Source organism: Streptosporangium sp. G11 (assembly GCF_051192615.1).
In the GTDB taxonomy this organism is placed as follows: Bacteria; Actinomycetota; Actinomycetes; order Streptosporangiales; family Streptosporangiaceae; genus Streptosporangium.
Genome location: NZ_JBPJUQ010000047.1, coordinates 1 through 86,609, shown reverse-complemented (window position 1 = coordinate 86,609; position 86,609 = coordinate 1). Strand labels below are relative to the sequence as shown.

The window sequence follows — 86,609 nt, the reverse complement described above, 5'->3', positions numbered from 1 at the left end:
ACGGGCGGGCCGCAAGCGGTCAACCCGGCGCAGCCAACCATCAGCCGCGCCGATACTTCGGAACTTCTCGTCTAGGCGTCCGGCCCGGAGGCGGGGGGCCGGGTCACTGGTTCCGGCCCTGGTAGGCCTCTCGGCTGGCCTCGATGTGCGAGATGTGCTCGATGGCCCAGCCGGCGAGGGCCAACGCGGGGGAGATGAGGCTCTTGCCGGCGGGGGTCAGCTCGTATTCGACCCGTGGCGGGACCTCGGCGTACACCGTCCGGGAGACCAGGCCGTCGCGTTCGAGGTTCCGGAGCGTCAGGGTCAGCATGCGCTGGGAGATCCCGGGGACCTGCTGGTGCAGGTCGGTGAAGCGCAGGCTTCCCTGATCGAGGGTCGCCACGATCAGCAACGTCCACTTGTTGCAGATGCGGTCGAGGATGGCGCGGATCGTCCGTCCCCCATCTCCGCGGATCATGCAGGTGTGCCCGTACTCCGACATGACAGTCCCCTGTGGGTAACGCACATGTGTGTGCCTTTTGTAGGGCTTTCAATAGTGACGCATCATGGGGCCACTTACGACTGGTAACCATCGTGGCCGGCGCCGCGTCACTAGCCTCCGAGGTGTTCTTCATGGAGATTTCCTACTGGATCGTCGCGGCACTCCTGGCCGTCTTCTACCTCTACGCCGGAGGCAAGAAGACCGCCCAGAGCCAGGAGCGGCTCCAGCCGATGATGGGCTGGGTCGACACCGTTCCCATGCCGCTCGTCCGTCTGATCGGAGTCCTGGAAGTCCTCGGCGCGGCCGGACTGATCCTGCCGCCGCTGACCGGGATCGCGCCCTGGCTCGCCGTCGCCGCGGCGATCGGCCTCGTCCTGATCCAGATCGGCGGCATCGCGGTCCACCTGAGCCGCGGCGAGGTCCGGCAGATCGGACTCAACATCGCCCTCCTGGCAGCCGCCGCGGCGACCGCCTGGCTCGGCACCACCTGGCTCTGAACCGTCCGCCCGGCCTCTCACCCGGCCGCCGACGCCGTCCGTTCTCGCCTCGTCCCGGGGCGCTCCACCTGCGGCCGGTGCGAAAAGGGGCCGGGCGGCGCCCACGCCGGTGCCGTGTTCCTTGGCGACGGTGTGGCTCACGAGGATCCTCCGGCCTGCCGCAGGGCCGCGGCCCACTGCCGGCGGCGGGTTTCGGGGTCGATGAGGACGCAGTCGCCGCACTTGCCACCCCCTGGCAGGCGGTAGAACAGGCAGCAGCTGCGCCGGACGAAGAACGGCTGCCCGGGGGCGGGTTCGACCAGGTCGCCGCTGCCCCGCAGCACTCCCAGCGCGAGCAGTTCGCGCCCGAGCACGGTGGCCCGCGCGGTGAGTTCGGGGCGCCGGTGGGCGATGGTCCGGACCGTTCCGGCCAGGGCGGAGGCGGCGTTGCCCCACAGCAACCCGGGGGCGATCTTCACGATCCCCTGTACGGCCTGTGCCAGCGGCTCCAGCAACCCGGTCAGCACGTTGCGGTACAGCGGTTCGGCGATCCCGGCGGGGTCGAGGATCCGCCGGCCGGTCAGGTGCTCGGCCCGCAGCGGCAGCGGCCCGCCGGACGCCGCCCGCCAGTGGACTCGGAGGGGGGACAGGTCCAGGAGCAGGTCGCGCGCCACCGCCACGCCGATGACGGGTGACCACAGGCGGGCCGCCAGCCCCTGGAACAGGATGGAGGCCGCCACCCGGATCTCGTCGGTCCCCAGGCGTCCGGCGACGTCGGTGATCCGCTGCCGCAGGGGCTCGGAATCGGCCAGCAGGTCGGTGAGCGGCCGCCAGCCCGCTTCGATCGGGCCGATCTCGACGTCGAAGTAGCCGTTGATCGTGGAGACGTCGGCGATCGCCGCGAAGACCGCCGGGGGTGAGGCGGCAGGCAGTCCGGGCCGGGCACGCCCGGGGCCGGTGGGCCGAGGTCCAGGCATGACGAGCACCGTTCCTCTCTTGGGGAGATCCGCCCCAATTGCCGCGAGGAGGCGACCGCGTGAGTCTCCTGGCTCTCGGGTCAACGCTCGTCCCGGCCTTCCCACCCGCACGCGGGCAGTGGCCTATTCGGGACTCGCTCGCCGATCACAGTGGCGGGACCGCGCCGGATTCACACCGGCTTCCTCGATCCGCGCTCGCCAACACCGACCATGCTCGCACACCACCCGTCAAGGACGAAGCGCGCCCGGCGAGAAGCCCTGGCGAACGACCTGACGCGGCGAACCCCCTCGAAGCGACGACACGGAAAGGAGCGCTTACCGCGATCATGCGGATCCCCGCCCGCTCACCACCCGCGAACTCGCCGTCAGGCGCTATGACGTCCCCAGGTAGGTGTCGAGCGCGCCCGCGCCCGCCAGCATCGCCAGGCCCCGCACCGTCAGGCGGCCACGCCACTCCCGCAACGTCGCCTCCAGCGGCTCCGGCCCGCCCGCCGCCCGCACCCGCTCCAACACCCGCGCGATCTGCTCCAGCCCGTGCCCGCCCCGCCGCAGCTGGTGAGCCAGCAGCACGTCCCGTACGTCGGCGGGGGTGTAGACGCGGTAGCCGGTGCGTGAGTCACGCCGCGGCACGACCAGCCCGGCCCGCTCCCATTTGCGCAACGTCGCCGGCCGGACGCCGAGCCTGCGCGCCAGCGGCCCGATGAACGTCACCCCCGGCGCCAGGTCACGCGGCGGCGTCAGGTCACGCAACGCCCGCTCCACGGCCTCCAGCGTCTGCCGGTCGCCGGACAGCTGCGCGTGGCTCTCGTCGATCAGCCGCAGCGCCTCCTCGGTCACCCCGCCGTTCACGGCCCGCATGATCGCCCCCGCGGTCGCGTGGCCGTGCGCGGGGATCAACGCCAGGAACGTCCGCAACGCCGCCGCGTGGCGCGGAGCGTAGCCGCGGTAGCCGTGCGGCGAGCGCTCGGCCGGTGGCAGGATCCCCGCCTCCTCGTAGTTGCGCACCGCCTGCGTGGACAGGCCGTGCTCGCGCGCCAGGTCGATGGGCCGCAACCGCATTTTGAAGGTATCTCCTCGCCGGCAGCCGGAAATGCCAGCAAAGCTTACACAGAAGGTTCAACGATACGGTTAAAGACATGACGGCCTCAATCCGGGACGCAGCCCGTCCCTTCACCGGCGGCGCCCTCACCGCGCTCCTGTCCCCCGCCACCCGCCTGCTCGGCCTCGGCGAGCCCACCCACGGCGTCGAGGCGTTCCTCGAACTGCGCAACGAGCTCTTCCGCCACCTCGTCGAGCACGAGGGCTACCGCTCGATCACCCTCGAGAGCGACTGCCTGTCGGCCCTGATCGCCGACGCGTACGTCACCGACGGCATCGGAAGCCTCGACGACGCGATGAGCCGCGGCCTCAGCCACGGTTTAAGCGCCTCACTCGCCGACCGCGAGCTCCTGCGCTGGATGCGGGCCTACAACGAACAGCGCTCCCCGCACGAGCGGCTCCGCTTCTACGGCTTCGACGGCCCCCTGGAGATAACCGGCGCCGCCGCCCCCCGCCCGGCCCTGACCGCGCTGTACGACTACCTCGCCGCCCACCTCGACCTGGCCTGGAGTCGCGAGACCCTGCACGAGTTGCTCGGCCCCGACGAGCGCTGGACCAACCCGGCCGCCCTCTGGACGGATCCCGCCCAGTCCGTCGGCCGCACCCCCGAAGCCGGGGAACTGCGCCTGATCGCCGACGACCTGCGCACGCTGCTCGCCGCGCACGCCCCCCACCTGACGGCCGCCACCTCCCCCGACGACTGGTGGCGCGCCGACCTGCACGCCCGCACCGCCGCCGGGCTCCTGCGCTACCACGCCGGCATTGCCGACACCGCGCCCACCCGCGTCGGCACGCTCATGTGCCTGCGCGACGCGATGATGGCCGACAACCTCGACGCCATCGTCGGCCGCGAGGCCCGTCGCGGTCCCACCCTCGCCTTCGCCCACAATCGCCACCTGCAGAAGGACCAGAGTCGCTGGCTGCTGCCGGAGGGCTGGGGCCCCCTGGCGGGCCGGACACTGGAGTGGTGGAGCGCGGGCGCCATCATCGGCACCCGCCTCGGCGACCGGTACGCCTTCGCCGCCACCACCTTCGGCACCCGCGGCCCCGACGCCCCCCATCCCGACACCCTTGAGGGACTCCTGTCGACCCTCCCCCACACCCGCGCCGTCATCGATCCCGGCCACCTCGCCGCGGCCCTCGACCGGAAGCCGGCACCCCGCGTCCCGGCCGACCACACGTACTTCCCTCTCGACCCGGCCACCATCGACCAGATCGACGCCATCGTCTTCGTCAGGGAGATCTGAGCCACCCGTCACGGCGACGCGGGCGGCGAAAGGCTACGCGGCGACGGTGACCCGGGCCGGGGTTTCGTGGCCGCTCCTCGGCGGCCCCGGCCGTGACCCCGCGGGTCACGATGTTCGGGCCGGATCCAGGCCTCGGCACAGGTGCTCCGCCACGTCTTCCTTCCGGCGCCGGCTTCCGCACTCATCCTCCTCGGAGGCCGGCCCGCGGGCGGGCTCGTACGTGGGTCAGGAGATGAGCGGGCTGCGGCGCTCGATCAGCACGACGTCACGCCAGAGGCCGTGGTGGCGGCCGATCCGCTCGCGGGTGCCGATCACCCGGAATCCGGCGCGTGCGTGCAGGGCGAGGCTGGCGGTGTTCTCGGGGAAGACACCGGCCTGGATCGTCCAGATTCCGGCGGCCTCGGTGGAGGCAATCAGAGCCGCGAGCAGCGCGGAGCCGACGCCGCGGCCTCGGGCAGCGGGGTGGACGTAGACCGAGTGCTCCACCACCCCGGCGTAGGCGCACCGGTCGGAGACCGCGACCGCCGCGACCCAGCCCAGCACCCGGCCGCCGTCGGTGTCGCCGTCCTGGTCGCCGTCGGTGTCGACGGCGACGTGGCGGTGGGCGGGCAGCTTGGCCGCCGCGAAGTGCTCCCAGGTCGGGACGGTGGTTTCGAAGGTGGCCTGGCCCTCGTCGATGCCGAGCCGGTAGATGTCCAGCACCTGGGCGGCATGCTCGACGGTCATGGCCGTGATGCGTGGCGCCGCGGTGGTGGTCATGTCCGGCCCGTGGCGGGGGCCGGTTCGGCGAGCAGCGACAGCTGCCGTACCGGATCGGCGACGGCCTTGGACAGCGGCGCGAGCTCTTCGGCCTTCACCGCGCCGAGCGGCTCGCACACCAGCGGCGCGCAGCACGTCCGCCCACCGCTTCCGGTTCCGGTGCCGGCGAGTCCGGCGAGTTCGGCGATCGGCAACGCTTGCTTCGACATATCCCTAAGTTGACAGATCTCTAATCAGCATTGCAAGCTGACGACGCACACTGAATAGATGTTTATCGAAACAGTGGTGCGGATGATGACCACCACCCGCCCAGAACCCCGTGGAGGATCGCCATGTCCCGCGTCCAGCTCGCCCTTCGCGTCTCCGACCTGGAGGGCTCGATCGCCTTCTACTCCAAGCTCTTCGGCGTCGAACCCGCCAAGCGCCGCCCCGGCTACGCCAACTTCGCCATCACCGAGCCTCCGCTGAAGCTGATCCTGCTGGAAGGCGAGGAAGGCCACGACACCCGCATGGACCACCTCGGCGTCGAAGTCGAAGACGGCGACCAGGTGGCCGCCGCCACCCGGCGCCTCAAGGACGCCGGCCTGGCCACCTTCGAGGAGAACGACACCTCCTGCTGCTACGCCCTGCAGGACAAGGTGTGGGTGCGCGGGCCCGGCGGCGAACCCTGGGAGGTGTACGTGGTCAAGGCCGACGCCGACGTCCTGGGCAAGTCCGCCACCGCCCAGGACGACCTGGCCGCGCCATGCGCCTGCGGCCCGGCCGCCGAGGCCACCGGGCAAGGCGCCGGACAGCCGGTCGCCGCCGGGGCGAGTGGTTGTTGCCGCTGAAATCCGGCCACTGCCTTTACAACGTAGATTTATTGGGCGGGTTCGCGCTCACAACGACGACGATCAGACGGCGGAGCGCGGTTCTCCGGGGGTGCGGTCGGTGGCGTCGAGGACAGGAGCGGCGCTCCCGGCACGATGACCGCGGACCGGGCGGCCGGCCGCATCCGCCGTGGCCGTCCCGGCCCGCGGCCCGATCGGCGTCGCCCTCGGGCACCGATCGGGCCACGGGCCGGGCGGTGGGAGATCCGCGCGGCGTTCGCCCAGGCCTCCGCCCGGAGAACTCCTCTCATGACCAGGAGGTTCTGAGAAATGGTTCTGGGACGACCCCGACCTGGGCGAACGTTCTCCTTTTCGCGGCTCGTCGCGCGGACCCGGACAGAGGCCCGAGGGGTCCGCCGGTTAGCAGGTGCCCCGGTTGTAGACCCGGAACGTGGTGCTCCAGGACCCGAGGTAGGCCGTCGAGCCGGGGGTCACGCAGTAGTACCGGTTGCCGCCGAAGAGGTAGGTCACGAAGATCCTCTCGTTGGCCGTGGTGCAGTTCTTGTACATCGCGGCGCTCCCGTCTCGGTACATGCCACAGGGGTTGGCCGCCATGGAGATTCGCACGCCCTCGGGCGAGGTCTCCGCGGCGTAGGCCGACGGGCTGATCAGCAGCGCCGCGCCGGCGGCCATGGCCGTGGCGGCGAGGGTTGCGGCGAGTCGGCGGTGTGCGTTCATGATGGTCTCCGTTGTTCAGGTCGGCGAATATGCCGACTTTTCGGGAATTTTGGTGGGAGAAGTCCGCCAGGCTCCGGACCGGATTCCCGCCCCCTCACCTGATGAGGTGGGGCAGGGCTTCCGGCCTGGACGGGCCCGTGTGGGGGACCGCCCGGCGGCTGCTCCTCGCCGTGGCTCACCGGTCTCGTCTGACCCGGTCACCACCTGAACGTCAGCCAAGCCGCGCCGCCAAGGTGTCCAACAGGGCCTCGGACGGACTCGTCCGGAATCGATCCACCCTGTAGCCAAGTCCGGACACGCCGGGTAACGGTTCGTACTGGGAAGAGCACGCTGGACGTACACGGCGAGCCCGGGATGGGCGAATGACCATCCCGTCGTGGAGGGAAGCCGGGTGCGCTACGAGGCCGAGCGCGGCACGGTCAACCGTGCCAGGACCCGTACCGGCGTCGCCGTCGTGTCACAGGACGCCGTCGTGGCGGGGCTGGACCACCAGGACGGCTGGGTCGACATCCAGGTGTTCGCACCGACCGCTGGAAACCACACCGCGCACGTGGGATACGCCGCCGGGTACGGCGACGCGCAGCATGTCGTGACGGTGAATGGTTCGACCCGGCTCACGCTGAGTCATCCCAGCCATGGCCGGGATGACTGGAAGCGGACATCGGCCGCGCTCGATCTGGCCCGAGGATGGAACACTCCGCGTTTTCAGCACCACAGCCGGTGGGCCGAACCGGACTACGTCGAGATCGGCTGACCTCGACCGCGGCTGTGCGGATCTCGGCCGCGTGACCCGGTCCGCCCGGCCGGTCGAGGAGTGGCAGGAGCGGGAGTGCGCGTCGGCAGGCGGGTGGCTCGGAGTTCGTCCCGGGCAGCCAGGTCGTCAGAACGGCCGGGCCCTCAGAACGGCCGGGTCGTCAGCGAGGTCGCCCGGCGGGCGCCGACAGGCTGACGAGCACCAGACCGGTCATCACGACGGCGATCAGGGGCAGCGGCAGCGGGGTCAGCGGGGTGGCCAGGACGAGGAGCCCCGCGATCGTGAAGCCCGCGTCCATCCGCCGGCCGCGGCGGTGCGGCCGCACGTGCACGAACCACACGCTGAGCAGGAAGACCGCCACGGGGACCGCCACGGACGCCCTGGCGGCGAGAGCGCCGATGTGGGCCTGGTGGGTGTCGTAGTCGACCGACACCGCCAGCCCGGCCCCCACGGCTGCGGCCGAGGAGAAGATCAGATAGTGGCCGTACCCCCAGGAGAACGCCGCACGGCTGGAGGTCAGGACCCGGTGGGCGGGCTGGGCGAAGTACAGCCACCACATCGCGAAGACGATCACCATGCCGCTGAAGGCGACCGACAGCAGTGCCGTCGGAGCGATCCCCCGGTCCAGCCCGGCCTGGATCGCCACCGTGGCCGCCAGCACCGACTCTCCCAGCACGATCAGGGTGAACAGCCCGTAGCGCTCGGCGATGTGGCGGGCGTTCCAGCCGGTGTGCCAGTAGCGCTCGGCCCACAGCGGGAGCGCCAGCTCGGCGAGGACGAGCACGAGGAAGCCGGCCACTCCGAGGCTCTCGGGAAGCGCGAGCCTCGCGATCCAGCCCACCTCGATGGCCGTGATCCCGATCGCGTAGCGCAACGCGCACGCCCTGCCCTCGGGGTGCTCGCGGGCGGCCCGCAGCCACAGGGCGACCATCGCCAGCCGCATGACCACGTAACCCAGCGTGATCAGCTCGAAGTCCTTCTCTCCGAACGCCCGGGGCACACCGGCCGCCAGGATCAGCACGCCGGCGATCTGCACCAGGACGAGCAGGCGGTACAGCACGTCGTCGGTGTCGTACGCGGAGGCGAACCAGGTGAAGTTCATCCACGCCCACCAGATGGCGAAGAACACCATCGCGTAGCCGAGGAGCCCGGACCCGAAGTGGGCCTCCGAGAGGGCGTGGTGGAGGCTCGCCGCGGCCTGGGCCACGGCGACGACGAAGCACAGGTCGAACAGGAGTTCCAGCGGGGTCGCGGCGCGGTGCCCCTCGCCTGACTCGCGCCCGCCCATCGCCCTGCGCCACACCGGCTGCTCCATGTCCGCGAGGGAGGGGGATTGACTCATCAGTGCTCCTGGAGACGCCGCTGGTCCGCCGCGAGAGAGGGGTCCCGCGGCCTGGAAAGTTAATCACAGGAGCGTACGTGGCCTGTCGGTCGCCGTCGGCAGGTCACGGGCAGGTCATCGGCCGATCATGGACCGTCGCCCGCCGGTCATGGGCCGCTCACGGGCCGGTCGCCGGCCGGGAGGGCGCGGGCACGGGGAACCCTCCGGCAGCGATCCGGCGGCACCCGCGCTCCGGTATCGCCCAGGGTCAGAGCACCGGAGGCGACATAAAGATCACTCCACTGCGGGTTTTGGGCTCACTTGGACAAGGCCCTCCCCTGCGACATCCCTTCGCGGGGAATTCATGACCGGAAAGAATTTCGCCCAGGCTGTCACAGATCGCGAGGCTGTCCTGTCTTAGCTGGCGACCGGATGGCAACGGATGTCCCGGGGCAGAGGAAGGTTCACCATGAAGATCGTGGTAGTGGGCGGCACCGGCCTGATCGGGTCGAAGCTCGTGACGAAGTTGGGGGAGCACGGTCATGAGGCGGTGGCGGCGGCGCCGAACACCGGCGTCAACACGCTTACCGGCGAAGGGCTGGCCGAGGTGCTGAAGGGCGCGCAGGTGGTGATCGACGTGTCGAACTCTCCCTCCTTCGAGGAGGCCGCGGTAATGGAGTTCTTCACGACCTCCACCCGCAACCTGCTCGCCGCGGAGGCGGAGGCCGGCGTCGGCCACCACGTCGCGCTGTCGGTGGTGGGGACCGAACGGCTGCCCGAGAGCGGCTACTTCCGGGCGAAGATCGCCCAGGAGGACCTGATCGAGAACTCGTCGATCCCGTACTCGCTCGTGCACGCGACGCAGTTCTTCGAGTTCACCCGCAGCATCGCCGACGCGGCCACCGACGGCGACACGGTCCGGATGGCGCCGGTTTTCTTCCAGCCCATCGCGGGCGACGACGTCGCCCAGGCGGTCGGCAGGATCTCCGTGGGGTCGCCGGTGAACGGGAGGGTCGAGGTCGCCGGGCCCGAGCGGTTCCGGATGGACGAGTTCTTCCTGGACGTCCTGGCCGGCTGGGGCGATCCGCGCCGGGTGGTCACGGACCCGCACGCGCGCTACTTCGGAGCCGAGCTGAGCGAGGGGAGCCTGGTTCCGTCAGGCGACGACGCGATCCTCGGCGGGATCCGGTACAGCGACTGGCCGGGCCGGATCGTCGCCGGGAAGTAGCTCGTCCCCGGGCGGGTACCGGCCCGGCTCCACCGCCAATTCGTCAAGGAGGTATTTCCCATGCCAGACAACGATCCGGCCACCGGCGGGCAGAAGCCAAGATCGACCGCGTGGCAGACGGCGCTCACCACGCTGCAGGAGGCCGAACCGCCGTTCATCCCGCGGGGTGCGCACGCGATGACCGTGGTCATCGAGTATCCGCCCGGTGACCCCGGCACGCCGCCGCACCGGCACTCCGGCCCGGCGTTCGGCTACGTGCTGGAAGGCGAGATGCTGCTGGAGGTGGAAGGCGAGCCGGAGCGGGTCGTGCGCGCGGGAGAGGCGTTCTGGGAACCGGGCGGCGACGTCATCCACTACCAGGACGGCAACAACCGCGACGACGTCCGGCTCCGTTTCACCGTCACGATGCTGTGCGAACCCGGCCGGCCGATGCTCACCCTGGTCGACGACGAAGAACTCGCCCAGCGTAAGGACCGCCGCGCCCCTCGTCCATCCTGACCATTGAGGGCCCCCGCCGCGGGCGACCGGCGAGGCCCGGCCGGCCCGAGTCCGCGGGCTGTCCGCCGGCACCGGGGCCGCTGGACGGCGGCAACCGTCTCTCCGCCCGGCGCGCACACCGGCATCGGACCGACCACGCCCGCGCGCCGGCGGTTCACCGGGGCGAGCGCCTCACCCACCTGTTCGGCCCCGGACAGATCTCGACGCGGCCGATCCACGCGGACATCCGCCCAAGCCACGCACGGAGGAAAAAATGAGCACCCCGACCGGCGAAAACCACCATCTGCACGAGCTCAGAGTGGAGGTCGAGACGGAACTCATCCTGGTCGAGTCGAGCCACTCGGAGGAGGTCGCCGACCTACCGGTCACCGAGTGGCTGTTCGATCCGGCGGACGTTCAGCGCGACGAAATCGGCCTGCGCAGTCTTCTCGGCGCGGTCGAGGCGCTGGAAGGCGACTTCCGCCCCTGACCTCGTCGCCACACGGGGACGTGCCTGAGGCACCCGTACCGCCCCTCGCCGTCCCTCGCCGTCCTTCACTGTCCCTCGCCGTCCTTCACGACGCGGTCCGGGACTCGGAGCGGCCGCTACTCCCCCGGCGGGAAGTCGGCCGAGCGGCTCACCTGTGCCCACCGCTCGGCCTCGGCGGCGCGGGCCTCGGAGGACGCCTGCGCCATCTCGACCGCGCCGGCGCCGAGCAGCAGCCGCAGGGGCGGCTCGTCCAGGTCGGCGATGTCGGTGACGATCCTGGCGGCGCGGACCGGGTCCCCGCTCCAGGTGGCGACGGTCGACTCGCGGTAACGGTTCATCTCACCGACCGTCTGCTCGTAGTCCTCGCCCACCGGCAGGGCGGTCATCGACGAGCCGCCCCAGTCGGTACGGAACCCGCCGGGCTCGACGATGGTGACCTTGATGCCCAGGGGCTTCACCTCGGCGTTGAGCACCTCGGAGAAGCCTTCGACGGCGAACTTCGCGGTCTGGTAGGCCGCCAGGCCCGGCGATCCGCCGACGCGCCCGCCGATGGAGGAGAACTGGATGAAGTGGCCCGAGCGCTGCCGGCGCAGGACGGGCAGGGCGGCCCGGGTGACGTTGACCACGCCGTACAGGTTCGTCTCCATCTGGGCGCGGAACTCCTTGTCCGGCATCTCCTCGATGGGCGCGCTGGTGGCGTAACCGGCGTTGTTGACCACGACGTCGAGACGGCCGAACGCGTCGAGCGCCACCTGGACGGCGGCATGGGCGGCCTTGGCGTCGGTGACGTCGAGGGCCGTGGCACGTACGCGATCGCCGTACCGCCGCACGAGGTCTTCGAGCTGTTCGGGGCGGCGGGCGGTCACGAGGGCCCGCTGACCGCTGTCGAGCACGGCATGGGCGAGCGCCAGGCCGAGGCCACGGGAACCGCCGGTGATGAGCCAGGTCTTGTTCATGGGGACGCGCCTCCATCAGGTAACTAAACGTTCATTTATATGCTGCGTCCGCATGAGGCACTTGTCAAATAAACGGTTAGTTAGCTTATTCTGGGGGGATGCCGCCACAAGCCGACCCAGCCAGGACCCGTGACGCCGAGGCGACGAGGGCTCGCCTGCTACAGGCCGCCACGGAGGAGTTCGCCGCCCGCGGCATCGCCGGGGCCCGCGTGGACCGTATCGGTACCAGGGCGAAGGCCAACAAGGCCCTCATCTACACGCACTTCGGCAACAAGGAGCAGCTCTTCGACGCGGTCATGGACGCGCACGTCACCCGCGTCCTCGACGAGGTCCCCTTCGCCCCCGAGGACCTGCCGGGCTACGCGGGCCGCCTGTTCGACTTCCTCCTCGCCAACCCCCACCAACTCCGCCTCGCCACCTGGCACCGCCTCGAACGTTCGAGCACGGGGCACGAGCCCGACGGGCTGCGCGCCTCGATGCGGCAGAAGACGCACGCGATCACCGAGGCCCAGAACGGCGGGCAGGTCCCGGCCGCCTTCACCCCCGAGGACCTGCTGGTCTTCACCCTGGCGCTGGCGAGCGCCTGGATGCCGACCAGCCCCATGGCCACCACCGGCCAGGACGTAGGGCGACACCGCGCCGCGGTCGTCGAGGCCGTCCGCCGCCTCGTCTCCGAGGAGACGAGCGCCCGCACCGGAGCCGTTCCGGATCCCGCAAAGAAGAACGGCGAGCCTCGAACGGAGATCTGACCGTTCACGTACTCGCCCGCCCACGCCGCCGGACGCATCGTGGTGGAGATGCGCCTTCGGCGAAGGCGGTGAGGACTCACACCAGCACGTGAAAGAGCGACCGGATTCGCCCGGCGAGCTCCTCCGGATCTCCCTCGGCGAGCGCCGTCGTGCCCAGGACGCTGCGCATGAGCCACACCCCCGCCTGGACGGCGAGCATCAACTCCGCCCGGACCGCGGCTCCGTCTCCGGACAGCTCCTCGTTGAGGTGGCGCCCGGCATGCCGTCCGATCGCCTCGCGCATGATCTGCGCGGCCCTGGGGTTGGCCGCCGACCTCAGCATGAGCAGGAACGGCCCGAGCTCCTCCGCCTCCGCCTCCGGCGCCGTCCGCGCCACCAACGCGCGCGCGGTCTCGCCGGCCAGTTCCGCGCCCGTACCCGCGATCACCGTGCGCGGCGCGAAGGCCACGTCGACCGCCTCCGCGAACAGCTGTTCCTTCGATCCGAAATAGCGGTTGATGAGCATCGCGGTCACGCCCGCGCTTCGGGCGATGTCGCGAACCCCCACCCCGTCGTAGCCGCACCGGGTGAAGGCGGCGACCGCCGCGTCCAGGATGGCCTGCCGGGTGGCGGCGGCGTCGCGCGGGCGCCTGCCCGAGGCATGGCCTCCTGGCTGCGATCGGCTCAAGGGGGTGCTGGGCTCGGCGGCGTCACTCATGTCTACGAGTGTATACTCGAACCAAGTCTACGACTGTATACATTGTGGGCCCGATGTGTGTCGGCCCCCGAACCGCGATGCGAGGATGAAATGGATCTCCAACTGGCAGGCAGGCGTGCGCTGGTCACCGGCTCCAGCTCCGGCCTCGGCGAGGCCATCGCCAAGGCCCTGGCCGCCGAGGGCGCCGACGTCGTCGTCCACGGCCGCGACCGCACCCGCACCGAAGCCGTCGCCACCGCCATCCGGGCAGCCGGCGGCAGCGCCCGCGCCGCCATCGGCGACCTCGCCACCGACGCCGGCGCCGACGCCACGACCGAGGCCGCGCTGGCCGAGGGCCCGATCGACATCCTCGTCAACAACGCCGGCGCCTACCCCCACCGCGGGTGGAAGGAGGCCACCGCCGAGGACTGGCGCCAGACCTACGAGCTCAACGTCATCTCCGGCGTCCGCATGATCCTGCGCCTGCTCCCCGGCATGCGCGAACGCGGCTGGGGCCGCGTCATCCAGATCGGCGGGGGACTCGGCCCGCAACCGAGCGCCGACCTACCCCACTACAACGCCACCCTCGCCGCCCGCCACAACCTCACGGTCTCGCTGGCCCGCGAGCTGAAGGGCACCGGGATCACCTCCAACACCGTCGCCCCCGGCGCCATCCTGGTCGACAGCGTCCAGCGGTTCCTCACCGACCTCGCCCCGGCCCGCGGCTGGGGCGAGACGTGGCAGGACATCGAACGCAACGCGATCGAAGAGCTGGTGCCCAACGACATCGGCCGGCTGGGCCGTCCCGAGGAGATCGCCGCCGCGGTCCTCTACCTCAGCGGCCCGCTCGCCGACTACGTCACCGGCACCACGCTGCGGGTGGACGGCGGCACCGTCCGCGGCGTCCACTGACCGCCCTCGCAACCGCCTTCGAGACATGAGACGCACCGCTCCGGCATGGTCGGGTACGACTCCGGATTCCGTCCCGGGACTCGCAGCCGCCTCCGAGACATGGGACGCACCGCTCCGGCATGGCGGAAAGCGGGCTACGACCTGAAAGATCCGACCCTGATTTCCCCGAGGCCACAGCCACCCCAGGTGGTCGCCGGGAAACGACCGGCGGCAGGCCGTCCCATGCCCGCCCGCGAAACAAGGCACTAGATTTGATCAGGACATCGTTATCACGCCCGTCGCGGCGGGCGGCGCGGACCGTGGACGAGCGCGCACCCTCGGGCAGGAGGACTTCGGTGGGTAGACAGGACAGGCCGCGAAGGCCCACGGTCTCCGACGTGGCGGCCACGGCCGGCGTCAGCGTGAAAACGGTCTCCCGGGTCATCAACAACGTGCCGACGGTGCGGCCCGAGCTGGTCGAGCAGGTGCTCGCCGCGATCGGCGAGCTCGGGTTCCGGCGCAACGACATGGCCAGCTCGCTGCGCTCCGGCCGGCGGACCGCGACGATCGGACTGATCATCGAGGATCTGGCCAATCCCTTCTACTCGGTGATCGCGGCGGCGGTGGCCAAGGTCGCGCGCTCCCACGACACCCATCTGATCACGGTCAGCTCGGAGGAGGATCCCGAGCTGGAGCAGCGGCAGTTCCTCGAGCTGTGCCAGCGCCGGGTGGACGGGCTGATCATCGTGCCCGCCGGGTCGGACCACTCCTACACCCGGCCCGAGATGGAGATGGGCATGCGGCTGGTCTTCCTGGACCGGCCGCCGTCGGGCATCCTGGCCGACAGCGTGGTGATCGACAACGCGCGGGGGGCCCGGGCCGGCATCGAGGACCTGCTGGCGGCCGGACACGGCCGGATCGGTGTCATCACCGACTCCTCGGCCATCTACACCGCGCGCGAACGCCTGGCCGGAGTGCGTACGGCGCTCGCCGGAGCGGGTGTTCCCTACGACGAGTCCCTGGTCCGGGTCGGGGTGACGCATCCCGATGAAGCCGTCCACGCGGTCGCGGAGATGCTCGACGGCGCCGACCCGCCCACCGCTTTCTTCGCCGGCAACAACCGGATCACGATCGGCGCCATCCGCGAGCTCTGCCGCCGAGGCCACGACGCCGCACTGGTGGGCTTCGACGACTTCGAGCTGTCCACGCTCATGCCACGCCCGCTGACCCTGATCGCCTACGACGTCCAGGAGCTCGGCCGCACCGCCGCCGTCCGGCTCTTCGATCGGATCGGCGGGGACGACTCCTGGCCGTCGGAGACCGTGATCGCCACCAGGCTCATCCGCCGCGGCCTGGAGCTGCTGATGCCGAGCGACGCGAGAGCGTCGGTGGATGCGTCATGAGAGTGTCAGTGCGCGGGCGTTCGGCTCGTTGTGCCCGGCGCCTCGGCCTCCGGGGAGGATGACGCCCAGCATGTTCCAGGCCGGGCCGCGGTGGCGATCAAGTGCGCGGCGAAGGCACGCCGTCCGCTGCGCTCGGCGTGCACCCGCGGCGCCGCCTGCTGGACGAACAGGTTGCGACAGCTGTTCGTTCGCCACGGGCTACGCCGGTTGCCAGCGGCCGATCTTCTTGGAGGCGAGGGTGGCACCGATGCGCGCGTAGAAGCGTTGCGCGGCCACGTTGGCCTCGGCCACCTCCCAGCGGATCACCTTGCCTTCGGCGGCCTCGGCGATGGCGCGCATCAGCTGTTCTCCCGCGCCGTTGCCGCGTTCGGCGCCGGTCACGTACAGGTCGTCCAGGTGGAGGTAGTCCTGGCCGGACCAGAAGCTGACGCGCTGCAGCCAGGAAACGTAGCCGATGGAGTGGCCGTCCCGCTCGGCGATCAGACAGCCGACCTCCGGGCGGGCGAGCTGCCGCTTCAGGTCCTCGACGCTCACCGTGACGCCCCAGCCCTGGTCTTGATGTTCGGCCAGGCCACAGATGAGGTCGTACACGGTGGCGGCGTCATCGGGGGTGGCGCGACGGATGATGATCACGGCGGTCCTTCCATGTGGGGGTTCAGGAGGGGGATGGCCCGGTACCTGGACAAGGCCCAGGTACCGGAACGGTACGGGGGTCGGGTATCCGGCGAACAGAAGAAACCGTACCCCGGCCGGGTATGAAGGGGATATGCGGATCCGGCGGGAAACGAAGCGTTCGGGGGGTGGGTTCAGCCGTGTTCGGCGTGCCGGCCGTGGTCGGTGACCTGGGCGTCGAACCACGCGTGCAACGCTGTGACCAGGGGCGCGTCGGAGGTGGTGTAGGTGATCCGGGCACCTGCGGGCAGTTCGGCGTAGCGGATGTCGATGCGGCCGTGGCCTTGTTCCAGCTCGCGCAGGCCCGGCATGTCGGCGCCGTGGATGGAGGCGGGGTCGCCGTAGTCGCCCTTGCCGAACCCCGCCGCCTCCTCGGTCAGGTGCTCGCGGATCAGCCTGACCTGCTCGGTGTCGGCCGGATCCTCGGAGGTGACCGTCTGTACGCCGCCGGTGGCCGACTTGGCGAAGCGGTGCGTGGTGCGCTCCAGGTCGAACGGCATCACCGTCCGGCCCCTGGCCGCGATCTCGGCCTGCCGGGCGGCCGTCGCCTGTTGTTCGTCGCGGCCGATGAGCACGTACGCCGTCGCGGCCACGACGACGAGCGCGAGCGCCGCGATGAGCGCCTGGGTGCGCCGATTCCTAAGTTTCATCCATGGCCTTCGTGAGAATGGTCAGGGCGCGCAGCACGTCGGCGCGTTCGCCCTTGGGGACACGGTTCAGAACGGCGGAGAACCGCGCGGCTCTGGCCTCGGCCAGCCGGGCCGCGGCCCGCACTCCCTGCGGGGTGAGCTGGACCAGGACGCCGCGCCCGTCGTCGGGCGCGGGGGTGCGCTCGGCCCAGCCGCGGTTGATGAGCTGTGTGACCAGCCGGCTGGTGGTGCTCTTCTCCAGCCGGAGCCGGTGCGCCAGGTCGCTTTGGCGCACCGCGCCGTCTCTGGCCAGCTCGCCCAGCGCGTGGGCCTCCGAGGTCGGGATGGGCTGCCCGCAGGGGGTCTGGTCCGGCCGGTGGAGCCCGAAGGCCCGCACGAAGCGGGCCACCGCCTCCTGGAGCTCGCGATCATCCGCCATGGTTCGACCATACAACCAGATAGTTGTATTGAGCAACCAGATGGCAGGGAGATCGTCAGCACGCTCACACCGACGCCCTCGCGTCGTCGCCTAACGCGGACCCACGCGACTTGCCGATATTTTCGTGTCGCGACCACCGCCGCCCCCCGTGACGCGGTCACCGACATCCGATGTCGCGGCCCGCCGGCACTCTCGTGTCGCCTGCAGATATCGTTGTCGAAACCTTTCGGCGACCGCGACACGCCCGCAGCCTCGAACAGGCCGTTTTCGGACTTTCTGCACCGCCCGAAATAAGGCTGTGAACTGCGAAAGAGAAGGAAAACTGACTCAATCGGTTGACATCGATCGACTATCCGGTCAACTTCCTATTCAAGACAACGATGTCCCCCCTCGGTGAATGATCCATTCCCGGCACCGTTGTCACTTTCCGCAGGAGGCACACAGTGCGTGCCCTACTCGTGCTCGCCCTCATCCTGGCCACCCTCGGCGTACCGGCCCCCGCCACCGCCACCACCACCGCGGCACGGCTCGCGATCAGCGACCCGGCCCAGTACGTCAACGCGTTCGTCGGCACCAAACCCGGCGGCCCGGACTTCGGGCACGGCGGCGGCGCCGGCAACACCTTCCCCGGCGCCGACGCCCCGTTCGGCATGCTGCAATGGAGCCCGGACACGGTGACCTACCAGCATGGCGGATACCACTACGACGACAACCGGATCAGGGGATTCAGCCTGACCCACCTGTCCGGCCCGGGGTGCGGTGACTTCGGCAACATCCCGTTCATGCCGGTGCTCGGCTCCTCCCCGGTCGGCCACTCGACCTTCGGCCACGCCAACGAATCCGCGTCGCCCGGCTACTACTCGGTCGGGTTCGACAACGGCCTGCGGACCGAGCTGACCGCGACCGCCCGTTCCGGAATGGGCAGGTTCACCTATCCGGCGGGGCAGCGGGCCTCGCTCTCGGTGGACGTCGCGAAGGCGTTCAACGCGGCCAGCGGATCGCTCACCATCGGCACCGACACGCTGTCCGGATACACCGACAGCGGCGGCTTCTGCGGTACCGGAAACCGGTACCGGCTGTACTTCCACGCCGCGTTCGACCGCCCCTTCACCACCGCGGGAGTGGCCGCAGCGGACGGCAAGGTCGACGAGACCAGGCGGACGATCGACGGCAAGAGCGCCGGCGTGGCTCCCCCGGCACAGAAAACCGCGAAAGAGCAAGGAAAAGCACGCGCCGCCACCACCAGGAGCGAGGATGCTCGCGCGCTCGCCGCGTCGGCGTTCGTCTCCTTCGACACCACCACCCAGCGAACGGTCACCGTCCGGGTCGGCATCTCGTTCGTCAGCCTGGAGGGCGCCAGGGCCAACCTCGCCGCCGAGCAGGGGTCGCGGGGATTCGACGAGATCAGGGCCGGCACCAGGACGGCGTGGAACGACCTGCTCGGCCGCATCTCGGTGACCGGCGGGACCGACACCCAGCGGCGCACCCTGTACACCTCGCTCTACCACTCGCTGCTGCACCCCAACGTGTTCAGCGACGTCGACGGCCGCTACATCGGCTTCGACGGGCAGATCCGCACCGTGCCGGCGGGCCGCGCGCAGTACGCCAACTACTCCGGCTGGGACGTCTACCGCTCCCAGATCGCGCTGATCGCGCTGATCGCGCCGAAGGAGGCGGCCGACATCGCGCAGTCCGCGATCAACCAGGGAGCCCACGCCGGCTACTTCGACCGCTGGACCGTCGCCAACGGCGGCACCGGTGTGATGAACGGCGACCCGCTGGCGATCATCATCTCGACCGCGCACGCCTTCGGGGCGACCGGCTTCGACAGCGCCGACGGGCTGCGCCGCCTCGTCGCCGGCACCAAGGAGGTACGCCAGCGGCCGGGCTGGTTGCAGTACGACACCTACGGCTACGTGCCGACCGGGCTCGGTGACGTCTGGGGCTCGGCGTCGACCACGCTGGAGTACACCAGCGCGGACTTCGCCATCTCGCGGCTCGCCGCCAGGATCGGCGACACCGCGACCGCCGAGACGTTCCTGCGGCGGGCACAGAACTGGCGCAGCCTGTTCAACTCCGGCAGCAAGTACCTGCAGCCCCGCAACGCCGACACCACGTTCCCCGCGTTCAACCCGGTCCAGCACAACGAGTACGTCGAGGGCAACGCCGCGCAGTACACCTGGATGGTGCCCTACAACCACCGCGGCCTGTTCGACGCGATGGGCGGCAACGCCGCCGTCCTGTCCAGGCTGGACACCTTCTTCACCGAGCTGAACGCCGGGCCGGACAAGCCCTACGCCTACCTGGGCAACGAGCCGACCCTGAACACCCCGTGGGCGTACGCCTACGCCGGCGCCCCGCACAAGACCCAGGACATCGTGCGCCGCGCGTTGACGACGATCTTCAAGCCGACGCCGGACGGCCTGGTCGGCAACGACGACCTCGGCCAGATGTCGTCGTGGGCGGTCTGGGCGGCCCTGGGCATGTACCCGCAGGCACCCGGCAAGGCCGACCTGGTCCTCGCCAGCCCGCAGTTCCCCGAGACCACCATCACCAGGGGCAACGGCAAGATCATCACCATCACCGCGCCGAACGCCTCGGACAGCGCCAAGTACGTGCAGAGCCTGCGGGTGAACGGTCAGACCTCGACCCGGCCGTGGCTGCCGGAGTCGTTCGTCGCCGCCGGCGGCACGCTCGACTTCACCCTCGGCACGGCGGCGAACACCGGATGGGGCAGTGCCGCGGGTGACGCGCCGCCGTCGTATGACGTCGGCCCGACACCGCCGCGGTCCGGGGCGATCTCGGGGCTGTCGTCGAAGTGTCTCGACGCCGACCCGGCCACCGGGGCCAACGGCGCACAGGTGCGGCTGTGGGACTGCAACGGATCGGCCGCGCAGCAGTGGACCGTCGCCTCCGACGGGTCGGTCCGCGCCCTGAACCGCTGCCTCGACGTCTCGCAGAGCGCGCGGGCGAACGGGTCGAAGGTCCAGCTGTGGGACTGCAACGGCACCGGCGCCCAGCAGTGGTGGCCCAAGCCCGGCGGGACACTGGTGAACCCGCCGTCCGGACGCTGCCTCGACGTGCCGGGCTCCAACCCCGCCAACGGAATCCAGCTGCAGATCTACGACTGCAACTCCTCGTCCGCCCAGGTGTGGCGCCTGCCGTGACCATGGGGGTGGCCCGGCCCTCCGTGGTCACGGCGGGCCGGGCCACCCGGGCACCCGGGCACCCGGCCGGCCGCTCGGACGGTGACGAACGACGCGGCCATCGGGAACGCGGGGATCGCCCCTGATCCCCTTCTCCATCGGGAACGCAGAGAAGAACACCGGGCTTGATCGAAACCGGGCGACCGCGGCTCTCCCCCGCGGTCGCCCGGTTTCGCCGTGCGGCCCGCCGCCGGCACGGGCAACGATTTTCAAGATCGAGCCGATCATACCCGATCAAATATTGACACATGAATGTTTTAAAGTATTCACTTTTGATCACCCCCCATCGTTGGACGCACTCCACACCAGCTCGTGGCAGGCGCCCGCGAAACCGCGCAGTAGGGAGACCGTCGTGGGCATGGAACGTCGAGATTTCCTGCGAAACACCATCGGAGCGGCGGGGGGAGCGGCCGTCTTCGGCTCCATCACGGCCCCCGTCCCGGCCGGGGCCGGTGTCCTCGCCGACTCGGTGCGAGTGGTCAAGACCGTCACGACGTCCCAGGCCGGCGGCCTCTACACCCCCAACCGTTCCCCCCTGCGGGCCACGCCGTTCCTCAGGTTGCCCCCGGGGAGCATCACGCCCAAAGGATGGATACGGCACCAGCTCGACCTGCAGGTGAACGGGCTGAACGGCCGGATGCCCGAGGTGTCGGACTACCTTCGCTACGAGACCTGCGGCTGGGTCGACCCGGCGAAGAACGCCTGGGAGGAGCTGCCGTACTGGCTGCGCGGCTTCGGTGACCTCGGTTACGTCACCGGCGACCAGCGCGTGCTGAACCTGACCCGCAGGTGGGTCGACGGGATCATCGCGACCCAGCAGCCGGACGGCTGGTTCGGCCCCCGGGCGCTGCGCACCTCGCTGGAGGGCGGGCCGGACTTCTGGCCGCACATGCCACTGCTCAACGTGCTGCGCTCGTTCCAGGAGTACACCGGCGACAGCCGCGTGATCCCCTTCATGACCGGATACTTCCGGTTCCAGAACGGGCAGCCGCCCGTCGTCTTCAGCCGTAGCTGGGCCGCGCTGCGCTGGGGCGACAACATCGACAGCGTCTTCTGGCTGTACAACCGGACCGGCGAGGCATGGCTGCTCGACCTGGTCAGGAAGATCCACGCGGGCTCGGCCGACTACACGGGGGGCATCCCCAACTGGCACAACGTCAACCTGGCGCAGGGGTTCCGTGAGCCGGCGGAGTTCGGGTTGCTGGCCGGGGAGGCGAGGTTCCGCGACGCGACCTACCGCAACTACGACACGATCATGAGGTCCTACGGGCAGTTCTCCGGTGGAGGCTTCGCCGGTGACGAGAACGTGCGCACCGGTCACGACGACCCCCGCCAGGGCTTCGAGACATGCGGGATCGTCGAGTTCATGCACAGCCACCAGATGCTGACGCACATCACCGGCGACCCGGTGTGGGCCGACCGGTGCGAGGAGCTGGCGTTCAACTCCCTGCCCGCCGCCCTGGACCCCGCGCAGAAGGGCGTCCTCTACATCGTCACCGCCAACGGGGTCCAGCTCGACCGGCGCGCCAAGACCCGGGGCCAGTTCCAGAACGACTGGGGCATGCAGGCCTACATGCCGGGCGTGCACAACTACCGGTGCTGTCCCCACAACTACGGCATGGGCTGGCCGTACTACGCCGAGGAGCTGTGGCTGGCCACCTTCGACAACGGGCTGTGCGCCTCGATGTACGGCCCGTCCTCGGTGCGGGCCAGGGTCGGGAACGGCACGAACGTGACGATCGAGCAGAGTACCGGCTACCCCTTCGACGAGACGATCTCCCTGCGGGTCACCACGCCGAGCCCCGTCGCCTTCCCCCTGTACCTGCGCGTCCCCGGCTGGTCGGGTGCGGTGAGCCTGCAGGTCAACGGTGCCGCGGTGCCGGTCCAGGCGGCCCCGCCCTGTTACATCGTCCTGGAGCGCACCTGGAACACCGGCGACACCGTCACCCTCCGGCTCCCGATGCGCGCGGCGGTGCGGGTCTGGACCGCCAACCACGGCTCCCTGTCCCTGAACCACGGCCCGCTGGCCTTCTCCCTGGACATCGGGGAGGACTGGCGGCGCTTCGCCGGCACCGGCGACTGGCCGGAGTACGAGGTCTTCCCCCTGTCCGCCTGGAACTACGGGCTGGTCCTTCCCGCCACCGACCCCGCCTCGGCCGTCACCGTGCAGAGGACCCCCGGGGCCCCGGCGGGCAATCCCTTCACCCACGAGACCGCGCCGATCCGGCTGAGGGTGCAGGCGCGGAGGATACCGAACTGGAAGACCGACGACGAGGGAGTGGTGACGCCCCTGCAGGACAGCCCCGTACGTTCCGCCGAGCCGGTGGAGACCGTCACCCTGATCCCGATGGGGGCGGCCCGGCTGCGCATCACCTCCTTCCCCAGGATCGGCGACGGGCACGACTGGCAACCCGAAGGGGTGTGGTTCCGGATCCAGAACCGCAACAGCGGGAAGGTGCTGGGCGTGGACCAGATGTCCACCGCCGACAGCGCCCGCGTGGTCCAGTACGCCGACAGCGGCACCGCCGACCACCTGTGGATGCTCGTCCCCGACGCCGACGGATACTTCCGCGTCCGCAACCGCAACAGCGGGAAGGTGCTGGGCGTGGACCAGATGTCCACCGCCGACGGCGCCCGCGTGGTCCAGTACGCCGACAACGGCACCGCCGACCACCTGTGGCAGCCGGTGGACACCGGGGACGGCCACCTCAAGCTCCGCAACCGCAACAGCGGGAAGATCCTGGGCGTGGACGGCATGTCCACCGCCGACAGCGCCCAGGTGATCCAGCACGCCGACAACGGCACCCCCGACCTCCTGTGGCGGCTCGTCCCGGACGGCCAGGTGAAGATACTGAACCGCAACAGCGGCAAGGTGCTGGGCGTGGACGGCATGTCCACCGCCGACAGCGCCCAGGTCGTCCAGTACCGCGACAGCGGCACCGCCGACCACCTGTGGACGTTCGTCCCCGACACCGGCGGATACTTCCGGATCCGCAACCACAACAGCGGGAAAGTGCTGGGCGTCGACCAGATGTCCACCGCCGACAGCGCCCGCGTGGTCCAGTACGCCGACAACGGCACCGCCGACCACCTGTGGCGCCTGCGATACGACGCCGGCGAGTACTTCCGCGTCCAGAACAAGAACAGCGGGAAGGTGCTGGGCGTCGACCAGATGTCCACTGCCGACAGCGCCCGCGTCGTCCAGTACGCCGACAACGGCACCGCCGACCACCTGTGGCGATTCGCCTGAACCGCCTGCGTCACCAGGTCCCGCATCTCCGAACCACCACCCCCCTGAGGAGATCCCATGCAACGAGTACGCCACTGGCGACGGCTGCTGCACGCCGCCGTCGCCTGCGTCGTCGGACTCGCCATGCTCGTCGTCGACGCGCCGCAGGCCGCCGCCGCCCCGGCCCAGCCGTCACCGCTGACGACGCCGTGGACGGGCCAGGCGTTGAACGGCACGCCACTGCCGGAGTATCCCCGCCCGCAGATGACCCGGCCGGACTGGCTGAACCTCAACGGCGAGTGGCAGCTGCGGCAGTCGACCACGAACGACGCCCCCGCGTTCGGGCAGACGCTGCCGGAGCGCGTCAACGTGCCGTTCCCGGTGGAGTCCGCCCTGTCGGGCATCAAGCGGCCGGCGAACGACAACCGCTACTACCTGTTCTACCGCCGGACGTTCACCGTGCCGGCCGGCTGGAACGGCCGGCGGGTGCAGCTGCACTTCGGCGCCGTGGACTGGCAGACGACCGTGTGGGTGAACGGCGTGCAGGTCGGCGGGCACACCGGCGGCTACGACCGGTTCGAGTTCGACATCACCCCGCACCTCAACAGCGGGGCGAACGAGCTGATCGTGCGGGTCTTCGACCCGTCGGACTCCGGGGCGAGCGGGACCAACCCCGCCAGGGGCAAGCAGGTCCGCAATCCGGGCGGCATCATGTACACGCCGTCGTCGGGCATCTGGCAGACGGTGTGGCTGGAGCCGACCCCGGCCTCGTCGATCTACAGCGTCGACTTCTACGCCAACCTCGCCAACAACACCCTGCGGGTGCGCGTGTTCACCCGCGGCGACGTGTCGGGGCACTCGGTGTACGCCGAGGCGCTGAACGGCTCGACCGTCGTGGGCACCGCGACCGGCGGGTTCACCGACTTCAGCGTCCCCGTCCCCAACGCGCGGCGCTGGTCACCGGACGACCCGTTCCTGTACAACCTGCGGATCTCCCTGCGAAACAGCGCGAACGCGACCGTCGACCAGACGACGCACTACTTCGGGATGCGCGAGGTCGGCAAGGCCGTGGTCAACGGGCGGCTCGCGCTGACGCTCAACGGCCAGTTCGTCATGCAGAACGGCGTGCTGGACCAGGGCTTCTGGCCGGACGGCGTGTACACGGCGCCGACCGACGCCGCACTGGCGAGCGACCTGCAGAAGACCAAGGACCTCGGCTTCAACATGGTCCGCAAGCACATCAAGGTGGAGCCGCAGCGGTGGTTCTACCACGCCGACCGCCTCGGCCTGCTGGTCTGGCAGGACATGCCCAGCATGGGCGGGGGGAACGCCACCCACCACGCGCAGTGGGAGAGCGAGCTGAGGGAGGTCGTCGACGAGCACCGCTCCTCCCCCGCGGTCGTCGCCTACGTCCCGTTCAACGAGGGCTGGGGTGAGTGGAACCTGGCCGACACCACCAGGATCATCCAGAACGTCAAGAACCAGGACCCGACCAGGCTCGTCAACGGGCACAGCGGCTACAACTGCTGCGCGTCCAAGGGCGACCCGGGCAACGGCGACATCATGGACTGGCACATCTACGTCGGCCCCGACGCGCCGACACCGACGAGCACCCGGACCTCCGTGCTCGGCGAGTACGGCGGGCTGGGCGTGCGCGTCCCCGGTCACGAGTACAGCCCGAACGGCCAGTTCGGCGCGTACGAGATGCACCCGAACGCGCAGTCGATCACCGATCGGTACGTGAGTCTCGTCAGCCAGTCGGCGAACCTCATGCACACCCGCGGGCTCAGCGCGCTCGTCTACACGCAGCCGTTCGACGTCGAGGGCGAGGTCAACGGTTTCTGGACCTACGACCGGCAGGTGGTGAAGTTCGACGCCGCCCGGGTGAGGGCGGCCAACCTCGGTATCATCGCGGCGTCGAAGCGGCTGAACACCGCCCCGCCCCCGCACGGCCGGCCGATCAGCACTCCCGGGAACAAGTGCGTGGACGTGGCCGCCGACGACACCGGCGGCAACGGCTCCGCGGTGCAGGTGTGGGACTGCCAGATCAACGCCGCCGACCAGCACTGGACCCGGGACGGCAACGCCCTGCGCACGCTGAACCGGTGCCTGGACGTGACCGGCAACGCCACGGCGAACGGGTCGCAGGTCCAGCTGTGGGACTGCAACGGCGGCGGCGCCCAGCAGTGGGTACCGCAGAGCAACGGCGCGCTGCTCAACCCGCAGTCCGGCCGCTGCCTCGACTCACCCAACGGCTCCACGGCCAACGGCGCGAGACTGCAACTGTGGGACTGCAACGGCGCCGCGGCGCAGACGTTCCGGCTGGGCGGAGGCTCCAGCGGGGCCACGTTCGTCAACGGCCCGGGGGGCAAGTGCGTGGACGTGGCGGCCGACGACACCGGCGGCAACGGCGCCGCGGTGCAGATGTGGGACTGCCAGCCCCATGCCGTCGACCAGCACTGGGCGTGGGACGGCACGGCGCTGCGCACGCTGAACCGGTGCCTGGACGTGACCGGCAACGCCACGGCGAACGGGTCGCAGGTCCAGCTGTGGGACTGCAACGGCGGCGGCGCCCAGCAGTGGGTACCGCAGAGCAACGGCGCGCTGCTCAACCCGCAGTCCGGCCGCTGCCTCGACTCACCCAACGGCTCCACGGCCAACGGCGCGAGACTGCAACTGTGGGACTGCAACGGCAGCGCGGCGCAGACGTTCCGTAAGCAGTGACCCGGCGGCGGGGTGCGGGAGCCGCGGCTCCCGCACCCCGCACCCGCTTCGCGCGCACCGGAGTGGCGTACCCCCGGTTCCGTGGAAACCGGGGGCAGCGCCGCCGGCGGCCGGATCCTCCTTCGCCCGCTACTCGAAGAGGGACGGGTCTCCGGTGCCCCGGCGAAGGATCTCGGGCTCGTCCTGCGAGAAGTCGACGACCGTCGTCGGGACGGCCCCGCACTCGCCGGCGTCGATGACCGCGTCCACCACGTGGTCGAGCCTCTCCTTGATCTCCCAGCCCTGTGTCAGGGGCTCGGTCTCGTCGGGCAGCAGCAGGGTGCTCGACACCAGCGGTTCGCCGAGCTCGGCCAGCAGCGCCTGCGTGACGACGTGATCGGGGATCCGGACGCCGACCGTCTTCTTCCGGGGGTGCAGCAACCGCCGCGGCACCTCCTTGGTCGCGGGCAGGATGAACGTGTACCCGCCGGGGGTCGCCGCCTTGACCGAGCGGAACAACGCATTGCTCACATGCACGAACTGGCCGAACTGAGCGAAGTCCCTGCAGACCAGGGTGAAGTGATGGTCGGTGCCGAGGTCGCGGATCTCTCTGATCCGGTCGATACCCGCCTTGTTGCCCAGCCGGCACCCCAGCGCGTAGCCCGAGTCCGTCGGGTACGCGATCAGCCCGTCCGTGCGTAAAAGCTCGACCACCTGGCTGATCAGCCGGGGTTGGGGACTGTCCGGATGCACATCGAAGTATTTCGCCACACCCTGAGCTTAGGAGCGGACACCGCCCCGCACGACACGCCACCCACAAGGGGGCCGGCGGTGGCGGGCTCGGCGGCCGGGACGGCTCGTACGAGAGTTCCTAATCCGGCAGGTGGACGACGGTGTTCGTGGTCCTGGCCCGCTCGGCGGCCCAGACGACGCGATGGGTGGCGAGGCTCGCCGCGGCGTCGGAGGAGAGCAGGGTGGGGTCTCCGGTGGCGACCGCGGCGAGGAAGGCGTCGGTGAGCGCCTCGTCGCCACCGCCGTGACCGTCCGCGGCGGACGGCCCCGAGCCGGTGCTGGTGTCGACGACCTCCTCCTTTCCGGTCCGGAAGTCCACGAGGCGCAGGGTCCGGCCGTCTCCGTCGACATGGCCGTGGGTGCCGAGCAGCCGGGTGCGGCGGTGCTCCATGGGGGTGAACGCGCTCATGGTGAACGAGCAGGTCGCCCCGTCGGGGAACTCCATGTTGACCACCTGGTGGTCCACCACGTCGTTGTCGCAGGCGTAGACGCAGCGGCCGTAGGGCCCGGTGCGCAGCGCCTCCAGCACGCTGGCCTCGGTGCGGTTCTCGGTGACCGCGCCCAGTGGCCAGAATTCGCGGTCGGGATCGCCGAGGCAGTCGAGGTACAGCCGCGGGGCCGAGTACGGGCAGCCGGGTTCGAGCGGGCAGTCGAGGCAACGGTCCGCCGCCTCGGCGGGGCGTGACTCCGCCCGGAAGTGGGTCAGGTTGCCGAAGGAGCTGACCTTGGACGGCGTCTCGCCGAAGAGGTGGACGAGCCAGTCGATGTCGTGGCACGACTTGGTCAGGAGCATCGGTGCCGAGGTGTCCTGGCGGCGCCAGTTGCCCCGGACAAAGGAGTGGGCGTGGTGCCACCAGCCGACGGGTTCCAGGTGCTGGACGCTGACGAGGCGGCCGATGCGCCCTTCGCCGAGGAGTCGTTTGAGGGACCGGGTGTAGGGGGTGTATCGCAGCACGTGGCACACGGCGAGGATGATCTCGTTGCGCCGGGCCGCCTCGGCGATCTCGATCGCCTCGTCCTCGTCGGTGGCCATCGGCTTCTCCAGCAGGATGTGGTAGCCCAGGTCGGCCATCCGGACGGCGGGGCCGGTGTGCAACCGGTCCTGGGTCGCGATGATCGCCGCGTCGGCCAGCCGCCCGGCCGCCGCCAGGTGGGTCCAGTCGGCGTACGTCCGCTCGGGAGGGACACCGAATTCCGCGGCGGCGCTCTCCCTGCGGTACGGATCGGGCTCGGCGACGGCGACCACGCGGCCCGTACCCGCCGCCAGCGCGTGACGCGCGTAGGACTGCCCGCGCAGCCCCGCGCCGACCAGGGCTAGAGTCACCGCAGACATGGGATCCTTTCCGTTTAATTACACTGGACTCCCTCATTATTGGGTGTGACGGGATCCAACTCAAGGGGGCATGGTGACCGAGGACCAGGGCGCGGGCGATCTCTCCCGGCTCCGCCGGCTCAACGCGCTCGCGGTGATCAGGACATTGCGCGGGGAATCGGGGCTCACGCTGACCGAGATCTCCCGGCGGACGGGGCTGTCCCGGGCGTCCACGGAGGACGTGGTCCGCGAGGTGACCGAGCGCGGCTGGGTGGCCGAAGCCGAGCCCACCGCGGGGACGGTCGGCCGGCCCGCGCGCCGCTTCCGCTTTCGCGAGGACGCCGGCCGGGTCCTCGGCGTCGACATCGGCGGCCACAAGATCCTGGCTCTCGTCGCCGACCTCGACGGCACCATCCTGCACGGCGACAGGGTCTCGGTGGACCCGGCGATGGGACGCGTGGAGCGGCTGGCGGCGGTGGACCGGGCGATCCGGTCCGCCCTCGCCGGTGCGAGCCTGCCCGCCGCCGAGGTGTGGGCCTCCGGCGTGGCCACGACGGGGCTGGTCGACGACACCGGGCGCGTCACGCTGTCGGAGGCGCTGCCCGAGTGGACGGGCGTCGAGGTGGCGGCCCACGTCAGGCGGCTGGTGGCGGGACCGGTCTTCGTGGAGAACGACAGCAGGCTGGCGGCGCTGGCCGAGTCCTGGCGGGGTGTGGCCCGCCATGCCAGGGACGTGGTGTTCCTGCTGGCGGGCCTGCGCACCGGCACCGGCCTGATCATCGACAGGAAACTGCACCGGGGCTTCGGCAACGCTGCGGGAGAGATCGGCGCACTGCCCGCGGCCGGCTGGATCCGGGCCCAGGAACACCTGAGATCCTGGCCCGGCAGCCTGCCCCCGCCCACGGTGGAGGACATCTTCCTCGCCGCTCGCGGCGGTGACCGCAAAGCGGCCGCCGCCGTCCGGCGCTACGTCCGCGACATCGCGACCGGCGCCTCGGCCCTGGTCCTCGCGCTGGACCCCGAGCTGGTGGTGGTGGGAGGCGGGTTCTCCCGGTCCGCGGACCTGATCGTCGATCCGCTGCGGCGCGAGCTGGATCGATGGTGCATCCGCACCCCCGAGGTCCGGGCGTCCGCCTTCGGCGACGAGGGGGTCGCCCTCGGCGCGGTCCGGCTGGCGCTCGACCATGTCGACCAGGTACTCCACGGGCGGGGCGAGCTCGCCTCCCCCGGCCACTTCCTGGGCGGCGGGACGGCTCGCGATTGAGCCCTGGTTCACCTGGGCTCCACGGTTGGTCCCGGGTTCGAGGCCGCGCCGGGGCGGGACGGGACGCGTTGTTCAGCGTTGATTGTCAGGCGAACGCCCTCTGAACGCGAACAATCCCGGCCTGTTAGACAGAAGCGCAGAACCCCGTTGTGAGCGGAATGTTCAGGCCCTACGCGGCTCATGACCCTCAGACGGTTCACCACCCTCTTCCCAAGGAGAAGAACGCCATGCGTCCACGTCGCATCATCGCCGTGCCGGCCCTGGCAGCGGTTGGTCTGCTGCTCGGCACCTCCCCCGCCTCCGCCGCCGCCGCCCCGTCCCCGGTGGCACCCCCCGCCCCGACGCGGGTGTCCGTTCCTTCGGCCAACGCCCCCTCCGCCGACTCCTCGACGGCTCTGGCCAGCCCGTGCTGGAACAGGGAGAACAGGTGGTGGTGCAGCAACAGGACGTCGGCACCCATCTACGAGGCCGGAACCAGCAACATCGTCGATTACCTCCGGACCAACCCCAGCATCTTCGTCTGCCGCGCCGAAGGCGCCCGCAACAACAACGGCCCTCACCCCAACCGGTGGGAGTGGACCAACGGCGATGTCACCGGCCGGTGGGGATACGTGATGGACAGCTGGATCTCCAGCGAGACCGACCCCCTTCCCGTCTGCTGACGAATACCTGAACGAATAGGTGAACGAATAGCTGGACGAATGCCCGAACGACGCCCGCCCGCCTCGTGCCGGGGGCGGGCGCTTTCACGGGCCCGCCCGGCCACGGCCGGCAGGGCCCGCGCGGCGTGGGACGACTCCGGCTAGGGGCACGGCGGCCGGTAGGGCAGGCCGGGGAAGTGCCGATCCCATTCCCGCGGCGTGATCCGCGGGTGGGCCAGCCGGCACACCCGGGCGGCCACGCGTTCGGCGTCGGTCTCCCACAGCAGCGCCGTGCGGTCGTAGCCGCCGGTCGCCACGGTGTGCCGGTCCGGGCTGAAGGCCACCGAGGACACGCGGTCGGTGTGGGCTTCGAGGGAGGTCTGCCGCTGGGGACGGCGCGGGTCGGTGAGGTCCCACACCTGGGCGACGCCGTCGTTGCCCGCGGTGGCGAGCAGGTGCCCGTCCGGGCTGAAGGCCACCATGTTGACGCTGTCGGTGTGGCCGATCGGGGCGGCCAGCGGCACGGGGCGCCGTGGGTCGGCGATGTTCCACAGCCGCGCGGTGTCGTCGAAGCTGGCGGTGGCCAGCGTACGGCCGTCGGGGCTGAACGCGAGCGCGTTGATCCCGTCGGTGTGCCCGGACAGGACCGACACCGGGACCGGGTTCCGCCGGTCGGTCACATCCCACAACCGGGCCGTGCGGTTCCATCCCGCGGTGGCGAGGAGGCGCCCGTCCGGGCTGAAGGCGACCGCGTTCACGCCCTCCGCGTCGCCCGTGAAGCCGGCGACCCGCACCGGCCGGCGGCGGTCGGTGACGTCCGTGAGGCGCACGGTGCGGTCGAGGCTGGCGGTGGCCAGGAACCGTCCGTCCGGGCTGAAGGCGACGGCGTTGACGTTGTCGGTGTGCCCGCGGATCGTGGCCCGCGGGCGGGCGCGGCCGGGGTCGGAGACGTCCCACAGCCGGGCGGTGCGGTCGTTGCTCGCGGTGGCCAGGGTGCGGCCGTCCGGGCTGAACGCCACGCCCCAGATCGCGTCGGTGTGACCGGTGAGCGTGGCCCGCGGGCGGGAACGCCGGGGGTCCCCGGTGTCCCACAGCCGTACGGTCCTGTCCTCGCCGACGGTGGCCAGGGTGCGGCCGTCCGGGCTGAACGCCAGCCAGCAGACGCTGGAGGCGTGCCCGGTGAGCGCCGGCCCCGGCAGGTCCCACAGCCGGGCGGTGTAGTCGTCGCTTCCGGTGGCCAGCGTCTGCCCGTCGGGGCCGAACGCGACCGAGACGACGTTGCCGGTGTGGCCGGTGAACGTGGCGAGCGGCAGGGGATGGCGGGGGTCGGTGACGTCGGCCACGCGAACGCTGTCGTCCAGGCTGGCGGTGGCGAGGAGGCGCCCGTCCGGGCTGAAGGCCACCGATCGGACGATGTCCCGGTGGCCGCGGATCGTGGCCCGCGGGCGGGCGCGATCGGGGTCGGAGACGTCCCACAGCCGGGTGGTGTGATCGTTGCTCGCGGTGGCCAGGACGCGGCCGTCCGGGCTGAACGCCAGCCAGGCCACCGGGGCGGTGTGCCCGGCCAGCGTGCGCGGCGCGCCGGGACGGCCGGGGTCGGAGACGTCCCACAGCGCCGCGGTGTTGTCGAAGCTGGCGGTGGCCAGCGTACGGCCGTCCGGACTGAACGCGACCGAGACCAGGCCCTCGCCGTGACCGGCCAGAGTCGCGCGGAGCCGGTGGTCCCGCACGTTCCACAACCGGGCCGTTTTGTCGGAGCCGGCGGTGGCCACGGTCTGTCCGTCGGGGCTGAACACCACCGCGTTCACCCCCATCGAGTGGGGAAGCACCGCCAGCGGGCGGGGTCGGCCGGGGGCGGTGATGTCCCACAGCCGGGCCGTGTTGTCCCAGGCGGCGGTGGCGATGACGCGTCCGTCCGGGCTGAAGGCGGCCCCGTTGACGTTGTCGCGGTGACCGGTGAGGGTGAGCAGGCGGCGCGGGCGGTGCGGGTCACCGACGTCCCAGACCTGGGCGGTGTGGTCACGGCTCGCGGTGACCAGCATGCGCCCGTCGGTGCTCACGGCGACGGCGTTGACCCGGCTGCCGTGCCCGGTGAGCCGGGTGGCGTAGGGGACGGCGAAGGTCCCGAGCAGGCTGTTGCGGGCATCGACGGTGGGCGACAGGCGATAGGCCGCCAGGCTGAGCTGCGCCGACAGGGCGGGATTGGCGTCACGCAGGTCGGTGGCCTCGGCGGCGACCTTCTGTGACAGGGCGATGTCGCGTTGCTGCGTGGCGGTCCGCTGGGCCCGGAAGGCGTAGACGGTCGTCGTGGTCGCCAGGACGAGCAGGACGGCGAGCAGCGCCGCGAACTGCCGCAACCTGCGGGTACGGCGGCGGGCGGCCTCCTGCTCCCGGGCCTCGGCCGCGATGCCGGCCTCGAGGAACCCCCGCTCCCCCGGTGACAGGAGGGAGTGGTTCTCGGCGGCCCAGTCCCTGGCGAGGGCGAGGCGGACGCCCCGGTAGAGGGCGCCCTCGTCGCGGTTCTCCGACTCCCAGGCCTGTGCCGCCTCGGTGATCCGGCGGTGGATCCGCAGCCCTTCGCGGTCTTCGGTGAGCCAGTCACGAAGCCGCGGCCAGGAACGGATCACCTCTTCGTGGGCGATCTCCACCGTGTCGTCGTCAAGGGTGACGAGCCGGGCCCCGGCCAGCTTTTCCAGGACGGCGGCGGTGTCGGGGTGGTCGATCTCGCCGCGGGTGATGCGGCGTTTGGTGTCCTCCGTGCCTTCGCCGAGCGCGGTGAGCCGCAGGAAGATCTGCCGGGTGAGGGCCTGCCGCTCGGGGCCGAGCGCGCTGTAGACCTCCTCGGAGGTTCGGGCGACGGCGTGCTCGATCCCGCCGGTGGCCTCGTACCCGGCGAGTGTGACGGTGTTCCCGCGCCGGCGCCCCCAGGCCTCCAGCAGCGCGTGGGACACCAGCGGCAGCACGCCCGGCTGGCCGGTGGCGTCGGCGATGAGACGGGACACCAGGGCGGCCTCGACCCGGTAGCCCATGTCGACGGCCGGCTGGGTGATGATCCGGCGCAGTTCCTCGGTGGTCATGGGCCCGACGAGCACCTGGGAGTCCTGCAGGACCTCGGCGAGGCCGGGGTGTCGCGCGCAGTGGGTGTAGAAGTCGGTCCGCACGCCGAGGATCACCCGGGTCCGGCTGTCGGGGTCGCGGGCCGCGGCGACCAGGGCGGCGACGAAGGCGGCGCGTTCCGCGGGGTCGGGACAGAGGGTGAAGGTCTCCTCGAACTGGTCCACGATGAGAACGACGTCGTCGGCCACGGCCTGCCTGGCGAGGAGCTGGCGGGTGGCCAGGCCCAGGTTGCGCGGATCGCCGGAGAGCTCGGCGAGGAGGCCGCCGGGGGTGACGCCGAGCCGCGCCGCCAGGTGTACCGCGCACTCGCGCAGCGGATGGGCTCCCGGGGTGATCAGCAGCACCGGGTGGGGGCCGAGAGCGGGAACCAGGCCGGCTCGCAGGAGTGAGGACTTTCCCGATCCCGACGCGCCGAGCACGGCGACGAACCGGTGCAGGCGCAGTTGGGCGCCGACCTTCTCCACCAGCCGCTCGCGGCCGAAGAACCGGTTCGCGTCCTTCGGCCCGAAGCTCCTCAGCCCGACGTACGGGGGCGTCTCACTCGCCGTCTCGGAGGTGTCCGGCCGGTCGAGCTCCTCGGCCAGCGAACGCCATCGTGCCTCCCATTCCGCCGGATCGGCTCCGCACGCCTTCGCGTAGGCCGTGGTGACGGCCATGGTGGGAAGTTTGCGTCCCCCGGCGGCCTCGGAAAGGGTGCCGGCGGAGTAGTGTGCCCGCTTGGCGAGCTCGCGGTAGGACGGGTTGCCCGCTTTCGCGCGTAGTCGGCGAAGGTCCGCCGCGAACCGCAGTAAACGATCGTCACCGTCGTCGAGTGGTCGTTCCCGGCGAGGCATGTCCGCCCCCTCGTCGCCCCGTGTCCACGGCCTTCATTGTTCAGCCGTTGTCATCCGGCGTCCAGCGCGTGACAGCGGACGACCCGGCTCCCCCGCGCGGCCGGGAAGGCGAGCTCCGGTTCCGGGCGACGGGCCGATCGGGCCTGACTGAAACCGGACAACGGCTACCGGCGACGCCACTCGTTCCGAGGCGACCCGTCAATCCGAACGTCGCGACCGGACCGGCGACCCGGGAAAGATCACGTGAGTGGTCGGAGCGTGCGCCTCAAGCCGCCCGGCGACCCATGATGAGGTCGGCGGTGATGCGGACCGGCAGGCACAATGTCTGGCCGTGCTCCAGGAACAAGGCGTCACGGGAGCTGAAATACCCCAGATCGGCCAGCACGTGGCCGGACAGATCGCATGACGAGCAGGTGACACCGTCCCAGTCCACAGCGGTGCGGGCCACCGCGTCGAAGAGCGTCTCACCGCCGATGTTGGTGAACCCTTCCTCCTTCTGCAGTGTGCTCAGATCGCCGTACAACTCCGAGACGGTCACCCACTGACCGTCGAGCAGGAACTCCGGCCAGGCGAGCACCACCTGATGCGGGATCAACGTCCGTAACCGGGGAAAACGTGGGTGCCAGAAGCGCCCGCTCACCAGCAGTCCTCTGACCCGTCCGGCGATCCCGCAGGCCCGCCCCACCGCTTCCAGCACCGCCAGCCGCTGACTGCACGATCCGCGCTCCGCAAGAAGCGTCCTGGAGACCGGCTGCGCGTCGTTCATGGCGTACACCGGACGCACCCGCGCAGCGATGAGCCGGTGGGCCGCGACCAGAAGATCCTGATCCATCCCGGTGTTTCCATGCCGGGCCTCGGCCGCCAGCTCCAGTACCCGGGGATGTCCCCAGTCGAGGATGGGCGTGGCCGCCAGCTCCGCCTCTCCTGTCTCCCGGTGAACGGCGGCGACGCGACGGCACCGTGACGGCGGGAGAGTCGGCTTCATCCCATGACCGTATCCGGAGCCCATGACGCGTCGAGCGGCGCCTGCCATGTGCCGGCCCCTCCCACCGCTCGTCGTCTCGCGGCTCGGCGTGGCTCCAGGAGCGCGGGCCATGGCCGGGTTCGGCGGGGGGCGTCCGGACGCGGCGGTCCTGTCGGCGACATGGTTCGGGAATCGGCGGCGTTCATCCGGATGGGACGCCCGGTTCTTGGACCGGCGGGACGAGTCTGGGATAGCGTATGTTTACGTAAACATAAACCTGGTGCTCTCCCTGTGACGACAGGCAGGAGTAGTGGTGACAGCTGATCACGAGCCGCGCTGGCTTCGCTGGCCCTCGGAGACCTCACGCCGGCGGTTGGCCTTCGGCGCGGACTACAACCCGGAGCAGTGGTCGCGGGAGGTGTGGGAGGACGACGTCCTGGCGATGCGCCGCGCCGGGGTGAACATCGTCTCACTGGCGATCTTCTCGTGGGCGTGGCTCCAGCCCCGTGCCGACCGGTGGACATTCGACTGGCTGGACGAGGTGATGGACCTCCTGCACGCGCACGGCATCGCCGTGGACCTGGCGACCGCCACGGCGTCCCCGCCACCGTGGCTGACCACCGCGCACCCTGAGATCCTGCCCGTCGACCACGACGGCCGCACGCTGTGGCCGGGCGCGCGCCAGCACTGGCGCCCGACGTCGCCGATCTTCCGCGAGCACGCCCTGCGCCTGGTCCGGGCCATGGCGGAGCGGTACGGGAGCCATCCGGCCCTGGCCGCGTGGCACGTCTCCAACGAGCTCGGCTGCCACAACGTCTACGACTTCTCCGAGGACGCCGCCGCGGCGTTCCGGATCTGGTTGCGCGACCGGTACGGCACGGTGGAGGAGCTGAACCGGGCGTGGGCGACGGCGTTCTGGTCCCAGAGATACGACGCCTGGGAGGAGATCCTGCCACCGCGCCTGGCCGCCTCCTATCCCAACCCGACCCAGCAGCTCGACTTCAAGCGGTTCTCCTCGGACGCCCTGAAGCACCATCTGCGCGCGGAACGCGGCGTGCTGGCCGAGCTGACGCCCGAGATCCCGGTCACCACCAACTTCATGGTCATGGGTGACACCAAGGGGATGGACTACGCCGACTGGGCGCGCGAGGTCGACTTCGTCTCCAACGACCACTACCTGCTGACCGGCCCGCAGGCGCAGGACGAGCTGTCGTTCTCGGCCAATCTGACCGGCCGTCTCGCCGGGGGCGAGCCCTGGTTCCTGATGGAGCACTCCACCGGCGCGGTGAACTGGCAGCCGGTCAACAAGGCCAAGAAGCCCGGCGGCATGGCCCGCGACTCGCTGACCCACGTGGCGTACGGAGCGGACGCCGTGTGTTTCTTCCAGTGGCGGCAGTCTGCGGGCGGGGCCGAGAAGTACCACTCGGCGATGGTCCCGCACGCCGGCACGGACAGCGAGGTCTTCCGCTCGGTCGTGGACCTCGGCGCGACCCTGGAGAGGCTCGCGCCGATCGCGGGGACGCGCCGCCGTCGCGCCGCGGCCGCGATCGTGTTCGACTGGGACTCCTGGTGGGCCGGCGAGCTGGACTCCCATCCCACGTCACGACTGCGGTACCGGCAGGAGGCGCTGGACTGGTACTCGGCGTTCGCGGCGGCGGGGGTGCGGGTCGACGTCATCGCCTCCGCCGACTCGTTCTCGCACTACGACCTGCTCGTCGCCCCGATCCTGCACGTCGTTCCGCGGGCGCTCGCCGATCGCCTGAGCGAGTACGCGACCGGCGGCGGCCATCTTGTCACCACCTATTTCTCCGGCATCGTGGACGAGCACGACCACGTGTGGCTCGGCGGCTATCCCGGCGCGTTGCGCGAGCTGCTCGGCATCCGGATCGAGGAGTTCGGGCCGCTGCTGGACGGCGACCGGGTGGATCTCGACCTCGGCGTCTCCGGCACGTTGTGGAGCGACCGGATCGACGTCGTCGAGGCGGACGTCGAGGTCGTCGCCCGCTACACGTCCGGCGAGTACGCGGGCCGGCCCGCCGTCACCACGCGTCCCGTCGGGACCGGCTCGGCCTCCTACGTCTCGACCAGGCTCGGGCCCGAGGGCCTGGGGCCGGTGCTGTCGCGGTTCCTGGCGGCCGGCGGGGTGCGGCGCGAACTTCCGGCCGCCGTCGCCGGGGCGGTGGAGCTGGCGGTCCGCACCGGTGACGACGCCGACTACTGGTTCCTCATCAACCGCACCGACGAGGTTGTCGCCGTGGGCGACGTCGAGGGCGAGGTCCTCCAGGCGCCCTGCCTGGCCACGGGCCTCACCCTGGCCCCCCGCCAGGTGTGCGTCCTGCGCCGCGCGCACGAGGTCCCGCCGACCGGCCGGGCGGCGGGACCGGGGCACGGCGGGGTCACCGCACGCTGAACCCCTGTTCCTGGCCGTACTTGATGGAGGCGTCCTGCCACGCCTTTAGGCCGTCCTGCAGGGTGACGCCGCTGACGTAGGCCTTGCCGGCGGTGTCGTTGAAGATCCTGTTGGCGTAGACCTGGTAGGGCAGGTAGGACCAGCCTCCGACGACCTGGCCCGCCGACTCGGCGAGGACCTGGTTGACCCGCTGGCCGCCGAAGTAGGGGAACTTCTTGTCCTGGAAGGTCTGGGAGGCCAGATGCGCGGTGGTGGCGGGGAACGCGCCGGCGTCCAGCCGGGTCTGCACTCCCTCGTCGACGCCGGCGTACTTGAGGAAGGCGTAGGAGAGCGCCTTGTTGGCACTGGCCTCGGGGACGGCCAGCGAGCTGCCGCCGCTCTCCGAGGTGGCCTTGCCGCCGCTCTCCCACTGCGGCATGGGGGCGACCCGCCACTTGCCGAACCCGGCCTTGACGCCGGTCTCAAGGTTGGCGGGCATCCAGGCGCCGATCACGAGCGTGGCGATGGTGCCGTCGCCCAGGCCCTTGTACCAGGCGTCGCTCCACCCGGGGATCGGCGCGACGAGCTTGTCGCTGACGAGTTGCTGCCAGGCCGAGGTGAACTTTCGCGTGCCGGCGTCGCCGAAGTCGACGCTCACCGTGGTGCCCTCGACCTTGTACGGCTTGCCACCGGCCTGCCAGATCATGCTGGTGGCGAACCCGGGGTCGCCGGTGTCGCTGGTGATGTACGCCTTGGGGTCGGCGGCGTGCAGTTTCCTGGCCGCCGCGATGTACTCCTCCCAGGTGGCCGGGACCTCGATCTCGTGCTTGGCGAAGATCTCCTTGTTGTAGAACAGGGCCATCGGCCCGGAGTCCATGGGGATGCCGTAGATCCCGCCGCCGGAGCGGACGGAGTTCCAGGGGCCGGGGGTGAAGGTGCCGTCGAGCCGGCCCGCGCCGAAGCCCGTCAGGTCGGTGACCGACTTGGCGAGCACGAACTGCGGCAGGGCGAAGTACTCGATCTGGGCGATGTCGGGTATGCCCGACCCGGCCTTGATCACGTTCTGCAGGGCGGTGTAGTGGTCGTTGCCGGTGCCGGCGTTGACCAGGTTGACCTTCACCTTCGGATACTTGGCCTGGAAGCCGGCGACCACCTGCTTCAGGGTCGGCTCCCACGCCCAGATCGTGATGCTGCCACCGGCGTCCAGCGCGGCCTGGAGGTCCGTGGCGGACGCGCTCGGGGGGGCGGCGGCCCCGGAGCCGCCGTCACCGGGGGAAGAACAGGCGGTGGTCATCAGCGATACCGAAAGTGCGGCGCCCAGCAGGAGGACGTGGCGGCGGTTTGTCGTCATGGAGCCCCTTTCATGGTTGTACCTGGGGACGGTCGGGCGCGGCGTCGACTACTCCTTGACGCTTCCGGCGGCCAGACCCGACTGCCAGTACCGCTGGAGCAGCAGGAACGCCACGATCAGCGGGACGATGGTGAGCAGCGAACCGGTGATCACGAGGTTGAAGATCGCCTCGCCCCCGATGGTGGACGCCTGGGCGTTCCAGTTCTTGAGGCCGAGGGTGAGCGGGTACCAGTTCGGGTCCTTCAGCATGATCAGCGGCAGGAAGTAGTTGTTCCACGTCGCGACGACCGCGAACAGCAGGACCGTGACGATCCCCGGCGCCAGCAGCGGCAGGCTGATGCGGAAGAACGCCTGGAACTCCCGCGCCCCGTCCACGCGCGCCGACTCGAGGATCTCGTCCGGTACGGCGTCGGCGCTGTACGTCCACATGAGGTAGAGGCCGAACGGCGAGACCAGCGACGGAATGATGATCGCCCACGGAGTGTTGGTCAGGCCCAGGCTGGAGAACATCAGGAACGTCGGGACGGCCAGCGCGGTGCCGGGCACCGCCACCGCGCCGATGACGACGGCGAACACGGCCTTCTTGCCGGGAAAGTCGAACTTCGCCAGCCCGTACCCGGCGACCGTGGCCAGCAGCGTCGCGCCGCCCGCGCCCACGACCACGTAAAGCAGCGTGTTGAGCAGCCAGCGGGTGAAGATGCCGTCGTCGTAGGCGAAGGTGTCGGCGATGTTGCGGAACAGGGCGAAGTCGGCGTCGAACCACAGGCCGAACGAGCCGAACAATCCCTCCTGCGTCTTGGACGCGTTGATCAGCAGCCATACCGGCGGGAGCAGCGTGTAGACCAGCATGATCGAGGTCAGGGCGGTCAGCGTGGCGCTGCGCCGGTTTCGCGGTGAGGGGCGCCGGCGACCGCGCCGGATCACCAGCGGACCGGACGAGGCCCGCGCGCGGGGCCTCCGGGCGGTCGGGGCGGCGGTCATGATCAGACTTCCCTCCTCATGCCGCGGAGCTGGATGACGTAGGCGATGATCATCGTGATCACCCCCATGACAATGGCGACGGTCGCCGAGTAGTTGAACTGCTGGCCATCGAAGGACAGCGAGTACGCGTAGAGGTTCGGCGTCAGGTAGGTCGTGATCACGTTCGGCGCCAGGGTCTTGAGGATGCTGGGCTCGTTGAAGAGCTGGAAACTACCGATGATCGAGAAAATCGTCGCGACCAGCAGCGCCCCGCGCAGCGCGGGGAGCTTGATCGCGTAGACGATCCGGAGCTGGCTCGCCCCGTCGATCTCCGCGGCCTCGTACAGGGACGGGTTGACCACGCGAAGGGCGGAGTACAGGATCAGCATGTTGTAGCCGACGAACTCCCAGGTCACGATGTTGCCGATCGAGGCGAGGATCAGATCGGCCGACAGCGGGTCCGGCAGCGACAGTCCGAACGTCTCGTTCAGGTTGCCGACGAGGCCGAACCGGGTTCCGTACATGAAGCCCCACATCAGCGTCGCGACCACCGCGGGCACGGCGTAGGGCAGGAACACCGCGATACGGAAGAAGCTCGCCCCGTACAGCCGGCCGCTGTCGATCGCGAGAGCCACCAGGAGCGCCAGAAACAGCATGATCGGGACCTGCACGACCAGGAAGAGCGTCACGTTGCCGAAGGCTGACCAGAACTGCGGGTCGCCCAGCGCCTTGAGGTAGTTGTCGGCGCCGACGAAGGCGGTCCCGCCGACCAGCTGGGTGCGAAACAGGCTCAGGTAGATCGAGTACGCGATCGGCGCCAGGAAGACGAGCGCGAACACCGCCATGAACGGCCCGACGAACCGCCAGCCCGCCCACGATCGCCTCCCCCCGGGCGCCGCTCCCCGGCCGGCCGGCGTGCTCACCTGCGGCGTTGCGACCACCGGTTCACTCCTCCCTACCGCTTCCGGGTGATGTTTACGTAAACATCTCACCCAAGAGGAAGCCCCGACCAAAACCGACACAGGGTGATCAGAGAAGATCCAACGGTAATGATTACGTAAACGTCCGTGCGGTATCGTGACACCGGTCACACCGGTCGTCAAGGTTTCCCCGGCCTCAACGGACGTTCGAGAGACAGGCGAAGGGCGGAGACGATGAGCGGCGGTGGGTGGCGGCAGCCGGGCGCGGCGGCCGGCGGTGGCGCGCAACGTGGCGGGTCGAGCATTCCCGGCGGGCGCCGCAAGCAGCGCGTCTCCATGGCCGACGTCGCCACGCTGGCGGGCGTCTCGTCCCAGACCGTGTCGCGGGTCTCGAACGGTCACCCGGGGGTGATCGACTCGACCCGCGAGCAGGTGCTCGCGGCGATGCGCGAGCTGGGCTACCGGCCCAACAGCGCGGCCCGCGCGCTGCGGTACGGCCAGTTCAACACCATCGGCGTCATCCTCTTCAGCCTGGCGTCCACCGGCAACAGCCGTACGGTCGAGGCGATCGCCACCCATGCCGCCACCGAGGGATACGCCATCACGCTGATCCCCGTCGACGTGCCGACCCAGGACAACGTGCTGGGCGCGTTCACCCGGATGGGCGAGCTGGCCGTGGACGCGGTCATCGTCATCATCGAGATACACCTGCTCGACGCGGGCACCGTGACCCTGCCCCCCGGAGTCCCCGTCGTCGTCGTCGTGGACTCCGACGCCGGCGACCGCTACGGCGTCGTCGACACCGACCAGGCCGACGGGGCCCGGCGGGCCGTCCACCACCTGCTCGACCTGGGACACCGGACCGTCTGGCACGTGACCGGGCCGCGGACGTCCTACGCCGGCCAGCGCCGCACCCAGGCCTGGCGTACCACGCTCGAAGAGGCCGGACGGCCGGTACCGGCTCCCCTGCACGGCGACTGGTCGGCCGAATCCGGCTACGCCGCCGGCCTCGCGCTCGCGGACAAGCCCGACTGCACGGCGGTGTTCGCCTCCAACGACCAGATGGCCCTCGGGCTGCTGCGCGCCCTGCACGAACGCGGCCGGAAGGTCCCTGACGAGATCAGCGTGGTCGGCTTCGACGACATCCCCGAAGCCGCCTTCTTCATCCCGCCCCTGACGACCGTCCACCAGGATTTCGCGGAGGTGGGCAGAAGGTGCGTGCGGCGGGTCCTGCTGCAGATCCGCGAGAACCAGACCTCCCAGCCGGGCACCGACCTCGTCCCGACCCGCCTGGTGGTGCGAAACAGCACGGCCTCCCCCCGGAAGTGACCGGCCCCCGGCCCCGGGTCCCAGGTCACCTGTCCCAGGACCAGGACGTTTTTGTGCAGATGCCCGACTTTTCTGATGCTGGTTGAATACTGGCATCTAGGCGCGAGGAGAGCGGCTACGCGATCCTCAGATCGTGGACTATGAGGGCTTGACCGACGCCGAACGCCTGCTTTGGGAGAAGTCCCGCCGAGGCGCCCAGGTGGACCTCCCGGGCGGTGAGGTACGCGCCGAGGTGATCCGCGCCCTGCTCCTCGGCGCGAGCGACCGCGAGCCCGATCAGGTGCCGGCGATCCGCCTCCTGGGCGCGCACATCACCGGACCCCTGGACCTCTCACACGCCGAGGTGGCGCTCCCTCTCTTCCTCACCGACTGCGCCTTCGCCTGCCCGCCGGACCTCACGTGGGCGCGGGTGCGCACGATCGAACTCACCCGCTGCACCCTCCCTGGCATCACCGCCCCGTACGCCCAGGTAGAGGGCAGCATCACACTGGAGTCTTGCCGGTTCACCGGCCCGGCCGACCTGTCCGGCGCCAGACTCGCCGGTCATCTCGACCTTCGGGGGACGCGGCTGACGGGAACCGGCCCTCACAGCGCGTTACGCGCCAACCGCGTGGACGTCGGCGGAAGCCTGCTGGGGGCGGACGGACTCATCGCGGACGGGGCCATACTCCTGAACCACGCGCGCATCGCAGGCGATGTCGATTTCTCCGACGCGCACCTTCGCAACGGCGGCGGCGCTGTACTCGACCTCGAGCACCTGAACGTGGAGGGCAGCCTCATCTGTCGTCGGATCACCACACACGGAACGATCCGACTGTTCGCCGCTACGGTCGGCGGCCCGCTTCTGTTCGTCGACGCGCACCTGAACAACCCCGGCAAGCCGGTTGTCCTAGCGGAAGACGGCCTGACCGTGGGCGGCAGCGCACTGTTCGGCAGCGTGGTCGCGAAGGGCGAGATCCTCATGTACCGCGCGAAGATCGGCGGGATGCTGGCCTTCGGCGACGCGAAGCTCAGCAACCCCGGCGGCACCGTCCTGGCCCTGGACGGGCTGACGGTGGAGTCCATGCTCTTCTGCGCGGGCACCTTCACCGCTGAGGGCCGGATCCGGGTCGGCGGGTCGCGCATCGGAGCGGTGTTCAACTTGGAAGGCGCGCAGCTCAGCAACCCCGGCGGGCAGGCGCTCAGCTGCGCCGGCTCCACCATCGACCAGTTGCGGCTGCGTCCGCGCGCACCGATCGCGGGATCGGTCAGCCTGGCGCACACCAGCATCAGCCGGATCGACGACGACCTCTCCATCTGGCCCGAGCAGCTCGAGTTGGACGGCCTCACCTACGAGACGCTCACCACGCCTGGCCAGGCCACCGAGCGCCTGGCCTGGATCGCTCGCGGCGAGGCCGAGCACCACACACCGCAACCCTACGAGCAGCTCGCCGCGGCTTACCGCCGCCTCGGTGACGACCTGGCCGCCCGGCAAGTCCTGCTCACCAAACAGCGCCGCCGCCGCGGCAGCCTCCCCTGGTACGGCAAGGCCTGGGGTTACCTCCAGGACGCCACCGTCGGCTACGGCTACCGCCCGCTGCGCGCCGCCGCCTGGCTCCTCACCCTCCTCATCGTCGGCACCACCGCCTACAGCCTCCACCACCCGAAACCACTGGAGGCCGGCAAGGGACCCGGCTTCAGCCCCGCCATCTACACGCTGGATCTGCTCCTGCCCATCATCGATTTCGGCCAGGAACGCGCCTTCGCGCCAACGGGGGCACAGCAATGGCTGGCAAACGCCCTGGTCATCGTCGGCTGGATCCTCGCCACCACTATCGTCGCCGGCCTCACCCGCAGCCTGTCCCGCCAGTGACGTCTCTTCACCACTGATCCAATGAAGCGTGTCCTGCCCGCTCGATGAGGGGTGCCGGCAAAAACGCGTCACCAGCCCCAAACCATAACGTCTCTGCAGGTCAGGAAGGTATGCCTTCATGGAGACGTCGACCATCGGACCCATCGAGGTTCCTTGATGTAAACCGCTGACCTGCGTCTTCTCTCTCATTGGCGGCTGGTGACGCGTTTCTTGACGGCACCCCGGAATGGGTGGCCGCCATCCGGCTACCGCTGCTCCGCGTGCTCGGACCAGGCACCCCTTGGAATTACTCACCTAGGCGGCGTCCCACACACCGGTAGGGGCGATCTCGGCCACCCAGTCCGCGAAGTCGCGGGGCTTGCGGTTCAGGGCACGCTCGACACCGTCGGCCAGCGAGCTGTTCCGGCCGTCGAAGAACTCGGAGATGAGCGTGGCCAGCGGCTCGGCGAACTCGCGCGGGGCGCCGTCGTCGACGATCGCGTCGGCGAACCGGTCCCGGGTGATCGGCACGTAGCGGAGCTCGCGGCCCGTCGCCCGGGCGATCTCGCCGACACCTTCGGCGAAGGTCCACAGGCGGGGGCCCGTCAGCTCGTAGCGCTCGCCCACGTGGCCCTCCTCGGTGAGGGCCGCCACCGCGACGTCGGCGATGTCGTTGGCGTCGATGAACGGGTCGGCGTTGTCGCCGGCGGGCAGGGCCAGCACGCCGTGGCGCAGCGGCTCGAGGAACACGCCCTCGTCGAAGTTCTGGTTGAACGAGGCCGGGGCGACAATGGTCCACTCGACCGGGAGGCTCGTCACGGCGTCCTCGCACCGGACGGCCTCGTCCTGGTTTCGGGCGGACAGGAGGACCAGGCGCTCGACGCCGGCGTCGACCGCCAGCCGGGCCACGGCGGCGATGGCGTCGCCGGCGCCGGGCCACTCGACCTCGGGGTAGTACATCAGGTAGGCCGACTTGACGCCGGCGACGGCGCCGGCCCAGGTTGAGGGGTCCTCCCAGTCGAACGGGGGCTCGCCGGTGCGAGAGCCGACCCGCACGTTCACGCCTCGCTCGATCAGCTTCCGGGTCACCCTGCGGCCGACCCGGCCGGTACCCCCGAGGACCAACGTCGTGTGCTCGTTTGTTGTCATGGCTACAGCCTGAACGGCGTCATCTGGATGATCCATGGCTGAGATGCCGGAATGCATATCCAATCGTCTACTCTTGGACAGGTGGACGCACTCGCAGGGTTGCTTGAGGGGCCGCGGGCCAGCGGCGCCTTCCTCCTTCGCATCGTGCTGGACCCCCCATGGTCGATCCGGGTCCAGGACGGGTCGCCGCTGTGCCTCGCCGTCATGCTCAGCGGCGAGGCGTGCTTCGAGCCCGACCTCGGCGAGCCGGTGCGGCTGCGCCCGGGCGACGTCGCCATCGTCCGTGGGCCGGGCCCCTACGTGATGAGCGACGACACGGCGACCCCGCCGCAGGTCATCGTGCACCCAGGCCAGCAGTGCGTCACGCCCGAGGGCGTCGAGCTGCGCGAGCGGATGGCGCTGGGGGTGCGCACGTGGGGCAGCAACCCCGACGGGTCGGTGCAGATGCTGCTCGGCGTGTACGAGGAGGTCGGCGCCGTCGGCCAGCGCCTGCTCGACGTGCTGCCGCCGCTGCTGGTCGTGTCCGAGGACACGTGGGACTCGACGCTCCTCCCGGTGCTGGCCCGGGAGGTCACCAAACAGGGGCCGGCCCAGGGCGTCGTGCTCGACCGCCTGCTCGACCTGCTGCTCATCTCGGTGCTGCGGGTGTGGTTCGACCGGCCCGAGACCGAGGCCCCGGCCTGGTACCGGGCCTACACCCACCCGGTGGCCGGCGAGGCGCTACGGCTGTTCCACGAGGACCCGGCGAACGACTGGACGCTGGCGCGGGTCGCCGCCGAGGTCGGCGTGTCACGGGCGACGCTGGCCGAGTGCTTCCGCAACGCCGTCGGCACGCCGCCGATGACCTACCTGACCGAGTGGCGCCTGGCCCTGGCCGCCGACCTGCTGCGCCAATCCGACGCCACGCTGAACGCCGTCGCCAGGCAAGTCGGCTACGGCAGCGGGTTCGCCCTCAGCTCGGCGTTCAAGCGGGTGTACGGCATCAGCCCGCAGGAGCATCGCAGCGCCGCGCCGGCGTAGCGGGCTCCCGCCCGGGTCGCCGTCACCGGAGGCAGGGCAAAGGGTTCGCCCAGGTCGGGGTGCCGTCAAGAAACGTGTCACCAGCCCCGGACCAGAGAGAAGGCGCGGGTCAGCGGCTTGCGTCGAGGAACCGCGATGGGGCCGACAGACCGACGCCTCTATGAGGGCATACCTTCCTGACCTGCGGCGACGTTACGGTTGGCGGCTGGTGACACGTTTCTTGACGGCACCCCGAGTACGAGGACGTTCAGAGGTTCGGAACAGCGCGACAGCTCGGGTACCGATCTTGAAGGATGTTCGGGGGCGTGGTCCGCGGTCCGAGAGAACCTTGCGGCCCCGCGCCGTCACCGCGATCACGCTGTCGTGCGGGAGCACGGCCGTCAGAGCGTCGACCATGCCGGTGACTCCTGCCGCCGCGCTGGGTCCGCGCCAGTGGGTCTGTTCGCCATAGGGGACGTCGGTGATCACGATGTCGGGTGCGTGGTGGCCGAGTGTCCGCTGGAGCTGGTCGGGGTCGAACGCGTCGGCTTGGCGCACCGCGTGCGGCATGTCCCCCCCGGCGGCGTCGAGTTCGGCGGCGAGCCGGTGGGCGGCACGCGCGGCCGAGTCGTACGCCGGTTTGTCGAAGCGGGCGGCGCGCGCCCTGAGATCGGCGGCGCGGGCCGCCAGGCCGGCCTGGCTCAGCAGGGCGAGATTGCGTTCGGCCAGCTTCCGCGCTTCAGGGTCGAGATCGGAGGCCAGCACCGAGGCGATCCGGCGCCGGTGCAGCAGTGTCACAACGGTCAGCAGGTAACCGCTGCCGCAGCACGGGTCCCAGAGGACGGCGGGCTGGTCGCCGCCGCGCAGGGCCAGCGCTCGCTGGAAGATCTCGCTGGCCAGCCTGACGGGGAAGGCGGGAAACCCTGGGGCGGAGTGCAGCACCGCGCCGCCGGCCAGGTCCTGATGGCCGGTCCGGACGATCGCGTGACGGTAGGTCATGGCTCCATGGCCTGGTTCAGCCGCTCCGGCATGCCCGGTCTCCTTCTTCTTGACGACCACCGCGCCAGGCAGCGCCCACCATGCGGACCCGGCATTGACGGCGCTCCTTGATTTCGGCTGTTGACACTTGGGGAGTCGGTGAGACCTGCTCTGTGGATCTCCCCGTTCTTCGGGTGACGGTGTTCGGTCTCTTCGCGTGATCTTGTCCGGCCTGTCGTCGTGAGGCCGGTGCGCTGTGGACAGCACCCGCCCGATGGTCGACAACGGCTGGCGCGGCGCTGCCCGGGCACTGTTTCCCCGCCCGGTTCCAGGAGCGGATGAAGCATGTCTACCCGGCGCTGCAGTCGGTGCCGTCCCCGTCCGGACCGGGGGTGTCCTGTCCCAGGCCCCGACGGATCGCGATCTCCACGGGTGAGTACGCGCCGTCGGCCCGCTCCAGTTCGTACGGCGCGGCCGGCATCAGCGGCGGCTGGGCCATGAAGCGCGGCCGCACCCCATGGTGCGGTTGCGCCGCGTGCACCAGGAATGGGTGGCACAGGAAGACGTCGCCCGGGGACCCGGTGGCGAGGGCGAGTGGCCGGTGCTCGGACGCCGCCACCAGATCGGGCGCAAGGACCAGCCCGCTCGCCCCGTCCTCCCCGTACTTCTCCAGCACCTTCGGCACGTCGAGGTGTGAGCCGACCCGGATCCGGGTCGGGGCGTCCTCCTCACCGACCTCGCTGAACAGGAACAGCATCAGCAGCGCCCGGCCCCGGGAGCGCAGATTCGTGAAGTACCAGCTCTCGCCCTCCGGCAGATAGCTCCCCTCGATGTGCCAGCCCGCGTCCTCCGGCTCCTCCTCGTGCGGGAAGCGCAGCGGGAACGTGCCCAGCGAGTAGCGCGGCTCCCAGCATCCCGCGCCGACGAGCAGGTCGTACGCGCGCTGCAGGAACGGGGAGTTGGGTGCGGCGGCGAACGGCCCCTGCGCCATGCCGGCCACCCAGTGCACGGGCTGCGTCCACGTCGCTGGATCGTCCGGGTCGCAGCCCGTCTCTCGCCACAGCAGCCGCGCGCAGTCCGCGGCCACGCGCGGCGCGACGGCGCCCTCCAACTTCACGAAGCCGTCGCGGAGGAAGCGGGATACCAAGGTCGTGTCATCCATGCCCCCATCGTGCGGCGACACCGGCCCCGATCACCCGACATTCTCCGCACCGCCTTTGTCGGGTGTTCACCGGGCCCCTTCTCGCCCCCTGAGACGGGCCTTGAGGAGCAACGGAACCGTGTTCGCCTGCGTCAACCCCGCGTGCGGGTGGGTCGGCCGCGCCGGCACCAACGCCGCGATCAATATCAACAACGCCGACGGACCAGCGGTGTCAGGACGTGGAGACCTCGGGGTTACCCGGGCTGTGAAGCGTCAACCCCCGCCGCGCTGCTTAACCGCGACGTGACGGGAGGATCCCCGCCCTTCAAGCCGGGGAGGAGGGCAAAAGGACCCGCTCTTCGTCATCGCCGACAAGGTCACCGTCGATTCGACGGAGATGCCGTTCCTGCTCATCGAGCTGGAATGCGCACGGGAGATGCGCGTCATCCCCTCCGAGATCCCTTTGATTCATGCCAACCTCTCCATCGCCAACATGGACTTCGGCGAGTTCGCCGAGAGCGCCGATGCGGACGGCGTCTTTCGCGGGTTCCGCGGCTGAACCGCCACGCCGCCGAGAAGCGCGGAACGTCATCAGTAAGGCTTAGGGGGAACGACGACTCGTGACAGTTGAATACGCGACTCCACCACTACCAAGTCCCGTAACCGGTTCGCCCCGGGCCACCGCCGGTGCCGTGGTGACGGCCGCGCAACGCTACCCGCCGCGAGGGTGACCACTACGCAGTTTGGTAGGCCCACTGCTGGTAGACGCCGCGGTTGCAGGGGTGAGTGTAGACGTCGTCGGCCCGGTTGCCGTCAAGGCAGAGGCCGGTCGCCTTGTTCCGGATCTCGTACACGGTGTATCCCCACGTTCCGGTGCCGACGGCGGTCACCCACCATCGCTGGTAGTCGCCGCCGTTGCAGCGGAGTCCGTAGACGTGGCGCGCGTGGTTGCTGTCCAGGCAGGTCCAGGTCGGCGTGGACTGGACGATCTCGAAGTAGCCGCCCTCTTTGGGAATGAACCGATGCGAGAACATTGTGGTGGTGGCGAAGGAATCGGTGTAGGCGTCATGCGGTCCGTTTTGGTCGCCATAGACGAGGTTGCCCCAGCTCACCTGGTTGCGCAGGTATCCCCACGTGTTGGCCGGGACCGCGTGGGCCGGCCCGGCCAGGGTGAGCAGCAGCGCCGCGCTGAGCGAAACGCCCACGAGAGCGCGTCGCAGGTTTTAAATATTGTCATGCGTGGATTTTATGGTGACCTATTCGGAGCTCTCCGAACGCGCTGTGAATGCGGTGCGAACGTAGCGGGGCCGGTAAAAATTCACCTTTTGTGAGGGGCCACGGTGATTACGGACAGCCGTCTTGCGGCGTGTAGCTATGCGGCCATTTGGGATGAAAGGGACTCGTTGAGCACTTCCAGGGGCGACCGGTAGCCGAGTGCGGACGTCGCAGGTTACAAACCCTTCGACGTAGCGGATGACCTGCCATTTCGCCGTGGCCCGGGTGGTGAGGACGAAACGGTGTAGCCACTCGTTCCGGCCTTCTCCCCCGAACGTGTCCCTAGCCCAAAGTAAACCGACCTGCGCGGGTCCCCCGGCTTCCGAGAAATCGTGTTTCCGAAAGCGGAGACGGTCACGATTTTTGAGAATACACACGGCGGATAGGCGAAACCCCGGCTCGGCACCTCCGCGAACAGGACCGCGCCGCTGTCACAGCCCGTCCCTGTCCTCGAGCTTGGTCGTCACCTTGTTCGCGGGCGGCGCCTTGATGGAGACCCTGGCGCCCCAGCCGGTGAAGCGGGTCTCGACGCTGATCGTCTTGCCCTCCCACCCGGCGCTGTCGAAGATGCCGGTGACGGGGAAGGACGTGGTCAGGCGCTGCGGCAGACGGTTTCTGTCCACGGTGAGTTTGAACGTCACCACGGTCTTGTCGCTCGACCGGAGCGGCAAGGTGGCGCGAAACCAGGGCGAGACCTTGGCGAGTCTGCCGAAGGTGGTGGTACCGCTGTAGCTGGTAGGGGTCTTCTTGGCACCCTTGAGCAGGCTGGTGAGGGTCGCCGGCTCGGCGACGTTCACCAACTGGCTGAACCAGCCGTCCACATCTCCCGTCATGCCGTCCGGGTCCTTGTACCAGCTCTTGCCTCGCGGCATCTTGTCGCGGTAGGTGCCGCCCTGGGAGTAACTCGTGGTGCCGATCCGGATCGTCCGTGCGGACGCAGGCGGGTCGAGGGGATCGTCGGCCGGGCCGGCGTCCTTCGAGCTGATGTCGGAGGCGACGATCCCGCCCCGGCCGAACTGGAAGGAACCGGTGCGCCGCAGGTAAGGTTTACCCTCACCATCTTCGATCATGGTGGTCCGGTCGGTGAACTTCACTCCCTTGCCCGCGACGAACTGGCTCTTCAACGCCTTGACCGGGTCGGCGGGGGCGACCTGGGCCTGGGCCGGTGCCCCGGTCACGAGCGCGACAGCCGTGGCCGCGGAAATGCTCACGATCATTCGCTTCATAGAGGTTCCTTGATAGTCCGGGACAGAAAGGGCAATCCTTCCCGATCTTGATCACGGACGTGTCTCACCCCTCTTCTGGCGGCATAGCCCAGCACCAGGAACACCGCTCGTTTCACGGATGCGGCCGTAGCCGGTGCAGCGCCTCGACCTGCTCCTAAGACGGCATATGGCCGGTGACCGGTTCGCCCCGGGCCACCCCAGTGCCGTGGTGACGGCCGCGCGCAACGTCGCCCGAAACAGCGGCGACCCCTGACCGACGCAGCGCGGTCGGCGCGGTCGCTCCTCATGCTGTGGCCGCCGGTCCGGGGGGCTCGGGTGGCGGCCGCGTCGCGCCGCATCCGTAGTAAGCGCGGCCGCGGTGGTCACGCGGGTAGTGGGCCCGGTTCGCGGGCGAGGGTGCGCCGGACAGGATCAGGCGGCCCTGGCCGGCGATCGCGGTATCGCGGTGGCGTTTGCCGGGGGTGCGCGTCCACTCCTGCTCATCCGGCCACCAGGCATAAGCGTCACGGCAGACGAGGGTGATCAACACCGGGCTTACCCGTGCTCGTCCGTCTGGGGGGCGGCGTAGACCTGGCGCCAGTGCTCGGCCGAGCGGATCAGGTCTTCTCCGACGCGGGTGAGGAACTGGCTCATGTTCTCCAGCCGGACGCCGGCGGAGGTCGTCGGGCCGAGGGTGCGGGCGCTTTGCCGGGCGGTGTCGGCGAGCAGGGCGTTGGCGCGGGCGCTGGCCATCATGGCCTGGTACCAGACGTTGTCGTCGATGACGTACCGCTCGGCCCTGCGCCGGGAGTCGCGTTCGCGCCGGATGAGTTCCTGGGCCTCGAGGTAGCCGACCGCTTTGGAGATCGAGGCGGGGCTGACCTGAAGGCGCTGGACGAGTTCGGCGGAGGTGAGGCTGCCGCTGTCGGTGGTATACAGGGCCGCCAGCATTTTGGCCATCATCTGCGGAATCCCTCCCTGCACCAGCAGGCCGGTGAGCTGGTCGGCCACCTCGCGCACGGTTCGCGGGTCGCGTCCACCGGCGTCGGCATCACCGCGTACGGCCGCGGGAGTGGTGGTCCTGTGGTGGACGCGCCGGTCGGCGGCGCGCTGGGCTTGGTCGGCGTGGTAGGCGCCGGGACCGCCGTGGCGCATCACCTCACGCGTGACGGTCGAGGTGGGCCGTTTGAGGCGGCGGGCGATCTCTGCGTAGGTCAGCCCACCGGCCAGTCCATCGGCGATCTGACGGCGGTCCTGCTGGGTGAGCCTGTCTCCGGGCACGGCGTCCGCCTCCTGGTCACCCGGCCACCCGCGCGGCCAAGGGGATTCCGGTTAACGGACAGTGTGCATCCGGCAGCGACGACCTGCAACTCGCGACGGTCAGAGTTGCATTAATCGGCAACCTTCATGCAACGAACATAGGCGTCTGAGCTGCTAATACTCTGTTGCTTCACGTATTCATGATTGACGATCCAGCGTATGCAACGTAGCTTTTCCTTTGTCGCGAAGATCGATGACAGAGCGGGCGAGCAGTCCCGTCAGCCCCCGAAGGAGACTCCATATGAACACCCGGGCCATCACCCCCGCGAACCCGATCGTCCCCGGCCAGGCCGAGGTTCAGCGCCTGTTGGAGGCCGCCGTGATCGAGCAGGGCTACCCCGGTGCGATCACCGAGATCCGCAACGGCACACAGCGGTGGTTCGGCTCGGCGGGCGTGGCCGACACCGCCACCGGCCGGCCGCGCACGCCGCAGGAGCGGTTCCGCGTCGGCAGCATCACCAAGACCTTCACCGCCACCCTGGTCCTGCAGCTGGCCGCCGAGTACCGGCTGAGCCTGGACGACACGGTGGAGAAGTGGTTGCCCGGCCTGGTCCAGGGCAACGGCCACGACGGCGGCGAGGTCACCATCCGGCAGCTGCTCAACCACACCAGCGGCATCTTCGCCTACACCCTCGACGAGGGCATGCTCGAGCGCTACTGGACGCCCAAGCTGCTGGAGCACCGCTTCGACAAGCCGACCCCCGAGGACCTGGTGAAGATCGCCGTCTCCTACCCGGCCGACTTCCAGCCGGGCCAGGGCTGGGGCTACTCCAACACCAACTTCGTCCTCGCCGCCATGATCATCGAAAAGGCGGCCGGCATGTCGTACGCCGACGCCGTCGCCTACCGCATCGCCCGACCGCTCAAGCTGGCCGGCACCTACGCTCCCGGCGGCGAGACCGGCTTCCGCGGCCCCACACGAGCAGCTACTCCAAGCTCATGCTGCCCGACGCCGACGCCCCGGTTCACGATGTCACCGAGCTGAGCCCGTCGTACGCCTTCGGGGTCGGCGAGATCATCTCCACCGCCTCGGACCTCGGCACCTTCCTCAGCGCCCTGCTGAGCGGCCGGCTGTTGCCGCCCGTCCAGCAGAACGAGATGTTCACCATGACCCCGGTCCCCGACGGCAAGTGGCTGGACGGCTACAGCTACGGCCTGGGCATCTCCTCGGTCACCCTGCCCTGCGGCACCACCGTCTACGGCCACGGCGGCATGATCACGGGCACCTGGTCATACCTGTACGGCACGCGAGACGGCGAGCACATCGTCACCCAGAACGTCAACGGCGACTGGGGCATGCCGCCCGTGGGCCTGTTCATCGACGTCCTCGACGCGGCCTTCCGTCCCGCCGCCTGACCCGCGCCCCCTCGGCGACCTGCGATGCGGTGGCTACCGCCAACGGCTGTTCCGCTGTTCCTCAACCCCGGTTATATCCTCGCGGGAAATCGGTGCGGCTGACGGAGGGGCCGCGCAGGCTGGAGGCATGCTTCGACAAGCTGGCGGGATTCCAGCTGGGAAGCGTATCTCCGCCGTCAGTGAGGACCTGTCGTGCAAGCCATCACCGTTCAAGACCGCGCCGCCGGTCTGGCCGGGCTTTCCCTGACAGAAGAGCCGTACCCCCACGCCGCCGAGAACGACGTCATCGTGCGGGTGCATGCCGCGGGGTTCACCCCCGGAGAGCTCGACTGGCCGGGAACGTGGTCCGATCGCGCGGGCCGCGACCGGACGCCGAGTGTGCCCGGGCATGAGCTGTCGGGTGTCGTCGTCGAGTTGGGGTACGGAACCACCGGCCTGACCGTCGGCCAGAGGGTGTTCGGGCTGACCGACTGGACCCGCAACGGCTCGCTGGCCGAGTACACGGCGGTGGAGGCCCGCAACCTCGCGCCGCTGCCGGCCGACGTCGACCACACCGTGGCCGCCGCACTGCCGATCTCAGGGCTGACCGCGTGGCAGGGCCTGTTCGACCACGGCCACCTCGCCGCCGGCCAGACCGTCCTGATCCACGGCGCCGCGGGCGGTGTCGGTTCCATCGCGGTGCAGCTCGCGCGCGAGGCGGGAGCCCGAGTGATCGGCACCGGCAGGGCCGACGACAGGGACACGGCACTCGGTCTCGGCGTGGACGCCTTCCTGGACCTGCAGGCCGATCCCCTGGAAGACGTCGGTCAGGTCGACATGGTGTTCGACGTCATCGGCGGCGACATTCTGGACCGCTCGGCCGCGCTGGTGCGCGCCGGCGGCACGCTCGTCACCATCGCCTCGCCACCCACGGTCCGGCCCCGAGACGGACAGGCGATCTTCTTCGTCGTCGAACCTGATCGCGCCCGGCTCGCGGACCTGGCCCGGCGGCTCCGGGACGGACGGCTGCGCCCGATCGTCGGGGCCGTGCGAACGCTCGCCGAGGCGCCCTCCGCGTTCGCGCCCGCCCAGCGCACCCCCGGCAAGACGATCATCCGGGTCACGGAAGGCGGATAGCCGGCTACGCGCGCGGACGGCGGGGCGAAGGTGGAGTCGCCCCGGTTCGGTAGACACGTCAGTGCTTTCGGCTACGCGGCGGCATGGTCGTCTCCTCGGACAGTCTTGAGGGTTTGGCGTCGCTCGTATTCGGCAGGGCCGAGCCGTCCGCCGGCGGAGTGACGGCGGCGTGGATTGCAGAACCCCCGAGGTAGCCGAAGATCGCCCGCCCGGCTTCTGACCCGGTATGCAAGGTCCAGCGGTCGATCAGCTCGCACTCCGGTGAGGCGAAGAGGCTCTCGGTGACGGGGCCTTGGAGACGATCTCGCGTTCGCGCCGGTGCGGAACGCCGCTGTAGACGACGTGCGGGCCGTCGCGGAGCACGACGGCCCGCCGCCGGTCGTCAGCGCTTCGTCAACGCGACTCGGGTGACACGTATTCGAAGGTCGGCCCGGCCGTGGCACCGTCCTCGTCGGGCGTTCGCATCAGGGCCTGAGCTTGGGCCTTGAGCGCGTACATGGCGCGCGTGGCGTCCGCGAGCAGTTTCGGGTTGCCGTTGAACGCATCCTGCAGCAGCTGCAGGAGGTCGCGGTAGGTGTGGTTGAACTCCTCCTGCGCCGTGCGGATCGCGCTGCCCGGGGCATGGTCGGCCAGCCTCGGGTTGTGCCGCATCGGCCGTACGCCGGCCCAGTCCACGGAGATCGTCTCGCCGGTGGGCCCGGACTGCGGGGTGTCGCCGCGCCGGTAGCGCCGGCCGGCCTTGAGCTCCTGGAACCGGTAGTAGTGCCCGACCTCGTCCCGCTCGGGGTAGAAGACGTCCTGATCACCGTCCCAGACCTCACCGCGGGAGGTGCCCTCGCCCTGCTCGACGATCTCCTGCAGCGCCGCCAGCGCGGAGTCCAGACCGTCGACGGCGACCAGCCGCCCGGCGGTGTGCCGGAAGTGGCCGGCGCTCACCTGGCGGGCCGGATCGCCGCTGAAGACCGCCCGCTCGCCGAACCGGTCGCACAGGTGACGCAGTCCTTGTTCGATCGCGGCGTAGAACTGCCCGATCGTCTCATAGTCGTCGCCCTCCGCCGCGGCGCCGGGCGGTGCCGGCCGTTCGAGACGCAGGAACATCTCCAACGCCTCGGCACCGAAGGGAAGCAGCGACAACTCCAGGGACCGGTCGCCGTGCGGCAGGGGCCGGGGGTGCGGCGGCAGCAGCTCCGGCGTGTCCAGCCGCGGTCGGCCACCGACGGCGTTGAGCAGATTGGCGGCCAACACGAGGTGCAGCATCTCCTCGACGAAGACGCTGCCCACCACCTCGACGGCTTCCGGGCTGCGCTCCGGGTCGAGCGAGTACAGCGCGCACAGGTACGGCGGCAAGGTCGCGTGTTCCAGCTCGATCGCCCACTGCAGATGCTCACGAAGGCTGTCGAGCGTGTCGATCCGTGCCGATGAGGCGGCAGCGGCGGGCTTTTGCGGTTGTGAGTGTTTCATCGGTGTCATACCTCGGTTTGTCGGAAGGGGCGCCCCTCTGGCGCCCCCAGAGGGGCACCGGAGGGGCTTTGGAGTGTCACGCAACGTGATCGCCGGGCCGGAAGCCGCCCCCGGCGCCTGGACCGCGTCGAGCAGGCCCCGCGGGCCGATTTCCTCGCGCTCGACGTCCGTCGGACCGAACAGCCGGCTCCGGTGCCCACGTCCAGCGATCTCGGGCCGGCCGACAGCTCGCGCGTCTCGGCCGGCCAGGCCAGTGCGGCCGGACCCACGCCGCCGCGGCGAGTGGCCGGTATGGCGTCGCTGCCCGAGGTGCTCGAGGTGCTCGACGGCGGCGTCAGCGTCGGCGGTCCGACCGGCGACATCATCGAACTCGGCGATCAACGCCGATGCGGTCACAGCGGAACTCCGTGAAGGCCCTTGCGGTGTCCGCCACTCCCCTGTGGCCGTCATGCCGCGATGGTTCGGCCGCACTCAGGACGGGCGAGGGGCGCGGCGGTCCTTACGCTGGGCGAGTTCTTCGTCGTCGACCAGGGTGAGCATCGGCCGGCCGGGTTCGCACAGCATCGTGACGGTGAAACGGAGCCGGACGTCGTCGCGGTTGTTGCCGTCCTGGTAGTGGATGACGTCGCCGCCCGGTTCCCAGAACGCCTCTCCCGCGCGCACGACCCGCTCCGGCTCGCCTTCCACCTCCAGCAGCATGGTGAGCGCCGTCTGCCACGCGGTCGATCTCAACGTGGGCATGGAACCACCTTTCGTCGATCACTTTCCGGTGGCGGTCCGGTCGAGCCAGTCGCGGTAGTGGATCTGGCCCAGGGAAGCGCCGTCATCGGGCACCAGCGTGCGCTCGCTCGGCACGCTGCCGAAGTAGTGCGCCCGCGGGTCGGTGACCACCTCGCGCGGGTCGCCCCAGGCGGCCAAAGCCTTCCGGAAGAACTCGTCCATCCGGAACCGTTCGGGCCCGCCGACTTCCACCCTGCCATTCAGCGGTGATCCCACCGCGACCCGGCCGACCGCCTGGGCGACGTCGTCGCCCGCCATGGGCTGGAAGAGCACGGGCGCCATCCGCACCTGGTCGCCGTCCGTGGCCTCGTCGGCGATGCGCCGGACGAACTCGAAGAACTGGGTGGCGTGCACGAGCGAGTACGGGGTCGACGACTCCGCGATCAACTTCTCCTGAGCGATCTTCGCCCGGAAGTAGGGGTTCCCGGGCGGCCGTTCGGTCCCCACCACCGACAGCGCGACGTGGTGGCCGACGCCGGCCTCCGCCTCCGCGGCGAGCAGGTTGCGGGTGGAGGTCGTGAAGAACTCCATTACCGCGGCCTCCTCGAAGGAGGGAGAGTTCGACACGTCGATCACCACCTGCGCGCCCTTCAGCACCTCGGCCAGCCCTTCGCCGGTAAGCGTGTTGACGCCGGTGTTCGGCGCCGCCGCCACCGCCTCATGACCGTGCTCCCCCAACTTCGTCACGAGCTTCGACCCGATCAGGCCGGTGCCGCCCACTACCACGATCTTCATTGTGAACCTTCCTGTCCGCCGGGGCACTTGCCCGCCCTCGGTCTCCAGCTAAGACAGGACAGCCCTCCGGCCTGTGACAGATCCCGCGCAAAGTTTTTTACGGGCCTGGTGACCGCCATCACGCTCGCCCCTCCGGCCCGGCGGGCCGCAACGGCATCGGTCACCGACTTCGCCCACGGCGTCGCCGAGATCCAGCCGATGACCGGCCCGATGCCGGCCGCGGATGCCCATGAAGCCAATACGTGGCGGTTGTGGGTGTGGGGCCACCGGCGGTGCCGGTGCTTGAGCCATGTGACCAGCGCGTTGTGCGCGAGGGCACGCGGCCAATGCCGAGTCGGCCGCGCGCCCTCGCGGAAGCGGGGCGGCCAGGAGCGGGGGCGTCATGGCGTGCCGGCCACCGAACGGATCGCCGGCGGGGTCGGGCGGGTGCCGGGGCATGCGAAGTGCCGCCTCTCGATGGGCCCCGACAGGAACGCGGCCTGCCCGCGGAAGGCGACAACCCTCAGGGGGACACTCCGTAGCGGGTGGCGATCGCGGCGGCGCGGTTGCGCAGGGAATCGCGCAACCACTGCGGGGCCAGGGCTTCCGCGTTCGTGGCGAGCTGCCACAGCGCCCATTCGGCGTGTCTCGGATCTTGGAAGGTCACCTCCAGCCGCAGCCGGCCGTCCGAATCGGCTTCTTCGGCGCGGACGGCCAGCGCGGTGCCCACCAGGTCCTCCCGCCGTGCCGGGTCCACCCGTACCAGCACGGTGACCTGGTCGCCGCCGGCCCGAAACCGGGTGCTGCGTTCCTGCCAGGCCCGGTCCAGATCGACCCGGTCCGGTCGCTGTGCGGGTTCGGCGAGTTCCTTGGCGGCCAAGACCCGGGACAGCCGGTAGGTGCGGTCCGCGCCAGACCTCGTGGCCAGCAAGTAGCCCTGGTCGCGTACGGTGACCAGGCCGATCGGGTCCACCGTGCGCCACTTCGGGGTCTGGTCCACAGCCGCGTAGTGGATGCGCAGCTTGTGTCCGGCGAAAACCGCGCGCAGGACCTCGGCCACTACGGCGTCAGGCACCTCCTCCTCAGCGACCAGCCGACGCGAGAGGAGGTCGGTCTCCGGGTCGATGAGCAATCGCTCGGCCGCGCCGGCCGCGGTGTCCCGATAGCTTTCGGGTAGCGCGTCGACCACCTTGAGCATCGCCGAAGCGAGCGCCGAGCCGAGGCCGAACGCCTGCGCGCCGCGCCGCGATCCGGCGACCAGCAGGGCAAGGGCCTCGTCGTGGTTCAGTCCGGTGAGCTCGGTCCGGAAACCGGGCAACAACGCGAAACCGCCGTGCCGGCCACGTTCGGCGTAGACCGGGACGCCCGCCGCGGACAGCGCCTCGATGTCGCGCAGCACGGTGCGGGTGGACACCTCCAGCTCGCGGGCCAGCGCCGCCGCTGACAGCCGACCATGCTGCCGCAGCAGCAGCACCAGCGAGACCAACCGGTCGGCGCGCATACGAAAACTCTACAGAAATACACGACACAGGATGTCGTGATTTGCCGGGAGGCTAATCGACATCACGAAAAAGACGGTGGCTACCGAGCCGATCGACGTACGTGATGTCGACGAATCGAATGGAGCTGGTGTGGCAATGGAGCGAACGGCGGTCAACCCGTGGGCGTGGTCGGTGGAGATGGGGTACAACCAGGGTGAGATCGTCTCCGGGCACACCCGGACCCTGTACTGCGCCGGGCAGACCGCGATGAGCGGCGACGGCAAGCCCCAGCATGCCGATGACATGGCGGCGCAGTTGGCGCTGAGCCTCGACAACCTGGAGGCCGTACTCGGCGAGGCCGGCATGTCCCTCGCGAACCTCGTCCGGATCAACGTCTACACCACCGACGTCGATCGGCTCTTCGAGCACTACGGCGTGCTGGCGTCGCGGTTGGGCGCCGCCGGGGTGGCACCGTCCACCACGATGCTCGGGGTGGCACGGCTGGCGATCCCCGACCTGATGGTCGAGCTTGAGGGGACCGCCGTCGCCTGACGAGACCTCGCCGCCTCCGGCAGGGCTGCCGGAGGCGGCACGAGCAGCGGGGGCCGGACATGACGAGAGCGCCCGCCCCACGCAGAGGCGGACGCTCCCGGCGGCCGACGCCGAGGCCGGGCGGCTACAGGACGGTCACCGCGTGGCTTCGCCGTAGCCGCCAGCAGGTCATACCCGGGTGTGGAAGGCGCGGCGGTAGGCCGATGGGGAGGTCCGCATGGCGCGGCCGAAGTGGTGGCGGTAGGTGACCAGCGTGTCGAATCCGATGGCTTTGGCGATCTCCTCGATGGGTGTGCTGGTCGTCTCCAGCAGCACGAGGCTGGCCTGTACACGCTGGTCGATCAGCCATCGGATCGGGGTGGTGCCGGTGGAGCGCGCGAAGTGGCGCAGGTAGGTCCGCGTCGACATGTGCGCTTGCCGGGCCAGCGTCTCGACGGTGAGGGGGGCTGCCAGGTGCTCCAGCGCCCACGCCATGCTCTGGGCGACCCGGTCGTCATCGGGTGCGGTGCTCATGGGCGCTTCGATGAACTGGGCCTGCCCGCCGTCGCGATGGGGCTGGATCACCAGCCGCCGGGCCACCGCGTTGGCGATGGCGGCGCCGAAGTCCTGCCTGATGACGTGCAGGCACAGATCGAGACCGGCGGCGCTGCCGGCACTGGTGAGCACATTGTCGTCGTCGATGTAGAGCACGTTCGGATCGACCTGGACGGCAGGGTAGCGGCGGGACAGCAGCTCGGCGTAGCGCCAGTGGGTGGTGGCCCGGCGGCCGTCGAGCAGGCTCGCTTCCGCCAGGGCGAAGGCGCCGGAACAGATCGACATGATGCGGGCGCCACGCCGACGCGCCAGGCGCAGCGCCGCCACGAGGTCCGGTGAGGGGACGGCGGTGACGTCAGGCACGCCGGGCACGATCACCGTCTCCGCCGCGGCGAAATCCTCCAGGCCGTGCGGCGTGTACAGGTTCGCACCGCCGATGACACGGACCGGCCCGTCATGCTCCGCGCACACGGTGAGCCGGTACCAGGGAAGGTCGAACTCCGGCCGCGGCAGTCCGAACACCTCGGTGACGATGCCCATCTCGAACACCGACATGCCTTGGTAGGCGAGGACGGAAACCGTCGGCCCGCGCCGGACCGGCAGGGGAAGCATGGCGGGATCTTAGCGCAAGGCGTCAACAGCGCCGCTGGTGGCGATCGCCGCCGACGGGCAGGATCGTCGGCATGTCGAAAGTGCTCTCCATCCCGTCGGCCACGTCCGCCGAGGCCACCGCCCACTTCGCCGCGCGGCTGCGCCACGAGACCGATGTCAGTGATGTCCATGCCGACCTGGAGGCCCGGGTGCCGGGGCTGTTCGTGGTCGACTCCCGCAGCCTGGAGGCGTGGCAGCAGGGCCACCTGCCCGGCGCCCTCCACCTGCCCACCGGAGAGGTCGCGGCACGCGCGGCTGAGCTGATCCCCGCCGACACGGTCGTGGTGACGTACTGCTGGGGTCCCGGCTGCAACGGCGCGACCCGGGCCGCGCTGGAGTTCGCCAAGCTCGGATACCAGGTCAAGGAGATGATCGGCGGCTACGAGTACTGGGTGCGCGAGGGACTGCCGGTGCGGACCGGCGACGATCTGATCCGGCGCCCGGCCGACGACCTGACCGCGGTGAGCCTTGGGATCGTCTGCGGCTGCTGAAACCCCGGCCGGCCAGGCCCGTCACCCCCGATGGGCCAGGCCGGTGAGACTCCGGTGGAGCAGGACGGAAGTTGGAGCCGATTACTTCTGAGAACCGACATTCTCATAGGTAACGGGAAGGCAACTTCCCAGAACCTATGTTGCGCGCGGATTCGATGCCGGTGGATGCGCGCGGGTTCGCCGTCACTGGGTCGCGCGGACTTGAGGTCGGTGAGCACTGCCGGTCACCTCGGGTGGCCGGAGGCCGAATCGGGTCTGATGGCTCACATCCGACCCGCTCGGGCCTGGCCACCACGAGCGGCACCCCGGTGGACCTTCCCGGTCACGGCACTAGGACTTCCAGTCCGGGTGGCCCGGCATCGGCGGGGTCTCGGCGTTGTGGATCCAGCCGTTGATGTAGCCGGTCAGGTCCTTGCCGCTCACCCGGTTGGCGACCTCGATGTAGTCCCGGGTGCCGGCCGAGCGGCCGCGGAACTCGGCGAAGAAGGTCTTCTCGATCCGCCGGAAGGTGTCCTTGCCGACCATTTCCCTCAGGCCGAACAGCATCAGCAGGCCCCCGGTGTTGGTTCCGACCAGTACGTCCCGCGCGTGCTTCATCTTTCCCGGAGGGCCCGACTCGACGCGCTTCTCCCCGTCGAATTCGTAGCGGGCACGCAGCCCGCGCGAGGGGTCATCGAGGTCACGCCAGCCCTTCTCGACGGCGTAGAGGACCTGGTAGAACTCGGCATGGCCTTCGCTGATCCACATCTGGTTCCAGTCGCGCACCGAGACGGCGTCGCCGAAGTACTGGTGGGCCAGCTCGTGGACCATGGTGATCGCGTCGTTCTGGGTTTCCTCCTTGGTCACCCTGCCTCGCCGGTCGGCTCCGGTCAGGTTTTCCACGGCGTAGGTGGAGATGGTCGCGGTCTCCAGGGCGACGCCGTTGTAGTCGTCGGGCACGCCGAGCACGCCGTAGGTCTCGAAGGGGAAGGGGCCGACCTGCTTTTCCATCCACTTCATCTGCTCGGCGATGCCGTTGACGAGGGCGCGGGTCCTGGCGGCCTGCGCGGTGGCGACGTAGCTGCGCAGCGGCAGACCATGCGGTCCCTTACTTTCGACCAGGGTGAAGCGGCCGACGGCCGCCTGCGCGACGTGGGTCGGGATGGGGTCGCGGGTGGTGAAGACGGAGGTGACGCGGCCCGCCTTCTCGGTCCGCGCGCGGAGCGTTCCGCCGGCGACCGCCTGCAGGCCCTTCGGGGCGGTGATGCGGAAGGTGACCTTCGCCTTGTCGCTGGGATGATCATTGCTGGGGAAGAACAGGTGAGCCCGGTCCGGCTGTCCCATGACCGCGAAGCCGTCCTTCTTGTCGACCCAGGCGGTGCGGTGCGGTTTCTCGTCCTGGGGGAAGGCGGGTGACTGCGGGTTGGCGACGCGGTCTACCCGGTAGGAGACGTCCACGCGGAACGGCCGCCCTCCGGGCAGCGCCTTCTCCGGCGTGATCAGCAGTTTCTCCCCCGAGACGCGGAAGCCGGCGGGGCGGCCGTCCACGGCGACCCGGGAGATCCTCTCTACCGCCGCGTCCAGGCTGAAGCCGGACAGGGCGTGTGTCGCGGTGGCCTCGATCCTCACCGAGGCGTCCATTTTCGTGGTGCCGCTCCGGTAGTCGTAGCTCACGTCATAGGAGCGGACGTCGTAACCACCGTTGCCCAGGTACGCGAAGAGCGGGTCGCCCGCGCTGCGCGCGCCGGGCTTGGCGAGCACCGATGCCCCGGTCAACGCGCTCGCGCCACCGCATCCGGTCAGCACCATCATGGACGCCGCGACCGCGGCCAGTGCGCCAGGCATTCGAAAAGAGAACATGACGGTCATCTTGTGCGGATCGGGCATCAACCCTGCCGGCGCCGCGTATCCGTCGGCGCTCGGCCACGTATCGGCTGTGCATACAGCACCCCGTCAGGTCCTTTCTGATCGCCTTGCCCGCTTTCCTCCACACCAGGGCCGCACTCGCCGGGGCCGAGCTTCAATGAGTCGGAAGCCGGCCGGCGTGTTATCCGCGGTCATGACGGCATGCCGGTCGGATTGTCGGCAAGCACACAGGCGACGGGCGGGTCGAGCTCGAGGGTCTCGACCCGGAGACGGGTGAAGCCCGCCTGGGTGAGCATGTCCTGGAGCTCTCGGGCGGCTCGGGCCGTGGTGTCCCGGGTGGCACCGGGGCAGCGGGGCTGGCTGACAAGCGCGATGCGTCCTGCGGGGCGAAGCAGGCGGCGTAGCTCGCGAAGCCGCTCCACCGGGTCGGGCCAAAACCCCGCGGAGTTGACGGCGAGGACGGCATCGAGCGGATCGCCGAAGCTCGGCAACCGCTTCACGCAGGCGTGCGTGAGGTGCACGCGGTGGGCGCGGACGGCGGCGGCGTTGCGACGGGTGGCCTGGCGGACCATGGCCTGGGAGTGGTCGACGCCGAAGACGTGGCCCCGGGTGGCGCGGACGGCGAGCTCGGCGATGGCGACGCCGGGGCCGAAGCCGATCTCGAGCACCCGGTCGGCGGGCTGCACGTCCAGCAACGACACCGCCCAGATGTTGCGCTGCCGGTTGGAGCGGCGATGAGCGAAGATCCAGCCGACCGCCCACCCGACGATGCCCCGGGGGTGGTGCGCCTGGCGCACCAGTTTTCTGAGCGCGCGCTGCCTGAGAGACGTACCTGCTGTTCGCATGATCGCCAGTCAACGGCTTCAAGTATGCTTGAAGTCAAATGGACGAGCAGTTGACGATCGGCGAGCTGGCGAGCCGCACCGGTGTCGCCACCTCCGCTCTGCGCTACTGGGAGGAGCTCGGCCTGCTCCCGGCACCGACCCGGGTCTCAGGCCAGCGGCGTTATCCGCCATCGGCGGTCGAGCTGGTCGGTGTGGTGTTGTTGCTGCGAGATGTCGGTTTCACCTTGCGAGAGGTCAAAGCGTTCATCGCGTCTCGTTCGCCGGCCGGCGACGGCTGGCGGGAGCTGTGCCAACGCAAGCTCACCGAGCTGGACCAACGGATCGCCCAGGCTCAGGCGGCACGCACCGCCATCGCCCATGGCCTGGCCTGCCCGCACCAGGACCTCTTCGAGTGCTCCAACTTCGCCGATGTGATCACGGCACGCCTGACGGGATCTTCTCTCGAAGAGGCTCATTCGCACTGACCTCGCTGCCGGGACAGGGGGCCGTCCGGTGCCGACGTCACGTTGGTATTCCGCCCCCCGTTCGCCTCAGGTGTCATCACTGCCCGGTTCGGAAGGTGAGGGCCCGTCGGAGGCGGCCAGTGGTGCGAACAGTGCCTGGACGGTTTCGATGGCCAGGTCGCGCAGCCAGGTGTGGGCGCGGTCGTCGTCGTAGCGCTGGTGCCACAGCAGGTACAGCGGGATGGCGGGCATCTGGAGTGGCAGGGGCAGTGTGATCAGGCCAAGCTGGTCCCGGGCCGCACGGGTGACCGCGTCGGGAAGGGTGAGCACCAGGTTGGTGTCGGGGGCGAGTCGCAGCGCGAAGGCGACGGTGGGTCCGGCGGCCACGACGCGGCGTTCGTGCCCGTACGTGGCCAGGGCGTCGTCGATCGGGTCGCGCAGGCGTCCGCGCCGCGAGACGGTGAGGTGTTCGGCGGCCGCGTAGCGCTCGAGGCTCAGCGGGCCTTCGGTGAGTGGGTGGCCTGGTCGGACGGCGACAACGAGCTGATCGCTGCCGACGAGGCGGTGGCGGATGTCGGGGAGCGTCGGCCGGCTGGAGCTGGATTCGAGGTCGACCTCACCCCGTCGTAGCTCGGGGGTGTCCGTGCCGGATTCGGCGGGCAGGCGCAGTTGGACGCCGGGGGCCTGGCGGTGGACGGCGGCGATCAGGGCCGTGCCGCAGGCGGCGGTCAGGGCGTCGTGCCAGCGCACGGTGAACACCCGCTCCAGAGCCGCCAGATCGAGTTCCTGCCGCGCGGACAGAAGTTGGTGGGCCTGCTGCACGAGGGCGTGGACCTGAACCCGGAGGGCCAGCGCGCGGGGGGTGGGGACCATGCTGCGGCCGGTGCGGACCAGGATCTGGTCACCGGTGACCTTGCGGATGCGGCCCAGGGAGCGGCTCATCGCCGGTGCGGTGACGTGGAGGCGGGCCGCGGCGCCGGCGACACTGCCCTCTTCGAGCAACGCGTCCAGAGCCGTGAGCAGGTTCAGGTCCAATTGCATATGAGTAACTCTACAAGTGAAAAGCATGCACTTGTTGTTAATCACCGAGCGGCCTACCTTCGAAGCGCGGGCGCGAGACGGACCGCCCCGCAGCGACCGGACCCCGAGGAGCTCACCATGAGTACAGCCATGCCTTTCGACGCCGACGCGACGCTCATGTCCGATGTGACGGCCGCGGTGAAGACCGCCGGCCTCACTCTGCGCGACCGCTACACCCCGCACGCCCGAGGCGTGAGCCTGAACGAGGTCGTCTATGAGATCCACGCCAACGACGACGCGGTGCTGGACGTGCTGCGGGAACCGCTGCTGCGGGCCCGGCGTGGATCGCAGTGGGCCGAGGACGAACTGGCCGGTGGCGCGCTCCCGCCCGGGGAGTGGTGGATCGTCGACCCCGCCGAGGGCAACATCAACCACGTCCACGCCATGCCGGACTGGGCCGTCACCGCTACCCTGGTCCGCGACAACCTGCCGGTACTCACCGTCATCCACCTGCCGTTGACCGGCGACACCTACACCGCCGTGGCCGGCGGCGGCGCCCGCCTCAACGACCGGCCCCTGAAGGTGTCCGCCAAGACCGACCTGGGCGCCGCGCTCGTCGGCACCGGTCAGGCCAAGCCTGGCGAGGACAAGCACACCTTCCGGCGGATCGGCGAGTCGGTCACCGCCATGCTCGCCGGCACACTCGTCGTGCGCGTGTCCGTTCCCGCCACGTTGCAGCTCATCCACGTCGCCGGCGGACGCATGGACGCGTTCTGGCAGTTCTCCGACGTCCGCTCCGGTCTGGTCGCCGGTGCCTTGCTGGTCTCCGAGGCCGGAGGCGCCGTCACCGACCTGGCGGGCGAGCCCTGGAGCACGGGCAGCCGAGACCTCCTGGCCGCCGCCCCCGGCGTCCACGCCGCCGCCCTCGAGGTCCTGTCGCCGATCACCTGACCGCGAGGCGCCCCCTCCCCCGTTCCTCCCGCCCGACACCGCAAGGAGCACCATCTCATGACCAGCATCGGCATCCTGGGCGCCGGCCGCGTCGGCGCCAACCTCGCCGGCAGGCTCGCCGCGGCCGGACACCACGTCATCCTCGGCCGCCGGAGCCCGAAGGAGCGGGCCGCGGCGCCCACCGAAGACATCGACCCCCGCATCTCCTTCTCCGACCAGCGCACCACCACCCGCACCGCGGACATCGTGATCAACGCGACGCCTGGCGACAGCGCCCTGGAGCGCCTCACCGACCTACGCACCGAACTCGCCGGAAAGATCCTCATCGACGTCTCCAACGCCACCCGCGGCGCCGACGGCCTGCCCGGCGATCTGTGCTACCCCGGTACCAGCCTCGCCGAGCAACTCCAGGCCGCCCTCCCCGACACCCGTGTGGTCAAGACTCTCAACACCATGTTGTTCATGGTCATGACCGCCCCCGAAATCCTGGCCACCCCGCCGACCGTCTATGTCTCGGGCAACGACGAGCACGCGAAGAAGACCGTCACCGGCCTGCTCGGCGACCTGGGCTGGCAGCCCGCGTGGATCGAGGACCTCGGGGACATCACCACGGCCCGCGCCACCGAGGCCATGATCCTGGTCGTGCCCCACATCCTGCGCCGGCACGGCTTCGAGCCCTTCGCCGTCTCCCTCGCCCGCTGACCCCGCCGGGGCCGCGCCGCGAAGCGGGAGCCGGCCCCGTATGAGAAAGCCGCCCGCGCCTTCGCCCGGTTCGCCCAGGCGGTTTCGCTCGGATCGGTCACGCGGCCACAGGTCCGGCCACCGGCGACCGCCGCGTCGACTCCTGTGAGCTCACGACCACTCCCGGTGCGGCCGCCGATGCCTTACGGATATCTTCTGGGCGCGGGACCACACCGCGCGGCCACACCCGGCTCGCCCGCACACCTCGCGCATGCGCGCGCGGAGATGTACCGAAGCCTGGAGAGGATCTCGCTCAGGTGGCACGGGATACGGATGGCGAGGTCCGGGGAAAAGGCTCGGGCGAGGGCGTCTTCAGGAAATGACGCGTCGCCGTCATCGTGCCGATCGACCTCGCCCCGTCACGTGTGTCCATGGGGAAGCCCGCCGCCTGGTCGATCCGCCGGAGCGACCTTTCGCGTGGCGGTGAGGTATATGACCGCGGCCGTGAAGGCGAGCAGGGCGGTCCAGTCGTTGAGGCGCAGACCGAGGATGTGGTGGGTGGGGTCGATGCGGAGCCACTCGATCCAGGCGCGACCGGCGGTGTAGGCGGCGGCGTAGAGCGCGAATGTCCGGCCACGGTCGAGCCGGAACCGCCGTTCGGCCCAGATGACGAACCCGGCCACGCCCAGGTTCCACAGCGACTCGTAGAGGAAGGTCGGATGGTAGGTGGCAGTGGATTCCAAACCGGGTGGCCGATGGGCGGGGTCGATTTCCAGCGCCCAGGGCAGGGTCGTCGGCCTGCCGTACAGCTCCTGGTTGAACCAGTTGCCCCAGCGGGCGATCGCCTGCCCGAGCGCGATCCCGGGCGCGACGGCGTCGGCGAAGTCGCGCAGCGCGATGCCGCTCCGGCGGCAGGCCAGCCACGCGCCCACCGCGCCGCCCGCGACGGCGCCCCAGATGCTGATCCCGCCCTCCCAGATCGCGAACGCGCGCAGCGGGTCGTCGCCGGGGCCGAAGTACTGCTGCCAGTCGGTGGCCACGTGGTAGAGCCGGGCACCGACCAGGCCGAACGGCACGGCCCAGGCGGCGATGTCCCCGACCGCGCCAGGCTCGCCGCCGCGAGCGACCCAGCGGCGCCGGGTCACCCAGATGCCGACGAGGACGGCGAGCAGCATCAGCAGGGAGTAGGCGCGGATCGGGAGCGGGCCGAGATGCCAGACGGCTTGGGTCGGGCTGGGGATGGCGGTCACGCCGTCGAGTCTGGTTCCGGTACGGCGGCGCCCGCATCGAGCGGAGTGCTGATTACGTGATCAGTCGACTGGTTGATGCCGAACGGACGGGTGGTTGATTATCGTCGGCGGTGTGGAGTCCTGGGAGCGGTCGCAGCGCCGGTGGCAGCACGCCTTCTTCGCCTCATGGCTGGTGCTGACCTCGGCCGGCCCCCTGAAGGAGGCGGGCCAGGTGCTGCCGGTCGTGCTGGTGGCCGGGCTGGCCGCTTGGTACGCGGTGTGGTTCGTGCTGCGCACGCCGCCCCCGGATGGCGTGCCCGTGCCGTACACGCTCGGCGGCGGGTTGCTCTGGCTGGGGCTGTTCGCCATCGATTCCTCCTTCCTGGTGGTCGTGCTGAGCGTGCTCGTGCCGTACTGCATGGACGCCGTGCGGGTCGGGCTGGTCGCGGTGGTGTCGTGTGCCGGGGGCTGGCTGTGGCATCGTTTCCACGCGACCGGGTCGATCACCTGGGCCGAGATCGTCATCGCCGCGTTGATCGCGATCAGCACGGCCACCGCGGTCGGGTACTTCAGCTCGGTGTCGCGGCAGAGCGCCGAGCGCAAGCGGCTCCTCGACCGGCTGCAGGTCGCGCAGGAGGCGCGGGCGGCGGCCGAACGGCAGGCGGGCGTGGCGGCCGAGCGGCAGCGGCTGGCCCGCGACATCCACGACAGCCTGACCCAGGGGTTCGCCAGCGTGGCGATGTTGCTGGAGGCGGCCCAGGCGACCCTGCCGGACAACAAGCACCTGACCCAGGCGCTGCGGGCGGCACGGGAGAACCTGGCCGAAAGCCGCCGGGTGGTGAGAGCGCTGCGCCCCGGCCAACTCGACGAGTGCGGCCTGCCGGAGGCCCTGCAGTGGCTGTCCGGCCGGCTGTCGGATGAGACCGGCATCCACGCGCACACCGTGATCACCGGGAAGCTCAGGCCGCTCGAAGCCCAGGTTCAGGCAGAGCTGCTGCGCGTGGCGCAGGAGGCGGTCGCCAACGTTCGCCGCCATGCCCGCGCCGAGCGGGTCACGCTGACCCTGTCGTATATGGAGGACCTGGTCGTGCTCGATGTCCACGACGACGGCGACGGTTTCGATCCCGGGCGGGCCGCCTTCGGACACGGCCTTTCGATCATGCGGGAGAGGATGGAGCAGCTCGGCGGCACGCTGCTCGTGGAAAGTACCCCGGGTGCGGGCGCCACGGTGGCGGCCAGCCTTCCGGTGGTGGCGCTGAGCGGGGCACGATGACCGTCCGGGTCCTGATCGCCGACGACCATCCGGTGGTCCGCGACGGCATCCGGGCGATGCTGGGCACCCAGGACGATCTGGAGGTGGTCGGCGAAGCGGTCTCCGGCGCGGACGCGGTACGGCTGGCGCGCGACCTGCGGCCCGACGTCACCCTGATGGACCTGCAGCTGCCCGAGATCGACGGCGCGACGGCGATCGGCCGGATCCGCGAACACGACCCGGGCGCCAAGGTGATCGTCTTGACCACTTACGACACCGATGGCGACATCTCACGCGCCATCGACGCGGGAGCCATCGGCTACCTGCTCAAGGACACCGGCCGTGAGCAGCTGTTCGACGCGATCCGGGCGGCGGCGCGAGGGGAGAGCGCCCTGTCGCCGGCGATCGCGACCCGGGTGTTGTCGTGGGCGCGGGCCAATGCCCCCGATGCCCTCAGCGGCCGGGAGGTCGAGGTCCTCGGCGCGGTCGCCCAGGGGATGAGCAACAAGGCCATCGCCGCCCACCTGTGCATCAGCGAGGCCACGGTCAAGACCCACCTGCTGCACATCTTCGCCAAGCTCGGCGTGGACGACCGTACCGCCGCCGTGACGGTCGCCGCTTCCCGTGGCATCATCCGGCTGGGCGGTTAGCTGCCCCAGCCGGGATCGGCGGTGAGCCGGCCGCGCAGCGGTCACCGGCGGCCCGCCCCGGGCCGCTGACGCCACGGGCTGTTCCGTCGTCGCAGGCAGCGGCCTCGAACACAGGCCAGATGACCCGACGGCGCTGACAGGCTCGCGAACGGTACCGGCGCCCGCCGCGACGTCGGTGTGGATCCTCGGGCGGCCTTTCACATACGGCCCAGCTTGCGGAAGGCGTTGAAGGTGAAATACGCCGTGGTGGCGGTGAGGATCATGCGGAGGACGTTGAGGATGTTCCATTGCCAGGCGGCGGCGTTCAGGTTCTCCGGGTGCGCGAAGGCGTCGGCACCGAACATCCGCGGGATGACCGCGGCGACGATGTAGGCGGTGAGCGCGGCCAGGACGAGCGCGGTGATGCCGGCTCGCCGGTAGTCGGCGGCCAGCGCGTCGTTCTCGTTGCGCCACCACAGGGCCCATACCAGCACGAGGGCGAGCATGGTGAGCGGCACGAAGTAGAGGGTGGGGCCGGTGACGGCGAAGAAGCCGTCGAGGCGGGCGAACTGGGCGGGGCTGTCGCCGACCCAGTTCGGCGAGAAGACGACGGCCTCGTAGAGGTTGCCGAACAGCCAGTAGGCGAGCCCGATGACGGCCGTCAGCGTCAGTCTCCGTTGAAGCGTGGGATTCATTCTCATTCCTTGGTCCGGGACTGGCGGCGAGCTTCGCAAGCAGTGGTGGAACGTGTCCTTTCCGTCGGTGGTCAGCCGCCGGGACGGGGTCTGGCGTCGTGGGCCAGCACGGCGAGCTGGGTGCGGTTGGCGAGCCCGAGCTTGGCCAGGGCGCTGGAGATGTGCGCCTTGACCGCGCCGACCGACAGGTGCAGGAGGGCGGCGATCTCGGCGTTCGAGGTGCCGTCGGCCACGGCGAGGGCCACCTGCCGCTCGCGTTCGGTCAGCCGGGCCAGCCCGTCGCGGGCCTGCCGGGCGCGCGGGTCCGCGCCGCCGGTCACGTGGGAGATCAGCGTGCGGGCGACGCCGGGTGACAGGACGGGCTCGCCCGCGGCGACCCGCCGCACGGCCTCGACGATCTGCTCGGGCGGGGTGTGCTTGACCAGGAACCCGGACGCTCCCGCGCGCAGCGCCTCGATCACCGTCGTGTCCGTCTCGAACGTGGTCAGCACGATCACTCGCGGCCTGCGCCCCGAGCGCGCGGCCAGCGCCCTCGTCGCGGAGATGCCGTCCAGGTACGGCATGCGGATGTCCATGAGCACCACGTCGGGACGCAGCCGTTCGACCGCGCCCGGCACGTCGGCCCCGTCGGCCGCCTCCCCGACGACCTCGACGTCGGGCGCGCCGCGCAGCATCAGCCGCAGCCCGGCGCACACCAGCGGGTCGTCGTCGACGAGCAGCACCCGGATCGGCTCACCCGCGTCGGGGATCATGTCTGCCACGGTAACCGCGCCGTCAGCACGAACATGCCGTCGCCGGCCCCGTGGTCGAGCCGGCCGCCGTCCAGCGCGGCCCGCTCGGCCAGTCCGAGCAGCCCGTTGCCCGTGCCGGGCGGACGGGCGGCGTCGCAGGGGTTGGTGACGGTCACGACGAGCTCGCCGCCCGGCGTGCCCCGCACGTTCACCGTCACCGGGGCTCCCGGCGCGTGTTTGCGGGCGTTCGTCAGCCCCTCCTGAACCGTCCGGTAGGCGGTGCGCTGCACGTGCGGCCGGATCGTGTCCGCCCGCCCGGCCATGTCGCCGTCCACGGTCAGCGCCACCCGCTGCCCGGCCTCCCCCGCCTCGGCGGCCAGCCTCGGTAGGTCGCCGAGACCGGGCTGGGGCGGAGCACCGGACGGCTCGCCGGTCCGCAGGACCGACAGCACGTCGCGCAGCTCTTCCAGCGCCAGCCGGGCGTTGTCCTGGATGACCTCGACGGCCCCGCCCACCTCGGAGGCGTCCAGCGGCGGCCCGGTGCCGGCCGCCGCCCGCGCCGTGCGGTAGGCCAGCGCGCCCGCGTGCACGCTCAGCAGCGATACCCGGTGGGCCAGCACGTCGTGCATCTCGCGGGCCAGCCGCTCGCGTTCGGCCCTGCGGGCCTCCTCCAGCCGGACGCGGTGCTCGCGCGCCGCCACGCCGGCCTCCCGCCGCAGGCTGACGACCAGCAGCCGGCGCGCGCGTACCACCATCCCGAGGCAGAACGGCCCGCAGTACGCCAGCAGCAACGTCGCCGCAATCACCGGCCGGGCCACGCCGGGCGGCTCGGCGAACACCGCGTAGTAGCCGACCACCACCAGGTACGCGCACGTCACGAGCGCCGCCCGCGGCCACGGCCGGTGCGCCGCCATGGTGAGCCCCGCCACCATCGCCGCCCCCGTGGCCGAGGCCGAAAGCGCCAGACAAGGCACCATCGCCAGCCCCACCGCCATCGGCAGTCGCCGCCGCCACCACAGGGCCAGGCAGGCCACGCCCGCCACCCATGGGTTGACCGCGACGTGCCAGTCGGGCACGAACTCCGCGCCCGCCGGCGGATAGCCCCGGGCCTGCTCCACCGCCACGATCACGGCGAACGCGAACAGTCCCGCGTCGGCGGCCCAGTCACGGACCGTACGGCGGCCGGCGGGCCGGCCGTCGAACGCGGCGAGCTGGGCGGGAAGCAGCCAGCGCGGCACGACCGTCATGGGGCCGAGCCTACGTCGGCCCGCCTCCGGCGATCACTGGCCGATCGGCCACCACTCTGGTCGATCGGCCGGTGCCGGCGCCCGATCGGCTTTGCTGAGCTGGCGGGCACCGATAGGAGGAACCGATGCGTACACGTACGTTGTTGCTCTGCGGCGCGATTGGCGCGCCCCTGTTCGTGACCGTGCTGCTCGTCGAGGGCGCGCTGCGCCCGCATTACGACCCCGTCTACCACTCGGGCAGCCAGCTCAGCCTGGGCGGGCGCGGCTGGATCCAGATCGCGAGCTTCGTCGTGACCGGCCTGCTGATGGTCGCCTTCGCCGCCGGCGTCCGGCGCGCCCTGGGCTCGCGGGCGGTGGCGCTGCTGGTGGGCGTTTTCGGCGTGGGCCTGATCGTCGCCGGAATCTTCCCGATGGATCCCATGCAGGGCTATCCCCCCGGCGCTCCGCAGGGGATCCCGGGCGAGACGAGCTGGCATCACCAGGTGCACGACCTGGCGGCGTTACCGGTCTTCCTGGGCCTGCCGGGGGCCTGCGTGGTCGCGGCGTTCCGGCTGACCGGCTGGTGGCGGCCGTACTCGGTGGCCACGGGACTGGCGATGCTGGTGCTGTTCGTCGTCTACGGGCTGGCCTGGGAGCAGGACGCCGCCAACGCCGGCCTGATCCAGCGCGTTCTGATAGTGACGGGCTGGGCCTGGCTGACCCTGCTGGCCGTGCGTCTCCTCCGGAGGTCGACCGCGGCGAGGTGAATTTCTTGTGGCGGGCTGTTGACATTCCATCTGTGAGCGCTAACACTTTGCGGAAATACGGCAGAAACATGAATGCACCCCGATCGTCGGCCCTCCGCCGGGAATGAACCACTCGATTGCCAGGCTCGCGGGGTCGAGATGAACGCGGGAATGTTAGCGCTAACAGCTCGGCGTGCACCCATCGACGCGTCAAATGTCCCCAAGGCCTCGCCGTGACCCAAGATCATGTCTCTCGCAGGACACCGCTCGGGGTGAGTCCCTCTCCGTCGCCGGCGCTTGCCCGCCGTGCCGGAGCGCCACCGGGCCCGGGCCCCGCATCCGCGGCCGTACGAGACTCCCCCGGGCCGGCACCCGCCACCGCTCGCCGGGTCGCGGCCGTTGCGGCAGCGGACCGGTGCCGGTCGCGCGGCTCGGCACCTCGTCGCCCCCGCTCTCGGACAAACGGAGGTTGATCAGCACCCCATGAACCCACGCCACGTACTCGCAAGCCTGTGCCGCGCGGTCGCGGCCATCATCCTGCTGGCCGGCTCCATCGTCGCCCACACCGCGACACCGGCGCGGGCGGCTCCGGTGACCGTCACCAACGGCACCCAGTTCCGTGACACCGGCGGTAACGTGCTGCACGCCCATGGCGGCGGCGTGCTCAAGGTGGGCGCCTATTACTACTGGTTCGGGGAGAACCGCAATACCAACAACACCTTTCGCGCGGTCTCGGTCTACCGGTCCACCGACCTCGCGAACTGGGAGTTCCGCAACGACGTACTGACCCAGTCGTCGAACGCCGAGCTCTCCGTCGCGAACATCGAGCGGCCGAAGGTCATCTACAACAGCTCCACCGGCAGATACGTCATGTGGATGCACAAGGAGAACGGCACCAACTACAGCGAGGCGCGTGCCGCCGTCGCCTCCTCCGCGACCGTGGACGGCGACTACACCTACCACGGCAGCTTCCGCCCGCTGGGACAGCACATGTCGCGGGACATCACGCTCTACAACGACAACGGCACCGCCTATATGATCTCGGCGGCGGACGAGAACTACGACCTGCACATCTACCGGCTCACCTCGGACTACTTGAACGTCGGCACGCTGGTGGGCAACTTCTGGGACGGCAACCACCGCGAGGCACCGGCGATGTTCAAGCGGGGAAACACCTACTTCCTCCTGACGTCGGGGGCCACCGGATGGAACCCGAACCAGGCCCGGTACGCGACCGCGTCGAGCGTCTCCGGCCCCTGGACCGGATGGACCAACGTCGGCGACGGCACGACGTTCGGCTCCCAACCGGCGTACGTGCTGCCGATCCAGGGCTCCTCAACGACCGGTTACCTCTACATGGGAGACCGCTGGGCCGGCGCGTGGGGCGCTTCGGTGAACGAGTCCCAGTACGTCTGGCTGCCCATCACGTTCCCTTCCGCCACCAGCATGAGCCTGACCTGGTATCCGCAGGTCAGCATCGACACCGCCACCGGCGTCGTCTCCGGTGTCGGTTCGACGCCGTACCACCGGATCACCGCCCGTCACAGCGGCAAGGTGATGGACGTGGTCAGCGCCTCCACGGCCAACAACGCCGAGGTCAAGCAGCACCCGTGGAACGGCGGCGGCAACCAGAGATGGCACTTCCAGGACACCGGAGGCGGCTACTTCCGGCTGGTGAACCAGAACAGCGGCAAATGCCTCGACGTGGTCAGCGCCTCCACCGCCGACGGAGCGAACGTCATCCAGTACACCTGCGGCAACGGCACCAACCAGCAATGGCAGTGGGCCGCCACCGGCGACCATCACCAGCTCAAAGCCCGCCACAGCGGCAAATGCCTGGACGTCGCCAACGCCTCCACCGCCGACGGAGCCGACATCCAGCAGTACGCCTGCGGCAACGGCACCAACCAGCAATGGACCCGCACCCAGTCCTGAGCCCGGGGCCCCGCGTCAGCACCGGGGGCGGACGACGTGCCCGCACCGTCCGCCCCCGGCCCCTCCCCCTCCCGGGCCGGCAACCGCACGACGAGCGCCCGGCGGCGCCATCGTCGCGATCCACCCGGTGATACGTGATCGATGAACGGCCGAGCCGCCGCTGATACACCGCTTCGGCGGGGTTGACACGCAGGCCGCCCAAGGTGGCTGCCATGAGAGCCCTTCGTCGCTTCGCCGCCCTGGCCACCGGCATCGCCCTGCTGGGCCTGACCCTGATCCTGATCGGCCGGATCGCCGCCGTCCCCGGGGCGGCCGAGGGGTCGTTCCCCTGGCCGCGGGAGGGCCAGGCCGCCGTCGAGGTCGAGGGACGCGGCGTCCTCGGCGTCAAGGGCGCCCAGACGCCGGTGCCGATCGCGAGCCTCACCAAGGTGATGACCGCCTACGTGATCCTCAACGAGCATCCACTCAAGGGGAACCGGAGCGGCCCGCTCATCACGATCGACGCCCAGGCCGAGCGGGAGAGCGCCACCCTCGACGAGTCGACCGTCTACGTCGTTCAGGGCCGGACCTACACCCAGCGGCAGCTGCTGCAGCTCATGCTGATCCCCTCGGGCAACAACATCGCCCGGCTGCTGGCCCGCTGGGACGCGGGCAGCCAGGAGGCCTTCGTCAAGAAAATGAATCGGGCCGCCGCCGACCTGGGCATGGCCGACACCGTCTACACCGGTGCCAGCGGCTACGAGGACACCACCCGAAGCACCGCGGCCGACCAGCTCAAACTGGCCCGCGCGGCCATGGGGAACGCGGTGCTCCGCGCCATCGTCGCCACCAAGGAGACCACCGTTCCCGGCCTCCCCGGCAGGATCGTCAACACCAACACGCTGCTCGGCACCTCTGGCGTGATCGGCCTCAAGACCGGTTCCAGTACCGCCGCGGGGGGAAACCTGATGTGGGCGGCGCGCGGCGGGCAGCGCCTGATCCTCGGCGTCGTCCTCCACCAGCGTGCGGGCTCGCCGCCCGCGCAGGGACTGCGGGCCGCCCTCGACAGCAGCGAGCGACTCATCGCGGCGATCCAGCGGGACGTGCCAGGGCCCGCCGGTCGATGATCCGCCGGACGAACGAGCGCGGAGCGCCGCGTCGGGCCCTTCCCCCGGGCGCGACCGGCGACCCGACGCACCGTCAGGCGGGCAGGGTGACGGTGACGCTCGCGCCGCCGCCGGAAGGGGTGGCGAACCGGAGAGCGGCGCCGATGACGCGGGCGTGGCCGAGCGCGATGGTCAGGCCGAGCCCGTGCCCGTGACCGCGCTCGGCCCGTCCGGTGCGAAAGCGCTGCGCCTGCCCGTCACGCAGGTCCGCGAGGAGATCGGGCGGGAAGCCCGGCCCGTGGTCGCGGATGACGATCTCATGGGAGCGTACGGTGATCTGTACCGGGGCGGCGCCGTGCGCGTGGGCGTTGAGGACCAGGTTGGCGACGATCCGCTCCAGGCGGCGCGGGTCGGTGACGGCTGTCGCGTCGCCCTGCTCGCCGACGGTACGCAGGTCGGCGGGAACGCCGAGACGGTGCAGCGACTCGCGGACCAGGTCGGCCAGTGGCACCGGCTGCCGGTCGGGCTGCTCGCCTCCGGCGTCCAGGCGGGATATCTCCAGCAGGTCGTCGACCAGGCCGCGCAGGACGCCGATCCGGTCGCGGACCAGGTCGGTGGCCTGCCCTTCGGGCAGCAGCCGGCCGGCGGTCAGCAGTCCCATCAGCGGGGTACGCAGATCGTGTGCGACATCGGCCGTGAAGCGCTGCTCGGCCAGCAGCCGCCGCTGCAGGCTGGCGGCCATGGAGTTGAGCGCGGCACAGATGTCGGCGATCTCGTCCCGGCCGCCCGCGTCGGCGCGGGCGTCCAGGTCGCCGTCGGCGATCCGGCGGGCGGTGCGGGCGACACGCCGCAGCCGCCGGTTGGGGAGTTCGGCCGCCAGCACCGACAGCGGTACCACCCCGGCCAGGGCGAGCAGCGCCGCTTTGACCATGTTGCGGTCCAGCGCGTACAGGCCGCGCAGCTCCGAGCCCATCGAGATCTGGACGCGCACCACCCGGTGGCCGTCGCCGTACGGCCGGGCGGCCCACATCCACGGCTCGTCCCGGTGATCGAGTCCGTACCAGGTCGCCGGCCCGCCGGGCCGCAGCCGGGCGGCCAGGGCCGCGGGGAGCTCCCCGACGGACACCACGTCGCTGGGGTCCACCGACTGCTCGACGGCCTGCAGGGCCTGGTCCTCGCCGATGTCCAAAGATCGCTGCCAGGTCGCCTGGTGCACCAGGAGGCCGACCACGGCGGCGACGACGACGCAGGCGAGCGTGACGAGGGCGGCGATCTTCCATCGCAGCGAGGCCGGATTCATGTGACGCACAGCTTGTAGCCGAACCCTCGGACCGTCTCGATGCGATCGGCGCCGATCTTCTTGCGCAGGCGCTGTACGCACAGGTCCACCACGCGGCTGTCGCCGTCCCAGCCGTAGTCCCACACGGTGCGCAGCAGCGTCGCCCGCTCCAGCACGATGCCGGGGTGAACGGCGAACTCCAGCAGCAGCCGCAGCTCGGTCGGGGCCAGCTCGACGCGTTGCCCGGCCCGCCGTACCTCCAGCGCGCCGGTGTCGATGCTCAGCTCGCCGAAGGTGAGCACCGCGCTCGCGGCGGCCTGCCCGGTCGCGGGCCGGGCGACGGTGGCCCGGCGCAGCAGTGACCGGATCCTGGCCACCAGCACCGGCAGGTCGACCGGTTTGACCACATAGTCGTCGGCGCCGCCCTCCAACCCGGCGACGACGTCCAGGCCGTCACCCCGGGCCGACATCATGAGGATCGGCACCTGGCTGGTCTCCCGGATCCTGCGGCACACGCTGATGCCGTCCAGGCCGGGCAGCATCACATCCAGCAGGAGCAGGTCATGATCGCCCGCCTGGGCCGCCTCCAAGCCGGTCAGCCCGTCGGCGGCGGTGGTCACCTGGTAGCCGTAACGTTCCAGGGCCAGGCCGACCGACGTGCGGATCACCGTGTCATCTTCGACGAGCAGCAGGGATGTCATAAAAGTGCGCCATATCTAGCGAAGTGCATTGATCGGTTCCATGCGGGCGGCACGCAGAGCCGGATACAGGCCCGCGAGCAGCCCGACGACGGCACCCGCGACAGGTGCCATGACGGCCAACCGTACATCCAGAACCGGAGTCCACTGCTTGGCGGCACAGACCGCGACGATCACGACGACCCCCGTGGAGGCGCCGATGATGCCGCCGGTCAGCCCGGTGAGGGTGGATTCCAGCAGGAACTGCGCGGCGACGTGGCGCCGTTCGGCGCCCAGGGCACGGCGCAGGCCGATCTCGGCGATGCGCTCCATCACGGTCACCAGCGTGACGTTGGCGATGCCGACCGCGCCGACGATCAGGGAGACCAGCCCGAGGATCAGGAAGAGGGCGTTGACGTCGCCTTCCACCGCGTCGCGTGCCCTGGTGAGGCTGGGCGGCGATATGACCTGGAGAAGGCCCTCGTTGCCGGGGCTGAGCGCGGCCGGCGCCTGTTCGGCGATCAGTTCCGCGGCGCCGAGGCCGGTGTTGACCAGGACCCGGGTCACGACGCTCAGGCCGTAGCGCCTGCCGATGGCCGGTGGCAGCATGACGGCGCTCGCGAGGCTCTTCTCCCGTTTCAGGTCGCCGAGCACGCCGATCACGGTGTACGCCTGGATGCCGATGAAGATCGCGGGGGCCCTGTCCAGCCGGGTGACGCCCAGCAGCTCGGCCGCGTGCCGGCCCAGCACGACGACCTTGTCCCCGCGGGCGATGTGCCCCGCGTCGAAGTAGCGGCCCTCGATCATTCTGCCTTTGACCGCGGCGGGCAGGCCGGGGCCGCTGGCGACCACGGTGAGGGTCTGGTCGGTGAGCCGGGTGGGGTCCACGATGTCGTTGGAGCGGACGATGAGGTTGTCGCTCTGTTTCGACTCGGCGAGGGCCGCGGCCGAGACCACTCCGCGCAGCCGGGTCACCCGGCCGACGTCGGCCCAGCCGACCAGGGGGAACGGGTGCTCGGGGACCTCGACCGTGACGGAGGTGGCGGTCAGCTCGTCGAAGCGGCCGACGATCTGGTTGCCCGCCGTCGCGGCGACGCCCAGGGTGACCACGAGCGTGGTGATGCCCAGCACGGTGCCCAGCGTGGTCAGCGCTGAGCGCACCGGGCGGGCCAGCAGGCCGGCCATGGCCTCGTTCAGCAGGTCGCGCGGGTGCACGTCTACTCCTCCGTGAGAATGCCGTCGGTGATGCGCACCCGGCGCCCGGCCCGGTCGCTCACCTCGTACTCGTGGGTGATCACCACGATGGTCATGCCCTGGGCGCGCAGGTCGTCGAACAGGCCGAGCACGGCATCGGTGTTCTTGCTGTCGAGGTTGCCGGTGGGCTCGTCGCACAGCAGCAACGACGGTTCGCCCATCAGGGCACGGGCGATGGCGGCGCGCTGCCGCTCGCCGCCGGACATCCTGCCGGGCAAAAAGTCCACCCGGTGCGACAGCCCCACCTCCTCCAGAGCCCGCATCGCGCGCTCCCGCCGCCCCGCGCGCGGCCCCGCGCCGTAGACCTCGGCCAGCATGACGTTCTCCAGCACGCTGCGGTGCGGCAGCAGGTGGAAGGACTGGAAGACGAAACCGATACGGCCGCCGCGCAGCGTGGTCCTCGCGCCGTCCTTCATCGTGGTGGTCTCGATGCCGTCGAGCCGGTAGCCGCCGCTGGTCGGCCGGTCGAGCAGGCCGAGCATGTTGAGCAGGGTGGACTTGCCCGACCCCGACGGGCCGACTATGGCGACATAGTCCGATTTTTCAACTCTTAGGTTGATTGCGGAGAGCGCCCTGAAGGGAGGATCGGCGGGAAACTCCCTGGTCAGGTCGTTGAGCAGGATGACCGGCTCAGGCACTGTTGATCACCACCAGGTCGCCCGGCTTGAGGTCGCCGGTCACCTCCACGGCTCCGTCGGCGGCCAGGCCGGTGCGCACCACGACCTCCCTGGTCCGGTCGGAAGCGGTCTCCACCTGAACCCGGGCCTTGCCGTCCGCGGCGGTGACGACCGCCGCGGCGGGGACCACGAGCACCTCCTCGCCGGTGGCGCCGATGGTCACGCGGACGGTGACGGGGGCGCCGGCGAGCTTTCCGAGGCCCTTCATCGAGACAGGAGTGATCATTACCGGCACGGCGCCCCTCGTGTCGCGCCCGCCGAAAGAGGTCACCGTGCCGGGGACGGTCTTGCCGGCGTCGGTTTCGATGGTCGCGTCCAGGCCCGTCTTCAGCCGCTCGGCCTCGGCCGCGTCCACCGATCCCGAGACCACGAAGGTGGAGCCGGTCACCGTGGCGATCGGCTTGTCCACCGGCTCGCCCGCCTTGACGGTCACCTTGTGGAGGCGGGCCGGCAGCCTGGGCAGGAAGACGATCTCTCCCGGCGGGATCGTGGTGCCGTAGGTCCGGGAGAACTCGGCCAGCAGCGCCCGCGCCGCGGCCAGGTCACGCTGGGCGTTGGCCACCCTCAGCCTGGTGGGCGAGAGCTGCCTGGCCTGCCTGAGCGCCTGCTCGGCGGTGACGACGGCCTCCCGCGCCAGCCGGACGTTCTTTCCCAGCTCGGCCAGCCGCCTGTCCCGCGCGGTCCCGGCCTCCTCCAGCACCCGCCTCAGCGCCGACCGGGCGGCGGCCACATCCGCTCCGGCGTTGGCGACCCGGAGTTCGAGCAGGCGAATGTCGGCAGGCGGCCCGGCCGGCGCGCCGGGGCCGGAGCCGGGCGCGGGGGTGGGGACGGGCGCGGGAGTGGGGGTCGGCGTCGCGCCGGCCTGGGCGAGCTCCTGCTCGGCGGTCAGCAGTTTCTCCTCGGCCGCTCGTACGGCGGCCTCGGCGGCCTCGGCCCTGGTCTCGTCCTCGGTGGTGTGGTCCCGCGCCCGCGCGCTCTCCAGCGCCTGTCCGGCCTCCTTCAGGTCCCGCCGGGCGTTGGCGAGCCTGACCTTCAGCGGGAGCACGTCCATTCCCTGGTCAAGCGCCTTACGCTCGGTCGCGAGCACTTCCAGCGCGGCCCGCACGGCTCTGCGCAGGTCGTCGCGCTTCTGCCGCAGCTCCAGGGTGGGACGCTGCGCCTCGTAGCCCCGCCCGGCGTAGAGGCGCGACACCGCGGCGATGGTCACCTGGTCGAACACCCCGGTCACGGGCACGCGGTGACCGAGTTCGCGCAGCGCCCTCTGCAACTGCTCGACGTCGGCCCCCCTGGCGCCGGGGACGAGGCCGCGGTGCATCGGCACCCTGCCGGAGAAGACGAACACCGGGCGCCCGTTCACCTCCATCACCACCGCGCCCTCCGTGATCGTGCCCCGCCTGGGGGCACGGGTGGCCCGCTGGACGGCGTCACCGCCGCCCACCACCCCGGCCAGCGACACCGGGTACGGCGAGCCGTACTCCAGCGTGCCGCCGACCACGACGGTGCTGACCAGCTTGCGCCGCTCGACCGCGATGGTGACCAGCGACGGCTTGGGCGGCCTGCGCGCCGCGGCCTCGTCGGCCGGGGAGCGTAGCCGGGTGCTCACTCCCCAGCCGGCCCCCGCGACCACCAGGATCAGGGCCAGCGCGATCAGCAGCTTGCCCCGCGGGGTGCGCGTCACAGCTCCGAGAACCCGAACTTCACCCGGGCCTCGTTGGTGAGCCGGGTGCTCAGGGGAATGTAGGCGGCGTAGAAGTCCTTGCCGCAGTCCAGGTCGGCCAGCGCCGACCTGATCTCCTTGGCGAGGTACGGCCTGGCCGCCTCCGCCGTGACGGCACCCTTCTCGGCGAGACGTTCGGCCTGCTCGGTCCACACCCCGAAGCCGCGGGCGCTCAGTGCGAGCGGCGTGGCGGAGGTCACCCGCTCGCCCTTGGACCTCAGGCACTCGACGAAGGGCGCGGCGAGCTCCACGAGCCTGGAATCACCGTCGAGCTCCTTGTCGACGCGCTCGATCTCCTCGCTCATCTGCTCCTGATAGTCGGCGACCGAGGTGACCTTCAGACCGTCCACCCGCTGGAGGGCGGTGACCCGGCACTCGTTCATGGTCTTGGTGTAGGCCTGCCGCCTGCCGGCGGGGAGGCTGTCGATCGTCGCCCGGTTGGGATCGGGCTCCGGCTTTTCCACCTGGTCCGGGTAGACGTAGGCGGAGAAGACGCCGAAGCCGTGTTTGCCGCGGGCCTCCTTCATCGCCGCGTAGTCGCCGGTGCTCACGTCGGACCTTCTGGGCCGGCCGACCGAGGGGACGTAGCGGAACCCCTTCTGCTTCATGCAGGTGGCGATGACGTTCTCCCGCTCGCGGACCTTGTCCGTCGGGGCGCCTCCGCCGCCGGCCGCGGGGGGTGTGTTCCCCCCGCAGCCGGTCAGCACCGCCAGACCGAGCAGACCGCACATGACCACACGACGCATCAAGGACTCCCTCACGGTGGAACCGCGCCGCCCTCGCGACGCCGTGGCCACTCTGGAGACCGCTCCCCTCCGTTCCGCATTCGCCGGGTATCCGTGGGCGCTCGGCCGTGTATCCGTCAGGTGTCAGCGGCACGGACCGCCAGGTGGCGCCGGTGCCTGACGGGATCTTCCACGCCGGACGCCCGCGCCGGCCGGGGCCCGGGCGACGGTCCTTCCGGCGCGGCCCGGCTCACACCGGGTCGACGAAGAGCAGCGGCAGTTTCAGCCACATGTCGACGCTCACCTTGCCGCAGGCTCCCGGGCTGCACCAGGAGTCGCAGTTCACCCAGGCGCCGACCGTGACCACGTAGGGACGATCGGCCTGCATGAGGAAGCCGACTTTGAGGTCGGAGGGCGCGTATCCTCCGTCCCAGGTCTCGATGGGCGCCCCGCCGCTGATGCTCCCGTTGGAGATCTGCGTGGTGGCGAAGTCGATGACCGGGTTCCCGTCCTGCCAGACCCCCATCTCCAGCCCCCAGCGGAACCACGCCTCCCCGTCGCCCCAGAAGCTCGTCGGTCCCTCCAGCCGGGTCTGGTACTCGTACCTCAGGAAGGGCCGTACCTCGACGGTGGTGGCGGCCGGCGCCTGGAGCACGACGTTGAAGCCGTACGCCCCGTAGGCGTAGTCGGGCTCCCCGTCGATGGACTGCACCCTGCGCGCGTACTCGTCGGCCGGATCGTGGCCGTATGCGAGGGACCCCCACGTGCTGCCAGTGGTCCAGTATCCGTACGACTGCCCGGTGAAGATCTGCGTCTCCCCGCCCGGCACGATCTCCGCACCGAAAGGCGCGTTGAACGGCGACCGGGACGCGTGTCTCCTGTCCGGCGAGGAGACGGGGGCGTCCGGCTCCCGCGCGGCGAGGAGGCTTCGCGCGGCCTCCCGCCCGGCCTCGTCCTGGTTGACCAGCCGCTGAAGAATCTCCCCGATCGTCCTGCGCGCGGCCTTGCGCGCCACCGCCCGCTCCCGCTGGGCCCTCAGCCCGGCCTCGGCCAGGTCCTGCCGCGCCTGGATCGCCTTCCGCGTCTCGGCCTGGATGACCGCCTCGTCGTCGACGGCGACGATTCCCCGCCGTTTCCGCGCCTCCTTCATGTAGCCGCCCCTTCCCGTCGTCCGATGCCCGTTTCAAGGGCTCCAGCGTCGCCCCGGGGCACTCGGCCGCACATGAGTACATCCATACTCATTCGGCCAGGCACGCTCCGCGATGTTCCTTTTCTCCGGTGGCCCTTGTGGGGCCGGGAGGTCCTCGGGGCGCTCAGCAGAGCGCGATGCCATCCGGGCGGCCTCGCGGTGGCTCACGGTCACTTCCCTGACGATCTGGATCCGCACTGATCCAGGAAACAGGATCCAGCCGCAAGCCCGGATGAACCGCGTAATGTCCGGCCGATCGCGATGGCACGGAAACACCGGATGACATTTGACGAGGATCAAAAATCACTGGCGAAAACCACACGATCCACAGTATCCGAACAATCACCCCAAAAGTTCTTACGGACAACAAATAGCCCTCATTTCAGATATGCGGACCAAGGGAGCAGTTGTCCCTAGATCACATACGGTGGGAAAATTCAACAATTTGGACATATTTCCGCCGTTGACGAATCCGTTTAACCCTCCTTAACGAGGGTTATGCTTTTCAATGTCGATCATCGGGTAACTCCTGCTTGCCACAACTGTCGCGGATTAGGAAACCTGATTCCGTGGAATCATAGAAGACATGGAATGCAATGACCTCTAGTATCATAAGACGGACTTCAATTATTAATTCCGGCAAACGTGTCCGAAATTGGTCTGTTGCAACAACAGCACTCGGCGCCATTCTGACGCTTTCCTGCCAGACCCCCGCCAGCGCCGTGACCGATATCGACACCGCGGGAATCTCTCTCCTCAGCAGGGGGAACGCCGCCAACGAGAGAGCATCGCTTCCCGAGGCGGCCGGCAGATTCAACCATTCGCGTGTCCATGTGATGGGAGACGTCGCACGCAAGGACTACAAGTGCGGGAGGAAGTGCTGCTGCCGCGACGGCCGTGACGGCGAGGACGGGCTGCCGGGAATCAGGCTGCCCGGGCCCGCCGGCTCATCGGGTCGATCGGGTCCGCCGGGTCCGATGGGTCTGGTGGGTCCAGCGGGCGGTCCCTCCGGTCCTGCGGGTCCTGCGGGTCCGCCCGGAGCGACAGGGGCGACCGGTGCCACGGGTGCGCCGGGAGCGCCGGGCACGACCGGCGCGGCAGGCGCCACAGGACCCGTCGGCACGACAGGAGCCACGGGAGCCACGGGTCCGGCGGGACCCGCCGGACCCGCAGGCGCGACCGGACCCGCAGGCGCGACCGGACCCGCCGGACCCGCAGGCGCGACCGGACCCGCCGGACCCGCAGGCGCGACCGGACCCGCCGGACCCGCAGGCGCGACCGGACCCGCCGGACCCGCAGGCGCGACCGGACCCGCCGGACCCGCAGGCGCGACCGGACCCGCCGGACCCGCAGGCGCGACCGGACCCGCCGGACCCGCGGGCGCGACCGGACCCGCCGGACCCGCAGGCGCGACCGGACCCGCCGGACCTGCGGGCGCGACCGGACCTGCCGGGCCCACCGGTCCCGCCGGACCCGCAGGCACCACCGGTCTGACGGGTGCAACGGGAGCCGCCGGACCCGCAGGCGCTGCCGAACCAGCGGCGGCGGCGAGTGCCGTTTCCACATCGTTCCTGCTTCTCGACGAGTTCACCACGTCGGTACAGAACGACGGGACGACGTCTATCCGCGACCCGCGGACGACTCCGCTCTGGCATGACATTTCAACATTGCCCGGTTACCTTCCCAACGTGGTCGATGTCGCTTCGTCGGTTATCATGGACGGCGCTCTTCCGTACCTCTACGTCTCGATTCAGAACTCAACCGGCCAGGTCGCCCGGACACGGTGCCTCATCGGCCTCCCGATTCCGGTCGAAGGGGGCTTCTTCGCTCCTGGAGCGTCCCTTGGGCCTCCCGCGTACCCCGCGAACTGCGATGCCTTCGCGAACCGGACACCACCGCTCTGATTCCTTTCCGAGCAGGACCGGACAGACGAAGAATGCCGAGCCCGCCTCGTTGGCCGGGCGCGGCGTTCTTCGTGCCGGACCTCCGCGCAGACATGACCAAAGAGTCAGGCCGCGTCGGGCCCACCTGCGGACGGAGTGATCATCTGAGGGTCCGGCGTGTTCACCACGGTCGGCCGACCACACGGGAAACCGTCGCCCGCGTGGCGTATGGCTTATGCGCCGATGACCGGCGTCGGCTGATCTAAGGTGACAGTGCCCCATCACATGATCCACGGGTCATGCAGGGCGATCTCCCCCCTCATGCTGTGAAAGCCGAGGTCGAGGAGAAAAGACCCATGTCTCGCAGATACGCCGCCACCGCCGGATGCATCCTGGCGATCACCGCGCTCACCCTCGCCGCCGTACCAGCCGGCGCCGACCGCGGCCAGAGCGTCCCCGCCCAAGCCACCGCACCGATCGCCGCGAAGAGTTCAACCGCCGGACCACCGATCGCCGCGAAGCGCCCGGCCATCGACCCGCCGCCGGGCATGCTGGAGGCCCTCCAGCGCGACCTCGAACTG

The 86,609-nt window shown here is 70.4% G+C and carries 76 protein-coding genes, 2 pseudogenes and 1 riboswitch; of the genes and pseudogenes, 34 read left to right on the top strand and 44 right to left on the bottom strand.

The features are described 5' to 3' along the window. Positions 1-103 precede the first annotated feature (103 nt). Complete coding sequence (locus ACSDR0_RS33375; RefSeq protein ID WP_435292910.1) at positions 104-481, bottom strand: winged helix-turn-helix transcriptional regulator; 378 nt, start codon at positions 479-481, stop codon at positions 104-106. 131 nt (positions 482-612) lie between these two features. Between ACSDR0_RS33375 and ACSDR0_RS33370 the strand changes: the two genes are divergently transcribed. Beyond that, positions 613-978, top strand: coding sequence for a DoxX family protein (locus tag ACSDR0_RS33370; RefSeq protein WP_435292909.1), 366 nt, complete (start codon positions 613-615; stop codon positions 976-978). Between the two features lie 137 nt (positions 979-1,115). On the opposite strand, the gene ACSDR0_RS33365 is transcribed toward ACSDR0_RS33370, so the two are convergent. Both ACSDR0_RS33365 and ACSDR0_RS33360 read right to left on the bottom strand, forming a co-directional pair. Beyond that, entirely contained in the window at positions 1,116-1,934 is an 819-nt protein-coding gene (locus ACSDR0_RS33365; protein ID WP_435292908.1) for a (2Fe-2S)-binding protein, read from the bottom strand. A gap of 61 nt (positions 1,935-1,995) precedes the next feature. Then, positions 1,996-2,120, bottom strand: a riboswitch (cobalamin riboswitch). Positions 2,121-2,306: 186 nt separating this feature from the next. Beyond that, the gene (locus ACSDR0_RS33360; RefSeq protein ID WP_435292907.1) at positions 2,307-2,993 is read right to left on the bottom strand and encodes a TioE family transcriptional regulator; all 687 of its coding nucleotides are present in this window, start codon (positions 2,991-2,993) and stop codon (positions 2,307-2,309) included. Between the two features lie 77 nt (positions 2,994-3,070). Here ACSDR0_RS33360 and ACSDR0_RS33355 point away from each other — a divergent pair, with 77 nt between their 5' ends. After that, positions 3,071-4,279: an erythromycin esterase family protein gene (locus ACSDR0_RS33355; protein ID WP_435292906.1), complete on the top strand. Its 1,209-nt coding sequence runs from the start codon at positions 3,071-3,073 to the stop codon at positions 4,277-4,279. A 225-nt stretch (positions 4,280-4,504) separates the two neighbouring features. Here the strand turns inward: ACSDR0_RS33355 and ACSDR0_RS33350 are convergent, their stop codons facing one another. Both ACSDR0_RS33350 and ACSDR0_RS33345 read right to left on the bottom strand, forming a co-directional pair. Next, a complete protein-coding gene (locus ACSDR0_RS33350; RefSeq protein WP_435292905.1) occupies positions 4,505-5,038 on the bottom strand; it encodes a GNAT family N-acetyltransferase in 534 nt (177 codons plus the stop codon). Further along, positions 5,035-5,247, bottom strand: coding sequence for a hypothetical protein (locus ACSDR0_RS33345; protein WP_435292904.1), 213 nt, complete (start codon positions 5,245-5,247; stop codon positions 5,035-5,037). The genes ACSDR0_RS33350 and ACSDR0_RS33345 overlap by 4 nt, the downstream gene beginning before the upstream one ends. 123 nt (positions 5,248-5,370) lie before the next feature. Between ACSDR0_RS33345 and ACSDR0_RS33340 the strand changes: the two genes are divergently transcribed. Beyond that, positions 5,371-5,868 (top strand): ArsI/CadI family heavy metal resistance metalloenzyme, encoded by a 498-nt coding sequence (locus tag ACSDR0_RS33340; protein WP_435292903.1) that lies wholly within the window; start codon positions 5,371-5,373, stop codon positions 5,866-5,868. Positions 5,869-6,267: 399 nt separating this feature from the next. Here the strand turns inward: ACSDR0_RS33340 and ACSDR0_RS33335 are convergent, their stop codons facing one another. Then, positions 6,268-6,585 (bottom strand): DUF6355 family natural product biosynthesis protein, encoded by a 318-nt coding sequence (locus ACSDR0_RS33335; protein ID WP_435292902.1) that lies wholly within the window; start codon positions 6,583-6,585, stop codon positions 6,268-6,270. A gap of 376 nt (positions 6,586-6,961) precedes the next feature. On the opposite strand from ACSDR0_RS33335, the gene ACSDR0_RS33330 reads away from it, so the two are divergent. Then, entirely contained in the window at positions 6,962-7,339 is a 378-nt protein-coding gene (locus ACSDR0_RS33330; protein WP_435292901.1) for a CBM35 domain-containing protein, read from the top strand. Positions 7,340-7,499: 160 nt separating this feature from the next. On the opposite strand, the gene ACSDR0_RS33325 is transcribed toward ACSDR0_RS33330, so the two are convergent. Next, positions 7,500-8,681, bottom strand: coding sequence for a low temperature requirement protein A (locus ACSDR0_RS33325; protein ID WP_435292900.1), 1,182 nt, complete (start codon positions 8,679-8,681; stop codon positions 7,500-7,502). Positions 8,682-9,129: 448 nt separating this feature from the next. Here ACSDR0_RS33325 and ACSDR0_RS33320 point away from each other — a divergent pair, with 448 nt between their 5' ends. The 3 genes from ACSDR0_RS33320 to ACSDR0_RS33310 all read left to right on the top strand — a co-directional run bounded on the left by ACSDR0_RS33320 (position 9,130) and on the right by ACSDR0_RS33310 (position 10,855). Beyond that, on the top strand, positions 9,130-9,888 hold the full coding sequence (locus ACSDR0_RS33320) for an SDR family oxidoreductase (protein WP_435292899.1): 759 nt from the start codon (positions 9,130-9,132) through the stop codon (positions 9,886-9,888). 60 nt (positions 9,889-9,948) lie between these two features. After that, entirely contained in the window at positions 9,949-10,386 is a 438-nt protein-coding gene (locus ACSDR0_RS33315; RefSeq protein WP_435292898.1) for a cupin domain-containing protein, read from the top strand. 253 nt (positions 10,387-10,639) lie between these two features. Further along, on the top strand, positions 10,640-10,855 hold the full coding sequence (locus ACSDR0_RS33310; RefSeq protein ID WP_435292897.1) for a hypothetical protein: 216 nt from the start codon (positions 10,640-10,642) through the stop codon (positions 10,853-10,855). A gap of 116 nt (positions 10,856-10,971) precedes the next feature. Here the strand turns inward: ACSDR0_RS33310 and ACSDR0_RS33305 are convergent, their stop codons facing one another. Further along, a complete protein-coding gene (locus tag ACSDR0_RS33305; protein WP_435292896.1) occupies positions 10,972-11,811 on the bottom strand; it encodes an oxidoreductase in 840 nt (279 codons plus the stop codon). Between the two features lie 98 nt (positions 11,812-11,909). Here ACSDR0_RS33305 and ACSDR0_RS33300 point away from each other — a divergent pair, with 98 nt between their 5' ends. Beyond that, positions 11,910-12,560, top strand: coding sequence for a TetR family transcriptional regulator (locus ACSDR0_RS33300; RefSeq protein ID WP_435292895.1), 651 nt, complete (start codon positions 11,910-11,912; stop codon positions 12,558-12,560). Between the two features lie 76 nt (positions 12,561-12,636). Here the strand turns inward: ACSDR0_RS33300 and ACSDR0_RS33295 are convergent, their stop codons facing one another. Continuing rightward, positions 12,637-13,257, bottom strand: coding sequence for a TetR/AcrR family transcriptional regulator (locus ACSDR0_RS33295; protein WP_435292894.1), 621 nt, complete (start codon positions 13,255-13,257; stop codon positions 12,637-12,639). 90 nt (positions 13,258-13,347) lie between these two features. Here ACSDR0_RS33295 and ACSDR0_RS33290 point away from each other — a divergent pair, with 90 nt between their 5' ends. Then, positions 13,348-14,148: an SDR family NAD(P)-dependent oxidoreductase gene (locus ACSDR0_RS33290; protein ID WP_435292893.1), complete on the top strand. Its 801-nt coding sequence runs from the start codon at positions 13,348-13,350 to the stop codon at positions 14,146-14,148. A 335-nt stretch (positions 14,149-14,483) separates the two neighbouring features. Further along, positions 14,484-15,530 carry a LacI family DNA-binding transcriptional regulator gene (locus ACSDR0_RS33285; RefSeq protein WP_435292892.1) on the top strand — a complete coding sequence of 349 codons (1,047 nt, stop codon included), beginning with the start codon at positions 14,484-14,486 and terminating at the stop codon, positions 15,528-15,530. A 198-nt stretch (positions 15,531-15,728) separates the two neighbouring features. Here ACSDR0_RS33285 and ACSDR0_RS33280 read toward each other — a convergent pair whose 3' ends face one another. The 3 genes from ACSDR0_RS33280 to ACSDR0_RS33270 all read right to left on the bottom strand — a co-directional run bounded on the left by ACSDR0_RS33280 (position 15,729) and on the right by ACSDR0_RS33270 (position 17,270). After that, positions 15,729-16,163, bottom strand: coding sequence for a GNAT family N-acetyltransferase (locus ACSDR0_RS33280; RefSeq protein ID WP_435292891.1), 435 nt, complete (start codon positions 16,161-16,163; stop codon positions 15,729-15,731). A 173-nt stretch (positions 16,164-16,336) separates the two neighbouring features. Continuing rightward, on the bottom strand, positions 16,337-16,852 hold the full coding sequence (locus ACSDR0_RS33275; protein WP_435292890.1) for a hypothetical protein: 516 nt from the start codon (positions 16,850-16,852) through the stop codon (positions 16,337-16,339). Beyond that, the gene (locus ACSDR0_RS33270) at positions 16,842-17,270 is read right to left on the bottom strand and encodes a MarR family winged helix-turn-helix transcriptional regulator (RefSeq protein ID WP_435292889.1); all 429 of its coding nucleotides are present in this window, start codon (positions 17,268-17,270) and stop codon (positions 16,842-16,844) included. Before ACSDR0_RS33270 ends, ACSDR0_RS33275 begins: the two co-directional genes overlap by 11 nt. Before the next feature lie 443 nt (positions 17,271-17,713). Between ACSDR0_RS33270 and ACSDR0_RS33265 the strand changes: the two genes are divergently transcribed. The 3 genes from ACSDR0_RS33265 to ACSDR0_RS33255 all read left to right on the top strand — a co-directional run bounded on the left by ACSDR0_RS33265 (position 17,714) and on the right by ACSDR0_RS33255 (position 26,429). Continuing rightward, positions 17,714-20,437, top strand: a complete 2,724-nt coding sequence (locus ACSDR0_RS33265; RefSeq protein ID WP_435292888.1) for a lectin — start codon at positions 17,714-17,716, stop codon at positions 20,435-20,437. A 397-nt stretch (positions 20,438-20,834) separates the two neighbouring features. Continuing rightward, complete coding sequence (locus tag ACSDR0_RS33260; protein WP_435292887.1) at positions 20,835-23,726, top strand: RICIN domain-containing protein; 2,892 nt, start codon at positions 20,835-20,837, stop codon at positions 23,724-23,726. Positions 23,727-23,783: 57 nt separating this feature from the next. After that, positions 23,784-26,429, top strand: a complete 2,646-nt coding sequence (locus ACSDR0_RS33255; RefSeq protein ID WP_435292886.1) for a ricin-type beta-trefoil lectin domain protein — start codon at positions 23,784-23,786, stop codon at positions 26,427-26,429. Positions 26,430-26,558: 129 nt separating this feature from the next. On the opposite strand, the gene ACSDR0_RS33250 is transcribed toward ACSDR0_RS33255, so the two are convergent. Together ACSDR0_RS33250 and ACSDR0_RS33245 are read right to left on the bottom strand one after the other, a co-directional pair. Further along, positions 26,559-27,179, bottom strand: coding sequence for an L-threonylcarbamoyladenylate synthase (locus ACSDR0_RS33250; RefSeq protein WP_435292885.1), 621 nt, complete (start codon positions 27,177-27,179; stop codon positions 26,559-26,561). A 100-nt stretch (positions 27,180-27,279) separates the two neighbouring features. After that, complete coding sequence (locus tag ACSDR0_RS33245) at positions 27,280-28,533, bottom strand: Gfo/Idh/MocA family protein (protein WP_435292884.1); 1,254 nt, start codon at positions 28,531-28,533, stop codon at positions 27,280-27,282. A gap of 70 nt (positions 28,534-28,603) precedes the next feature. Between ACSDR0_RS33245 and ACSDR0_RS33240 the strand changes: the two genes are divergently transcribed. After that, complete coding sequence (locus ACSDR0_RS33240) at positions 28,604-29,776, top strand: ROK family transcriptional regulator (RefSeq protein WP_435292883.1); 1,173 nt, start codon at positions 28,604-28,606, stop codon at positions 29,774-29,776. Between the two features lie 227 nt (positions 29,777-30,003). Continuing rightward, entirely contained in the window at positions 30,004-30,438 is a 435-nt protein-coding gene (locus ACSDR0_RS33235; RefSeq protein ID WP_435292882.1) for a hypothetical protein, read from the top strand. A 140-nt stretch (positions 30,439-30,578) separates the two neighbouring features. Here the strand turns inward: ACSDR0_RS33235 and ACSDR0_RS33230 are convergent, their stop codons facing one another. Together ACSDR0_RS33230 and ACSDR0_RS33225 are read right to left on the bottom strand one after the other, a co-directional pair. Next, positions 30,579-34,367, bottom strand: coding sequence for an nSTAND1 domain-containing NTPase (locus tag ACSDR0_RS33230; protein WP_435292881.1), 3,789 nt, complete (start codon positions 34,365-34,367; stop codon positions 30,579-30,581). A gap of 265 nt (positions 34,368-34,632) precedes the next feature. Then, a complete protein-coding gene (locus ACSDR0_RS33225) occupies positions 34,633-35,352 on the bottom strand; it encodes a transglutaminase domain-containing protein (protein WP_435292880.1) in 720 nt (239 codons plus the stop codon). Positions 35,353-35,644: 292 nt separating this feature from the next. On the opposite strand from ACSDR0_RS33225, the gene ACSDR0_RS33220 reads away from it, so the two are divergent. Continuing rightward, positions 35,645-37,741, top strand: coding sequence for a beta-galactosidase (locus ACSDR0_RS33220; RefSeq protein ID WP_435292879.1), 2,097 nt, complete (start codon positions 35,645-35,647; stop codon positions 37,739-37,741). Here ACSDR0_RS33220 and ACSDR0_RS33215 read toward each other — a convergent pair. The 3 genes from ACSDR0_RS33215 to ACSDR0_RS33205 are packed head-to-tail and all read right to left on the bottom strand — an operon-like array spanning position 37,728 to position 40,972. Further along, on the bottom strand, positions 37,728-39,071 hold the full coding sequence (locus ACSDR0_RS33215; protein WP_435292878.1) for an ABC transporter substrate-binding protein: 1,344 nt from the start codon (positions 39,069-39,071) through the stop codon (positions 37,728-37,730). The two genes, ACSDR0_RS33220 and ACSDR0_RS33215, sit on opposite strands and share 14 nt — an antisense overlap. A 48-nt stretch (positions 39,072-39,119) precedes the next feature. Next, positions 39,120-40,052: a carbohydrate ABC transporter permease gene (locus ACSDR0_RS33210; protein WP_435292877.1), complete on the bottom strand. Its 933-nt coding sequence runs from the start codon at positions 40,050-40,052 to the stop codon at positions 39,120-39,122. A 2-nt stretch (positions 40,053-40,054) separates the two neighbouring features. Beyond that, a complete protein-coding gene (locus tag ACSDR0_RS33205) occupies positions 40,055-40,972 on the bottom strand; it encodes a carbohydrate ABC transporter permease (protein ID WP_435292876.1) in 918 nt (305 codons plus the stop codon). Positions 40,973-41,185: 213 nt separating this feature from the next. Between ACSDR0_RS33205 and ACSDR0_RS33200 the strand changes: the two genes are divergently transcribed. Both ACSDR0_RS33200 and ACSDR0_RS33195 read left to right on the top strand, forming a co-directional pair. After that, the gene (locus ACSDR0_RS33200; RefSeq protein ID WP_435292875.1) at positions 41,186-42,280 is read left to right on the top strand and encodes a LacI family DNA-binding transcriptional regulator; all 1,095 of its coding nucleotides are present in this window, start codon (positions 41,186-41,188) and stop codon (positions 42,278-42,280) included. Between the two features lie 133 nt (positions 42,281-42,413). Next, positions 42,414-44,132 carry a hypothetical protein gene (locus tag ACSDR0_RS33195; protein ID WP_435292874.1) on the top strand — a complete coding sequence of 573 codons (1,719 nt, stop codon included), beginning with the start codon at positions 42,414-42,416 and terminating at the stop codon, positions 44,130-44,132. Positions 44,133-44,426: 294 nt separating this feature from the next. Here ACSDR0_RS33195 and ACSDR0_RS33190 read toward each other — a convergent pair whose 3' ends face one another. Continuing rightward, positions 44,427-45,260: an NmrA family transcriptional regulator gene (locus tag ACSDR0_RS33190; RefSeq protein ID WP_435292873.1), complete on the bottom strand. Its 834-nt coding sequence runs from the start codon at positions 45,258-45,260 to the stop codon at positions 44,427-44,429. Positions 45,261-45,341: 81 nt separating this feature from the next. On the opposite strand from ACSDR0_RS33190, the gene ACSDR0_RS33185 reads away from it, so the two are divergent. Next, positions 45,342-46,280 carry an AraC family transcriptional regulator gene (locus ACSDR0_RS33185; RefSeq protein ID WP_435292872.1) on the top strand — a complete coding sequence of 313 codons (939 nt, stop codon included), beginning with the start codon at positions 45,342-45,344 and terminating at the stop codon, positions 46,278-46,280. A gap of 192 nt (positions 46,281-46,472) precedes the next feature. On the opposite strand, the gene ACSDR0_RS33180 is transcribed toward ACSDR0_RS33185, so the two are convergent. Together ACSDR0_RS33180 and ACSDR0_RS33175 are read right to left on the bottom strand one after the other, a co-directional pair. Beyond that, complete coding sequence (locus tag ACSDR0_RS33180) at positions 46,473-47,258, bottom strand: rRNA methyltransferase (protein ID WP_435292871.1); 786 nt, start codon at positions 47,256-47,258, stop codon at positions 46,473-46,475. A 328-nt stretch (positions 47,259-47,586) separates the two neighbouring features. Further along, on the bottom strand, positions 47,587-48,399 hold the full coding sequence (locus tag ACSDR0_RS33175) for a phytanoyl-CoA dioxygenase family protein (RefSeq protein ID WP_435292870.1): 813 nt from the start codon (positions 48,397-48,399) through the stop codon (positions 47,587-47,589). A 334-nt stretch (positions 48,400-48,733) separates the two neighbouring features. Between ACSDR0_RS33175 and ACSDR0_RS33170 the strand changes: the two are divergent. Further along, positions 48,734-48,937 (top strand): annotated as a pseudogene (locus ACSDR0_RS33170) (DUF6924 domain-containing protein); the annotation flags it as partial. Between the two features lie 175 nt (positions 48,938-49,112). Here the strand turns inward: ACSDR0_RS33170 and ACSDR0_RS33165 are convergent. From ACSDR0_RS33165 to ACSDR0_RS33155, 3 genes are all read right to left on the bottom strand, one after another. Next, the gene (locus tag ACSDR0_RS33165) at positions 49,113-49,583 is read right to left on the bottom strand and encodes an RICIN domain-containing protein (RefSeq protein WP_435292869.1); all 471 of its coding nucleotides are present in this window, start codon (positions 49,581-49,583) and stop codon (positions 49,113-49,115) included. A gap of 501 nt (positions 49,584-50,084) precedes the next feature. Then, positions 50,085-50,879 (bottom strand): hypothetical protein, encoded by a 795-nt coding sequence (locus ACSDR0_RS33160; RefSeq protein ID WP_435292868.1) that lies wholly within the window; start codon positions 50,877-50,879, stop codon positions 50,085-50,087. Positions 50,880-51,413: 534 nt separating this feature from the next. Continuing rightward, positions 51,414-52,139, bottom strand: coding sequence for a helix-turn-helix domain-containing protein (locus tag ACSDR0_RS33155; protein WP_435292867.1), 726 nt, complete (start codon positions 52,137-52,139; stop codon positions 51,414-51,416). Positions 52,140-52,419: 280 nt separating this feature from the next. Here ACSDR0_RS33155 and ACSDR0_RS33150 point away from each other — a divergent pair, with 280 nt between their 5' ends. From ACSDR0_RS33150 to ACSDR0_RS33140, 3 genes are all read left to right on the top strand, one after another. Next, positions 52,420-53,163 carry a serine hydrolase domain-containing protein gene (locus ACSDR0_RS33150; protein WP_435292866.1) on the top strand — a complete coding sequence of 248 codons (744 nt, stop codon included), beginning with the start codon at positions 52,420-52,422 and terminating at the stop codon, positions 53,161-53,163. Then, positions 53,118-53,534 (top strand): serine hydrolase, encoded by a 417-nt coding sequence (locus ACSDR0_RS33145; protein WP_435292865.1) that lies wholly within the window; start codon positions 53,118-53,120, stop codon positions 53,532-53,534. Before ACSDR0_RS33150 ends, ACSDR0_RS33145 begins: the two co-directional genes overlap by 46 nt. A gap of 192 nt (positions 53,535-53,726) precedes the next feature. Continuing rightward, positions 53,727-54,650 carry an NADP-dependent oxidoreductase gene (locus ACSDR0_RS33140; protein WP_435292864.1) on the top strand — a complete coding sequence of 308 codons (924 nt, stop codon included), beginning with the start codon at positions 53,727-53,729 and terminating at the stop codon, positions 54,648-54,650. Between the two features lie 393 nt (positions 54,651-55,043). Here the strand turns inward: ACSDR0_RS33140 and ACSDR0_RS33135 are convergent, their stop codons facing one another. From ACSDR0_RS33135 to ACSDR0_RS33120, 4 genes are all read right to left on the bottom strand, one after another. Beyond that, positions 55,044-56,111 carry a ferritin-like domain-containing protein gene (locus ACSDR0_RS33135; protein WP_435292863.1) on the bottom strand — a complete coding sequence of 356 codons (1,068 nt, stop codon included), beginning with the start codon at positions 56,109-56,111 and terminating at the stop codon, positions 55,044-55,046. A gap of 471 nt (positions 56,112-56,582) precedes the next feature. Then, the gene (locus ACSDR0_RS33130; protein ID WP_435292862.1) at positions 56,583-56,852 is read right to left on the bottom strand and encodes a hypothetical protein; all 270 of its coding nucleotides are present in this window, start codon (positions 56,850-56,852) and stop codon (positions 56,583-56,585) included. 18 nt (positions 56,853-56,870) lie between these two features. Beyond that, a complete protein-coding gene (locus tag ACSDR0_RS33125; RefSeq protein WP_435292861.1) occupies positions 56,871-57,626 on the bottom strand; it encodes an SDR family oxidoreductase in 756 nt (251 codons plus the stop codon). A 502-nt stretch (positions 57,627-58,128) separates the two neighbouring features. After that, complete coding sequence (locus ACSDR0_RS33120; protein ID WP_435292860.1) at positions 58,129-59,106, bottom strand: helix-turn-helix transcriptional regulator; 978 nt, start codon at positions 59,104-59,106, stop codon at positions 58,129-58,131. 136 nt (positions 59,107-59,242) lie between these two features. Between ACSDR0_RS33120 and ACSDR0_RS33115 the strand changes: the two genes are divergently transcribed. Further along, positions 59,243-59,638, top strand: coding sequence for a RidA family protein (locus tag ACSDR0_RS33115; protein ID WP_435292911.1), 396 nt, complete (start codon positions 59,243-59,245; stop codon positions 59,636-59,638). Positions 59,639-59,806: 168 nt separating this feature from the next. On the opposite strand, the gene ACSDR0_RS33110 is transcribed toward ACSDR0_RS33115, so the two are convergent. Further along, complete coding sequence (locus ACSDR0_RS33110) at positions 59,807-60,784, bottom strand: helix-turn-helix domain-containing protein (RefSeq protein WP_435292859.1); 978 nt, start codon at positions 60,782-60,784, stop codon at positions 59,807-59,809. Between the two features lie 71 nt (positions 60,785-60,855). Between ACSDR0_RS33110 and ACSDR0_RS33105 the strand changes: the two genes are divergently transcribed. Then, positions 60,856-61,314 (top strand): rhodanese-like domain-containing protein, encoded by a 459-nt coding sequence (locus tag ACSDR0_RS33105; protein ID WP_435292858.1) that lies wholly within the window; start codon positions 60,856-60,858, stop codon positions 61,312-61,314. A gap of 330 nt (positions 61,315-61,644) precedes the next feature. On the opposite strand, the gene ACSDR0_RS33100 is transcribed toward ACSDR0_RS33105, so the two are convergent. Then, positions 61,645-63,153 carry a M1 family metallopeptidase gene (locus ACSDR0_RS33100; protein ID WP_435292857.1) on the bottom strand — a complete coding sequence of 503 codons (1,509 nt, stop codon included), beginning with the start codon at positions 63,151-63,153 and terminating at the stop codon, positions 61,645-61,647. Positions 63,154-63,350: 197 nt separating this feature from the next. Continuing rightward, positions 63,351-64,004, bottom strand: coding sequence for a class I SAM-dependent methyltransferase (locus tag ACSDR0_RS33095; protein ID WP_435292856.1), 654 nt, complete (start codon positions 64,002-64,004; stop codon positions 63,351-63,353). A 38-nt stretch (positions 64,005-64,042) separates the two neighbouring features. Between ACSDR0_RS33095 and ACSDR0_RS33090 the strand changes: the two genes are divergently transcribed. After that, a complete protein-coding gene (locus tag ACSDR0_RS33090; protein ID WP_435292855.1) occupies positions 64,043-64,468 on the top strand; it encodes a MerR family transcriptional regulator in 426 nt (141 codons plus the stop codon). Positions 64,469-64,534: 66 nt separating this feature from the next. On the opposite strand, the gene ACSDR0_RS33085 is transcribed toward ACSDR0_RS33090, so the two are convergent. After that, entirely contained in the window at positions 64,535-65,488 is a 954-nt protein-coding gene (locus ACSDR0_RS33085; protein ID WP_435292854.1) for a LysR family transcriptional regulator, read from the bottom strand. Between the two features lie 117 nt (positions 65,489-65,605). Here ACSDR0_RS33085 and ACSDR0_RS33080 point away from each other — a divergent pair, with 117 nt between their 5' ends. Further along, entirely contained in the window at positions 65,606-66,418 is an 813-nt protein-coding gene (locus ACSDR0_RS33080; RefSeq protein ID WP_435292853.1) for an inositol monophosphatase family protein, read from the top strand. A 57-nt stretch (positions 66,419-66,475) separates the two neighbouring features. Further along, the gene (locus ACSDR0_RS33075) at positions 66,476-67,120 is read left to right on the top strand and encodes an NADPH-dependent F420 reductase (protein WP_435292852.1); all 645 of its coding nucleotides are present in this window, start codon (positions 66,476-66,478) and stop codon (positions 67,118-67,120) included. Positions 67,121-67,518: 398 nt separating this feature from the next. Here ACSDR0_RS33075 and lgt read toward each other — a convergent pair whose 3' ends face one another. After that, positions 67,519-68,349 carry a prolipoprotein diacylglyceryl transferase gene (gene lgt / locus ACSDR0_RS33070; RefSeq protein WP_435292851.1) on the bottom strand — a complete coding sequence of 277 codons (831 nt, stop codon included), beginning with the start codon at positions 68,347-68,349 and terminating at the stop codon, positions 67,519-67,521. Positions 68,350-68,461: 112 nt separating this feature from the next. Here lgt and ACSDR0_RS33065 point away from each other — a divergent pair, with 112 nt between their 5' ends. Then, positions 68,462-69,601 carry a sensor histidine kinase gene (locus ACSDR0_RS33065; protein ID WP_435292850.1) on the top strand — a complete coding sequence of 380 codons (1,140 nt, stop codon included), beginning with the start codon at positions 68,462-68,464 and terminating at the stop codon, positions 69,599-69,601. Beyond that, entirely contained in the window at positions 69,598-70,230 is a 633-nt protein-coding gene (locus tag ACSDR0_RS33060) for a response regulator (RefSeq protein ID WP_435292849.1), read from the top strand. Before ACSDR0_RS33065 ends, ACSDR0_RS33060 begins: the two co-directional genes overlap by 4 nt. 197 nt (positions 70,231-70,427) lie before the next feature. On the opposite strand, the gene ACSDR0_RS33055 is transcribed toward ACSDR0_RS33060, so the two are convergent. From ACSDR0_RS33055 to ACSDR0_RS33045, 3 genes are all read right to left on the bottom strand, one after another. After that, on the bottom strand, positions 70,428-70,904 hold the full coding sequence (locus ACSDR0_RS33055; RefSeq protein ID WP_435292848.1) for a hypothetical protein: 477 nt from the start codon (positions 70,902-70,904) through the stop codon (positions 70,428-70,430). A 71-nt stretch (positions 70,905-70,975) separates the two neighbouring features. Next, positions 70,976-71,656: a response regulator gene (locus ACSDR0_RS33050; RefSeq protein WP_435292847.1), complete on the bottom strand. Its 681-nt coding sequence runs from the start codon at positions 71,654-71,656 to the stop codon at positions 70,976-70,978. Beyond that, a complete protein-coding gene (locus ACSDR0_RS33045) occupies positions 71,653-72,882 on the bottom strand; it encodes a sensor histidine kinase (protein ID WP_435292846.1) in 1,230 nt (409 codons plus the stop codon). Before ACSDR0_RS33045 ends, ACSDR0_RS33050 begins: the two co-directional genes overlap by 4 nt. Before the next feature lie 125 nt (positions 72,883-73,007). On the opposite strand from ACSDR0_RS33045, the gene ACSDR0_RS33040 reads away from it, so the two are divergent. The 3 genes from ACSDR0_RS33040 (at position 73,008) to ACSDR0_RS33030 (ending at position 76,648) form a co-directional block, all read left to right on the top strand. Beyond that, positions 73,008-73,628: a DUF998 domain-containing protein gene (locus tag ACSDR0_RS33040; protein WP_435292845.1), complete on the top strand. Its 621-nt coding sequence runs from the start codon at positions 73,008-73,010 to the stop codon at positions 73,626-73,628. A 462-nt stretch (positions 73,629-74,090) separates the two neighbouring features. Further along, on the top strand, positions 74,091-75,542 hold the full coding sequence (locus ACSDR0_RS33035; protein ID WP_435292844.1) for an RICIN domain-containing protein: 1,452 nt from the start codon (positions 74,091-74,093) through the stop codon (positions 75,540-75,542). Positions 75,543-75,754: 212 nt separating this feature from the next. Then, positions 75,755-76,648, top strand: a complete 894-nt coding sequence (locus ACSDR0_RS33030; RefSeq protein WP_435292843.1) for a D-alanyl-D-alanine carboxypeptidase family protein — start codon at positions 75,755-75,757, stop codon at positions 76,646-76,648. Between the two features lie 73 nt (positions 76,649-76,721). Here ACSDR0_RS33030 and ACSDR0_RS33025 read toward each other — a convergent pair whose 3' ends face one another. From ACSDR0_RS33025 to ACSDR0_RS32995, 7 genes are all read right to left on the bottom strand, one after another. After that, positions 76,722-77,927 carry a sensor histidine kinase gene (locus ACSDR0_RS33025; RefSeq protein ID WP_435292842.1) on the bottom strand — a complete coding sequence of 402 codons (1,206 nt, stop codon included), beginning with the start codon at positions 77,925-77,927 and terminating at the stop codon, positions 76,722-76,724. Beyond that, a complete protein-coding gene (cseB, locus tag ACSDR0_RS33020; protein ID WP_435292841.1) occupies positions 77,924-78,607 on the bottom strand; it encodes a two-component system response regulator CseB in 684 nt (227 codons plus the stop codon). Before cseB ends, ACSDR0_RS33025 begins: the two co-directional genes overlap by 4 nt. A 15-nt stretch (positions 78,608-78,622) precedes the next feature. Then, on the bottom strand, positions 78,623-79,798 hold the full coding sequence (locus ACSDR0_RS33015; RefSeq protein ID WP_435292840.1) for an ABC transporter permease: 1,176 nt from the start codon (positions 79,796-79,798) through the stop codon (positions 78,623-78,625). A 2-nt stretch (positions 79,799-79,800) separates the two neighbouring features. Continuing rightward, the gene (locus ACSDR0_RS33010; RefSeq protein WP_435292839.1) at positions 79,801-80,475 is read right to left on the bottom strand and encodes an ABC transporter ATP-binding protein; all 675 of its coding nucleotides are present in this window, start codon (positions 80,473-80,475) and stop codon (positions 79,801-79,803) included. Then, positions 80,468-82,192, bottom strand: coding sequence for a peptidoglycan-binding protein (locus tag ACSDR0_RS33005; protein WP_435292838.1), 1,725 nt, complete (start codon positions 82,190-82,192; stop codon positions 80,468-80,470). The genes ACSDR0_RS33010 and ACSDR0_RS33005 overlap by 8 nt, the downstream gene beginning before the upstream one ends. Further along, positions 82,189-82,977, bottom strand: coding sequence for a hypothetical protein (locus ACSDR0_RS33000; RefSeq protein WP_435292837.1), 789 nt, complete (start codon positions 82,975-82,977; stop codon positions 82,189-82,191). Before ACSDR0_RS33000 ends, ACSDR0_RS33005 begins: the two co-directional genes overlap by 4 nt. Before the next feature lie 229 nt (positions 82,978-83,206). Beyond that, complete coding sequence (locus tag ACSDR0_RS32995; RefSeq protein ID WP_435292836.1) at positions 83,207-84,106, bottom strand: hypothetical protein; 900 nt, start codon at positions 84,104-84,106, stop codon at positions 83,207-83,209. A 2,278-nt stretch (positions 84,107-86,384) separates the two neighbouring features. On the opposite strand from ACSDR0_RS32995, the pseudogene ACSDR0_RS32990 reads away from it, so the two are divergent. After that, positions 86,385-86,609 (top strand): annotated as a pseudogene (locus ACSDR0_RS32990) (hypothetical protein); the annotation flags it as partial.

What these genes read in the sequence shown, in the direction of transcription:
- ACSDR0_RS33375 (WP_435292910.1), bottom strand. Translation starts at nt 481, where the DNA reads ATGTCGGAGTACGGGCACACCTGCATGATCCGCGGAGATGGGGGACGG.
- ACSDR0_RS33370 (WP_435292909.1), top strand. Translation starts at nt 613, where the DNA reads ATGGAGATTTCCTACTGGATCGTCGCGGCACTCCTGGCCGTCTTCTAC.
- ACSDR0_RS33365 (WP_435292908.1), bottom strand. Translation starts at nt 1,934, where the DNA reads ATGCCTGGACCTCGGCCCACCGGCCCCGGGCGTGCCCGGCCCGGACTG.
- ACSDR0_RS33360 (WP_435292907.1), bottom strand. Translation starts at nt 2,993, where the DNA reads ATGCGGTTGCGGCCCATCGACCTGGCGCGCGAGCACGGCCTGTCCACG.
- ACSDR0_RS33355 (WP_435292906.1), top strand. Translation starts at nt 3,071, where the DNA reads ATGACGGCCTCAATCCGGGACGCAGCCCGTCCCTTCACCGGCGGCGCC.
- ACSDR0_RS33350 (WP_435292905.1), bottom strand. Translation starts at nt 5,038, where the DNA reads ATGACCACCACCGCGGCGCCACGCATCACGGCCATGACCGTCGAGCAT.
- ACSDR0_RS33345 (WP_435292904.1), bottom strand. Translation starts at nt 5,247, where the DNA reads ATGTCGAAGCAAGCGTTGCCGATCGCCGAACTCGCCGGACTCGCCGGC.
- ACSDR0_RS33340 (WP_435292903.1), top strand. Translation starts at nt 5,371, where the DNA reads ATGTCCCGCGTCCAGCTCGCCCTTCGCGTCTCCGACCTGGAGGGCTCG.
- ACSDR0_RS33335 (WP_435292902.1), bottom strand. Translation starts at nt 6,585, where the DNA reads ATGAACGCACACCGCCGACTCGCCGCAACCCTCGCCGCCACGGCCATG.
- ACSDR0_RS33325 (WP_435292900.1), bottom strand. Translation starts at nt 8,681, where the DNA reads ATGAGTCAATCCCCCTCCCTCGCGGACATGGAGCAGCCGGTGTGGCGC.
- ACSDR0_RS33320 (WP_435292899.1), top strand. Translation starts at nt 9,130, where the DNA reads ATGAAGATCGTGGTAGTGGGCGGCACCGGCCTGATCGGGTCGAAGCTC.
- ACSDR0_RS33315 (WP_435292898.1), top strand. Translation starts at nt 9,949, where the DNA reads ATGCCAGACAACGATCCGGCCACCGGCGGGCAGAAGCCAAGATCGACC.
- ACSDR0_RS33310 (WP_435292897.1), top strand. Translation starts at nt 10,640, where the DNA reads ATGAGCACCCCGACCGGCGAAAACCACCATCTGCACGAGCTCAGAGTG.
- ACSDR0_RS33305 (WP_435292896.1), bottom strand. Translation starts at nt 11,811, where the DNA reads ATGAACAAGACCTGGCTCATCACCGGCGGTTCCCGTGGCCTCGGCCTG.
- ACSDR0_RS33300 (WP_435292895.1), top strand. Translation starts at nt 11,910, where the DNA reads ATGCCGCCACAAGCCGACCCAGCCAGGACCCGTGACGCCGAGGCGACG.
- ACSDR0_RS33295 (WP_435292894.1), bottom strand. Translation starts at nt 13,257, where the DNA reads ATGAGTGACGCCGCCGAGCCCAGCACCCCCTTGAGCCGATCGCAGCCA.
- ACSDR0_RS33290 (WP_435292893.1), top strand. Translation starts at nt 13,348, where the DNA reads ATGGATCTCCAACTGGCAGGCAGGCGTGCGCTGGTCACCGGCTCCAGC.
- ACSDR0_RS33275 (WP_435292890.1), bottom strand. Translation starts at nt 16,852, where the DNA reads ATGAAACTTAGGAATCGGCGCACCCAGGCGCTCATCGCGGCGCTCGCG.
- ACSDR0_RS33270 (WP_435292889.1), bottom strand. Translation starts at nt 17,270, where the DNA reads ATGGCGGATGATCGCGAGCTCCAGGAGGCGGTGGCCCGCTTCGTGCGG.
- ACSDR0_RS33260 (WP_435292887.1), top strand. Translation starts at nt 20,835, where the DNA reads ATGGAACGTCGAGATTTCCTGCGAAACACCATCGGAGCGGCGGGGGGA.
- ACSDR0_RS33255 (WP_435292886.1), top strand. Translation starts at nt 23,784, where the DNA reads ATGCAACGAGTACGCCACTGGCGACGGCTGCTGCACGCCGCCGTCGCC.
- ACSDR0_RS33245 (WP_435292884.1), bottom strand. Translation starts at nt 28,533, where the DNA reads ATGTCTGCGGTGACTCTAGCCCTGGTCGGCGCGGGGCTGCGCGGGCAG.
- ACSDR0_RS33240 (WP_435292883.1), top strand. Translation starts at nt 28,604, where the DNA reads ATGGTGACCGAGGACCAGGGCGCGGGCGATCTCTCCCGGCTCCGCCGG.
- ACSDR0_RS33235 (WP_435292882.1), top strand. Translation starts at nt 30,004, where the DNA reads ATGCGTCCACGTCGCATCATCGCCGTGCCGGCCCTGGCAGCGGTTGGT.
- ACSDR0_RS33230 (WP_435292881.1), bottom strand. Translation starts at nt 34,367, where the DNA reads ATGCCTCGCCGGGAACGACCACTCGACGACGGTGACGATCGTTTACTG.
- ACSDR0_RS33225 (WP_435292880.1), bottom strand. Translation starts at nt 35,352, where the DNA reads ATGAAGCCGACTCTCCCGCCGTCACGGTGCCGTCGCGTCGCCGCCGTT.
- ACSDR0_RS33215 (WP_435292878.1), bottom strand. Translation starts at nt 39,071, where the DNA reads ATGACGACAAACCGCCGCCACGTCCTCCTGCTGGGCGCCGCACTTTCG.
- ACSDR0_RS33210 (WP_435292877.1), bottom strand. Translation starts at nt 40,052, where the DNA reads ATGACCGCCGCCCCGACCGCCCGGAGGCCCCGCGCGCGGGCCTCGTCC.
- ACSDR0_RS33200 (WP_435292875.1), top strand. Translation starts at nt 41,186, where the DNA reads ATGAGCGGCGGTGGGTGGCGGCAGCCGGGCGCGGCGGCCGGCGGTGGC.
- ACSDR0_RS33190 (WP_435292873.1), bottom strand. Translation starts at nt 45,260, where the DNA reads ATGACAACAAACGAGCACACGACGTTGGTCCTCGGGGGTACCGGCCGG.
- ACSDR0_RS33180 (WP_435292871.1), bottom strand. Translation starts at nt 47,258, where the DNA reads ATGACCTACCGTCACGCGATCGTCCGGACCGGCCATCAGGACCTGGCC.
- ACSDR0_RS33175 (WP_435292870.1), bottom strand. Translation starts at nt 48,399, where the DNA reads ATGGATGACACGACCTTGGTATCCCGCTTCCTCCGCGACGGCTTCGTG.
- ACSDR0_RS33160 (WP_435292868.1), bottom strand. Translation starts at nt 50,879, where the DNA reads ATGAAGCGAATGATCGTGAGCATTTCCGCGGCCACGGCTGTCGCGCTC.
- ACSDR0_RS33150 (WP_435292866.1), top strand. Translation starts at nt 52,420, where the DNA reads ATGAACACCCGGGCCATCACCCCCGCGAACCCGATCGTCCCCGGCCAG.
- ACSDR0_RS33145 (WP_435292865.1), top strand. Translation starts at nt 53,118, where the DNA reads ATGCTGCCCGACGCCGACGCCCCGGTTCACGATGTCACCGAGCTGAGC.
- ACSDR0_RS33135 (WP_435292863.1), bottom strand. Translation starts at nt 56,111, where the DNA reads ATGAAACACTCACAACCGCAAAAGCCCGCCGCTGCCGCCTCATCGGCA.
- ACSDR0_RS33130 (WP_435292862.1), bottom strand. Translation starts at nt 56,852, where the DNA reads ATGCCCACGTTGAGATCGACCGCGTGGCAGACGGCGCTCACCATGCTG.
- ACSDR0_RS33125 (WP_435292861.1), bottom strand. Translation starts at nt 57,626, where the DNA reads ATGAAGATCGTGGTAGTGGGCGGCACCGGCCTGATCGGGTCGAAGCTC.
- ACSDR0_RS33120 (WP_435292860.1), bottom strand. Translation starts at nt 59,106, where the DNA reads ATGCGCGCCGACCGGTTGGTCTCGCTGGTGCTGCTGCTGCGGCAGCAT.
- ACSDR0_RS33115 (WP_435292911.1), top strand. Translation starts at nt 59,243, where the DNA reads ATGGAGCGAACGGCGGTCAACCCGTGGGCGTGGTCGGTGGAGATGGGG.
- ACSDR0_RS33110 (WP_435292859.1), bottom strand. Translation starts at nt 60,784, where the DNA reads ATGCTTCCCCTGCCGGTCCGGCGCGGGCCGACGGTTTCCGTCCTCGCC.
- ACSDR0_RS33105 (WP_435292858.1), top strand. Translation starts at nt 60,856, where the DNA reads ATGTCGAAAGTGCTCTCCATCCCGTCGGCCACGTCCGCCGAGGCCACC.
- ACSDR0_RS33100 (WP_435292857.1), bottom strand. Translation starts at nt 63,153, where the DNA reads ATGTTCTCTTTTCGAATGCCTGGCGCACTGGCCGCGGTCGCGGCGTCC.
- ACSDR0_RS33095 (WP_435292856.1), bottom strand. Translation starts at nt 64,004, where the DNA reads ATGCGAACAGCAGGTACGTCTCTCAGGCAGCGCGCGCTCAGAAAACTG.
- ACSDR0_RS33090 (WP_435292855.1), top strand. Translation starts at nt 64,043, where the DNA reads ATGGACGAGCAGTTGACGATCGGCGAGCTGGCGAGCCGCACCGGTGTC.
- ACSDR0_RS33085 (WP_435292854.1), bottom strand. Translation starts at nt 65,488, where the DNA reads ATGCAATTGGACCTGAACCTGCTCACGGCTCTGGACGCGTTGCTCGAA.
- ACSDR0_RS33080 (WP_435292853.1), top strand. Translation starts at nt 65,606, where the DNA reads ATGAGTACAGCCATGCCTTTCGACGCCGACGCGACGCTCATGTCCGAT.
- ACSDR0_RS33075 (WP_435292852.1), top strand. Translation starts at nt 66,476, where the DNA reads ATGACCAGCATCGGCATCCTGGGCGCCGGCCGCGTCGGCGCCAACCTC.
- ACSDR0_RS33060 (WP_435292849.1), top strand. Translation starts at nt 69,598, where the DNA reads ATGACCGTCCGGGTCCTGATCGCCGACGACCATCCGGTGGTCCGCGAC.
- ACSDR0_RS33055 (WP_435292848.1), bottom strand. Translation starts at nt 70,904, where the DNA reads ATGAATCCCACGCTTCAACGGAGACTGACGCTGACGGCCGTCATCGGG.
- ACSDR0_RS33050 (WP_435292847.1), bottom strand. Translation starts at nt 71,656, where the DNA reads ATGATCCCCGACGCGGGTGAGCCGATCCGGGTGCTGCTCGTCGACGAC.
- ACSDR0_RS33045 (WP_435292846.1), bottom strand. Translation starts at nt 72,882, where the DNA reads ATGACGGTCGTGCCGCGCTGGCTGCTTCCCGCCCAGCTCGCCGCGTTC.
- ACSDR0_RS33040 (WP_435292845.1), top strand. Translation starts at nt 73,008, where the DNA reads ATGCGTACACGTACGTTGTTGCTCTGCGGCGCGATTGGCGCGCCCCTG.
- ACSDR0_RS33035 (WP_435292844.1), top strand. Translation starts at nt 74,091, where the DNA reads ATGAACCCACGCCACGTACTCGCAAGCCTGTGCCGCGCGGTCGCGGCC.
- ACSDR0_RS33030 (WP_435292843.1), top strand. Translation starts at nt 75,755, where the DNA reads ATGAGAGCCCTTCGTCGCTTCGCCGCCCTGGCCACCGGCATCGCCCTG.
- ACSDR0_RS33025 (WP_435292842.1), bottom strand. Translation starts at nt 77,927, where the DNA reads ATGAATCCGGCCTCGCTGCGATGGAAGATCGCCGCCCTCGTCACGCTC.
- cseB (WP_435292841.1), bottom strand. Translation starts at nt 78,607, where the DNA reads ATGACATCCCTGCTGCTCGTCGAAGATGACACGGTGATCCGCACGTCG.
- ACSDR0_RS33000 (WP_435292837.1), bottom strand. Translation starts at nt 82,977, where the DNA reads ATGCGTCGTGTGGTCATGTGCGGTCTGCTCGGTCTGGCGGTGCTGACC.
- ACSDR0_RS32995 (WP_435292836.1), bottom strand. Translation starts at nt 84,106, where the DNA reads ATGAAGGAGGCGCGGAAACGGCGGGGAATCGTCGCCGTCGACGACGAG.